General features: G+C 70.6%; 100 protein-coding genes, 3 rRNA genes, 1 pseudogene and 1 riboswitch (1 of these 105 cut by a window edge). Of the genes and pseudogenes, 11 read left to right on the top strand and 93 right to left on the bottom strand.

Annotated features, from left to right (window positions below; translation table 11 throughout):
• Window positions 1-60 carry the end of a glycoside hydrolase family 13 protein gene (locus ID810_RS05515; RefSeq protein WP_166858710.1) on the top strand. 1929 nt of this gene lie to the left of the window's left edge, so the window shows 60 of its 1989 coding nt (coding positions 1930-1989); its start codon lies beyond the left edge, outside the window; its stop codon occupies window positions 58-60.
• A 14-nt stretch (window positions 61-74) separates the two neighbouring features.
• Complete coding sequence (locus ID810_RS05510) at window positions 75-1091, top strand: LacI family DNA-binding transcriptional regulator (protein ID WP_166858712.1); 1017 nt, start codon at window positions 75-77, stop codon at window positions 1089-1091.
• Between the two features lie 859 nt (window positions 1092-1950).
• On the opposite strand, the gene ID810_RS05505 is transcribed toward ID810_RS05510, so the two are convergent.
• Both ID810_RS05505 and ID810_RS05500 read right to left on the bottom strand, forming a co-directional pair.
• The gene (locus tag ID810_RS05505; protein WP_166858721.1) at window positions 1951-3141 is read right to left on the bottom strand and encodes a glycerate kinase; all 1191 of its coding nucleotides are present in this window, start codon (window positions 3139-3141) and stop codon (window positions 1951-1953) included.
• A gap of 3 nt (window positions 3142-3144) precedes the next feature.
• The gene (locus ID810_RS05500; RefSeq protein ID WP_166858723.1) at window positions 3145-4560 is read right to left on the bottom strand and encodes a dipeptidase; all 1416 of its coding nucleotides are present in this window, start codon (window positions 4558-4560) and stop codon (window positions 3145-3147) included.
• 40 nt (window positions 4561-4600) lie between these two features.
• Here ID810_RS05500 and ID810_RS05495 point away from each other — a divergent pair, with 40 nt between their 5' ends.
• Window positions 4601-5215: a DUF3043 domain-containing protein gene (locus ID810_RS05495; protein WP_166858726.1), complete on the top strand. Its 615-nt coding sequence runs from the start codon at window positions 4601-4603 to the stop codon at window positions 5213-5215.
• A gap of 220 nt (window positions 5216-5435) precedes the next feature.
• Here the strand turns inward: ID810_RS05495 and ID810_RS05490 are convergent, their stop codons facing one another.
• A complete protein-coding gene (locus tag ID810_RS05490) occupies window positions 5436-6254 on the bottom strand; it encodes a zinc transporter (protein ID WP_166858728.1) in 819 nt (272 codons plus the stop codon).
• Complete coding sequence (locus ID810_RS05485; RefSeq protein WP_166858730.1) at window positions 6251-7111, bottom strand: DUF6318 family protein; 861 nt, start codon at window positions 7109-7111, stop codon at window positions 6251-6253. The genes ID810_RS05490 and ID810_RS05485 overlap by 4 nt, the downstream gene beginning before the upstream one ends.
• Before the next feature lie 389 nt (window positions 7112-7500).
• Here ID810_RS05485 and ID810_RS05480 point away from each other — a divergent pair, with 389 nt between their 5' ends.
• Window positions 7501-8529 carry an aldo/keto reductase family protein gene (locus ID810_RS05480; protein ID WP_166858732.1) on the top strand — a complete coding sequence of 343 codons (1029 nt, stop codon included), beginning with the start codon at window positions 7501-7503 and terminating at the stop codon, window positions 8527-8529.
• A gap of 33 nt (window positions 8530-8562) precedes the next feature.
• Here ID810_RS05480 and ID810_RS05475 read toward each other — a convergent pair whose 3' ends face one another.
• Complete coding sequence (locus ID810_RS05475) at window positions 8563-9609, bottom strand: quinone-dependent dihydroorotate dehydrogenase (protein WP_166858734.1); 1047 nt, start codon at window positions 9607-9609, stop codon at window positions 8563-8565.
• A 78-nt stretch (window positions 9610-9687) separates the two neighbouring features.
• Here ID810_RS05475 and ypfJ point away from each other — a divergent pair, with 78 nt between their 5' ends.
• The 3 genes and pseudogenes from ypfJ to ID810_RS05460 all read left to right on the top strand — a co-directional run bounded on the left by ypfJ (window position 9688) and on the right by ID810_RS05460 (window position 11458).
• A complete protein-coding gene (ypfJ, locus tag ID810_RS05470; RefSeq protein ID WP_166858735.1) occupies window positions 9688-10608 on the top strand; it encodes a KPN_02809 family neutral zinc metallopeptidase in 921 nt (306 codons plus the stop codon).
• A 30-nt stretch (window positions 10609-10638) separates the two neighbouring features.
• Window positions 10639-10839, top strand: a pseudogene (locus tag ID810_RS12815) (MerR family transcriptional regulator); the annotation flags it as partial.
• A gap of 190 nt (window positions 10840-11029) precedes the next feature.
• The gene (locus ID810_RS05460) at window positions 11030-11458 is read left to right on the top strand and encodes a flavodoxin (protein ID WP_166858740.1); all 429 of its coding nucleotides are present in this window, start codon (window positions 11030-11032) and stop codon (window positions 11456-11458) included.
• 15 nt (window positions 11459-11473) lie between these two features.
• Here ID810_RS05460 and ID810_RS05455 read toward each other — a convergent pair whose 3' ends face one another.
• The 60 genes from ID810_RS05455 to ID810_RS05160 all read right to left on the bottom strand — a co-directional run bounded on the left by ID810_RS05455 (window position 11474) and on the right by ID810_RS05160 (window position 76017).
• Window positions 11474-11860 (bottom strand): metal-sulfur cluster assembly factor, encoded by a 387-nt coding sequence (locus ID810_RS05455; protein ID WP_166858742.1) that lies wholly within the window; start codon window positions 11858-11860, stop codon window positions 11474-11476.
• A 66-nt stretch (window positions 11861-11926) separates the two neighbouring features.
• Complete coding sequence (gene sufU, locus ID810_RS05450; protein ID WP_166858744.1) at window positions 11927-12394, bottom strand: Fe-S cluster assembly sulfur transfer protein SufU; 468 nt, start codon at window positions 12392-12394, stop codon at window positions 11927-11929.
• 2 nt (window positions 12395-12396) lie between these two features.
• Window positions 12397-13737 (bottom strand): aminotransferase class V-fold PLP-dependent enzyme, encoded by a 1341-nt coding sequence (locus tag ID810_RS05445; RefSeq protein WP_166858746.1) that lies wholly within the window; start codon window positions 13735-13737, stop codon window positions 12397-12399.
• Between the two features lie 127 nt (window positions 13738-13864).
• Window positions 13865-14614: a Fe-S cluster assembly ATPase SufC gene (sufC, locus tag ID810_RS05440; RefSeq protein WP_166858784.1), complete on the bottom strand. Its 750-nt coding sequence runs from the start codon at window positions 14612-14614 to the stop codon at window positions 13865-13867.
• A gap of 42 nt (window positions 14615-14656) precedes the next feature.
• Window positions 14657-15895: a Fe-S cluster assembly protein SufD gene (sufD, locus tag ID810_RS05435; RefSeq protein ID WP_166858748.1), complete on the bottom strand. Its 1239-nt coding sequence runs from the start codon at window positions 15893-15895 to the stop codon at window positions 14657-14659.
• Between the two features lie 68 nt (window positions 15896-15963).
• Window positions 15964-17403, bottom strand: a complete 1440-nt coding sequence (sufB, locus tag ID810_RS05430; RefSeq protein WP_166858750.1) for a Fe-S cluster assembly protein SufB — start codon at window positions 17401-17403, stop codon at window positions 15964-15966.
• Window positions 17400-18137, bottom strand: coding sequence for a helix-turn-helix transcriptional regulator (locus ID810_RS05425; protein ID WP_166858752.1), 738 nt, complete (start codon window positions 18135-18137; stop codon window positions 17400-17402). The genes sufB and ID810_RS05425 overlap by 4 nt, the downstream gene beginning before the upstream one ends.
• Before the next feature lie 313 nt (window positions 18138-18450).
• Window positions 18451-19365, bottom strand: a complete 915-nt coding sequence (locus ID810_RS05420; RefSeq protein ID WP_166858754.1) for a glycoside hydrolase family protein — start codon at window positions 19363-19365, stop codon at window positions 18451-18453.
• 13 nt (window positions 19366-19378) lie between these two features.
• Window positions 19379-20338 carry a carbohydrate ABC transporter permease gene (locus tag ID810_RS05415; RefSeq protein WP_166858756.1) on the bottom strand — a complete coding sequence of 320 codons (960 nt, stop codon included), beginning with the start codon at window positions 20336-20338 and terminating at the stop codon, window positions 19379-19381.
• 1 nt (window position 20339) lies between these two features.
• Window positions 20340-21182, bottom strand: a complete 843-nt coding sequence (locus ID810_RS05410) for a carbohydrate ABC transporter permease (RefSeq protein WP_188232634.1) — start codon at window positions 21180-21182, stop codon at window positions 20340-20342.
• 155 nt (window positions 21183-21337) lie between these two features.
• A complete protein-coding gene (locus tag ID810_RS05405) occupies window positions 21338-22636 on the bottom strand; it encodes an extracellular solute-binding protein (RefSeq protein WP_166858760.1) in 1299 nt (432 codons plus the stop codon).
• 221 nt (window positions 22637-22857) lie between these two features.
• Window positions 22858-23862 (bottom strand): LacI family DNA-binding transcriptional regulator, encoded by a 1005-nt coding sequence (locus ID810_RS05400; protein ID WP_166858762.1) that lies wholly within the window; start codon window positions 23860-23862, stop codon window positions 22858-22860.
• Window positions 23863-24015: 153 nt separating this feature from the next.
• The gene (locus tag ID810_RS05395) at window positions 24016-24699 is read right to left on the bottom strand and encodes an NUDIX domain-containing protein (RefSeq protein ID WP_166858764.1); all 684 of its coding nucleotides are present in this window, start codon (window positions 24697-24699) and stop codon (window positions 24016-24018) included.
• A complete protein-coding gene (locus ID810_RS05390; protein WP_166858766.1) occupies window positions 24696-25907 on the bottom strand; it encodes a glycosyltransferase family 4 protein in 1212 nt (403 codons plus the stop codon). The genes ID810_RS05395 and ID810_RS05390 overlap by 4 nt, the downstream gene beginning before the upstream one ends.
• The gene (gene murJ / locus ID810_RS05385) at window positions 25904-27562 is read right to left on the bottom strand and encodes a murein biosynthesis integral membrane protein MurJ (protein WP_166858768.1); all 1659 of its coding nucleotides are present in this window, start codon (window positions 27560-27562) and stop codon (window positions 25904-25906) included. The genes ID810_RS05390 and murJ overlap by 4 nt, the downstream gene beginning before the upstream one ends.
• Window positions 27552-28490 (bottom strand): hypothetical protein, encoded by a 939-nt coding sequence (locus tag ID810_RS05380; RefSeq protein WP_166858770.1) that lies wholly within the window; start codon window positions 28488-28490, stop codon window positions 27552-27554. The genes murJ and ID810_RS05380 overlap by 11 nt, the downstream gene beginning before the upstream one ends.
• 35 nt (window positions 28491-28525) lie before the next feature.
• Entirely contained in the window at window positions 28526-29530 is a 1005-nt protein-coding gene (locus ID810_RS05375) for a copper transporter (protein ID WP_166858772.1), read from the bottom strand.
• Between the two features lie 44 nt (window positions 29531-29574).
• Window positions 29575-30798, bottom strand: a complete 1224-nt coding sequence (gene steA, locus ID810_RS05370; protein WP_166858774.1) for a putative cytokinetic ring protein SteA — start codon at window positions 30796-30798, stop codon at window positions 29575-29577.
• On the bottom strand, window positions 30795-32606 hold the full coding sequence (gene recN, locus ID810_RS05365; RefSeq protein WP_166858776.1) for a DNA repair protein RecN: 1812 nt from the start codon (window positions 32604-32606) through the stop codon (window positions 30795-30797). The genes steA and recN overlap by 4 nt, the downstream gene beginning before the upstream one ends.
• Window positions 32603-33508 (bottom strand): NAD kinase, encoded by a 906-nt coding sequence (locus ID810_RS05360; protein ID WP_188232635.1) that lies wholly within the window; start codon window positions 33506-33508, stop codon window positions 32603-32605. The genes recN and ID810_RS05360 overlap by 4 nt, the downstream gene beginning before the upstream one ends.
• Window positions 33505-34371, bottom strand: a complete 867-nt coding sequence (locus tag ID810_RS05355; protein WP_166858778.1) for a TlyA family RNA methyltransferase — start codon at window positions 34369-34371, stop codon at window positions 33505-33507. Before ID810_RS05355 ends, ID810_RS05360 begins: the two co-directional genes overlap by 4 nt.
• Window position 34372: 1 nt before the next feature.
• The gene (locus ID810_RS05350) at window positions 34373-34531 is read right to left on the bottom strand and encodes a hypothetical protein (RefSeq protein WP_235931746.1); all 159 of its coding nucleotides are present in this window, start codon (window positions 34529-34531) and stop codon (window positions 34373-34375) included.
• A gap of 74 nt (window positions 34532-34605) precedes the next feature.
• Window positions 34606-35703 (bottom strand): HAD-IIA family hydrolase, encoded by a 1098-nt coding sequence (locus ID810_RS05345; RefSeq protein ID WP_166858782.1) that lies wholly within the window; start codon window positions 35701-35703, stop codon window positions 34606-34608.
• 4 nt (window positions 35704-35707) lie between these two features.
• A complete protein-coding gene (locus ID810_RS12810; RefSeq protein ID WP_166858788.1) occupies window positions 35708-36508 on the bottom strand; it encodes a tetratricopeptide repeat protein in 801 nt (266 codons plus the stop codon).
• 795 nt (window positions 36509-37303) lie between these two features.
• Window positions 37304-37420: ribosomal RNA gene (gene rrf / locus ID810_RS05335) — 5S ribosomal RNA — on the bottom strand.
• 180 nt (window positions 37421-37600) lie between these two features.
• Window positions 37601-40811, bottom strand: a 23S ribosomal RNA gene (locus ID810_RS05330).
• A 418-nt stretch (window positions 40812-41229) separates the two neighbouring features.
• A 16S ribosomal RNA gene (locus tag ID810_RS05325) occupies window positions 41230-42787 on the bottom strand.
• The 16S, 23S and 5S rRNA genes sit together here, the layout of an rRNA operon.
• 524 nt (window positions 42788-43311) lie before the next feature.
• The gene (gene tyrS, locus ID810_RS05320) at window positions 43312-44577 is read right to left on the bottom strand and encodes a tyrosine--tRNA ligase (RefSeq protein WP_166857839.1); all 1266 of its coding nucleotides are present in this window, start codon (window positions 44575-44577) and stop codon (window positions 43312-43314) included.
• Between the two features lie 154 nt (window positions 44578-44731).
• Entirely contained in the window at window positions 44732-45142 is a 411-nt protein-coding gene (locus tag ID810_RS05315; RefSeq protein WP_166857837.1) for a type II toxin-antitoxin system VapC family toxin, read from the bottom strand.
• The gene (locus ID810_RS12650) at window positions 45139-45393 is read right to left on the bottom strand and encodes a type II toxin-antitoxin system Phd/YefM family antitoxin (protein ID WP_166857835.1); all 255 of its coding nucleotides are present in this window, start codon (window positions 45391-45393) and stop codon (window positions 45139-45141) included. Before ID810_RS12650 ends, ID810_RS05315 begins: the two co-directional genes overlap by 4 nt.
• 241 nt (window positions 45394-45634) lie before the next feature.
• Window positions 45635-46315: an endonuclease III domain-containing protein gene (locus ID810_RS05305; protein WP_166857833.1), complete on the bottom strand. Its 681-nt coding sequence runs from the start codon at window positions 46313-46315 to the stop codon at window positions 45635-45637.
• On the bottom strand, window positions 46312-46926 hold the full coding sequence (locus tag ID810_RS05300; RefSeq protein WP_166857831.1) for a class I SAM-dependent methyltransferase: 615 nt from the start codon (window positions 46924-46926) through the stop codon (window positions 46312-46314). Before ID810_RS05300 ends, ID810_RS05305 begins: the two co-directional genes overlap by 4 nt.
• Window positions 46926-47609, bottom strand: a complete 684-nt coding sequence (locus ID810_RS05295; RefSeq protein WP_166857873.1) for a DNA-3-methyladenine glycosylase — start codon at window positions 47607-47609, stop codon at window positions 46926-46928. Before ID810_RS05295 ends, ID810_RS05300 begins: the two co-directional genes overlap by 1 nt.
• Before the next feature lie 20 nt (window positions 47610-47629).
• Window positions 47630-49195: an argininosuccinate lyase gene (gene argH / locus ID810_RS05290; protein ID WP_166857828.1), complete on the bottom strand. Its 1566-nt coding sequence runs from the start codon at window positions 49193-49195 to the stop codon at window positions 47630-47632.
• Between the two features lie 108 nt (window positions 49196-49303).
• On the bottom strand, window positions 49304-50731 hold the full coding sequence (locus ID810_RS05285) for an O-antigen ligase family protein (RefSeq protein ID WP_235931614.1): 1428 nt from the start codon (window positions 50729-50731) through the stop codon (window positions 49304-49306).
• Window positions 50732-50944: 213 nt separating this feature from the next.
• A complete protein-coding gene (locus ID810_RS05280; RefSeq protein WP_166857827.1) occupies window positions 50945-52168 on the bottom strand; it encodes an argininosuccinate synthase in 1224 nt (407 codons plus the stop codon).
• A 93-nt stretch (window positions 52169-52261) separates the two neighbouring features.
• Entirely contained in the window at window positions 52262-52816 is a 555-nt protein-coding gene (locus tag ID810_RS05275) for an arginine repressor (protein ID WP_166857825.1), read from the bottom strand.
• On the bottom strand, window positions 52813-54078 hold the full coding sequence (locus ID810_RS05270) for an acetylornithine transaminase (protein ID WP_166857823.1): 1266 nt from the start codon (window positions 54076-54078) through the stop codon (window positions 52813-52815). The genes ID810_RS05275 and ID810_RS05270 overlap by 4 nt, the downstream gene beginning before the upstream one ends.
• On the bottom strand, window positions 54075-54998 hold the full coding sequence (argB, locus tag ID810_RS05265; protein ID WP_166857821.1) for an acetylglutamate kinase: 924 nt from the start codon (window positions 54996-54998) through the stop codon (window positions 54075-54077). Before argB ends, ID810_RS05270 begins: the two co-directional genes overlap by 4 nt.
• A 55-nt stretch (window positions 54999-55053) precedes the next feature.
• Window positions 55054-56238: a bifunctional glutamate N-acetyltransferase/amino-acid acetyltransferase ArgJ gene (gene argJ / locus ID810_RS05260; protein ID WP_166857819.1), complete on the bottom strand. Its 1185-nt coding sequence runs from the start codon at window positions 56236-56238 to the stop codon at window positions 55054-55056.
• Window positions 56235-57344: an N-acetyl-gamma-glutamyl-phosphate reductase gene (argC, locus tag ID810_RS05255; RefSeq protein ID WP_166857817.1), complete on the bottom strand. Its 1110-nt coding sequence runs from the start codon at window positions 57342-57344 to the stop codon at window positions 56235-56237. The genes argJ and argC overlap by 4 nt, the downstream gene beginning before the upstream one ends.
• 88 nt (window positions 57345-57432) lie before the next feature.
• Window positions 57433-57924 carry a flavodoxin domain-containing protein gene (locus tag ID810_RS05250; protein WP_166857815.1) on the bottom strand — a complete coding sequence of 164 codons (492 nt, stop codon included), beginning with the start codon at window positions 57922-57924 and terminating at the stop codon, window positions 57433-57435.
• A gap of 284 nt (window positions 57925-58208) precedes the next feature.
• On the bottom strand, window positions 58209-60860 hold the full coding sequence (gene pheT / locus ID810_RS05245; protein ID WP_166857813.1) for a phenylalanine--tRNA ligase subunit beta: 2652 nt from the start codon (window positions 60858-60860) through the stop codon (window positions 58209-58211).
• 1 nt (window position 60861) lies between these two features.
• On the bottom strand, window positions 60862-61947 hold the full coding sequence (gene pheS, locus ID810_RS05240) for a phenylalanine--tRNA ligase subunit alpha (protein ID WP_166857811.1): 1086 nt from the start codon (window positions 61945-61947) through the stop codon (window positions 60862-60864).
• Between the two features lie 140 nt (window positions 61948-62087).
• Window positions 62088-63167: an inositol-3-phosphate synthase gene (locus tag ID810_RS05235; RefSeq protein WP_166857809.1), complete on the bottom strand. Its 1080-nt coding sequence runs from the start codon at window positions 63165-63167 to the stop codon at window positions 62088-62090.
• A gap of 95 nt (window positions 63168-63262) precedes the next feature.
• The gene (locus ID810_RS05230; RefSeq protein ID WP_166857808.1) at window positions 63263-64120 is read right to left on the bottom strand and encodes an amino acid ABC transporter permease; all 858 of its coding nucleotides are present in this window, start codon (window positions 64118-64120) and stop codon (window positions 63263-63265) included.
• Complete coding sequence (locus ID810_RS05225) at window positions 64117-64773, bottom strand: amino acid ABC transporter permease (RefSeq protein ID WP_166857806.1); 657 nt, start codon at window positions 64771-64773, stop codon at window positions 64117-64119. Before ID810_RS05225 ends, ID810_RS05230 begins: the two co-directional genes overlap by 4 nt.
• Before the next feature lie 118 nt (window positions 64774-64891).
• Window positions 64892-65866 (bottom strand): glutamate ABC transporter substrate-binding protein, encoded by a 975-nt coding sequence (locus ID810_RS05220; RefSeq protein ID WP_166857804.1) that lies wholly within the window; start codon window positions 65864-65866, stop codon window positions 64892-64894.
• Window positions 65867-66013: 147 nt separating this feature from the next.
• Entirely contained in the window at window positions 66014-66778 is a 765-nt protein-coding gene (locus ID810_RS05215; RefSeq protein WP_166857802.1) for an amino acid ABC transporter ATP-binding protein, read from the bottom strand.
• 187 nt (window positions 66779-66965) lie between these two features.
• Window positions 66966-67808 (bottom strand): TrmH family RNA methyltransferase, encoded by an 843-nt coding sequence (locus tag ID810_RS05210; RefSeq protein WP_166857869.1) that lies wholly within the window; start codon window positions 67806-67808, stop codon window positions 66966-66968.
• Window positions 67809-68025: 217 nt separating this feature from the next.
• Window positions 68026-68406, bottom strand: coding sequence for a 50S ribosomal protein L20 (gene rplT / locus ID810_RS05205; RefSeq protein ID WP_166857800.1), 381 nt, complete (start codon window positions 68404-68406; stop codon window positions 68026-68028).
• Between the two features lie 30 nt (window positions 68407-68436).
• Window positions 68437-68631, bottom strand: a complete 195-nt coding sequence (gene rpmI / locus ID810_RS05200; protein WP_166857798.1) for a 50S ribosomal protein L35 — start codon at window positions 68629-68631, stop codon at window positions 68437-68439.
• Between the two features lie 89 nt (window positions 68632-68720).
• Complete coding sequence (gene infC / locus ID810_RS05195; protein ID WP_425321783.1) at window positions 68721-69341, bottom strand: translation initiation factor IF-3; 621 nt, start codon at window positions 69339-69341, stop codon at window positions 68721-68723.
• A gap of 334 nt (window positions 69342-69675) precedes the next feature.
• A complete protein-coding gene (locus ID810_RS05190) occupies window positions 69676-70518 on the bottom strand; it encodes an SseB family protein (protein WP_188232623.1) in 843 nt (280 codons plus the stop codon).
• Window positions 70515-71258: a bifunctional 1-(5-phosphoribosyl)-5-((5-phosphoribosylamino)methylideneamino)imidazole-4-carboxamide isomerase/phosphoribosylanthranilate isomerase PriA gene (priA, locus tag ID810_RS05185; protein ID WP_166857796.1), complete on the bottom strand. Its 744-nt coding sequence runs from the start codon at window positions 71256-71258 to the stop codon at window positions 70515-70517. The genes ID810_RS05190 and priA overlap by 4 nt, the downstream gene beginning before the upstream one ends.
• 32 nt (window positions 71259-71290) lie before the next feature.
• Entirely contained in the window at window positions 71291-71968 is a 678-nt protein-coding gene (gene hisH / locus ID810_RS05180; protein WP_166857794.1) for an imidazole glycerol phosphate synthase subunit HisH, read from the bottom strand.
• 138 nt (window positions 71969-72106) lie between these two features.
• Window positions 72107-72982 (bottom strand): hypothetical protein, encoded by an 876-nt coding sequence (locus tag ID810_RS05175; protein WP_243856687.1) that lies wholly within the window; start codon window positions 72980-72982, stop codon window positions 72107-72109.
• On the bottom strand, window positions 72979-73578 hold the full coding sequence (gene hisB / locus ID810_RS05170; RefSeq protein ID WP_166857792.1) for an imidazoleglycerol-phosphate dehydratase HisB: 600 nt from the start codon (window positions 73576-73578) through the stop codon (window positions 72979-72981). The genes ID810_RS05175 and hisB overlap by 4 nt, the downstream gene beginning before the upstream one ends.
• Window positions 73579-73629: 51 nt before the next feature.
• Window positions 73630-74751, bottom strand: coding sequence for a histidinol-phosphate transaminase (locus tag ID810_RS05165; RefSeq protein WP_166857790.1), 1122 nt, complete (start codon window positions 74749-74751; stop codon window positions 73630-73632).
• A 69-nt stretch (window positions 74752-74820) separates the two neighbouring features.
• Window positions 74821-76017, bottom strand: a complete 1197-nt coding sequence (locus ID810_RS05160) for a cobalamin-independent methionine synthase II family protein (RefSeq protein WP_166857788.1) — start codon at window positions 76015-76017, stop codon at window positions 74821-74823.
• A gap of 12 nt (window positions 76018-76029) precedes the next feature.
• Window positions 76030-76125, bottom strand: a riboswitch (SAM riboswitch).
• Window positions 76126-76268: 143 nt separating this feature from the next.
• On the opposite strand from ID810_RS05160, the gene ID810_RS05155 reads away from it, so the two are divergent.
• Complete coding sequence (locus ID810_RS05155) at window positions 76269-78563, top strand: RecQ family ATP-dependent DNA helicase (protein WP_166857786.1); 2295 nt, start codon at window positions 76269-76271, stop codon at window positions 78561-78563.
• 9 nt (window positions 78564-78572) lie between these two features.
• Here the strand turns inward: ID810_RS05155 and hisD are convergent, their stop codons facing one another.
• The 7 genes from hisD to ID810_RS05120 form a co-directional block, all read right to left on the bottom strand.
• Window positions 78573-79928: a histidinol dehydrogenase gene (hisD, locus tag ID810_RS05150; protein WP_166857784.1), complete on the bottom strand. Its 1356-nt coding sequence runs from the start codon at window positions 79926-79928 to the stop codon at window positions 78573-78575.
• Between the two features lie 146 nt (window positions 79929-80074).
• A complete protein-coding gene (locus tag ID810_RS05145) occupies window positions 80075-80227 on the bottom strand; it encodes a hypothetical protein (RefSeq protein ID WP_166857781.1) in 153 nt (50 codons plus the stop codon).
• Window positions 80224-80445: a hypothetical protein gene (locus tag ID810_RS05140; protein ID WP_166857779.1), complete on the bottom strand. Its 222-nt coding sequence runs from the start codon at window positions 80443-80445 to the stop codon at window positions 80224-80226. Before ID810_RS05140 ends, ID810_RS05145 begins: the two co-directional genes overlap by 4 nt.
• Window positions 80446-80753: 308 nt before the next feature.
• A complete protein-coding gene (locus ID810_RS05135; RefSeq protein WP_166857777.1) occupies window positions 80754-81704 on the bottom strand; it encodes an alpha/beta fold hydrolase in 951 nt (316 codons plus the stop codon).
• 191 nt (window positions 81705-81895) lie between these two features.
• On the bottom strand, window positions 81896-83374 hold the full coding sequence (locus tag ID810_RS05130) for an amino acid permease (protein WP_166857774.1): 1479 nt from the start codon (window positions 83372-83374) through the stop codon (window positions 81896-81898).
• 27 nt (window positions 83375-83401) lie between these two features.
• On the bottom strand, window positions 83402-83854 hold the full coding sequence (locus tag ID810_RS05125) for a NanQ anomerase/TabA/YiaL family protein (RefSeq protein WP_166857772.1): 453 nt from the start codon (window positions 83852-83854) through the stop codon (window positions 83402-83404).
• A gap of 1 nt (window position 83855) precedes the next feature.
• The gene (locus ID810_RS05120) at window positions 83856-86918 is read right to left on the bottom strand and encodes a glycoside hydrolase family 2 TIM barrel-domain containing protein (protein WP_166857770.1); all 3063 of its coding nucleotides are present in this window, start codon (window positions 86916-86918) and stop codon (window positions 83856-83858) included.
• 176 nt (window positions 86919-87094) lie between these two features.
• Here ID810_RS05120 and ID810_RS05115 point away from each other — a divergent pair, with 176 nt between their 5' ends.
• Complete coding sequence (locus tag ID810_RS05115; protein ID WP_166857768.1) at window positions 87095-88105, top strand: LacI family DNA-binding transcriptional regulator; 1011 nt, start codon at window positions 87095-87097, stop codon at window positions 88103-88105.
• Between the two features lie 160 nt (window positions 88106-88265).
• Window positions 88266-89852: a xylulokinase gene (locus ID810_RS05110; protein ID WP_166857766.1), complete on the top strand. Its 1587-nt coding sequence runs from the start codon at window positions 88266-88268 to the stop codon at window positions 89850-89852.
• Between the two features lie 29 nt (window positions 89853-89881).
• Here the strand turns inward: ID810_RS05110 and ID810_RS05105 are convergent, their stop codons facing one another.
• The gene (locus ID810_RS05105; RefSeq protein ID WP_166857764.1) at window positions 89882-90283 is read right to left on the bottom strand and encodes a hypothetical protein; all 402 of its coding nucleotides are present in this window, start codon (window positions 90281-90283) and stop codon (window positions 89882-89884) included.
• Between the two features lie 66 nt (window positions 90284-90349).
• On the opposite strand from ID810_RS05105, the gene ID810_RS05100 reads away from it, so the two are divergent.
• Complete coding sequence (locus ID810_RS05100; RefSeq protein WP_166857762.1) at window positions 90350-90604, top strand: RNA-binding S4 domain-containing protein; 255 nt, start codon at window positions 90350-90352, stop codon at window positions 90602-90604.
• Window positions 90605-90658: 54 nt separating this feature from the next.
• On the opposite strand, the gene dnaE is transcribed toward ID810_RS05100, so the two are convergent.
• The 20 genes from dnaE to mraZ form a co-directional block, all read right to left on the bottom strand.
• Window positions 90659-94246 (bottom strand): DNA polymerase III subunit alpha, encoded by a 3588-nt coding sequence (dnaE, locus tag ID810_RS05095; RefSeq protein WP_166857760.1) that lies wholly within the window; start codon window positions 94244-94246, stop codon window positions 90659-90661.
• A gap of 223 nt (window positions 94247-94469) precedes the next feature.
• The gene (locus tag ID810_RS05090) at window positions 94470-95402 is read right to left on the bottom strand and encodes an RluA family pseudouridine synthase (protein WP_166857758.1); all 933 of its coding nucleotides are present in this window, start codon (window positions 95400-95402) and stop codon (window positions 94470-94472) included.
• Window positions 95399-96070 (bottom strand): signal peptidase II, encoded by a 672-nt coding sequence (lspA, locus tag ID810_RS05085; protein ID WP_166857756.1) that lies wholly within the window; start codon window positions 96068-96070, stop codon window positions 95399-95401. Before lspA ends, ID810_RS05090 begins: the two co-directional genes overlap by 4 nt.
• Before the next feature lie 119 nt (window positions 96071-96189).
• Window positions 96190-96786, bottom strand: a complete 597-nt coding sequence (locus ID810_RS05080) for a DivIVA domain-containing protein (RefSeq protein WP_166857754.1) — start codon at window positions 96784-96786, stop codon at window positions 96190-96192.
• A 172-nt stretch (window positions 96787-96958) separates the two neighbouring features.
• A complete protein-coding gene (locus tag ID810_RS05075; protein ID WP_166857752.1) occupies window positions 96959-97264 on the bottom strand; it encodes a YggT family protein in 306 nt (101 codons plus the stop codon).
• Window positions 97265-97269: 5 nt separating this feature from the next.
• Window positions 97270-97704, bottom strand: a complete 435-nt coding sequence (locus tag ID810_RS05070; protein ID WP_166857750.1) for a cell division protein SepF — start codon at window positions 97702-97704, stop codon at window positions 97270-97272.
• Between the two features lie 53 nt (window positions 97705-97757).
• On the bottom strand, window positions 97758-98639 hold the full coding sequence (locus ID810_RS05065) for a purine nucleoside phosphorylase YfiH/LACC1 family protein (RefSeq protein ID WP_166857748.1): 882 nt from the start codon (window positions 98637-98639) through the stop codon (window positions 97758-97760).
• Between the two features lie 13 nt (window positions 98640-98652).
• Window positions 98653-99909 carry a cell division protein FtsZ gene (ftsZ, locus tag ID810_RS05060; protein ID WP_166857746.1) on the bottom strand — a complete coding sequence of 419 codons (1257 nt, stop codon included), beginning with the start codon at window positions 99907-99909 and terminating at the stop codon, window positions 98653-98655.
• Between the two features lie 226 nt (window positions 99910-100135).
• Complete coding sequence (locus tag ID810_RS05055; protein WP_243856685.1) at window positions 100136-101191, bottom strand: cell division protein FtsQ/DivIB; 1056 nt, start codon at window positions 101189-101191, stop codon at window positions 100136-100138.
• Between the two features lie 11 nt (window positions 101192-101202).
• On the bottom strand, window positions 101203-102681 hold the full coding sequence (gene murC / locus ID810_RS05050; RefSeq protein ID WP_166857742.1) for a UDP-N-acetylmuramate--L-alanine ligase: 1479 nt from the start codon (window positions 102679-102681) through the stop codon (window positions 101203-101205).
• A 12-nt stretch (window positions 102682-102693) separates the two neighbouring features.
• A complete protein-coding gene (locus ID810_RS05045; protein WP_243856683.1) occupies window positions 102694-103920 on the bottom strand; it encodes a UDP-N-acetylglucosamine--N-acetylmuramyl-(pentapeptide) pyrophosphoryl-undecaprenol N-acetylglucosamine transferase in 1227 nt (408 codons plus the stop codon).
• Window positions 103910-105226 carry an FtsW/RodA/SpoVE family cell cycle protein gene (locus tag ID810_RS05040; protein ID WP_166857740.1) on the bottom strand — a complete coding sequence of 439 codons (1317 nt, stop codon included), beginning with the start codon at window positions 105224-105226 and terminating at the stop codon, window positions 103910-103912. Before ID810_RS05040 ends, ID810_RS05045 begins: the two co-directional genes overlap by 11 nt.
• Window positions 105227-105267: 41 nt before the next feature.
• Entirely contained in the window at window positions 105268-106764 is a 1497-nt protein-coding gene (gene murD, locus ID810_RS05035; RefSeq protein WP_243856681.1) for a UDP-N-acetylmuramoyl-L-alanine--D-glutamate ligase, read from the bottom strand.
• 39 nt (window positions 106765-106803) lie between these two features.
• Window positions 106804-107892 carry a phospho-N-acetylmuramoyl-pentapeptide-transferase gene (gene mraY, locus ID810_RS05030; RefSeq protein WP_166857738.1) on the bottom strand — a complete coding sequence of 363 codons (1089 nt, stop codon included), beginning with the start codon at window positions 107890-107892 and terminating at the stop codon, window positions 106804-106806.
• Window positions 107889-109406, bottom strand: a complete 1518-nt coding sequence (locus tag ID810_RS05025; protein ID WP_166857736.1) for a UDP-N-acetylmuramoyl-tripeptide--D-alanyl-D-alanine ligase — start codon at window positions 109404-109406, stop codon at window positions 107889-107891. The genes mraY and ID810_RS05025 overlap by 4 nt, the downstream gene beginning before the upstream one ends.
• The gene (locus tag ID810_RS05020) at window positions 109403-111013 is read right to left on the bottom strand and encodes a UDP-N-acetylmuramoyl-L-alanyl-D-glutamate--2,6-diaminopimelate ligase (RefSeq protein WP_166857733.1); all 1611 of its coding nucleotides are present in this window, start codon (window positions 111011-111013) and stop codon (window positions 109403-109405) included. Before ID810_RS05020 ends, ID810_RS05025 begins: the two co-directional genes overlap by 4 nt.
• Before the next feature lie 76 nt (window positions 111014-111089).
• Window positions 111090-112880, bottom strand: coding sequence for a peptidoglycan D,D-transpeptidase FtsI family protein (locus ID810_RS05015; protein ID WP_166857731.1), 1791 nt, complete (start codon window positions 112878-112880; stop codon window positions 111090-111092).
• Between the two features lie 6 nt (window positions 112881-112886).
• On the bottom strand, window positions 112887-113294 hold the full coding sequence (ftsL, locus tag ID810_RS05010) for a cell division protein FtsL (protein WP_243856679.1): 408 nt from the start codon (window positions 113292-113294) through the stop codon (window positions 112887-112889).
• The gene (gene rsmH, locus ID810_RS05005) at window positions 113291-114385 is read right to left on the bottom strand and encodes a 16S rRNA (cytosine(1402)-N(4))-methyltransferase RsmH (RefSeq protein ID WP_166857729.1); all 1095 of its coding nucleotides are present in this window, start codon (window positions 114383-114385) and stop codon (window positions 113291-113293) included. The genes ftsL and rsmH overlap by 4 nt, the downstream gene beginning before the upstream one ends.
• Window positions 114386-114598: 213 nt before the next feature.
• Window positions 114599-115030 (bottom strand): division/cell wall cluster transcriptional repressor MraZ, encoded by a 432-nt coding sequence (gene mraZ, locus ID810_RS05000; RefSeq protein ID WP_166857727.1) that lies wholly within the window; start codon window positions 115028-115030, stop codon window positions 114599-114601.
• Window positions 115031-115343: the final 313 nt, after the last annotated feature.

The raw sequence follows: 115343 nt of genomic DNA, 5'->3' as shown, positions 1-115343 counted from the left end.
CCCGGCTCCGCAATCATTGCACTCACGCCGGCCGTGCCAGAACGCGGCCCTATTCACTGAGAAGGGAGACTGACGTGGCCCAGCGCATCACCCTGAGCGACATCGCCGACCAGGCCGGTGTCTCGACGGCGACCGTCTCCCGGGTCCTCAACGGCAAGGCGAACGTCGCCGACGTCACACGCAGACAGGTGCTCGTGGCGCTCGACCTGCTGGGCTACGAGCGTCCTGAGACCGTGCACCAGGCCTCTCGCGGCCTGGTCGGCCTCGTCGTGCCTGAGCTGAGCAACCCGATTTTCCCCATGTACGCCCAGGAGATCGAACAGCTGCTTGCCGCAAGCGGCCACATCCCCCTGCTGTGTACGCAGACGCCGGGCGGCACCAGCGAGGACGAGTACATCGAGATGCTCGTGGACCGGGGCGTGGCCGGGGTCATCTTCGTATCCGGACGACACTCCGACACCACCGGTGACGTCTCGCGCTACCAGCGGCTGCGTGAGCGCGGCATGCCTCTGGTGACCATCAACGGCAACGCCCCGACCATCAAGGCGCCGGGCTTCACCACCGATGACCGTGCTGCCTCACGTATAGCCGTGGAACACCTCGTGAGCCTGGGGCACCGGCGTATCGGCCTGGCGACGGGCCCCACCCGTATGGTGCCGGCCCAGCGCAAGCGCGCCGGCTACCAGGACGCCATGCGCGCCCACCTGCCCGAGGAGCCGCTGCGTGTGGTCGAGCGTCTCTACACCTATGAGGGCGGGGCAAGTGCGGTCAGGGCACTGCTGGATCGCGGGTGCACCGCCGTGGTCTGCGGCTCGGATCTCATCGCGCTGGGAGCCATCCAGGGGGCGCGCGCCGCGGGTCTTCAGGTGCCGCGAGACCTGTCGATCATCGGCTACGACGACTCCCCACTCATCCCCATGACGGACCCGCCGCTGACCACCGTGCGCCAGCCGGTGACGGCCATCAGCCGGGCAGCGGTCACCAGCCTGCTCAACGCCATCGCCGGCGAGGAGGTGCCCGACACGGAGATGCTCTTTCTTCCTGACCTCATCGTGCGCGGCTCCGCCGGCCCCGCCCCAGCCGACTGCTGAGACTCTTCAGCGCCACCTCAGCGCCCGGCCCCACACTCCCGCCCATCTCCTCGGTTTGCTCTCGAACGTACGGCGATTCACTGTTGTGATGTCTCAGGACATTGGTGGCGTTTGGGGGTTGTTGCTGTGTGTGTCCAGTTCCGCCCCCTGGCGGGGCCGGGTGCCAGGCAGGCACGTGCCCCACACGACGCACACGACCGGCCTCGACGCTCATCCCGCCAGGAGGAACACGGCATGATCGCGGGAGCCCGGACGTCGGCGACCGGCACCGGCCACGGCTGGCGCCCGCCGCACGCACACCAGCACGGCGCAGGCGGGCGACGCAGTCAGAGCGCCCTGGAGGAGAATCCCGGTGATCACACCAGCACGGTGCACGCGGGCGCCGCGGGGCCCGGGGGTGGGGCTTGCACGCTCACACTTTTCGACACTCGTCGACAACGGCGCCATTCCTAGGGTTTGTCGACCGGTGCCCTCCAGCACGCCGACTCCCATGTGCACGAAGGCCGCCCACGCACATGGGAGCCCGGGCCACCACCGCAAACCCCAGTGCAACCGTTAACAACCGTCACATGAGCGTGCGAGCCCCCCTGCCGCCACCCTGCGGGGCACGCCCCAAGCCCCGCCAGCAGCCGGCCGCCGACGGATGCCGGCGCCAGGCTCAAACCGTCACGGGCTCAGCACGGCGGGGCGTGCCGGAGCACACCGCCACCACGACCAGCCAGAAACCCCACTCCCACAAACCCCCAGAACTGTCACCGATGCCCTTGAGGCAGAACCGCCACCAATGCCCCAAGACACCACAACAGCACAACACCGCACTCACCAGAGCAAACCGAAAAGTTCGGGGGCCGCGGGGGATTTAGCGTGACCAGGTGCGGGCCAGGCGCTGGCCCATTGCCTCCAGCCGTCCGACGATCGCCGACGACCCGCCCTCGTCCCAGGCAGGCTCCGCCGCTGTCGGCTGCAGCGCAGCGAGGGAGACGAGGCCGGCCTCAGCCAGCTCACCGCGCGGGATGAGGGACCGGCCGGTGACGAGCACGGCGGGCAGGGCACTGTGCACGGCGGCCTGTCCAACGACGGCCGGCACGCTGTCCGCGAGCACGTCGTAGGCCTCCCCCTGGGCCGTCACCAGCAGCTCCTGTCCACCAGCCTCGGCCTCAAGCCCCAGGAGACGGGCCATCACCCGGGCACCGGGAAGGCCGCGGGCGCCCAGGGCCCGCAGCACCATTGCCGCTCCCCCGCCTGCGCCGGTCCCCCAGGAGGAGACCGTGAGCGTGCGCTCCTGCGGCTGCTCGTCGGCACGGGGCACCAGCGCCCCCGAGCCCTGCCCGGCAGTGAGCCCGGCAATCAGCCGCGAGGCGGTGGTGCAGGCGGCGCGGTCACGCTCCTGCGCCTGCTCAGGCGTCATATCCGCAAGGCCACTCAGACCCTGCCCCGCGCCGGACAAGCCGCCAAGGGCAGTGCCGTCCGCAAGCGCAAGGACGACGTCGCGCCTATCCATGAGACCGCGCGCGGCCGCGGCGCCACCCAGGGCGTCGAGAAGCCCGGCTCCGCCGTCGTGAACAGCACTGCGGGCCAACCCAATGACGAGAGAGTCCCCCGGACTCGTGCACCGCAGCGCCCGGGCGACGGCGAGGCCGAGCCCGCTGGTGCTGCCCTCCAACGCCTCACGGGCGGCCACGGCCCCATCCTCAGGCAGGGGGGCGATGCCGGCGGCGTCGAAGAACCAGGTGCGGGCGACGGGCTCGCTGTCGAGGGGGCGTGAGCCCGCCTCAGGCTCAAGGAGGATGAGGTCGGCCTCGCGCGGCTCTCCCAGGGGGCCGGGCGCGGCGAGGACCTGGCGTGATCGCACTCGTCCCGCTGCCACGGCCCGGGCGCTGCCGGGGCCGCCGTCGGGCAGCGGCAGGAGGGTCAGCAGGTCTGCCGGGCGCGCGCGGGACCAGCCGGCGGCCAGAGCCCGGGTGACGTCACCGGCCCCGAGCCCGAGGCCGGGCAGGGCAACGCCCCGCGGCTCGGGGTGCATGGGCCCGCAGGCGAGCAGGACCCGCATCGCTCAGGCCCCCAGGCCGTCCGGGGTGTCCGCGGCCTCCAGGGCGCCACCCAGACGCGCCAGCAGCAGGGTCTCGGCGGCCACGACGCGCTCGAGGTCGCCCAGGTGCATGGACTCGTCCTCGCTGTGGGCGCGCGTGTCGGGGTCCTCGATGCCGGTGACAAGGACCTGCGCCTGCGGGAAGGTCTCCTGGAGGGTGGCGATGAAGGGGATGGAACCGCCCTGGCCGATGTCGACGCAATCCTCGCCGAAGGCCTCAGTCAGCGCCCAACGGGCGGCCTGGCCTGCGGGGCTGTCGGAGGAGCCGTCGAAGGCCGGCCCGGCCTCACCGGAGGACAGGGTCAGGCGGGCGCCGAAGGGCACATGCGCCTCAAGGTGCGCGCTCAGGGCCTCCAGGGCGGCCTGCGGGTCCTGTCCGGGGGCGATGCGCATCGACAGCCGAGCGGTGCATGAGGGGGCCAGGACGTTGCCGGCCACGCTCAGGGGCGTGACATCCATGCCGATGACGCTCAGGGCCGGCTTGGTCCACAGGCGGGCGGTGAGGTCCCCGGTGCCGGACAGCTCCACGCCGTCGAGCACACCGGCGTCGGCACGGAAGTCCCCCTCCGGGTAGTCGGGGAAGCAGTCGGCCGCCTGGGGGCGCGAGACGAGGCCCGCGACGGCGACGTCTCCGGACTCGTCGTGCAGGCTCGCCACGAGACGGCACATGCTGGTGACGGCGTCGAGAACGGGGCCGCCGTACTGGCCCGAGTGCAAGGCGTGGTCGAGCACGTCCAGGCGCACGTCCACGCCCACGACGCCGCGCAGGGACGTGGTGAGGGCGGGCACGCCGACCTTCCAGTTGGAGGAGTCGGCGACGACGATGACATCGGCCTCGAGCCGCTCGCGGTAGGTGGCGAGGAAGTTCTCGAAGGAGGGCGAGCCGATCTCCTCCTCACCCTCGATGAAGACGGTGACGGTGCAGGGCAGGGTGCCGTTACCCAGCTCGTCCAGCAGGCGCAGGGCGTGAACGTGGGTGATGACGCCGGCGCCGTCGTCGGCGGTCCCACGCCCGAAGAGGCGCTGACCGCGGACCTCGGCGGCGAAGGGGTCCGCCTGCTGCCACTGGGTGGGGTCGCCGACGGGCTGGACGTCGTGGTGGGCGTAGAGCAGCACGCGGGGGGCGCCGTCGGGACCCTCGCGGTGGGCCAGGACGGCCGGGCGGCCGGGCACGCCGTCGGGACCGGGGACGCTCAGGACCTCGGCCTCCAGGCCGGCGCCGCGCAGCAGGTCGGCCACATGCTCGGCGCTGCGGCGCACCTGGGTCTGGTCGTGGGAGGAGGCGGAGACGGAGGGGATGGCGACGAGCTCGGTGAGGTCGCGGACGATGTCCTCAAAGGAGGAGTGGACGAGGGAGCGCACGGCGTCAACGGTCAGCATGGTGTGCAGGGTAGCGCCCCCGAGCCGGTAGCCTGTGCGGGTGAACCTGTTCAAGAAGGACAAGGGCCAGGAGCCCGCACCGTCGCCTGCAGCCGTCGAGAGCACGAAGAGTGTCGGCAAGGGGCGCCCGACGCCCAAGCGCAAGGAGGCGCAGGCCCGGGGCCTGCACCCGGTGGTGCCCGCGGACCGCAAGGCCGCCAAGCGTGAGCAGCGTGCCCGGGAGGACGCCGCCTGGGAGCGTCAGCGCATGGCCATGATCACCGGTGACGACCGCTACCTGCCGGTGCGTGACAAGGGGCCGGTGCGTCGCTACATCCGTGACTACATTGACGCGCGCTGGTCCGTGGGCGAGCTCTTCCTGCCGGCCTCGCTGCTCATGCTGCTCATCATCGTGGGCCTGTCGATCCGTTCGACGACGATGATGGCGGTGATCTCCTTCTGGGTGCTCACCGCGATCTACGGTCTGTTGGCCCTGGCGCTGGTGGACGCGGTGTGGTGCTGGTACCGCGTGCGCGGCCAGCTGTACAAGAAGTTCGGGCGTGAGGAGGTGCGGGCCAAGGGCATGATCGCCTGGTACGTCCTGGGCCGCTGCTTCACGACCCGGCGCTGGCGCCAGCCCAAGCCTCAGGTCGGGCGGGGTCAGTTCCCCTCCTGATCAGCCCGCCCGTCTGGCTTGTGGGCCCGTCCACCCCGGTGGGCGGGCCCACCGCTGTGACGGCGCTGTCCTGGCGCGGGCCCACCATCGCGCCGATCGACAACCTGCATACAGCAGGACAACGTGCGTGCCGATGGATCACCGAAATCGCTCAAGCACGTTGTCCTGGGAGTGGCACGTTGTCTTGGGGCCGGCGTTGGGTCGTGCGGGGTTGGTGGGGTTAGTGGCCCATGGCTTCTTCGGCGTCGTCGGTCAGGATGGAGGTCAGGCGGATGAGGGTGAAGGGGGTGGAGGTCTCGGTGGTGGTGATGGTGCCGGTCACGGGTCTGGTGGTGCTCTGGCCGTCGATGGTGTAGGTGGCGGCCCAGGTGGTGGTCAGGCTGACGACGACGTTGTTGTCGCGTTTGTGGTAGCGGTGGACGACGCTCTGGTGGGGGTAGGGTCGGCCCGGGTCGGTGGTGGTGGTGCTGGTGCCGTCGCCCCAGCTCCAGGTGTAGGAGATGGGCGTGGCCACCACCGTGACCGTCGTGCCGGCGATGGTGGTGGTCAGGGTCCGGGGTGAGGGGTCGGTGTAGACGATCAGGTCCATGGTCACGATCACCTGGTCCCCGGGTGGCTGGCGCACCAGGCCCGAGCCGCCGACCAGCAGGGTGGACACGTCCGAGGCGGTCAGGCTTACGGGCGCGCCCTCGTCGGCCAGCGGGACGGCGGGCGCGGGCTCGCAGACCCGGCCGTGGTTCTTGGTGAGACCGACGACCCTGACCTCGTGCGTGGTCGGCGTGCACGTGCTCCAGACTCTGACAGCCGCCACAGCAGAGGACGGGGAGTCGGACTCTGGCTCGTAGTGCGTCGCCGACGCGGGCGTGTTCGTCAGAGAATGCAGCTCGACCACGACCCTGTTGTTAGCGGCGTTGGCCGTGTATTCGAGACTGTCGCCGTTGCCGTCCTCCTCGGCAGCCGCCGGTGCGCTCAGCAGGAGAAGGAGGGCCGCCATACCAGTGATCAGGACACGTGTCATGAGGATTTCCGAGATGTTCATGCCGCCTGTCCTTCCTCGACGAGCCATGACTGCCCTGTCCAGTGCACCTGGATGTACAGAGACGCCGTGTCGGGCGATGTCGCTGTGCTCCCGCCTACGCCGTCATGTTTCATGCTCGCCGGGTAGGAGATGGTCACAGCCACGACCCAGATGGTGTCGTCATCTTGGGAGGTGCCGTACTCGGTGACGGTGAGCTCGTGCTGCCAGGGGTCCCACCATCCCCCGCCCTGGTGCAGGCGGGTGACCCTGTCGCTGATGTTGCTGCAGTACTGGCAGTCCTGGGTACTCATGGCCTGCCAGGCGCTCAAGTCGCCTGTGGCGTGGACGTAGGGGTAGAGCGCCATGAAGTACTCGGCGGCGGCGATGGCGCCCTCGGGGGTGAACTGGTCGATGGTGGCGGGCCGCTCGGGTGCGGGCGTGGCCAGGGCCGCCTCGCGCAGGGCCTGCTCCTCAGCCGACAGCAGGCTTGACGATGTCGACGTCGACGTCGGCGTCGGCTCAGGCGTGAGCTCAGGCGTGGGTGTGGTGGTGGGTGGCCGGTAGTTGGAGGCCACCGACGTCTCCCACGGGTAGGGATCGCGCGGCCGGTGGCTGCTCCACCAGCGCGCCGCCCCGGCCCCAGCAGCAGCACACACCACCACGAGCACGACCATGAGCACCAGGAACCGCCGCCACGCACGCCGCGCCTGAGCAACGGCCTCGACGTCGTCGGCCTGCCCACCACGCACGTCAACGACCAGACCGCACGAGCCGGCCAAGCCGGCCAGGCCAGGCGAGTCGGCCACGCCAGCCTGGCCGGCCTGGCCGGGCTCGTCGGTCCTACCGTGCGGGTCGGGCCGCAGGAAACGAAGGCTCATCAGGGATCACCACCAGGGGGGAGCGTCAAAGAGAAAGAGGGACACCCGGGGGACACAAGGAAGGCACCATCGCCCCTGCCCCCGGGCCAGGAACACCCCGAGCCTAACCACGCCACCACCACAACCACCACCACAAACCCACCACCTGTGGACAACCTGCTACGTCGCGGCGGGTCGGGACCGATTGTGTCCCTGGCCAGCCACCTGTGGACAACCCAACCCCAAGGACCCACGCAGCGACCCACCCGCCGTCGGCCCAACTCCTCGCTTCGCTCTCGAACACCCCGGGGCTTTGCCGGACCTTCGAGAGCAAAACGAAGAGGTCGAGGCCGACGGAATGTGGGGCCGGCGTGCCTCACGTCCGTCGTCAGTACACGTAAAGTGGGGACATGGTCGCTTACCGCAATCTCGGCAGCTCCGGACTGCGCGTCACGGAGATCACCTACGGCAATTGGCTCACTCACGGCTCCCAGGTGGAGGCGGACACCGCTGTTGAGTGTGTGCGCACAGCCCTGGACCTGGGCATCACGAGTTTCGACACGGCGGACACCTACGCCAACACCAAGGCGGAAGAGGTTCTGGGGCGGGCGCTCAAGGGAGAGCGGCGCGACGGCCTGGAGATCTTCACCAAGGTGTACTTCCCGATCGACGCCAAGGGCGCCAACGACTCGGGACTCTCACGCAAGCACATCCTGCGGGGCCTGGAGGGCTCCCTGCGCCGTCTGGGCACGGACTACGTGGACCTGCTCCAGGCCCACCGCTTCGACGACTCCACCCCGCTGGAGGAGACGATCGGTGCCTTCGCGGACGTGGTGCACCAGGGCAAGGCCCTGTACGTGGGGGTCTCGGAGTGGACGGCGGAGCAGATCCGTGCGGGCCAGGAGCTGGCGACGCAGATGGGCGTGCGCCTGGTGTCGAACCAGCCGCAGTACTCAATGCTGTGGCGCGTCATCGAGGCCGAGGTGGTGCCGACCTGTGCTGAGCTGGGCATGGGCCAGGTCGTGTGGTCGCCGATGGCCGAGGGCGTGCTCTCAGGCAAGTACCTGCCGGGCGCCCAGCCTCCGGCGGGCTCGCGCGCGACGGACGACAAGGGCGGCAGGCAGATGATCGCCCACTGGATGGCCGAGCCCGTACTCACGGCGGTGCAGGGGCTGCGTCCGGTCGCCCAGGAGGCGGGGCTCACCATGGCCCAGCTGGCGGTGGCGTGGGTGCTGCAGAACCCCAACGTGTCGGCGGCGCTCGTGGGTGCCTCGCGCCCGGAGCAGCTGGTGGAGAACGTCAAGGCCTCGGGCGTTGTGCTGGGTCAGGACGTCATGGACGCCATCGACTCGGTGCTCGGCGAGGTCGTTGAGCGCGACCCGGGGCTCACCCGCTCGCCGTCGCGCAGGGCGGAGCAGGAGGCCGCGAACCGCGCCTGAGCACCAGGGCGGCCCCGGGTCCTCACCGGCCCCTCACCGGGCGCGGCGGGTGGTGGACAGGACGCGGTTGATGCGGCCCGGCCAGGCAGGGCCGTTGTAGATGAAGGCCGTGTAGGCCTGGAGTAGGTCGGCTCCGGCGTCGAGCATGAGCTCGGCGTCCATGAGCGAGGAGATGCCGCCGACGCCGATGATGGTCGGCTCCTCGCCCAGCCGGGAGCGCAGGCGGCGCACAACCTCGAGGGAGCGCGGCAGCAGCGGGGCGCCGGAGAGCCCTCCCTCACCGAGGTCGTGGTCGATGGTCGTGTTCGTGGCGACCACACCGTCCAGGCCCATGTCGAGTACGAGGTCGGCGACGGCGTCGACGTCCTCGTCGGCGAGGTCCGGGGCGATCTTGACCAGCAGCGGCACGTGGCGGCCGGCCGCGGCGTCCGCGGCCTCGCGCACGGCGACGAGGATGGGGCGCAGCGTCTCGACATTCTGCAGGGTGCGCAGCCCCGGAGTGTTGGGGCTGGAGACGTTGACCACGAGGTAGTCCGCCCAGCGAGCCACGCGGGAGGCCGAGTAACGGTAGTCCTCGACCGCGTCGGCCAGGTCAACGGCCTTAGTCTTGCCGATGTTGGCTCCGACGACGATGCTGCGGCCACGCACACTCGAGCGCAGCTCGCGCAGGCGGCGGGCGGCGGCATCCGCACCGTGGTTGTTGAAGCCCATGCGGTTGCGGATGGCGAGCATCTGCGGGTAGCGCCACATGCGTGGCTTGTCGTTGCCGGGCTGCGGCTGGGCGGTGAAGGTGCCGACCTCGACGAAGCCGAAGCCGAGCATGTCCATGGCCTCGACGACCTCACCCTCCTTGTCCATGCCTGCGGCCAGACCCAGGACCCCGGGCACGGGCCGGGCGAACGGACCTCCCTGGTTGGCACTGGGGACCGGGAAGGCCGGGCGGCGTCCGAAGGCCTGACGGATGACGTCGCGGGCGAAGGGAACCCGCTGAGCAACACTCAGGCCACGCACGACGACGTCGTGAATGACCTCGGGGTCGATGCGAGTAAGCACGGTCGAGTACAGCAGGTGGTAGAGCACGGCACCAGGGTACCCACGGTTACGCTGAGAGGGACCGGCGCGTCAAACGCCATCCCTCCGCGACGACTCGAGGCTCTCATGTCCTTCAATCGCGATATCAAGACCGACCCGAACCGGGTGTCGACCTCCGCAGGCTCCGGCCGACGGGGCGCGCTCGTCGGCGGCGGCTCGGTCATCACCGTGGTCGCCGTCCTGCTGCTCTCCCAACTCACAGGTATCGACCTCACCGGACTGCTCGACACCTCCTCAGGTGCCGGGCAGTCAGCTCCGGGCAACTCGGCCGTCTCACCCATTGACGTCTCGATGTGCACCTCCGGCGAGGCCGCCAACTCCTACACCCAGTGCCGGATGGTCTCGACAGCGGAGTCACTGGACGCCGTGTGGGGCGAGCAGCTCGCCGCACAGACCGGCACCGCTTACGCCAAGCCGGACTTCCACCTGTGGGACGGCGCCCAGATCAGCACGGCCTGCGGGACAGCCTCCTCCGCCGCTGGGCCCTTCTACTGCCCGGGCGACTCCACCGTCTACCTCGACATGAGCTTCTTCAGCCAGATGACCTCGACGCTGGGTGCCGCCGACACACCGCTGGCGGAGGAGTACATCGTGGCCCACGAGTTCGGCCACCACATCCAGAACCTCCTGGGCACGATGCGCAGCGCCGACCGCTCCGGGACCGGTGCGACGAGCGATTCGGTGCGCCTGGAGCTGCAGGCCGACTGCTACGCCGGGCTGTGGGTGCACTATGCGTCCTCCACCGTGGACCCCGACACCGGGGTGCCCTTCCTCGTCGAGCCCACCCAGGCGCAGGTGCATAGCGCCATTGACGCCGCCGAGGCCGTGGGCGACGACCACATCCAGGAGCGTTCAGGCGTCGGGGTCAACGCGGACTCCTGGACCCACGGTGCCTCCGAGCAGCGCGTGCGCTGGTTCACCGTCGGCATGCAGCAGGGCTCGGTGCAGGCCTGTGACACCTTCGCGGTGGCCGACACCGACCTGTGAGCCCGCCCGACCACGCCCTGTCCTCAACCCATGCGCGTCGCCGAGCTTGCCGCCCTGACCGGCACCACCGTCCGCGCCGTCCGCTACTACCATCACCTGGGTCTGCTGCCGGTGCCGGCCCAGCGGGCTGGCTGGCGGGACTACGACCTCAGCCACGTGGCCCGGCTCTCGCGGATCCGCTGGCTGGCGCAGGCCGGCGTCCCGCTGGAGGCCGTCGGCCGCGTGCTTGACGGCACAGCCCCTCCCACCGGTGCTGAGGCGGGCACGGGCACTGACACAGGCACTGACACAGGCACTGACCCGGGCACCTCGTCGTCCCTCTCCCCTGAGGGCGCCTGCCAGGGCGCCGTCGTCGACGACCTGAGTACTGCCCTGGCCCGGGCCCGGGAACACCTGGCCGAGGTGACGCGACAGCGCGGGGGTGAGTACCCGGGTCCTTGAGGTCCCGGACGCGCCCCGCACGCTGCCCGAGGACCTCGATCTGCTGGTGCTGGCCGCCCCCACTCACAACCGGCGCCTGCCCTCGGCCGTCAGCCGGGCCCAGGCGGCCAAGCGTGGCGCCCCGACGCCCCCCTCGACCGGGATCCGCGAGTGGCTGGACGCGGCAACGATCCCACCTGCGGCGCGCCTCGCGGCCGCCGACACCGTCACCGGGCGCAGCTGGTTGAGCGGGTCAGCCGCCAAGGACGCCGCCAAGCGGCTCCACCGGGTGCACGGCCGGGTGGACGTGGCCTGCCACAGCTTCCTCGTCTCCTCGTTCCAGGGGCCCCTGGCCGACGGCGAGCAGGCGGCGGTGCGCGCCTGGGGGCGCACCCTGGTCCAGGGGCTGCCCGGCCAGGACGCGCGCTGAGGCACTGCACCCCGCCTAGACGTTGAAGCCCAGCGCCCGCAGCTGCTCGCGACCCTCGGGGGTGATCTTGTCCGGGCCCCACGGCGGCAGCCACACCCACTGGATGCGCACGTCGTCCGCAATGAGAGCCAGAGCCTGGGCGGCCTGCTCCTCGATGACGTCGGTCAGCGGGCAGGCCGCCGTCGTCAGCGTCATGTCGAGCACGACGGTGCCGTCCGGCTCGATGTTGACGCCGTAGAGCAGGCCGAGGTCGACGACGTTGATGCCGAGCTCGGGGTCGATGACGTCGCGCAGCGCCTCCTCGATAGCGGCGACGTCGACCTCAGCGGGGGCGGCGGGCACGTGCTGGGCGGCCATCGGGTTGTCGGTCCCGACGGGTCCCGGGGCGGTGGTCTCACTCATGGGTTCTCCTCACGGTGGTGGTCTATGGGCAGTATGGCGCAGGCCAACCCGAACGGTCAGGGGCGCTCACGCGCCGTCGGCCTCCGGCAGGGCGGCACCGGCCTGGGCGAGGGCGTCCTTGAGCGCCATCCACCCCAGCAGGGCGCACTTGACGCGGTTGGGGTACTTCGCGGTCCCCTCGAAGGCGGCGGCGTCCTCCAGGTCGTCGAGGATTGCCTCGTCCACGCCCCTGCCGCGCGAGTGCATGAGCGTGTTGAACTCCCGCTCCAGGCGGGCGACCGTCTCAAGGTCCGCACCGTCAACGAGGTCGTGCATGATCGAGATCGAGGCCTGGGAGATGGAGCAGCCGTCCCCCTCCCAGCCGACGGCCTCGACGCGCCCGTCCACGATCCTGATACCGAGGGTGACCTCGTCCCCGCAGGTGGGGTTGACCTGGTGGGACTGGGCGTGCGGGTCGGTGAGCGCGCCGGCGCCGTGGCGCTCGCGTGAGTGGTCGAGGATGACCTGCTGGTAGAGCTGATCGAGGTCGTTCATGCTCACCTTCCGAAGTAGGAGCGGACGGAGTCAACGGCCTGGAGGAAACGGTCGATCTCCCCGGGGGTCGTCGTCGGCCCGAAGGATACGCGCGAGGAGGCGTGCACCCCGAAGGCGGCGTGGATCGGCTGGGCGCAGTGGTGCCCGGTGCGCACCGCCACGCCCGCGGCGTCGAGCACCTGCCCGACGTCGTGCGGGTGGACGCCGTCGACGGCGAAGGCGACAACACCCAGCCGGTCAGTGGTGTCCGTGGGACCCAGGACCCGCACCCCCGTGACGGTGGCGAGCCCGTCCAGGACCCGCTGCGTCAGGAGCTGCTCCCCCGCGTGCAGGCGCTCCAGCCCCAGCGAGGCGAGGTAGCCGACGGCGGTGGACCAGCCGGCGGCCTGAGCCAGGGGCTGGGAGCCGGCCTCGAAGCGGGCGGGGCCCGACATGTAGGTCGAGGACTCCATGGTGACGGCCTCGATCATGGAGCCGCCGGTGAGGACCGGGGGCATGGCCTCGAGCAGCTCCTCGGTGGCCACGAGGGCACCGATGCCGGTGGGACCGAGCATCTTGTGGCTGGACAGGACCATGGCGTCGACTCCGGCGGCGCTGAGCGCGGCGAAGTCGAGGGGCACATGCGCGCCGGACTGGCAGGTGTCCAGCAGGACCAGGGCGCTGACGGCCCGCGCGGCCGCGAGGACGTCATCCAGGGGGGTGAGCGCGCCGGTGACGTTGGAGGCATGTGTGAGCGCGATGACGCGGGTGCGCTCGGTGACCACGCGGGACACCGCCTCGACGCTGGCATCGACGCGCCCGTCCGGGGTGAGGTCGAGCCAGCGCAGGCGCGCGCCGGTGCGAGCGCACAGCTCCTGCCAGGGCACGAGGTTGGCGTGGTGCTCAGCGCGCGAGACCACCACCTCGTCGCCCTCGCCCAGGATCAGGCTGCGCGCGGGGTCCCCGGCGTCGGCTCCGGCGCCGCCGCGGGCGGCGGGACGCCCCGCACTGGCGTGGGCGATGGCCAGGGACACGAGGTTGACGGCCTCGGTGGCGTTCTTGGTGAAGACGATCTGGCTCGCGCGCGCCCCCACGAGGGCGGCGACGTCCTCGTGGGCGTCATCCCAGGCGGCCGTCGCCTCGTCGGCGATCTGGTAGGTGGAGCGGCCCGCGGCACCGTTGCTCATCCGGTAGAACTCGGCCTCGCGCTCGATGACGCAGGCCGGTTTCTGGCTGGTGGCGCCCCAGTCGAGGTAGGCGAGCTCGAGCCCCCCGCGCGCGGGGCGGGTGAGATAGGGGAAGTCGGCGCGCACGGCGGCGACCTCGGCCTCGGTCAGGGGTTTAGCTGCGCTTGGCTGGCTCATGGACGTGGTGCCTCCACTGGTGGTCGGGCCGAAGGTGCGCGGGACCGGAGGTGCCGGACCCGGGCGTTAAGGGACGGGCCCCTCAGGTGGTCCGGGCCGGGAGGACGGCCTTCTCCCGGCCCGGACCTCATGCGAGGAAGCGGTCGTAGCCCTCCTCCTCCAGGCGGTCGGCGAGCTCGGGCCCGCCCTGCTCGGCCACGCGGCCGTCAACGAAGACGTGCACGTGGCTGGGCTTGATGTAGCGCAGGATGCGCGTGTAGTGGGTGATGAGGAGGAAGCCGGCGTCGGAGGTCTCGTGCAGGCGGTTGACGCCCTCGGCGACGATGCGCAGGGCGTCGACGTCGAGACCCGAGTCGGTCTCGTCGAGCACTGCGAAGCGGGGCGCCAGCAGCTCCATCTGGAGGATCTCGAAGCGCTTCTTCTCGCCGCCGGAGAAGCCGGTGTTGACGTCGCGCTGGGAGAAGGACTCGTCCATGCGCAGGCGCTCCATGGCGCCCTTGACCTCGCTGACCCAGGAGCGGACCTTGGGGGCCTGGCCGTCGATGGCCGTCTTGGCGGTGCGTAGGAAGTTCGCGACGGTGACGCCCGGGACCTCCACGGGGTACTGCATGGCGAGGAACAGGCCGGCGCGGGCGCGCTCGTCAACGCTCATCTCGAGCAGGTCGACGCCGTTGAGCAGGACCTGGCCGTCGGTGATCTCGTAGTCGGGGTGGCCGGCGATGGAGTAGGCCAGCGTGGACTTGCCCGAGCCGTTGGGGCCCATGATGGCGTGGACCTCGCGGGAGCCGATGGTGAGGTCCACGCCCTTGAGGATCGGCTTGGGGCCGTCGTTGGTGGCAACCTGGACGTGGAGGTTTGTGATCTCGAGAGTGCTCATCATTCGCTTTCGGTGTGAGGGGTGACGTCAGGTGGTGCGGGCTCAGGCCTGCTCGCGGGCCTCGATGAGGCCGGAGAGCTCGAGCTCCTTCTCGATGGCCGCCATGAGGGTCTCCTCAACCTCGGGCACGCCGATCTCGGTGACGATCTCGTTGAAGAAGCCCAGGACGACGAGGCGACGGGCCTCGACCTCGGGGATGCCGCGGGCTCGCAGGTAGAACAGCTGCTCGTCGTCGAAGCGGCCGGTGGCGCTGGCGTGGCCGGCGCCCTCGATCTGGCCGTTCTCGATCTCGAGGTTGGGGATCGAGTCCGCCTTGGCTCCCTCGGTGAGGATGAGGTTGCGGTTGAGCTCGTAGGTGTCCGTCCCGCGGGCGGCGGCGCCGATGAGGCAGTCACCGACCCACACGGCGTGGGCGCCCTCGCCCTGGAGCGCCCCCTTGTAGGTCACGCGCGAGTAGCAGTGGGGCTCGGTGTGGGCGACGTAGGGGCGGTGCTCCTGGTGCTGGCCGGCGTCGGTGAAGTAGACGCCGAAGGCCTCGATGTGCCCGCCCTCGCCGTCGAAGCCCAGGTCGGAGCTGATGCGCACGTCGCCGCCCAGGGAGACGACGACGTGCTTGAGCGTGCCGCCGCCGTGCACGCGCACACGGTGGTTGGAGGCGTGGACGGCCGCGTCCTGCCAGTCCTGCACGGTCACGAGCGTGAGCTCGGCCGTGGGCTCGACGACGACCTCGACGCTCTGGGTCAGGGCGGCGGTGCCGGTGTGGGACAGCACGACGGTGCCGCGTGAGCCCGTGCGGGCGGTGACAAGCAGGTGGGAGGCGGCGGGGCGGATGAAGCCCTCGCTGCCGGGCTCCTCATGGCCGACGGTCATCACGCGCACGGCGCGCTCGAGCTCGGCGCCCTCGTCGAGGCTGATTCGGGTGGCCGTCTGGAAGGCCGCCCAGGCGACGACGCCGGTGCGGTCGGAGGGTGCCCCGACGGTGCCCAGGCGGGCGTCGCCGCGGTCCACCTCATCGACGGTGACGCCGGCGGGGGCGTCGACGTCGACGCTCACGGAGCCGGTGGCGGTGCCGGACGTGACGGCCTCGAGGTCGAACAGGGGGCGGAAGCGCTTGATCGGCGTGAAACGCCACTCCTCCTCGCGCCCGCGCGGGACAGGGATCGCGGCCGGGTCGAAGGAGGTGGGGCGCTCGGCGCGGGAGGAGGCATAGCGGGCCTCGGGGGCGCCATGGGAGTGGGCGCCGTCAAGGGCCGCCCGGGAGTGGTCGGTGGACAGTGGCATGGACTGTGCTCCTTGGCCAGGATCGCTGGCGGGTCGGTCGGGTAAGTCGGTGGGAGGGTCCGGTGGCGTCAGCCGACCGAGTTCTCCATCTGGAGCTCGATGAGCCGGTTGAGCTCAAGGGCGTACTCCATGGGCAGCTCTCGGGCGATCGGCTCGACGAAGCCGCGCACGATGGTGGCCATGGCTTCGGTCTCGGTCAGGCCGCGCTGCATGAGGTAGAAGAGCTGGTCCGCACTCACCTTGGACACGGTGGCTTCGTGGCCCATCTCGACGTCGTCGGTACGCACGTCGACGTAGGGGTAGGTGTCGGAGCGGGAGATCTCGTCCACGAGCAGGGCGTCGCACAGGACGTTGGACTTGGAGTGGCGGGCGTTCTTCATCACCTGGACCAGGCCTCGGTAGCCAGAGCGTCCCCCGTGGCGGGCCACGGACTTCGAGACGATGTGGCTTGAGGTGTGGGGGGCCATGTGAACCATCTTGGCGCCGGTGTCCTGGTGCTGGCCGGCACCGGCGAAGGCGATGGACAGGGCCTCGCCACGCGAGTGGGGTCCCATGAGGAAGACGGCCGGGTACTTCATGTTGCGCTTGGAGCCCATGTTGCCGTCGATCCACTCCATGGTGGCGCCCTCGGCGCAGGTGGCGCGCTGGGTGACGAGGTTCCACACGTTGGTGGACCAGTTCTGGATCGTCGTGTAGCGCACGCGGGCGTTCTTCTTGACGATGATCTCGACGATGGCCGAGTGCAGGGAGTCCGAGGAGTAGATCGGCGCCGTGCACCCCTCGACGTAGTGCACGTAGGAGTCCTCGTCGGCGATGATGAGGGTGCGCTCGAACTGGCCCATGTTCTCCGTGTTGATGCGGAAGTAGGCCTGGAGCGGGATCTCGACGTGGACGCCCTTGGGGACGTAGATGAAGGAGCCTCCGGACCACACGGCCGTGTTGAGGGCGGCGAACTTGTTGTCGCCGGCGGGCACGATGGTGCCGAAGTACTCCTTGACGAGCTCGGGGTACTCCTTGACCGCGGTGTCGGTGTCAACGAAGATGACGCCCTGCTGCTCCAGGTCCTCGCGGATCTGGTGGTAGACGACCTCGGACTCGTACTGGGCGGCGACGCCGGCGACGAGCCGCTCGCGCTCGGCCTCGGGGATGCCGATGCGGTCGTAGGTGTTCTTGATGTCCTCGGGCAGGTCGTCCCAGGAGGTGGCGGGGCGGTCCGTGGCGCGCACGTAGTACTTGACCGAGTCCATGTCGAGGTCGGACAGGTCCACGCCCCAGGAGGGCATGGGCTTGCGCTCGAAGATCTCGTAGGCCTTGAGGCGCTTGGCGAGCATCCACTCGGGCTCACCCTTGATGGCGGAGATCTCCCTGACGACCTGCTCGTCCAGCCCGCGCTTGGCGTTGGCGCCGGCCTCGTCGGAGTCGTGCCAGCCGAAGTCGTACTGCGTCGAGATCGAGTCGATGATCTCGTCGTCGGTGGGACGCGGCTTCTCGGTCGTGGGTGCGGTCATCGGGTTCCTTCCGTTCGCTGGGGCCGGCGGCCCCGCGTGTCAGATGCGGCCGCCCTCACGGCGCGCTTGCGCAGTGCGGGCATGGCAATGGGGACGTGGGTGGTGCACACGTGCGCGCCGCCGGCCAGGGTGGCCAGGCGCTGGACGGGCACACCGAGCAGCCGGGCGAAGGCCTGGGTCTCGGCGTCGCACAGGGCGGTGAACTGGCCGGCGACCTCGCGCACGGGGCAGTGCCCCTGGCAGAGCTGGACGGCGAAGGAGCCGTCGCCGACATCGCGGATGGAGGCGGCGTAACCGTCGAGGGTGAGGGCGTCGGCCAGTGCCTTGGCGCGGTCGGAGGGGTCCTTGCCCGCGGCCTCGACGACGGGCATGTAGCGGCGCTCGAGGTCTCGTCCGCGCACGGCGGCGAAGGAGTCGACGGCCTTCTGGCCGGCGACCTGCTCGAGGTAGGACAGGGCGCGGTTGGCGATGTCGGAGTAGCCCTCGGCGAAGGAGGTGTGGGCGCCCGGGGTGGCGACGTAGTGGCGCGCGGGGCGTCCACGTCCGCGCTTGCCCAGGGCTGCGGGGGCGCGGACCTGGATGTCGCCGCTGTCCTCGAGGGCGGTGATGTGCCGACGCACGGCGGCGGGCGTGAGGGTGAGGACCTTGGCGAGCTGGGCGGCGGAGACCGGCCCCCTTTCGACGATGAGGTCGAGGACCTTGGCCCGGGTGGGCTCGTCATCGATCTGCCTCATGGCCGCTCCTCCCTGGTGTCACGTGCGGTGCCCGGGCGGCCGGTCGCGGACGCCCACTAGCGGAATCCACTTTAGCCAAGAAGTGTCTTCCGATATTCAGTGAGGGCACGTTCCGAGACAGAAAGTGACGTGGTGTCCAGCACGCTTACCAGCAACAGGTGAGACTTATGGCAAGTGAGTCTCATGCAGGAGCGTCCTACCAGTTGAGATGGTCCGGGCGCCCAGGCACCAGCGGACCGCCCAGACGCGTGGGTGGGCCCGACGTCGACGCGTCAGGCCCACCCGCGCCCTGGACAGGGCACTACGACGGCGATCAACCCTGCCCCGTCAGGACGACCTCCTCCCAGGGGATCGGGTCAGGAGCGATCCCCCTGAAGACGCCGTCGGCACCGTCGTCGAAGGCACTGAGGACCCACTGGCCGTCCCGCAGCTGCACGATCTGGCCGGCGTACAGGTGCGTGGGCTCGACGTAACGGGCGCCGTCGATGTCCCAGGGGCCCAACGGCCCCTCCCCCTCGGCCACCCACACCGTTCCCGGGCACGGATCGGCCTGCATGTCCTGCCCGCACGAGAAGACCAGGACGTGACGCCCACCCACGGTACGTGACTGGCTCACCTCCAGGTGCCCGAAGGGGCCGGGGGCAGTCAACGGCTCGCACACCTGCCAGTGGTCGAGATCGTCGGACACGGCGTGGCCGATAACCCCGGCGTGCAGCCTGTCCACGCCGCGAGCGCGCGCGGTGATGAGCATGTGCCAACGGCCCTCGTGCTCGAAGACGAAGGGATCACGCCAGTGCTCGTCGTCGGCGCCGTCGGAACCGAGCGTGGCGTACCAGCGGGGATCGGCCTGAAGCGGCCGCGGGCACATGCGCCTGAAGGTGATGCCGTCCTCGGAGTCGGCCCATCCGATGCGCTGGACCTGGCCCCGGTCGCCATGGCTGATGCCGGTGTAGAAGACCCGCATCGTGCCATCGGGCTTGATCACGGTTGAGCCGGTCCAGATCGCCTTGTCATCCCACGAGGGACCGTCCGAGTGCACGAGGGCGTCAGGAAGCAGGGTCCACGTGCGGGCGTCGTCGGAGATGGCGTGGCCCATCGAGGCGCGCCAGTGACGCAGGTCCGGGTCATGTAAGGCTCGCGAGGCCCGCAGGAAGAACAGGTGGTATCGCGAGCCGTCGTCGACGAGCCAGTGATCCCACAGCCAGTGATCGGGCATGGAGAACGCCATGGTTGATCCTTTCTCAGCCCTTGACCGCCGTGCCCGCCAGAGACTGCACGAAGGAGCGTTGGAAGATGATGAACAGGATGAGCATCGGCAGGGTGATGAGGGTCCCGTAGGCCATGATCTGGCCCCACACGGGGTTGAGCTGGAAGAAGTACTGCATGCCGACGGACACCGGGCGCAGGCTCTCCTCCTGCACGACCATGAGGGGCCACAGGTAGGAGTTCCAGGCGGGCAGCATCATGATGATCGCCACCGTCGCGAAGGTCGGCCCGGACAGCGGCACGATGATCCGGCGGTAGATCGTGAACCAGCCTGCGCCGTCGACGCGGGCGGCCTCGTCGATCTCCTTGGGGATGTCACCGAAGTGCTGGGCGAAGAGGAAGATCGCCAGGGCGTTGGCCACGTAGGGCAGGATCTGCACCTGGTAGGTGTTGAGCATGCCCTGCTTGACGAGGAAGCCGTCGACCACCCACTGGATGGAGGGCATCTTCGCGACCCAGAAGACCAGCGGCACGGCGATGGTCTCGAAGGGCACCATGAGCGTGGCGAGCACCAGTGACAGGACGACGTTCTTGCCCTTCCACCGCATCCGGGAGATCGCGAAGCCGATCATCGAGTTGACGATGAGCCCGAGAAGGACGATGCACACCGTGACGATGATGCTGTTGGTCAGGAACTGGGCGGCCGGGACCCGGTTGAAGACGCCCACGTAGTTGTCGATGGTCAGGTCGCCCACGGGCAGGAAGGCGCGCAGCGACCCCAGGTCGGCGAAGATCTGCCGGTCGGGCTTGAAGGACGAGAAGATCATGAACAGCAGGGGGAAGACCGCTGCCGCGGCGGCCACTGTCAGACCGATGTAGGTCAGCACCACGCGGCGGCGTCGCGTGGCGGCGCGGCCACGGCGGCGGCCCGCGCGGCGGTCGGTGGGGGCGGTCTCGGGCGGGGCGCCGAGGGTTGTGGAGGTGTCAGGAGTCATGTCAGTCCTTGTCCCGTGTGAGTCGGCGCTGGATGAGGCTGATGGTGAGGACGGCGAGGAAGAAGATGAGGGAGATCGCGCTTCCGTAGCCCATGTCCTGCTCCCGATAGCCTTTGCGCACCGCGTGGTAGACGAGGGTCGAGGTGGCGTCCTGGGGGCCGCCGGAGGTCATGACGTCGACCTGGACGAACAGTCCCAGTGCCGCGATCGTGATCGTCACGAGGATGAAGACCATCGTCGAGTGCAGTCCCGGCCAGGTGACGTACCGGAAGCGCTGCCAGCCGTTGACACCATCGAGGTCCGCGGCCTCGTACAGGGCGGGGTCGATACCCTGCAGGCCTGAGAGCCAGATGATCATGTGCAGGCCGACCCCCTGCCAGACCGACAGGATGATGATGGCGGGCATGGCGGTGCCGGGGTCGTTGAGCCAGGCCACGGCGGTCCATCCCCCGCCGGTCAGGGTGTTGAGCACGGAGTTGAACAGTCCGTCGTCCTCGTAGAAGAAGCTCCACAGGATCGACACGACGACCATCGACGTGACCACCGGCATGAAGATCATCGTGCGGAAGACCGTGACTCCCGTGACCTTCTGGTTGACCAGAACCGCCAGCGCCAGCGCCAGCAGGGACTGGCAGGGCACGACGACGACGGCGAAGAAGGCGGTGTTGAGCAGGGAGCGGATGAAGGTCGGGTCGTGTGCGAAGGCGCGCACGAAGTTGTCCAGGCCGATGAAGGCCGGAGGGTTGGGCGAGATGAGTCGAGTGTTGGTGAAGGACAGCCCGAAGGTCAGGAGAATCGGGATCCCCATGAAGAGGAGAAGAAGGATGAGCGCGGGCGAGCTCATGAGCCAGGCGGTGCGCGCTTCCTTCCTCGTCGCTGAGGAACGCCCCCTGGGGGGCCGGGGCATGTGGTGTGTCATGAGATCGGGTCCCTTCCCGTCGGCGGACGCCGTGGCGTCTGCCGACGGATTGAGCATGTGGACGGGCGGGGGCCTCAGGCTCAGGGCGCCTTGTAGCCGTTGTTGGAGACGATGTCGGCGTCGATGTCCTTGACCGCCTGGTCGAGGGTGGTCTTGACGTCCGCCCCCGAGACGATGTCGCGCGCCGCCTTGTCGAAGATCGAGGAGATCACCTTGTATCCGGGGGTTGCCGGGCGCAGCAGGGCGTACTGCTTACCGATCTCGTAGACCTTCTCGAGCGGCTTGCCCTCGCCGTAGTAATTGGTCTTGGGCGTGGCGGACTCGACCGAGGGGAAGTTGCCGATGGCGTTGGAGTACTTCACGAGGTACTCGTCCTGCATGAGGAGCTCGATGAACTTGTTGGCGGCCTCGGGGTTGGAGGAGGTTGAGGACACGCCCCACTGCCACGAGCCACCGCCGACGTGCGCTCCCTCGCCGAAGTCCACGGGCGGCAGAATGAGGACCTCGTCCTGGCCGAACGCCTCCTGGGACTGCAGGACCTTCCAGCCGCCGGCGTAGTAGAGCGGCACCCGTCCCTGCAGGAAGTCCTGGCCGTCGGTGCTGGGGGTCTGGGAGGCATAGCCCTTGGCGAAGCAGGACTGGAACCATGTGCCCCAGGCGATCGCCTTGTCGTTGTTGAGGAACCCGTCGGCCGTGGCGAAGGTCTCCCGGTCGATGAGGTCCCCGCCGAAGGACTGAAGCATCGGGGCGTAGCCGTAGGGCCACCACTCGGCGCCGTCGGCGTTGGAGAAGTCGATGGCGACGTCGTACTCCTCCAGGGCACTGAGCTTGGCCAGGGCGTCGTCGAACTCCTGACCCGTCCACGGCTTGTCAATCGTGGGGATCGGGATCCCAGCGGCGTCGAAGGCCGACTTGCGTCCGAGAAAGCACAGGGAGGTGTCGTAGGGGCCGACGGAGTAGAGCGTGTCGTTCCAGTAGCCCTTGGCGGAGTCGATGATCGCGTTCTCCAGCTCCGCAGAGATGTTCAGTGGCGCGAGGTAGCCGGCCCAGGCCCAGTTGGGCATGATCGGGCCGTCGAGGTCAAGGATGTCGGGCAGGTCTCCACTGACGGCCGCGGCGGCGATGGCGTCGTTGTACGACTCCTGGGGGAAGTCCTTGAGCGTGACGGGGGTGTCGGGGTTCGCCTGGTTGAAGGCGTCGACCGCCTCCTTGACGACCCCGAGCTCCTCGGTGTTGCCTCCGTTGTGGGTCCACAGCGTGATGCCGCCGCTGCTGGAGCCACCGGAGCCGGACCCGGCCTGTGAGGAGCAGGCGGCGAGCGTGGCGGCGACGGCGGCGCCGGCGCTGATGCCGATGAAGGTGCGTCGGTTGATGAGCATGGGGTACTCCTTGATGTGTCGTGCGCCGGACCATGGGGGCCCGGGCATGGCGGGTTCCGTCCCTGCTGGGACGGAGGTCTGGGGCGTCTGCAGGGCGTGAACTGGGCGTGAACTGGGCATCAAAAGGGCGTCACAAGGGCGTCAATGACCGCCGAGCCGTTGGGGGCAGCCGGTCGGGTCGCGTGTGGGTTGGTGGGAGGCGCTTGTGAGAAGCGGCGGGTCTAGCCCGGGGGCGGCGCGGTCGAGGCGCGTCTGACCAGGCGGCATGGGACCCGTGTGATGCCGGCGTGCAGGGAGCCGGGGCCCGAGGTGATGATGGCTTTGGTGAGCCAGTCCGCCATCTCGTAGTGGGGCAGCCTCATCGTGGTCAGGCCCGGGTCGAGGTTGGTCGAGATGAGGGTGAGGTCGTCGAAGCCGACGACGGACAGGTCCCGGGGGATCTGGATGCCGGCGCGGTGCGCCTGGCGGTAGACCCCCGCGGCCATGCCGTCGTTGTAGCAGAAGACCGCGGTGGGGCGAGGGTTCAGGGCCAGCAGCCTGCGTGCGGAGACATCGGTCTGCTCGGGACTGTTGCCGCCGTAGATGACGAGGGTCTCGTCGTAGCGGATCGCGTGGGCGGCCAGCGCCTGTCGATAGCCGCGAAGGCGCAGGCCGACGGCGACGGCCCCCGAGGTGTCGGTGATGTGGGCGATGCGGGTGTGTCCGAGGCCGATGAGGTGCTCGGTGGCCTCACGCGCGGCTCGGGACTCGTCGGGCACGACTGACGGCACTCCCGACCGGTTGGCGTAGCCGTTGAGGACGACGACGTCATCCAGGTCCGGGGGCACATCGACCCGGCGGTGGTACATCGCGGCCCGGATGATGCGATCCACCTTGCGCGAGAGCATCTCCTCGACGGCCTTCCTCGCCTGACGCGAGTCGTGGCCCGCGTCGGTGAGCAGGACGGACCATCCGTGCTCCGCTGAGGCGGTGAGGATCGCCTTGATCATCTCGACGGCGTAGGGGGTGGACAGGACGTCCTCGGCGACGACGCCGATGGAAGCGGTACGTCCGCTGCGCATCCCCGCTGCGAGGGCGTTGCGGACGTAGCCAAGTTCGGCGGCGGCCTCGGTCACGCGCTGGGCGGTGGGGCGCGAGACCCTGCCCGAGTCCTTTCCCGACAGGACCAGGGAGGCGGTGGCGATGGACACGCCTGCGTGCTGCGCTACCTGTGCCAGGTTGGTCACCGTCGTCTCCTCCCACATCGTTGTGACAGAGCTGCTGTGCGGCTGGACACCTTCAGTGTGGTTGGGGACAACACCGACGTCAATCGTTTAACGTCTGTTAACTACTTCGCTCTGTCAGCCATGGTGAAGCACACCGCCGACTGAGCGAGAGCCTCACAGGCTCCTGGGGCTGCGCAGCCAGGGCGCACCGCTCTCACGCAGTCCCCGCCACCCCCGGGCCCGCGCACGGTCCGCCGCGAGGACCCCGACCACGGTCGCCGGGTTGTGCAGGCTCCCGCTGAGCACGGCCTCGACCACGTCATTCAGACGGAACCATGTGGGCACGAACTCGGCCTCCTCCCCCTCACGCCGGGTGCGCCGCTCAGGCGGCAGGATGCTCAAGCCGCGGGCCAGGAAGCACCGGATGCCCTCGGTGGTGAAGCCCGGGGAGGCGTAGTAGTCGGCGAGCACCTGCCAGTGCTGCGCCTCGTGGTCGGTCTCCTCCGCCAGCTCGCGCCGGGCAGCCGCCACCGGCTCCTCCCCCTCGACGTCGAGCAGCCCGGCGGGGATCTCCCACAGCTGCGCGCGCACCGGGTGGCGGTACTGGCGCACCATGAGGATCTCGGCCGCGCCGTCCTCCTGGGAGGACTCCTCCTTCTCGCGCAGAGCGACGATCGTGACAGCGTCATGGTGCAGGACCGTCTGGCGCCGCACGGGCGCCTGATCGGGGGCCAGGTGCACGAGCTCATCGTCAACCGCGCAGATCGGCCCACTCCACTGCCTCACGGTCTCGGACACCGGACGCGCCTCGCGCCCATCGGCCAGCTGCCCGGCGACGCCGGTCGGGTACCCGCTCATACGTCCTCCTCGGCCCCGGGCGCCTCATGCTGGGGCGCTGCAGACTCGTCGGTCGCACGCCCGGCGCCGAGTCTACGATCCCGCGGACGCGCCCCAGCGCCCCGCAGGACCCCTTCGAGCTGGGCGGCAAGCGCCTGCTCACCGGGCAACGAGGCCGCGGCCCTGCGAGCGGCCTGGCGCGCCTGGGCCAGGGCCTCGGCGTCGGTCAGAAGGTGGCTGATGGCCTCGGCCACAGCCTCGGCGTCGGGCTCGACGAGCACCGCTCCCCCACCCGCAGTCAGTGCCGTGCCTCCGACGTCGGTGGCGACGACGGCGGCCCCCGCGCGCAACGCCTCCTGGATGGTGAGGGGCTGGCCCTCCCACTGGCTGGTCTGCACAACGACATCCGCCGCCGACATGAGCACGGCGACATCCTCGCGGCGCCCGAGCAGGAGCACGGGCAGTCCTTCTGCGGCGATCCGCCCGGCCAGGGCAGGCTCGAGGGGGCCCGCGCCCGCCACAGACCACACGAGCCGGCCCAGGGAGGCGGGAAGGCGCTGGGCGAGCAGGGCCGCGGCGTCCAGGAGCGTGTCGAGCCCCTTCTGGGGTGCGAGCCGAGCCACGGTGAGAACCTTGAGACGGGCGCCGTGCCAGGCGGACTCGATGGAGGAGGCAGCGGGCGCCCCAGCCTCACGACGTCGGTCAGGGGCGGGGATGATCGCGATCTCCACCTCCCGCGCGCCCCGCCCACGCACGCTCTCGGCAAGGTCGGGGCTGACGGCGAGCACGACGTCGGCCCGAGCGGCCACCAGCGCCTCCAAGCGCTCCCCGATAGCGGTGGTGAGCCGTCCCCCGACGGGCCGGTTGTGCAGGGTGACGACAAGGCGACGGCGACGGCGAGGTCCCAGGGCGAGGGCCGCCAGGGCACCGGCACGCAGGCCGTGGGCGTGGACGGCGTCGGCGTGCCGCGCGAGGTAGGCGATGCGGCTGATGAGGGCGGCATCCCCGGGCCCGGGCCGTGGTCCGAGCCTGAGCTCCCGTGAGCGCGCTCCGCCCAGGTCCACGCCGGTGGTCACCGCCGTCGGGGCGGCGACGAGGACGTCGTGCCCGCCCTCGCTCAGCAGACGGGCGCACTCCGCCAGGTGGGTGCGCACACCCCCGGCGGCGGAGCCGGCCAGCTCCAGCACCCGCAGCTGCTCGGCAGGCGTGTCATGGACGGTGTTGCTCATCCGTTCTCCTGGCTCAGTGTCGTCAGGGGATGGGAGCCGTGCGCCCGCAGCACCGGCAGCAGGTTCCGGTCCACGGCGACGACGGCACCGAGCGTCGTCGTGGCGACGAGGGTCGCTGCGAGCAGCGCGAGGACGAGTGCCCAGGCGGTGCTCTGCGTCCTGTCCACGAGTATGCGGCAGGCCAGGCCACCGGCAGCGGCAACGGGCAGCGAGAGGGCCAAGGCCCTGAGCACGGGCCGCAGGACGGCGGGGCTCAGGGCGTGGGCCAATGCGCCGAGCAGCGCGGCCCCCGCCATGCACATGCCGACGCTCAGAGCGATCGACAGGGCCAGGAGGGTGGCGGCGCCGTCACCGCCGTCGGGTGCCGCCAGGCGGACGGCGAGTACCGAGACTCCGGTGACGGCCAGCCACCCCGCGCTCGCTGCGAGGGCTGCGCCCCGGGCACGGTCCGCTGCGAACAGGACGCGGGTGACCTGGTGGATGAGCGCGTAGCCGACCAGGGCCGGGGCGAGGGCCGCCAGCGCTCCGGACATGCCGTTGACGTCGGTGAGCAGGCCGAAGAACCGCTCGGCGGCGGGGCTGACGGCCAGCAGCGCGCCCGCACCCGCGGTGGACACCGCGACCACCAGCGCGGTGGAGGCGCCGGCCAGTGACCGTGCCGTAGCGGAGGCCGCCCCGGTGCCGCCCAAGGCAGCGGACAGGCGTGGGTACAGGACGGTGGCGACGGGGACGACGAGCACGGCGTGGGGCAGGAGGTAGACGGCCTGGGTGTACTGGTAGACGGCGACCGTGCCCGCCTCGCCACCGGCACGCGCCAGAGCCAGGACGACGAGGACGCTCAGCTGCTGCGTCAGGAGCGTGACCAGGCCCGCGCCCCCCAGCTGCAGGATCCGCCGCAGGACCCCCGTCTCCAGACGCAGGCTGGGCCGCAGGGTCAGACCCAGCCTGCGAGCGGGCCACAGCAGCGGCAGGCTCAGGGCAGCGACCCCGGCGGTGGTGCCCCAGCCAAGCATGTGCAGGGCGGCAACCCCGGCGCTGTCCTGCCCTGTTGTCATCACCCCGTAGGCGCCGTAGGCGGCCATGACGACGAGGCTGGAGGCGATGGGGGTGAGCGCGGGCCAGGTGAAGCACCCGTGGGCCTGCAGCGCCCCGGTCAGGACGACGCCGACGCCGTAGAGGGGCACTTGGAGTGCAAACATGCGCAGGAAGGCGGCGACGAGCCTGCGCTGGACCTCGGGGTCGGTGCCGGCGGAGACGGGGAAGAGGCTCGCCACAGGGTCTGCGGCCACGGCGAGCAGGAGGCTCAGGGGGACGAGGACCACGAGCACGAGGCCGAGCAGGCTGTTGACGGTGCGGCTCGTCCGCTCGGTCTCGCCCCGGTGGATTCCCGCCGCCAGCAGGGGGACGATCGTGGCCGCCAGGGCGCCGCCGACGACGACCTCGTAGAGCACGTTGGGGACCTGGTTGGCGGTGGCGTAGGCGCCGGCGACGGTGCCGGCGCCGACCGTGGAGGCCTGCACGACCCAGCGCAGGAAACCCAGGGCCCGCGAGGCGAGGGTGAGGCCGGCGACGCCACCCGCGGCGCCGACGAGGCCTCTGCCCGCCCTGCGGTCTGGCCCGGAGGCGGCCGACGCCGGGCCGGTCTCAGCGTGCACGGCGTCCCAGGGTGTCGAGGGCGTTGAGGACGGGGGTGCGGGCGATCACCGTGCTGAAGGAGACCTTCTCGCTGGCGAGCACAAGGCCGGTGCCCAGGCCCGCGGCGAGCACCCGCAGTCCCGCGGCCGGGTGAGCGGCCAGGGCGGTGCCCACGAGGGCGCCCAGAGCGTTGGATCCCACGTCGCCCAGCATCGTGCTCTCCCGCAGGTCCTCGGGGAGGGCGGACACCGAGGTGGCCAGCGCCCCCGTGGCCAGTGCCCGGCAGGCGGCCGCCCCGGGTCCCGGGGCAACGGTCAGGGGCACCGACAGCAGGGCCGCTGCCTTGAGAGCGCGGCCCGGGCGCAGGTCGAGGAGGTTGTGGACGTTGGCCCAGGAGGCGATGACGACGGCACTGGTGACGGCGTCCGTCACCGCACCCGGCGCGCTGGGCGCCGCCGTCGGAACCCGCTCGAAGCGGCGCCATGCGGCCAGCAGGCTCCCGGCGGCGGCCGCCCCGCCTCCGATGACGGCGATCTTGAGCGCCCCTGTGGTCACCCGGCCCCGGCGCAGGGCACCCAGGTGGCCGCGCAGACCCTTGACGGGAGTGCCACCGTCGTGGGCTCCGGCGTCGAGGTCGTCCACCAGCCCGGCCAGAGCGCCGGCCGAGGCGGCAACAGCACCCGCAACCGCGGGCAGCGCCGTGCCGGGACGGGCGGCGTCGTCGAGCACGGCCCCGGCGGTGGGGGCGGACACCGAGCCGAGGGCGACGCCGAGCCCGCCGCGCAGGCTCACGGTGCGGCCGTGGTAGTTCGTGCGCTCCAGGCGCGCACGGGCCCAGTGCGTCCCGCGCAGGGCCCGGCTGCCCAGGAGGGTTGCGGTCGCGGCAGCGAGGGCGACCGGGACCAGCGGCCTGTGAGGGCCGGGGAGCGTTGTGGCTCGGGTGCTCATGGGCTCAGGCGAGGACCGTGCCTACGGGCGCGGCGTCAGCCCTCACCGCCCTCGGCGGGCCGCGTCCGGCCCAGGTCGGTGGAGGCCTGGGCCGCTGCCGGAGTGACGGATGTGGCAACGGCGGGCATCACCATGTCCGCGCCCTCGTCGAAGCCGTAGTGTCCGTGACCCCCGGTGAGAGCCTCGGCCATGGCCAGGGGCACCGACACGGTGGCAGTGGCCTGGCCAACGGAGTCGACGGTGGCAACGGGTGAGGCCGCGGTGCGCAGGGCCGCAACGAGGTCGGTGTCCGCCTCGGCGGAGCCCAGCACGAGCGTCGGCGCGGCGGCGAGACCCACCAGGGCCTGGGTCCACGCGGCGGAGTCCTCGGCGTCGGTCGGGGTGGCGCCGGCCTGCTCATCGGTGGCCTGACTCGCGCGAGGACCGATGACGACGGCGCCGTCCGCCGGAGCGGTGAGCTCGGCGTCAACGGTCATGAGCGGGTCCGCGCCCTGGGCGGAGGCGGTGAGCATGCCGGTAAGGGTCGAGGCGTTCTGGTCGGTCCTGGTCAAGGAGGCGGCCAGGGCCCGCCCGAGGATGGCGTTGGGCTCGGCGGTGGCGGGCACACCGTCCAGGTACCCGGCGACGGAGCCGGAGTAGGTGGAGCGGTAGGTGGCCCGCGAGACCTGCGCCCAGGCACTGGTGAGGCTCACACGGCCGACGACGGTGGCGCCGGCCTGCTCGAGGCTGGCCGAGACGGCGTCGATGTCCTCGCCCAGCGCCCCGGGCAGGATGACGAGGGCGATCTTGCGGCCCTCAAGGGTGCCGGGCAGCAGGGCGTCGGCGGCGGCCAGGATGTACTCGTCGCGCTCGTTGACGGCGCTCATGGTGGCCTCGAGCCGCGCCCGGGTCTCGTTGCGGTCCTCACGCAGGGAGGTGACCTGGTCGTTGAGCGCGGTGCCGAGCGAGTTCTGCAGCGGGCCCGCGCCGAGCACAACGCCGACGGCGAGGGCGAGGAAGACGGAGATGAGCGAGACAAGGTGGTAGCGGAAGTCGATCATGATCTGTGTGCCTGTCGTGGTCCTCGGGTACGTGCAGCGTCTGCTCAAACGGAGGGGCTGTCCGGCGCCAAGCCGATCAGCGAGCGGAGGAAGGTCAGGAGCTCGTCCCACACCGCACCGGACAGGCCGAGGAAGGTCTGGCCGGCCGGCGTGAAGGAGAGGGCGACGAAGAGGGCGATAAGCCCGGACAGTGCCAGCAGCAGCAGCTGCCAGCCGGAGATGCGGGTGCGGTACAGACGCGAAACGCCCTTGGCGTCGATGAGGCGCCCGCCGACCTTGAGCCGGGTGAGGAAGGTGGAGGACATGCCCGCGCGTCCCTTGTCCAGGAACTCCAGCAGGGTCGCATGCGTGCCCACGGCGACGATGAGCTCGGCCCCGGCGGCGTCGGCCAGGAGCATGGCGATGTCCTCGCTCGTGCCCGTGGCGGCGAAGACAAGGTGTTCCACCCCCAGCTCCTCGACGCGCGTGAGCCCGGGGGCGTGTCCGTCGCGGTAGGCGTGGACGATGACCTCGGCGCCGCAGCGCAGCGCCTTGTCCGAGACCGAGTCCATGTCGCCGACGATCATGTGGGGCGTGAAGCCGGCCTCGAGGACGGCGTCCGCACCGCCGTCGACGCCGATAATGACGGGCTTGTACTCGCGGATGTAAGGCCGTAGGGCCGCCAGGTCCTCCTTGTAGGAGTAGCCGCGCACGACGACCAGGACGTGGCGTCCGCTCATGGGGGTGCGCACGTCCGGCATGCCGACGCCGTTGAGCAGCAGGTCCCTCTCGCCGCGCATGTACTCCATGGTGTTGGCGGCGAAGGCCTCGAGCTGGACGGCCAGTCCCTCCTTGGCCGCCTCCATGGCGTCGGCGACGCTCTCGGCGGTCTGGACGGTGCCCTGGGCCAGGACCTCGTCAGAGCCGCGCAGGCGGACGGTGCCGCGGGACTCGCCGTCGTTGAGGTCGATGACGACGCGCTGACCCTCGCGCAGGCGCATGACGTCGGGGCCGAGGTCGTCAACGAGGGGGATGCCTGCGTCAACGACGATGCCGGGCCCGAGGTTGGGGTAGCGGCCGGAGACGGAGGGCGCAGCGTTGAGGACGGCGGCGGGCCCGGCCTCGACCAGGGCCTCGGCGGCGACACGGTCGAGGTCGGTGTGGTCGATAACGGCGACGTCACCGGCCTGGAGCCTCTTGGTCAGGTTCTTGGTGCGCGCGTCCACCCGGACCACGCCGCTGGGGCGCGCGGGATCTGACGCCGTCTGCCTGCGGAACGGGTTTCTCACGTCTGGGATTGTGCCACGCGTGCCTCGTCCAGCAGCTCAGCGGCGTGGCGCAGGGCAGCGTCGGAGTCCTCGTGCCCGGAGAGCATGCGGGCGAGCTCGCGCACCCTGTCCTCGCCGTGCACATCGAGGACACGAGTGCGGGTGGGGCCCGTAATGACGGGGTCATCTCCGGATGCGTCGTCGTCGCGCCCCTCGGCCGTCTGCTCCTTGTGGACGACGAGCTGGGTATCGGCCCATGCGGCGACCTGGGCCAGGTGGGTGACGACCACCACCTGGTAGCTGCGGGCGAGACGGGCCAGGCGGCGCCCGATCTCGCGCGCAGCACGTCCCCCGACCCCGGCATCGATCTCGTCGAAGACGAGGGTGCGCTGATGCCCGAACCGGCCGGAGAGACCGGGCGAGTCCTGGGTGGCGCGCGAGGTCTCGGCGAGCACCACCTCAAGGGCGAGCATGATGCGGCTGAGCTCACCGCCGGAGGCGCCCTTGCCCAGTGGAAGGGCCGGAGCACCGGGGTGCGCGGCCAGGAGCAGGGTGACGCTCTCGGCGCCGGTGGGGCCCGGCTCGTCCAGGGCCTCAAGCGCAACGATGAGGCGCGCCCCCTTCATCTGCAGGCCCTCGAGCTCGGCGGTGACCGCCTCCTCGAGGAGCCCGGCCAACGCGGTGCGGGCAGCCGTCAGCTCGCGGGCAAGACCACCCAGCTCGTCGCGGGCGGCGTCACGCCGGGCGGTGAGCACGGCGGAGGTGTCCGCGGGCCCGTCGATCCGTGCCAGGCGCTCGGCGGCACGCTCACAGAAGGTGAGGAGGGCGTCAACGTCGTCGATCTGCTCCTCGGGGCCACCAACCTCCTTGATCAGCCGGGCGAGCTCACCACGACGGTCCTGGACCCAGGCCAGGCGGGCCGGGTCGGCGTCGAGGGAGGCGAGGTACTCCCCCAGGTCGGAGGCGGTGTCGGCGGCCAGGACGGACAGCTGCCGGGTGCGCCCGGCCAGCTCGGCCAGCACAGGGTCGACGTCGGCGACGGGGGCCAGGGCCCGCTCGGCGTGGGCGATGAGGGCGAGGACGTCGGGGGCCTCCCCGGGAAGGTCCTCGTCGCCGGCCAGCGCGGTGCGGGCAGACCCGGCGGCCAGGCGCAGGTCCTCGGCGTGGTCCAGGCGATCGGCCTCGAGGGTGAGGGCGGCATCCTCCCCGGGCTGGGGGGCCACCGCCTCGACAGCCTCGAGCCACTGGCGCAGGCGCGCGGCCTCAGCGGCCCGGTCCTCGGCGTCGGCCTGCCAGTCGGCGAGCTCCCGCTCGCAGCGCTGGAGAGTGCGGTAGGCCTCGGCGTAGCGCCGGCACAGGGCGGTGTGCTCACTGCCGCCGAGGGAGTCGAGGGCGGCGCGCTGGGCGGAGGCGGAGCGCAGGCGCAGCTGGTCGGACTGGCCGTGGACGCTCACCAGGTGCGCCCCGACCTCGGTCAGGACGCCGGAGGGTACGGAGCGCCCGCCGAGGTGCGCGCGCGAGCGCCCGGCGGCGGGGACGGTGCGCGAGGCGATGAGGAGGTCGTCGTCGAGCTCAGCGCCGGCGTCGAGGGCACGCTGGGCGGCGCGCGAGTCCGGGTCGAGGACGAAGGTGCCCTCGACGAGGGCGCGCTCGGTGCCCGTGCGCACGATGGTGTTCTCGGCCCGCTGGCCCAGCAGCAGCCCCAGGGAGGTCAGCACCATGGTTTTGCCCGCGCCGGTCTCGCCGGTCAGGGCGGTCAGGCCCGGGCTCAGACGCAGCTCGGCCCGCTCGATGACGCCGAGGTCCTCGATGTGCAGGGACTCGATCACGAGGTGCCGTCCTGGCTGGTGGGGGCGGCGCCCGTCGTCTCGCGCCAGCCGGCAACGGGCAGGGAGAACTTGCGCACGAGGCGCTCGGAGAAGGGGGCGTCGTTGAGCCTGGCCAGGCGCACGTTGCGCTCGCCGCGGCGCACCCGGATGACGCTGTGGGGCGGCACCGGCAGCATCCGGCGCCCGTCGCACCAGATCTCCGCCTGCTGCAGCCCGGTCTCGCGCACCCGTACCTCGAGGCAGGAGCGGGGCCCGACGACGAGGGGGCGGGTGAACAGGGCGTGGGCGGCGATGGGCACGAGCAGCAGGGCCTCGACCTCGGGCCAGATGACGGGGCCGCCGGCGGAGAAGGCGTAGGCGGTGGAGCCGGTGGGGGTGGCGAAGAGCAGGCCGTCGCAGCCGAAGGAGGAGACGGCCTGGCCGTCGACACCGGCGGCGATCTCCAGCATGCGCGCGCGGTCGCGCTTCTCCAGGGCGGCCTCGTTGAGTGCCCAGCCCCGGGTGACCGTGCCGTTGGGGGTCTCAACCTCGACCTCAATGGTCATGCGCTCGTCGACGGTGTAGCGGCCGGCGACGAGGTCTGTGACGACCTGCTCGACGGCGTCGGGGTCCGCCTCCGCCAGGAAGCCGACGTGCCCGGTGTTGATGCCGACCAGGGGGACGTCGAGGTCGCGGGCGATCTCGCAGGCGCGCAGGATCGTGCCGTCACCGCCAAGGACGAGGACGAGGTCGGCACCGCCGTCCCCGGGGGCGACGGGCTGGACGCCATGGGAGCGCAGAGCCCGGCGCACCCGCTCTCCGACCAGGGCGGTGGAGCCGGTGCGGCGTGAGGCGGGCACCGGCTGGTCGTTGTGCTCGCGCTGAAGGACGAGCACGCGGCGCGGGGTCGGTGTGGCGCTCACGGGTTCCTCCTGTCGCGGTAACGGCGGACGGCGTCCCCGGCGGGTCCCCGCTCCATGGCGCTGCGGACCTCGGCTGTGAGGGCCTCGCCGGTGAGGTCGCCGTCGAGGCGCCCGGCGTGCATGGAGATGAAGTACTCGACGTTGCCCGCGGGGCCGGGCAGCGGGGAGGCGACGACGGCCTCGACACCCAGTGAGAGATCATGGGCGGCCTGCGCGACAGCGAGGACGGTCTCGACGTGCAGCTCCGGGTCGCGCACCACTCCCCCGTGGCCCAAGCGCTCCTTGCCGACCTCGAACTGAGGCTTGACCATGAGCAGCAGGTCGGCGTCGTCGGCCGCGGCGGCCACGAGGGCGGGCAGGACGAGGGTGAGGGAGATGAAGGACAGATCGCCGACGACGAGCCCCGGCGCGGGCGCGACGGCCGCCGGGTCGAGGGTGCGGACGTTGGTGCGGTCCAGGGCGGTGACGCGCGGGTCCGACTGCAGGGACCAGGCGAGCTGTCCGTAGCCGACGTCGACGGCGACGACGTGGGCGGCGCCGCGGCGCAGGAGCACGTCGGTGAAACCGCCGGTGGAGGCTCCGGCGTCAAGGCACCGGCGGCCTTCGACGCGCGGGGCGATGCCGCGCGCGTCCAGGGCGTCGAGGGCGCCGGCGAGCTTGTGGGCGCCGCGTGAGACGTAGTCGTCACCGGTGGGGGTGATGACCTCAATGGCCTGGGCGGGGTCGACCTGCCGGGCGGGCTTGGTGACGAGAACGCCGTCGAGGCTGACGTGGCCGTCGGTGACCATCTGCGCCGCCTGCGTGCGTGAGCGCGCCAGACCGCGGCGCACGAGCTCGGAGTCGATGCGGATGAGCCTGGCCATGTCAGTCCTCCGCTCCGCGCAGGACGGCGGTGAGGTCCTCGTGGACGGAGGCGAGGCCGACGGCCCGCTCCTCAAGGGGCAGGTCGCTGATCTCGGCGAGCCGCTGCTTCAGGCGCTCGCCCGCCTGCTCGAGCCGGGCGGCGGTGGCCCGCGCGTCCACTGAACGTGGCGGGGCAGGGACGGGACGAGGTGCTTCGGCAGGTGGAGCCGGTCGGGGGTCCGACGTCGGGGGTGTCATGGCCGATCGTCCTCGTGTGTCACGGTGATCTCGGGGACCGTGATCACGGCGGAGGAGCCTGTGGCGCGGGCGGTGTCCTGGTGCTCCCAGGCGGCGCTGATGAGGGCGCGGTAGGCGTCGAGACCGAGGGCGGCGCTGGCACCGGTCAGGGGGGTGCCGTCGACTTCGAGGCTGCCGTCCTCGGTCACGCGGGCGGTGGAGGAGGCGCAGTGCCAGGTGCCCTGGGCGTCCCGGGTGGGCTGCGGGTGAGGCTCGAGAAGGCCGCGCAGGTCGGTGTGGACGTAGGAGGGGCGCTCGGCGGGGTCGGCGAGGATGACGTCGCGGGCGGAGCTGACTCCGGTGAGCACGTGCATGCCGGGGATGGCGCTGGCGCGGGCTCCGGTGAGGTCCGTGTTGAGGCGGTCGCCGACGGCGAGGGGCCGGGTTCCGCCCGAGCGCCTGAGGGCACGCTGGTAGATGCCGGGGTGGGGCTTGCCCGCGGCCAGGTAGTCCTTGCCGGTGGCGTTGGCGACGGCCTTGACGAGGCTGCCGTTGCCCAGGGCGAAGCCGCGCTCGGTGGGCAGGGTCGCGTCGGTGTTGGTGGCGACGTGCAGCGCTCCGGCGATGATGGCGTAGCAGCCTTCGGAGAGCATGGCCCAGTCCACGGCCGGGTCCCAGCCCTGGACGACGGCGGCGGGCGCGTCAGTGGCGGAGTCGACGACGACGAAGCCCGTGTCGGTCAGTGCCTGGCGCACGCCCTCACCGCCGACGACGAGGACCTTGGCGCCGGGCTCCAGGTGCTCGTGCAGGAGTGCGGCGGCGTCCATGGCGGCGGAGAAGACCTCGGTGGCCTTGGCCTGGATGCGGTTGCGTGCGAGCTTGTCGACGACCGTCTGCGGGGCGCGGGAGGCGTTGTTGGTGACGAAGGTGAGCCGCATGCCTGCGGCGCGTGCCCCGTTGACCGAGTCGGCGGCGTGGGGGACCTCGGCCTCGCCCGCGAAGCAGACGCCGTCGAGGTCGAGCAGGGCGCAGTCGTAGGCCTGCGCGAGGGGCTGTGCGGAGCCCAGCAGGACGGCCGGTCCGTTGGGGGTGCTGGGGGACTTCACGCCGGTCATCGGGTCAGTCCTCGTCGTGCGGGAGGTCGGCGCGCGCCTGGGAGCCTGAAGCCTCGGCGTCGGGGCCGTCCTCGCCGAGCAGCTCGGCCATTTCGGCCTCGACGCGCTCGGCGAAGGAGCCTGTCCAGCTCTCGTCCTCATCGTCGGAGACCTCGTCGTCGGAGACCTGCTCGCTCAGGACGGGGGCGTCCTCGTCTGAGGGTGCGTCGGCCTGCCCGGTGTCCTCAGACTCCGGGATTTGGGCAGGGACCTCGTCCTCGGCCTCGTCCTCGATGTCGTAGACGGCCACGTCCTCCGGCTCGGCCTCGGGGCCCTTGCCGATGCGCTCGCGCACCGCTCGTGCCTCCTCGACGCGCCCGAGCTCCTCGAGCCGGTCGGCGCGCACGGAGTGGAGGCGGCGGAGAGTCTCGCGGTCTCCGCGGAACATCATGATGGCTTCCTCGATGACGACGAGGCCGAGCTCAGTCTCACCCATCTCGTGCCTGACGCCCGAGACGACCATGGCGATCTCGGCTTCCTCGGTGTCGTCGAGCTGACGGGGGTCTGCCTCTGTTGCGGCCTTGAGGGCCCGGCCGAGGTGGCCGAGGGCGCGCTCGCAGTCGGCCTCGATGGCCCGGTGAAGGTCGAGACCGGAGAGGCGACGCGCAGCGCGGATGTCGCGCAGTGCCTCAACGTAGTGGCCGGAGAGGTAGGCCGCGATCCCGGCGGACTCGCGGACGACGGCGATGCGTCCCGCATGGGAGGCGGCGTAACGGGCGTGCTGGTAGGCGAGCTCAGGGTCAGTGTCGAGCAGTCGCTGCACCATGACAAGGTGACGGGCGACGTTCTCAGCGTTGGCGCGTCCGAGCGCGCGCAGCTCGCGCCGTGCCGAGGGGTCGAGGTCCTGGGGAACAACGTCGTCGGGGATCCGGGGCTCGGGAACGCGATGGCGCTGGGGAGGACGGGAGTCACGGCGGTCGTCGCGGCTGAAGCGACCTGCGCGCGGCCCACCCTTGCGGTCGTCGCGTCGGCCGTAGGAGCGGCGCTCGCCATCACCGAAGGAGCGACGCTGCCCACCATCGCGGTCACCGTAGGAGCGGCGCTCGCCATCACCGAAGGAGCGACGCTGCCCACCATCGCGGCCGCCGTAGGAGCGACGCTCACCATTGCCGTAGGAACGTCCCCGTCCAGAGTCGCTGGAACGACGGGGGGTAAAACCGTGGCGGTCTCCGTTCCCGTTCTGCCTCGGTCGACGGGAGCCCTGTCCCCTGTCGTCAGCCATACTCATCTCTCATTCACGTGTGTGGTGCCCTCAACAGGCGTCTAGCAACAGAGTAGCGACCTCGTGAGGCCGTCTGTTGGTGGGGCCGGTCACGTGGTGTGTGTGCATGTGGCCTGGAGTTTCTTGGTGTGGTCTCGAAGGTGCGGCAGCTCGAAGGTGGGGCAGATGGTCGTGTTTTTGGGAGCCGGGGGTTGGTGGGGCCGGGGGCTGGGGTGGGGGTTGGTGGGTGTTGGGTGGTGTGTGTCCGGGGGCTTGTGTGGGTGTGTGTCGCGCGGGCCGCCCTGCCACCGTTCCCCTGGGTGTGTGGGGGGTGGTGGCAGGGCGGCGTGTGTGGTGTGTGTCCGGCGGTGTCCTGCTCTCCCGCACCCTGGCGGGTGCAGTACCATCGGCGCTGGGGGTCTTAGCTTCCGGGTTCGGTATGGGGCCGGGCGTGGCTCCCCCGCTGTGACCACCGGGACGTGTGTGGGGTTGTGTGCCGCACCCTGGCGCGCCGGCCTGGCGCCGGGCTGCCCCTCCTGGTGCGCGCAGGGTGTGTGTGGGTGTGTGTGGGGTGGGTTGGTCCTGAGACCGTACAGTGGACGCGGGCTCTGGTGCCCTGGTTGCGGTCCCCCCTCTCGAAGTGTGTTGGGGGGTGTGTGTTGTTTGTGTCGGCCTGTTAGTACCGGTCGGCTTGCAGGTCCTTGCGGGCCTTCCACGTCCGGCCTATCGACCCAGTGGTCTGCTGGGGGCCTTCCAACCACCCCCGGGGGGGGTGGTTGTGGATACCTTGTCTTGAGGGTGGTTTCCCGCTTAGATGCTTTCAGCGGTTACCCGTGCCGAACGTGGCCAACCAGCCGTGCCCCGGGCGGGACAACTGGCACACCAGAGGTTCGTCCGTCCCGGTCCTCTCGTACTGGGGACAGGTCCTCTCAAGTATCCTGCGCGCGCAGAGGATAGGGACCGAACTGTCTCACGACGTTCTGAACCCAGCTCGCGTACCGCTTTAATGGGCGAACAGCCCAACCCTTGGGACCTGCTCCAGCCCCAGGATGCGACGAGCCGACATCGAGGTGCCAAACCATGCCGTCGATATGGACTCTTGGGCAGGATCAGCCTGTTATCCCCGGGGTACCTTTTATCCGTTGAGCGACGACCCACCCACTCGGGATCGCCGGATCACTAGTTCCTGCTTTCGCACCTGCCCGACCTGTCGGTCTCGCAGTCAAGCCCCCTTGTGCACTTGCACTCGACACCTGGTTGCCGACCAGGCTGAGGGGACCTTTGAGCGCCTCCGTTACTCTTTAGGAGGCAACCGCCCCAGTTAAACTACCCACCAGGCACTGTCCCTGGCCCGGCTCACGGGCCGAGGTTCAGGCGCACGCCACGGCCAGAGTGGTATCTCAACGACGACTCCACGACCGCTGGCGCGGCCGTCTCGCGGTCTCCCACCTATCCTGCACAAGCCGTGGCGGGCGCCAATACCAAGCTGTAGTAAAGGTCCCGGGGTCTTTCCGTCCTTCTGCGCGTAACGAGCATCTTTACTCGTAGTGCAATTTCGCCGAGCTCATGGTGGAGACAGCGGGGAAGTCGTTACGCCATTCGTGCAGGTCGGAACTTACCCGACAAGGAATTTCGCTACCTTAGGATGGTTATAGTTACCACCGCCGTTTACTGGGGCTTGAACTCGCCGCTTCACCCCTGGGGGTTGACGGCTCCTCTTGACCTTCCAGCACCGGGCAGGCGTCAGTCCGTATACATCGCCTTGCGGCTTCGCACGGACCTGTGTTTTTGATAAACAGTCGCTCCCCCCTGGTCTCTGCGGCCCTCACCCCCAGCCCGCTGCGGGGCCTCAGGGCTCGGGCCCCCCTTCTCCCGAAGTTACGGGGGCATTTTGCCGAGTTCCTTCACCATGATTCTCTCGTGCGCCTAGGCATGCTCTGCCCGACCACCTGTGTCGGTTTAGGGTACGGGCGGCTGGCACCATCGCGTCGAGGCTTTTCTCGGCACCCCAGGATCACCCTGCTTCCCAGCACAACCGTGCCGGTCACCATCACGCCTCACCCTCGTCATCAAAGACAGCCGCCCGGATTTGCCTGGGCGGCGGGCCGCGCGCTTGGACGGGCCAAGCCATCAGGCCCGCGGAGGCTACCACTGTGCGTCACCCCTGTTAACACGCTTGCCTACCTGCACGGAGGGTCCCCAGACCCCGGCCCACCACCACCACCAGCCGGCCGAGGCCGGACCCGGTGGCAGCAATAACGTGGGACCCGGGGCGTGGGTCAGCACCCGCGCGTCAGCATGGGCGGTGCTTCGCCGGTACGGGAATATCAACCCGTCGTCCATCGACTACGCCTGTCGGCCTCGCCTTAGGTCCCGACTCACCCAGGGCGGACTAGCCTGGCCCTGGAACCCTTGGTCATTCGGCGCTAGGGCTTCCCACCCTAGTATCGCTACTCATGCCTGCATTCTCACTCCCGCACCGTCCACCCCTGGGTCACCCCGGGGCTTCACCCGGTGCAGGACGCTCCCCTACCACCCACCACCCCTGACAACCACCCCCAAGGAGGGGGGCCGGTCGTGGGGACCGTGTGGCAGGCCCGCGGCTTCGGCGGTGCGCTTGAGCCCCGCTACATTGTCGGCGCACGACCACTTGACCAGTGAGCTATTACGCACTCTTTCAAGGATGGCTGCTTCTAAGCCAACCTCCTGGTTGTCCACGCGGCCGCACATCCTTTCCCACTTAGCACACGCTTAGGGGCCTTAGCCGACGGTCTGGGCTGTTTCCCTCTCGACCACGGAGCTTATCCCCCGCGGTCTCACTGCCCCGCTCCCACCCGACCGGCATTCGGAGTTTGGCTGACGTCAGTAACCCTGTGGGGCCCATCAGCCACCCAGTAGCTCTACCTCCGGCGGGAAGCACGGGACGCTGCACCTAAATGCATTTCGGGGAGAACCAGCTATCACGGAGTTTGATTGGCCTTTCACCCCTACCCACAGCTCATCCCCCCAGTTTTCAACCTAGGTGGGTCCGGTCCTCCACACGCTCTTACACGCGCCTCAACCTGGCCATGGGTAGATCACCCCGCTTCGGGTCTAGACCGCGCCACTACAAACGCCCTGTTCGGACTCGCTCTCGCTACGGCTCCCCCAGGCGGGTTAACCTCGCGACACGGCACTAACTCGCAGGCTCATTCTTCAATAGGCACGCCATCACCCCCCCCCACCCCCCGGCAAAGGGAGGCCAGCAAGGGCTCTGACGGCTTGCAAGCGCCCGGTTTCAGGTACTGTTTCACTCCCCTCCCGGGGTACTTTTCACCATTCCCTCACGGTACTCATCCGCTATCGGTCACCAGGAGGTATTCAGGCAGCCAAGTGGTCTTGGCAGATTCACACAGGATTCCACGGGCCCCGTGCTACTCGGGAGCACGCGCACACAGCCGGCACGGTTTCACCTACGGGGCTCTCACCCACTACGGCCCCCCATCCCAGAGGGTTCGGCTACCACACCAGTTTCTCACTGCGCCCAGCACCGGCAGGCACTGGAGACACGCGTCCCACAACCCCGCGGCGGCAACCCCTGCCGGGTGATCACACCACCACGGTTTAACCATCCTCCGCTTTCGCTCGCCACTACTCACGGAATATCTTCTCCTACGGGTACTAAGATGTTTCACTTCCCCGCGTCACCCCCCACACCCTATGAAATTCAGGCGCAGGTGACACGACATAACTCGTGCCGGGTCCCCCCATTCGGACACCCTCGGATCACAGCCCGTCAGCCGGCTCCCCGAGGCTTATCGCAGGCCACCACGTCCTTCATCGGCCCCTGATGCCAAGGCATCCACCGAACGCTCAAAAAAACAAACAAAACACACGCACCCACCACACAAGGCAGCGGGCACGCGTCCACAAAGAACAAAGATGCTCGCGTCCACTATACAGTTCACAACCAACCCACCCACAACCCCCCAAACCACCAACCAGCCCCCCAAGCAACAACAAGGGAGGACCCGGCCAGCAGCCACAGGAGGGCCCGGGCCACCAGGGCGCACTGCCCCAGACCCCGACAGCGTGCCACCCCCACCACAACCCCCCACACCGGGGGGCCGCACGCGGGGCGGCCACCACACCCACCCCGGCCCCCCCCAAGCAAAAAGGGAGGGCGACAGGGCCCGGGCACAGCAGCCGGTCCTCCATGCACACAGCGCTTCCAGCACCCACCAGACCAGCACCCCGCACCACCGGTCGGCAGCACGAGCACCAGCCAGCAGGCCACAGCTCCTTAGAAAGGAGGTGATCCAGCCGCACCTTCCGGTACGGCTACCTTGTTACGACTTCGTCCCAATCACCAGCCCCACCTTCGACCGCTCCCCGTAGGGCCACGGGCTTCGGGTGTCGCCGACTTTCATGACGTGACGGGCGGTGTGTACAAGGCCCGAGAACGTATTCACCGCAGCGTTGCTGATCTGCGATTACTAGCGACTCCAGCTTCACGGTGTCGAGTTGCAGACACCGATCCGAACTGAGACCGGCTTTAAGGGATTCGCCCCGCCTCACGGCATCGCAACCCTCTGTACCGGCCATTGTAGCATGCGTGAAGCCCAAGACATCAGGGGCATGATGATTTGACGTCATCCCCACCTTCCTCCGAGTTCACCCCGGCAGTCTCCCGCGAGTCCCCACCACGACGTGCTGGCAACACGGGACAAGGGTTGCGCTCGTTGCGGGACTTAACCCAACATCTCACGACACGAGCTGACGACAACCATGCACCACCTGTGAGGACGCCCAAAAAAAGGGAGGGCACGTCTCCGCGCCGGCCGCCCACATGTCAAGCCTTGGTAAGGTTCTTCGCGTCGCATCGAATTAATCCGCATGCTCCGCCGCTTGTGCGGGCCCCCGTCAATTCCTTTGAGTTTTAGCCTTGCGGCCGTACTCCCCAGGCGGGGCACTTAATGCGTTAGCTACGGCGCGGAGACCCCGGAAAGAGCCCCCACACCTAGTGCCCAACGTTTACGGCGTGGACTACCAGGGTATCTAATCCTGTTCGCTCCCCACGCTCTCGCTCCTCAGCGTCAGTAACGGCCCAGAGACCCGCCTTCGCCACCGGTGTTCCTCCTGATATCTGCGCATTCCACCGCTACACCAGGAATTCCAGCCTCCCCTGCCGCACTCAAGCCGGCCCGTACCCACCGCAAGCCCCCAGTTAAGCCAGAGGATTTCACGACAGACGCGACCAGCCGCCTACAAGCCCTTTACGCCCAATAATTCCGGACAACGCTCGCGCCCTACGTATTACCGCGGCTGCTGGCACGTAGTTAGCCGGCGCTTCTTAACCCAGCTACCGTCACCACCCCCAAGAAGAAGGCGGCTGCTTCACTGGCGAAAGAGGTTCACAACCCGAAGGCCTCCATCCCTCACGCGGCGTCGCTGCATCAGGCTTGCGCCCATTGTGCAATATTCCCCACTGCTGCCTCCCGCAGGAGTCTGGGCCGTGTCTCAGTCCCAGTGTGGCCGTCCACCCTCTCAGGCCGGCTACCCGTCAAAGCCTTGGTAGGCCATCACCCCACCAACAAGCTGATAGGCCGCGAGCCCATCCCCCACCAAAACCAGCCAAAAGACCAGAATCTTTCCCAACCCACCCATGCGAGCAGGCCAGAATACCCCGTATTAGCCCCACTTTCATGAGGTTATCCAGAAGAAGAGGGCAGGTTACTCACGTGTTACTCACCCGTTCGCCACTCACCACCCACAAACACAAAGCCCGCAGGCAGCCCGTTCGACTTGCATGTGTTAAGCACGCCGCCAGCGTTCGTCCTGAGCCAGGATCAAACTCTCCAAACAAAACAAACACCCAAACACGCACACACGCAACAAGCACGCGCACACGCACCCAGGCAAAAACAAGAGAAAAAACTCTCACCAGGCCCACACCCACACCCACCCCCACAAACACAGAGGCAGGCACAGGCAAAACCAAAAACAAAACAAAGCACACCCACCAAACCCACAACAAAGCAGGCCCAGCAGACACACCCACTATGGCATAAAAAACATGACACACTATCGAGTTCTCAAACAACACACCCACAAGAGCCACGAAGAACCATCCGGCACCCCGCCAGCCCCTCAAGGCGACCCGACCAACATTAGCCGAAGCATTTCCCAAGATCAAGTTAGAAGCCCGTGAGCCCCATCTCAGAACCATCTCCGACTATTGAGTTGACCCGACTCAAGCATCCCCGGACGAACCCGGACCGCTTGGGCCGGAGAGTATGTTATGCGCCCGCACCTGCACGGTCAAGCCGAGGTGCGGTGCGTCCGGTCACAGCGGCCGATCGGGCTCTCGCGCCCGGACTACGACGCCGTCAGCCCGCCACCCTGGCGGCGGCCAGCTGCCTGCGTCCCTTGCGCACGAGCACCACTCCCCCGGCCAGCAGCTGGTCCGCGCGCACCGGGGCGTCCTCGTCCTCTACCTTGACGTTGTTGAGGTAGGCCCCTCCCCCGGCGACGGTTTTTCGGGCGGCACTACGGCCCTTCTCCAGGCCGGTGGCCACGAGTAGGTCGACGATCGTCGACTGGCCCACGCGCAGCTCCGCCGTCGCCAGGTCCGCGGTGGCCGCCAGGACGGTTGCCTCGTCCAGCGCGGCCAGCTCGCCGCGCCCCCACAGCGCCTGCGTCGCCGCCTCGGCGGCCTCGACGGCCTTCTCCCCGTGGACCCAGGCCGTGACCGCGCGGGCCAGGACCTTCTGCGCCTCACGGGCCTTGGGGACCTCCGCCGTCGTACGCTCCAGGCGCTCGATCTCCTCGCGCCCCAGGAAGGTGAAGACCTTGAGGAAGCGCACGACGTCCACGTCGTCGACCTGGAGCCAGAACTGGTAGAAGGCGTAGGGGGAGAGCATGTCCGGGCTCAGCCAGATGGCTCCGCCCTCGGACTTGCCGAACTTCGTGCCGTCGGCCTTGGTGATGAGCGGGTTCGTCATGACGTGGACGGACACGCCCTCGACCTTGCGGATGAGGTCCATGCCGCCGACGATGTTGCCCCACTGGTCATTGCCTCCCAGCTCCAGGGTGCAGCCGTAGCGGCGGTAGAGCTCGAGGTAGTCGTTGGCCTGGAGCACCTGGTAGCTGAACTCGGTGTAGGAGATGCCCTCGTCGGAGGCAAGGCGGCGCGCGACGATGTCCTTGGAGAGCATCGTGCCCAGGCGGAAGTGCTTGCCCAGGTCGCGCAGCAGGTCGATGGCGCTGATCTCGGCGGTCCAGTCGAGGTTGTTGACGATGCGTGCGGGGTTGTCGCCCTCGAAGTCGAGCAGGTGCTCGAGCTGGGCCTGCAGGGACGCCGCCCACCCGGCCACGACGTCCTTGGTGTGGAGCGAGCGCTCGCCCTTGGCCCGGGGGTCGCCGATGAGCCCCGTGGCCCCGCCCACGAGGGCGAGGGGGTGGTGTCCAGCCATCTGCAGGTGGCGCATGACCTTGACCGCCACGAGGTGGCCGTGGTGCAGGGAGGCGGCGGTCGGGTCGAAGCCGGTGTAGAAGGTGATCGGCCCGTCGTCGAGAGCCTTGCGGAGCTCGTCGATGTCGGAGTGCTGGGCGACCAGGCCCCGCCACTGCAGCTCGTCGAGGACGTCGGTCACGATCGTGTCGCCTTCCCGTGGTTGACACCCGAGGGCCCGTGTGGCCCGGGTCCGGGGAGAACGGCCCCGGCGCCGCAAGTCTGCCACGTCCGGCGCCCGTGTCCCTGCGCAGCCTCCGTGTGGTCGGGCCGTGCGCTCGACGCCGTGAGCCGGATCAACCGCCGTCCAGCGCAGGGCCCGCGCCCGGCGCCAGCACGTGAACCCCCATGTCGCGAGCCGAGTCGATGAGACGCTTGTCGTAAGTGAGCAGGGACGTGGCCCCGCACCGGATCGCCGCGGTGAGATGGAGAGCGTCCAAGGAGCGCAAACTGCCTCCACCGACAAGACCCGCCTCCGTGTAGAGGGAACGCGGCATGTCATAGAGCGAGACCCCGTCGAGGAACTCCGTGACGGCCCCCTGAGTGAGACGGCGGTTGCGTGAGGCTGCCCTGCGCAGCTCGGTCTCGAGCAGGAGGGCACTGACAAGATCAGCGTTCTCCTCGTCAATCCTCTGAGCGAGGACCGCCGACTCTGTCTCCTCCACCAGGAGCTTGAGAGCCGCTGAGGTGTCGAGGTACCACGTCATCGCTCGTCACGGATCTCAGCGAGGAGGTCCTCGGTACTCTCCTGGAGTCGCACCCGCCGCAGCTCGGAGAACCTGTGGCGGCTTCCGGCGGGCTTGACGCATCTCAGGTCGCCGTCGGCGGCGATCGGGGAAAGGCGCGCTACTGGGACGCCTCTGCGAGTCACCGTCATCTCCTCGCCGGCCTCCACACGACGAAGCACAACGGCGCTGTCGTTTCGCAGATCTCGCTGACTGATCCGCACTGCTCCCACGAACGGATTGTAGCATCACGTAGCACATCGCTGGAAGGCCGTGTGACGGTGGGTCCCGCCGCCGGGGTGAGGGACGCGACGCCACCCCCGCCGAGTAGCACGAGCGAGGTGGCGGGTGAGGGTTGCGGGGACGCCGAGCTGCTCGCCGGCCTGTGGAGGCACAGCAACGCACCCGGCGACCTGACGGCGTCGACCATGTCCGTTACGCCACCGCGCCCGGGCCTACGCTCAGCGACGGTGCTCAGGGCCTGCCCTGCTCCGTCTGGCCGGGCGCGACGCCGATGCTGGGCCCGTAGACCTCCCAGCCTCCGGCCGCCCGGGCCCGCTTTCCCGCCTCGAGGATGAGGCCGTGGATCTCGACGAGCTCGGCCAGACTCAGCGCCTCGGCGTCGATCCGCTCCTCAAGGGCGCGCCGCGTCGGCTCGTAGCCGCGTCCAACGTTGTAGCCGGCCTGCGCGAGCAGGCGGCGTCCGTAGGCGTCGAAGATAAAGCGGCGCCGGTGAAAGACCATGAGGGCAATGACGTCGGCGGTCTCCGGGCCGATGCCACGCAGGGCGAGCAGCGCGTCGCGCAGGGCGTCGTCGTCCAGGTGCTCGGCGCCGCGCCCCGCGGGCGACAGCGACCACGAGGCCCAGGACCGCAGCGTCGCCGACTTGGCCCTCATGAAGCCGGCGGGACGGATGAGGGTTCTCAGCTCGTCGTCGTCCAGGGCGAGCAGGCGCCGCTCGTCGAAGGCGGTGGCCTCCCGCAGGGCGTCCAGAGCGCGCTGGACGTTCGTCCAGGCGGTGTTCTGCACAAGAACGGCGCCGCACACGTACTCCAGGTCGCACTGGCCCGGCCACGGCTCAACCTCGCCCAGCGCCCGGCGCAGGCGCTCGAGCACGCGTCGGACCGGCAGGGGCCGGGTCCCGGAGACGGTCACGAGCCCGCTCCGGGCCGGTCCCAGGTGAGGGTGTAGCGGTAGTAGAAGCGGCGCCGCACCCGTGCCCCCGGGACGATCCGCGCCGCCGCCCGGCGGATCTCCGCCAGGGACTCGCGGGGCCTCGCGACGGGCACGCCGATGTCCCGCGTCTCGCCGTGGAGCCGGCCCGCCACCCGGATCGGCAGGATGCTCAGCCCCGAGACGATCCAGTCCCAGGCGCTCGCGTTCGCGGCGAGCCCGACAACCGTGAGCCGTCCGTCGGGCGCCACAAGCCCCGCCGGGCGCTCCAGCCCGGCCTCCAGCGGCAGGTGGTGCAGGACAGCGACGCAGGTCACCGTCTCGAAGCACCCGAGCGCTCCGACGACGTCACCGCCGAGCACGTCCAGGCGGTGCACGTCCGCGTTGCGGACCCCGGCCAGACGCTCACGGGCGCGCTGCGCGGTGGCGGCATCGGCCTCGACTCCGACGACCTCCTCGCACACGCCCGCGAGCCGCTGGAGCAGCAGACCGTCCCCGCAGCCGACGTCCAGCGCCCGCCCGCCCCGGGCAGCGGCGTCGGCGACGAGCTCGTCGTGAAAGGCCGTGTTGTGGTTCCAGTAGTCCCCGGGCATCACGACCCTCCCCGCGCGCAGCGCCCGCGCCCGGCTCGCCTGGGGGCGGCGGCCTTGTAGGGCGAGACGGTGGGCTCCCCGTCGATCCAGAAGCGCCAGGGGAAGGCCTGGCCGTCTCCCCCGGGACCGGCCACGCCCGTGCGCGCTCCCGTGCGGATCGCGTCCGGCGCCGGGGCGCTGCCGGGCTCGGCCAGAGCCAGGCTTACGCGAGAACCGCGCGCGCCCAGCGCGGCGCCGTCATCCTCACGCGTGAGTCCCAGCGCCTGGCACAGGCGCGCGGGCCCACGGGCCAGGTCCCGGTCGGTGCGTGCCGCCGACCGGCGCGATCGCGCCAGATCGAGTCCCTCAACCACCTCACCGCCGCGCAGCAGCACGGCGCGGGACACGCCCTCAGGCCCGGTGACGACGTTGACGCAGTGGTGCATCCCGTAAGTGAAGTAGACGTAGACCGTCCCGGCCTCGGCGAACATCGACGCGTTGCGGGCCGTGCGCCCACGAAAGGCGTGGGACCCCGGGTCCTCCTCGCCGCGGTAGGCCTCCACCTCGGTCAGGCGCACCGAGACAGTTCCCTCGGGGGCGGTGGCGGAGAAGACCGCCCCGAGGAGCCGCGGGGCCGCCTCCAGGGAGTCGAGGGCCAGGACCCGCCGTGTCTCCTCATCCAGGCCGGCCCCCTGCGGCCGGATCCCGGGCTCCGCACTCACCGTCAGTCCTCCGGCTCCGCACCCGCTCCCGGGGCGTCCGCGGGGTCGTCGGTGCCCTGCATCGTGCCGCCATCGGCACCCGGCCCGGCCGGTCCGTCGAGGAGCGAGCCCTCCCAGGAGAAGACCCTCAGCTCGGCGCTGTGCTCAATCGCCCGGGCGAGCTGCTCGACGACGCGCACCGGGGCGGTGCCGCCGTGGCCGCGTCGTGCCGCTACCGAGCCGGCGGCGGACAGGACCTGGCGCACCCCGGGTGTCAGGCGCGCGTCGATGTGCGTGAAGTCCTCATCGCTGAGCTCCCACAGCTCGATGCCTCGCTCCTCGCACTCGCGTACGCAGGCCCCCGAGATCTCGTGCGCCTCGCGGAAGGGCACGCCCTGCGTCACGAGCCACTCGGCGACGTCCGTGGCCAGGGAGAAGCCCTGCGGGGCGAGCTCGGCCATCCGCTTAAGGTGCAGCGTCATCGTCTCGACCATGCCAGCCACCGCGGGCAGGAGGACCGAGAGGGTGTCGAGGGCGTCGAAGACCGGCTCCTTGTCCTCCTGCAGGTCGCGGTCGTAGGCCAGCGGCAGGGCCTTGAGGGTGGCGAGCAGGCCCGTGAGGTCACCGATGAGGCGCCCGGCCTTGCCGCGGGCGAGCTCGGCGACGTCCGGGTTCTTCTTCTGGGGCATGATCGACGAGCCCGTGGAGTAGGAGTCGTCCAGGGTGACGAAGCCGAACTCCTTCGTGTTCCAGATGATGATCTCCTCGCTCAGGCGCGAGACGTTCACGGCGGTCATCGCCAGGATGAAGGTCATCTCGGCCACCACGTCGCGGGCGGAGGTGCCGTCGATGGAGTTCTCCACGGAGGCGTTGAAGCCGAGGTCGGCGGCGACGGCGTCGGGGTCCATCCCGAGCGTGTTGCCCGCCAGGGCGCCGGAGCCGTAGGGCGAGACCGCGGCGCGCGCGTCCCAGTCCTCCAGACGTTCGACGTCGCGCATGAGCGGCCAGGCGTGGGCGAGCAGGTGGTGGGCGACGAGCACGGGCTGGGCGTGCTGCATATGGGTGCGCCCCGGCATGATCGCCTCCCCCGCGCGCGCCGCCTGGTTGACCAGGGCGTCGACGACGTCGAGCACGAGCCCGGCGATGTGGCGTGCCTGGTCGCGCAGGTACATGCGGATGAGCGTGGCGATCTGGTCGTTGCGCGAGCGTCCGGCGCGTAGGCGCCCGCCCAGGTCCGCCCCGGCACGCTCGATGAGGCCTCGCTCAAGCGCCGTGTGGACGTCCTCGTCCGCCGGGGTGGGGGCGAAGGCACCGGAGACGACGTCGTCCTCGAGGCGGTCCAGGGCCTCAAGCATGGCGGCAAGCTGAGCCTCGTCGAGCAGAGCGGCGGCGGACAGGGCGCGGGCGTGGGCGCGCGAGCCGGCGATGTCGTAGCGGGCCAGGCGCCAGTCGAAGTGGGTGGACACGCTCAGTGCCGCCAGGGCATCGGCCGGGCCGCCGGAGAAGCGACCGCCCCACAGGCTGATGTCTGCGGGGGCCTTGGCGGCTGGTGAGGTGGAGGCTACGTCGTGCTGGGGCTCGCTGCTCATGGGCCCATCATGGCTTATCGGTAGGACTGTGGTCGCCGTCGTTGAGCAACGTGGTCCAGTTGGCCGGCTGGCACAAGCGCAGTCCGGCCGCCTGCGGTCTACGTGGGCTTAACGGCGCAGTTGGCTGGAGTGCCCGCCCGCTCCGGTGAAGCGTCGGCCTGGGTGACGCGAGCTGTGGCGCTCAGTGCGAAGTTGCGGCAGCGTGGTGGCGGATGCCTGCGGACGCTTGCGCTCCTCCACGGTGCGGTTCAGCCCCAACCAGGTGCCCAAGGCACACAGCACCACCCAGTTGCCTTCACTCAGGAGCCTGGACTCGGTGAATGACTGCATGACCAAGGCGGTCATCACCAGGGCGGGCAGCACTACGGAGGCTTCAGAGTTCAGGTGGCGCTCGGCCAAGCGGAAAGAGCGGTAGACCATCACGCAGACGATCACCACGATCAGGGCGCCGCCTACCACACCGGTCTGGAATAGGGCTTCGATGTACGCGTTGTGAGCGTTCATGGTCGGCGTGCCGTCGGGTCGCACCAGGATCGTAGAGAACACGGGCAGCCAGGGGATCCAATACATGATCCAGCCCCAGCCCAGGATGGTGTGCTCCTGCCACAGGGAGAGCACGGCCTTCCAGATCTCCCAGCGCACGCTCATTGACTCGGTGCGGCCCAGCAGGCCGATCAGCTGGGAGTACCAGCCCAGCGCCGCAGCGGCCAGGGCCACGATCATGGTCACGGCAGCGGTGACCACCCAGGCGCGCAAGCGCACGGGTACGTGGCGCATGAGCCACAGATAGCCCATGACGGCCACACACACCACGGCGGCCACCCAGACGGTGGCGGAGTTGGTCAGGACGAGGATCAGCAGAGACAGTGAGCTCCACACGACTAGGCCAACAGGCTTGACCCGCCGGTCAGCCCAGCGCACGGCGATGCACAGGAGAGTCAGTAGAGCGATAAACGCCAGGGGGTTGCGGTTTCCGACGATGCCTTGGATGGGGCCGCCGCGGAGGATGTCTCCGTAGACCCAGTAGTAGGTCACTGGCACTTCCTCCCAGCCGCGCATGTACAGCGGGGCCAGCGGATGGCGCAGTACCAAGGCGACGTAGAGCTCCAGCAGGACACTGAGCACCAGGGTGGCTTCCAAAGCACGGCTAAGCGCGTCAGTCATCTGCCGTAGCGAAAGGCCACAGGCCAGCAAAACGCCTACGGCGGTGGTGGCAATCATCAGTATGGAGGCCAGCGCCGTCTCGGCCGGATAGGCGGACCAGATGATGCTCAGTGAGCACAGCACCACGTACAGGCCGATAGTGGTGGGCAGGGCGCGCCACTGCACGTGGTGCCCCTCACGCAGGAAGACCAAAAGCAGCAGAAGGCCGCTGGCCGCAGAGATCAGGCCGAAGGAGGTCCAGCCCACCAGGTTGCGAACCGACTGGCCTGCGAAAGTCAGAAAGAAGGCCCAGGTCCCCATGGCAGGCATGAGCGTGAGGCGTGGTGGTGACTCAGGCAGCAGGAGCTGCCGGATACTCATCGACTGACTCATAACCGCAACGTAGCACCGGAATCTGGACACTCTTGGGCGCGTTTCAGTGGCCTTGCGTACCCGCACACACAGGCGACGGTTACGCAACCGGCACGCAAGAGCATGGGTGTTGCGGCGCCGTCGGCAGCGCTCCGGGCGCACCCAGGGCGCTGCCGACGACGTCGGTAGCTGCTGGCCAATGGGAGCTCAACCGCTGGCCTCGACTCACACAACTCAGTAGCCGGTGTCCAGCCCCAGACGCACGTCGCGAGCGGCCGCAAGCGTGGACTGCATGCCGTAGATCTCGATGAAGCCGCGCGAGGAGGACTGGTCGAAGGTGTCGCCCGAGTCGTAGGTCGCGAGGTTGAAGTCGTACAGGCCGGTATCCGTCCGGCGTCCGTTGACGACGGCGCGCCCACCGTGCAGGACCATGCGGATGTCGCCGGTCACGTGACGCTGCGTGTCCTCGATGAAGGCGTCCATCGACCGCTTGAGCGGCGAGTACCACTGGGCCTCGTAGACCAGCTCCGCCCAGGTCTGCTCCATCTGCCGCTTGTAACGGTGCTGCATGCGCTCAAGCGTGACGGACTCCAGGGCCTGGTGCGCCTCGATGAGGGCCACGGCGCCGGGGGCCTCGTAGATCTCACGGGACTTGATGCCGACCAGGCGGTCCTCAACCATGTCGATGCGCCCCACGCCCTGGGTGCCGGCGCGGCGGTTGAGCTCCTGGATGGCCTGGAGCGGGGTGACCGGTGTGCCGTCGATGGCGGTGGGCACGCCCTGCTCGAAGTGGATGACGACCTCGTCCGGCAGCGGCGGGTAGGTCGGGTCATCCGTGTAGGTGTAGACGTCCTTCGTGGGGGCGTTCCACAGGTCCTCGAGGAAGCCCGTCTCGATGGCGCGGCCCCAGACGTTCTGGTCGATGGAGAAGGGGTTGTGCTTCGTCGTCTCGATGGGCAGCCCGTGCTTCTCCGCGTAGTCGATGGCGACGTCGCGGGTCAGGGCGAGGTCGCGCACCGGCGAGATGCAGTCCATGTCGGGCGCCATGGAGGTGATGGCGACCTCAAAGCGGACCTGGTCGTTGCCCTTGCCGGTGCAGCCATGGGCGACGGTCGAGGCGCCGAACTCGCGGGCCGCCCGCACCAGGTGCTTAGCGATGACGGGGCGCGAGAGGGCGGACACAAGCGGGTAGCGGCCCTCGTACAGGGCGTTGGCCTTGAGCGCGGGCATGCAGTACTCGTTGGCGAACTCGTCGCGGGCGTCGGCCACGTAGGCCTCGACGGCGCCGCAGTCCAGGGCCCGCTGACGGATGACCTCGAGGTCCTCGCCGCCCTGGCCGACGTCGACGGCGACCGTGATGACCTCTCGGCCCGTCTGCTCGCCGATCCATCCGATCGCGACGGAGGTGTCCAGTCCTCCGGAGTACGCGAGGACGACGCGGTCCTTGTGAGCGCTCATGTTTCTCTTCCTTCGTGGTGGGTCAGGACGGGCGGGGGCCCGGCTGGGGTCGGTTCGGGTAAGGGGAGCGATGGGGGATGAGGGAGTACCGGGTCAGGGCCGGTCAGGGCAGCGCTGGGCGGGCTCCGCCAGGCTCAGCAGGTGCGCGGCCAGGTCGGCGGCGGTCTGCTGGGAGCGGGTGATGACCAGGACGGTGTCGTCGCCGGCGATGCAGCCGAGCACGCCCGGGATCATCGCGTCGTCAACCGCGCTGGCGAGCAGCTGGGCGCCGCCGGCGGGGGTGCGCAGGACGAGCTGAGGACCGGCCCACTCGGCGGTCACGAGCAGGTCCGCGCACCAGCGGGCGAGCCGGGCGGAGGTGTGGGCGGTCGCATCGTCGCCGCTGCTCAGCACGGCGCCGTGCACCTGGCCGGGCGCGCCGGCCTCCGGGATCGCGTAGACCTGGGTGCCGCCCGAGGCCCGGACCTTGGTGGCGCGCAGCTCGACGAGATCGCGCGAGAGCGTCGCCTGGGTGGTGCTCACCCCACGTGCGACGAGCGCGTCACGCAGCTCGGCCTGGGAGTGGATGCGCTCCTTGCCGAGGATCTGGACGATGAGCGCGTGACGCGCGGCCTTGGTCTGGGGGGCGAAGGAGGTGCTGTCGCTCATGCGCGGGCCTCTCGGGTCGTTCGGGACGTGAGGACTTCGCCCAGCACCTGGGAGAAGGCGTCGGCGTCGGCGTCGCTCAGGATGAGCGGTGGGGCCAGTCGCAGGGTGTCGGGGCGTGGCGCATTGACGATGAACCCGCGGTCCATGAGCTCGTCGCGGACCTCGGCGGCGTGGCCCACGGCCTCCTCGAGGGCGACACCGAGCAGCAGGCCGGATCCGCGCACCTCGCTGACCCCGGGCAGGGCCGCGAGCTGCTCGGACCAGCGCCGCCCCAGGGCGGCGGCACGCTCGGGCAGGTGCTCGTCGCGCAGGGTGCGGATGACGGCGAGCGCCGCGGCGGCGCACACGGGGTTGCCGCCGAAAGTCGTGCCGTGCTGGCCGGGTCCCAGCAGGTGCGCCGCCTGCCCGGTGGCGACGACGGCACCGATGGGCACTCCGCCGCCCAAGCCCTTGGCGAGGGTGACGACGTCGGGGATGATGCCGGGGGCGAGCAGGTGGTGAGCCATCCAGGCGCCGCAGCGCCCCATGCCGGTCTGTACCTCGTCGACGATGAGCAGGGCTCCGGCCTCACGGGTGATCTCGCGGGCGGTGGCGAGCAGACCCTCGGGCAGCGGGCGGACTCCCGCCTCACCCTGGATGGGCTCGACGATGAGCGCCGCGACGTCCTCGCCCATGGCGGCGCGCAGGGTGTCGGCGTCGGCGGGCACGAACTCGCCCCCGCCGGGCAGCGGCTCGAAGGGCTCGCGGTAGGCGGCCTTGTGGGTGAGAGCCAGCGCCCCCATGGTGCGTCCGTGGAAGGAGTTCTCCAGGGCCAGGACACGGGGCCTGTCGGCGCCACCGTGGCGGCGGGCGATCTTGAAGGCCGTCTCGTTGGCCTCGGTGCCGGAGTTGGCCAGGAAGACCCGGCTCTCGGCAGCACTCAGGCCGGGGTAGACGAGGGCGATGAGGGTTTCGGCGAGCTCGACCTGGGCCGGGGTGGTGAAGAGGTTGGAGACGTGGCCGAGGGTGGACAGCTGCCCGGTGACGGCGTCGACGACGGCAGGGTGGGCGTGGCCGAGACAGTTGACGGCGATGCCGGCCAACAGGTCCGTGTACTGACGGCCCTCGTCGTCCCAGACGCGGGCGCCCTCGCCGCGCACGAGGACTCGCTGGGGCGCGCCGAAGGTGTTCATCACGGCGTCGGCATAGCGCTGGCTCCAGGCGCTCGAGTCGCCGGGCGTGTACATCCCGGTAGGGGCCGGGCTCTGGGGTGTGGTGCTCATAGGACGTCTGCCTCTGCGTCATGCGCGCTCGTGGAGTGCTCGGGGTAGATGACGGTGCCGACGCCGTCGTCCGTCACGATCTCCAGCAGCATGGAGTGCGGCCGGCGGCCGTCGACGACGTGGGCCTGTCCCACTCCCCCGCGCACGGCCCGCAGGCAGGCCTCCATCTTGGGGATCATGCCGGACTCGAGCTCGGGCAGGAGGGCCTCAAGGGCGTCGGTGCCGATGCGCGAGACGAGGGAGGACCTGTCCGGCCAGTTGGAGTACAGGCCCTCGACGTCGGTGAGCATGATGAGTTTCTGCGCCCTCAGGGCGATGGCGACGGCGGCGGCCGCCGTGTCCGCGTTGACATTGAGGACGGTCGTGGTGTCGGAGAAGACGGGGGCGACGGAGGAGATGACGGGGATCCGCCCCTGGTCGAGCAGGTCGTTGAGGGCCCGGGGGTCGACCTCGACGACGTCGCCGACAAGCCCGACGTCGACGCTCTCGCCGTCGATGGTGGCCAGACGCTGACGGGCGCGCAGCAGGCCGCCGTCCTCCCCGGAGATGCCGACGGCGGCGGAACCGGAGACGTTGAGCAGGGAGACGAGCTCGCGCTGGACGGAGCCGGTGAGCACCATGCGCACAACGTCCATGACCTCGGGGGTGGTCACGCGCAGGCCGCCGCGGAACTGGGACTCGATGCCCAGGCGGCGGAGCATGTCGTTGATCTGGGGTCCGCCGCCGTGGACGACGACGGGGCGCAGGCCCACCTGGTGCAGGAAGAGGACGTCGTCGGCGAAGGCGCGCTTGAGCGTGTCGTCGACCATGGCGTTGCCGCCGTACTTGATGACGATGGTGGCGCCCGTGTAGGCGCGCAGCCAGGGCATGGCCTCCAGCAGGACAGCCGCCTTCTGGGTGGGGGTGATCGTGGTGCTCATGGGTGCTCTCGTGCGCGGTGGTGGGCGGTGCGGTGAGGGTCGGACGGCCCGCCGCTCAGGTGTGGTAGTCGGCGTTGATGGTGACGTAGCCGTGGGTGAGGTCGTTGGTCCACACCGTCGCCTCGGCGCCGCCCTCGGCGAGGGTGATGTCGATGCGGGTCTCGCGCGGGGTCATGTCCACGGTTGCCGGGTCCTGGCCGAGACCGCCGTGGCTGAAGACCGTCACGCCGTTGATGGCGACGTCCACCTCGTCGGGGTCGAAGGGGCAGACCTCGGCGGGCACGGTGCCGAGCTGGGACAGCACGCGGCCCCAGTTGGGGTCCTCGCCCGCGACGGCGCACTTGAGAAGGTTGGAGGAGGCCACGGAACGGGCGGCGGCCTCCGCGGCGGCCTCGCTCACGGCCCCGCTGACGGTGATGGCGATGTCGTGGGTGGCGCCCTCGGCGTCGGCGACCAGGCGGCGCCCGAGCAGGCCGAGGATCTCGGTGAGGGCGGCATCGAGCTCGCTGCGGCTGGGTGTGGCGCCGCAGGCGCCGGAGGCGAGCAGCAGGACGGTGTCATTGGTGGACATGCAACCGTCGGAGTTGACGCGGTTGACGGTGCGGGCGGTGGCGTGCGCGAGGGCGTCGCGCGCGGTGTCCGGGTCGATGACGGCGTCCGTAGTGAGGACGCACAGCATGGTGGCCAGCCCGGGAGCGAGCATCCCGACGCCCTTGATCATCCCGCCCAGGCTCCAGGTGACGCCGTCGGAGGTGACCAGGGTGAGGGCGTCCTCCTTGGAGACCGTGTCCGTAGTCATGATGGCCGTGGCGGCGTCGCGGCCGGCCTGGGGCGTGGAGGCCAGGGCGTCCACGGCGGCGGCGGTGCCCGCCAGGAGGGCCTGCATGTCGAGGGTGTGGCCGATGACGCCGGTGGAGCACACGAGGACGTCCGTGGGGACGGGAAGGCCAAGAAGCTCGGCGGCGCGCGCGGCGGTGGCGGCGGTGTCGGCGCTGCCCTGGGCGCCGGTGCAGGCGTTGGCGCAGCCGGAGTTGAGGATGATGGCGCGGGCGTGCCCGTCGGCGACGGCGGCACGCGAGAAGGTCACGGGTGCGGCGACGACGCGGTTGGTGGTGAAGACCCCGGTGGCGACGTCCAGGGGGCCGTCGTTGACGACGAGGGCGAGGTCGGGACGGCCTGAGGCCTTGAGGCCCGCGCACACGCCGGCGGCGCGAAAGCCCTGTGCTGCGGTCACGCTCACGGCGTGACCCCTTCCGTGATGACACCCGTGGTCTCGGGCAGGCCGAGGGCGAGGTTGAGTGACTGGACGGCGGCGCTGGCGGTGCCCTTGCCGAGGTTGTCGATGGCGCACATCACGACGGCAACACCGGCGCCTCGGTCGTAGGCGACCTGGACAGTGGCCAGGCCGGATCCGGTGACCGTGCCGGTTGTGGGCCAGACCCCCTCGGGTAGGAGGTGGATGAGGGGCTCGGCCTCACCGGGTGCGCCGTAGGCCTCCTGCCAGGCCGAGCGCAGGATCTCGTCGGGGTGCTCGCTGTGGAGCACGGGCTCGGCGACGGGGGCGGTGACGGTGGCGAGGATGCCGCGGCTCATGGGCACGAGGACCGGGGTGAGGGACAGCCTGGTGGTGCCCGCCTCGACGCCTGCGACCTCGAGGTTCTGGATGATCTCGGGGATGTGGCGGTGGGTGCCGCCGACGGCGTAGGGCTGGGCGGAGCCGAGGGCCGCCGCTGCGGCCAGGTGCGGGTTGAGCGTCTTGCCGGCCCCGGAGTAGCCGACGGCGAGGACGGCGGTGAGCTGGCTGGTGTCGATGAGACCGGCCGCGGCGCCGGGCTGGGCTGCCAGGGTCACGGCAGTGACATTGCAGCCGGGGACGGCAATGCGCCGGGTCGAGGCGAGGGCGGCGCGCTGGGCGCGGGCGGTGGTCTCGCCTGAGTGGAGGAGCTCGGGCATGCCGTAGGTCCAGGGCTCGGCGTAGTCCCCGCCGTAGAAGGCCTGCCAGGCCTCGGCGCTGGTGAGGCGGTGGTCGGCGCCGCAGTCGATGAGCAGGGGGGTGCGGGCCGTGGAGGCGGTATACGCCTCGAGGGCGGCGGCGAGCTCACCGGAGGCACCGTGGGGCAGGGCGAGGACGACGACGTCGTGCTCCGCCAGGCGCTCGACGTCGGTGGGCTCGACGCGACGCTGGGCGAGGGAGAGCAGGTGGGGGTGGTGCTCACCGAGAAGGGCTCCGGCCGAGGAGCCGGCGGTCAGGGCGCCGATCTCGATCTCGGGGTGGCCGCTGAGAAGGCGGAGGATCTCTCCTCCTGCGTAACCGGTCGCACCTGCGACCGCCACCGTCCACGTCACACATTAATCATACGTGCTATTGCATAGACATACGAACGGCGATGGGCTCCGCCAGGCGTCGGCTTCGTCACAGCGCTGTGATGCAGGCTCAGGCGCCCGTCAGCTCCGCGCGGATCGTGTCCGCCCAGGCGCGCACGGCCTCCGCGTCCACGTTGTCGCCCTCGGTGGCGCCCCCCAGTCGGGCGATCGTGCGCTCACGCAGGTTCAGGCGCGTCGGGTCGAAGCGGCCCGCGAAGGTCACGTGGTTCTTGACGTCGAGCGACAGCAGGACCGGGCCAATGCGCTGAGGGTCCGAGATCTTGCCCTGCGGCAGGCCCGACAGCCCCACGGAGAAGGCCCACACGGGCTTGGTCGACAACTGCATGAGGAAGCGCTTGGTGAAATCCGTCGCCTCCTGGGTCCAGTGCGTCATGTAGATGGCGCTGCCCAGGATGAAGGCGTCATAGCCCTCGACGTCGTCAACGGCCTCCGGACGCTTGACGTCAACCTCCAGGCCGCCCGCGCGCAGGTGCTCCGCGATGACGGAGGCGATCTCGTCGGTCGAGCCGTGGCGGGACGAGGAGGTCAGGAGAATTCTCATGGGCACAGTATGACCACGACAGGCCGGTGCGTGGAACGGTATGCGCGCTCGGCTACGACACGTCGCGCCAGTGGCGGGGAGCGGGGATGGCGCGCACGTCGCCCACCAGCAGCGCCACCATGGCGCCGGCGGCGATGACGAGGGCCGCCGTAGCGCTGCCCCGTCGAAGAGGCGAGCCACCAGGCGTACGTCCGAGACCCCCCGTGCGGTCCCTTCACGCGCCCCCACCATCCTTTCTGGCGAGTAACACCACCGCGTCAGACTCAGGCGTCACGGCCGGTCCGTCAGGCGCGCAACTCGGCACCCAGGCGCTTAGCAGCCCGCTTGACGATCCGCTTGCGTACCGCAGAAATCTCCTCGGCGGTCAGCGTGTGGTCCCCACGCAGGCGCAGGGAGAAGGCCAGGGACTTGCGGCCCTCACCGACCTGCTCACCCCTGAAGACGTCAAACAGACGCACCTCCTCCACGAGGTCGCCCGCCGCCTGGCGCACCACCGCCTCCACCTCGGAGGCCGGGACCCCCTCGTCGACGACGAGGGCGACGTCCTCCTTGGCGGGCGGGAAGGTGAGCACCGGGCTGACCTGGAGCACCCCCGCCCCCTCAACAGCGGCCAGCAGGGGCTCAAGGTCGATCTCGGCGACGCAGGCGCGCGCCGGCAGGCCCAGCTCGCGCACCACACGCGGGTGCAGCTCTCCCACATGGGCGACGACGGCCCCGGCAACGAGATCCCTGCCCCGGCGCACGGAGGCAAGACGCACCTCAGCGGTGCGCCCCGGGTGGAGGGGCGCGTACGGCTGCTCGGGGGCATGCACCTCGACCGCGACGCCGAGGGCCGCGGCCACCGTCCGCACGATCTGAAGGGCGTCAGCCCAGTCCCACACGCGAGACGCACCCAGCACACCCGCGCGCTCGCGCTCACCCGCGAGAACGACACCGACGTGCGTCGGCTGGTAAGGAGTCCCCGCCTCAAGGGCCCGCACCTCCTCGACGGTGGGGCGCTGCCTGGTGCCCGGGATCGGCGCCGGAACCGTGCCCTCGGGCAGCGTCACCGTGCCGACCTCGTACAGGGCCACGTCCTCCAGACCACGCGAGACGTTGCGGCGGGCGGTCTCCACCAGCGAGTCGATGACCGAGGTGCGCATGAGCGGCGCGTCCTCCGCCAGCGGGTTGGCCAGGCGCAGCGCACGACGACGCGGATCCTCAGCCGGGATCTCCAGACGCTCGTGCACGTCACCAACGAAGGGGTAGGAGAGCACCTGGGTCAGGCCCGCAGCGGTCAGAGCGCGCACGACGTCGCGGCGCGCACGCTGGCGCAGCGTCAGGCCCGTGCCGGCGCTCGCCGTCGGAATGATGACCGGGATGCGGTCGTAGCCGTCGAGGCGGGCAACCTCCTCGGCCAGGTGGGCGGCCCCCACGAGGTCCGGGCGCCACGTGGGCGGCGTGACGGACAGCAGGTCGTGGCCCTGCTCGTCCTGGCCCGCCCCGACGACGGTGCAGCCGATGGCGCGCAGGAGCTCGCTCACGCGCTGGGTGCCGTAGGCCACGCCCGTCAGACGCTCGGCGGCGTCGGCACGCACCATCATGGGCTGCGGCGCCACCGTGCGGTTGATGTCCGTGGCGGCGTCGTCGGCAGTGCCCCCGCCGTACTCGACCAGCAGGTCCACCGCGCGCTGGGCGGCCACAGCGGCCAGGGCCGTGTCCACCCCGCGCTCGTTGCGCTTGGAGGACTCGGTGGGCAGGCGGTAGCGGCGGGCGGAGCGGGCGACGGAGACGGCGTCGAAGTGGGCGGCCTCGATGAGCACGTCCGTGGTGATCGCGCTGACCTCGGTCTCGGCGCCGCCGAAGACGCCGGCGAGCACGAGGGCGCGCGAGCCCTCGCCGTCGGGAGAGTCGCAGATGACGAGGTCCTCGACGTCGAGCGTGCGGGTGACCTCGTCGAGGAAGGTGAGGCTCTCCCCCGGCCGGGCACGGCGCACGACCACCGGCGCGTTCAAGCGGCCAAGGTCGAAGGCGTGCAGGGGCTGGCCCAGGTCGAGCATGACGTAGTTCGTCACGTCAACGGCCAGGCTGATGGGGCGCATGCCGGCCGCGGTCAGGCGATCGCGCATCCACGTCGGGGACTGGGCGGCGGGGTCGATGCCGCGCACGACGCGGGCCACGTAGCGGTCGCAGCCGGCACGGCCGTGAATCGGGTGGGTGTCCTCGGCGACGACGACGGGGAAGCCATCCTCGCTGCCCTCGCTCACGCCGTGCGGGAACAGGGCCGTGTCGGAGGCGTCGGCCGGGTCGCGGAAACGGGCACCGGTGGCGTGGGAGTACTCGCGCGCGACGCCTCGCATGGAGAAGCAGTAGCCGCGGTCCGGGGTGATGTTGATCTCCAGGATCTCCTCGCCCAGGCCCAGCAACCCCAGGGCGTTGGTGCCCGGCGCGGGCAGCTCCTCGCCGTCGTGCCCGTGCTCGGCCAGCCACTCATCCAGGACGATGATGCCGTCGTGGTCCTCGCCGATGCCCAGCTCACGGGCCGAGCAGATCATGCCGTCGGAGATGTGACCGTAGGTCTTGCGGGCCGCGATGGCGAAGCCCCCGGGAAGGACCGCCCCGGGCAGGGACACGACCACCGTGTCGCCGACGTCGAAGTTGTGGGCGCCGCACACGATGCCGCGGCTGGGCAGGTCGCTGGGCTCCTTACCGGTGCCGGGGGCGTCATTGTGCTCGCCGACGTCGACCCGGCAGTAGTTGATGACCTTGCCGTTGGACTGCTCCTTGGCCTGACGGCTCAGGACCTTGCCCACGACGAGGGGGCCGGTGATGGCGGGAGGAACGATCCGCTCCTCCTCCAGGCCCACGCGCACCAGGTCCGCGGCCAGCTGCTCGGCGGTGGTGGAGGCGGGGACGTCGACGTGCTCGCGCAGCCACTCGATCGGGACGTAGGGCATGTCAGTTCCCCTTTCCGGTGGTGCCGAACTGCTGGGAGAAGCGGATGTCACCCTCGACGATGTCGTGCATGTCGGCGATGCCGTGGCGCAGCATGAGGGTGCGCTCCAGGCCCATGCCGAAGGCGAAGCCGGTGTAGACCTCCGGGTCGATGCCACAGGCGATGAGCACGTTGGGGTTGACCATGCCGCAGCCACCCCACTCGATCCAGCCGGGGCCTCCCTTCTTCTGCGGGAACCACAGGTCCATCTCGGCACTGGGCTCGGTGAAGGGGAAGAAGGAGGGGCGCAGGCGTGTGCGGGCCTCGGGGCCGAACATCGCGCGGGCGAAGTGGTCGAGGGTGCCCTTGAGGTGGGCCATCGTCAGGCCCTTGTCCACGGCCAGGCCCTCGACCTGGTGGAAGACGGGCGTGTGGGTGGCGTCGAGCTCGTCGGAGCGGAAGACCCTGCCGGGGCAGGCCACGTACAGGGGCGGGTCCTGGTCGAGCATGACGCGCGCCTGGACTGGGGAGGTGTGGGTGCGCAGCACGAGGTTGGCGCTCGTGCCCTCGGCCGCGCCGACGCTGGCGCCGTCGACGTAGAAGGTGTCTTGCATCTGGCGGGCCGGGTGGTCGGCGTCGAAGTTGAGGGCGTCGAAGTCGAACCACTCGTGCTCGACCTCGGGGCCCTCGGCAATGGACCAGCCCATGGAGACGAAGAAGTCGGAGACCTCGTCGATGAGGACGTCGAGCGGGTGGCGCGAGCCCACGGGGTCGCGGTCCGTGGGGATGGTGACGTCGACGGCCTCGGTGGCGAGCATCGTCGCCTCGGCCTCGGCCTCCAGCACCTCCTGACGTGCCGCCAGTGCCGCGTTGAGACGGGCTCGGGCTCCGCCCAGCAGACGTCCCGCCGTCGGCTTGTCCGCCGGGTCGAGGGCTCCGATGCCCCTGTTGGTCAGGGCCAGGACGGAGGCGTCACCGGTGTAGGCGATCCGCACCTCCTTGAGGGCGCCGAGGTTCGCGGCGTCGGCGACGGCGGCCAGGGCCTGGTCGACGAGAGCATGGATCCCCGCCTCGTCCAATGGCGACAGCGCGCCCGGTGCGTCAGTCATCTCTCACCTTCCCTGGGTGTGTGACGATGGTCGTCTGCCCGCCAGGGTAGTCCCGGCCACGTGGGGGCCTGAAATCGTCTCAGGGCCTTCCGGGCTTCCCGGGCCGCGGCAGGGATGGTGCCGCGGCCCGGGGGCACACCTCAGCGCTCAACCTCGCCGAGGATGAAGGCCTCGGTGGAGTCCATGGCCCGCTCGTCGGGGCGCTGCTCGGGCGGGGACTTCATGAAGAAGGAGGACGGGGACAGCAGCGGGCCGCCGATGCCTCGGTCCAGACCGATCTTGGCCGCCCGGATGGCGTCGATGACGACGCCGGCGGAGTTCGGGGAGTCCCAGACCTCGAGCTTGTACTCCAGGCTGACGGGGGCGCCGCCGAAGTTGCGTCCCTCCAGGCGCACGAAGGCGAACTTGCGGTCGTCGAGCCAGCCGACGTAGTCCGACGGGCCGACGTGGATGTCCTTCTCGGCGAACTGCGTCGAGACGTTGGAGGTGACCGCCTGGGTCTTGGAGATCTTCTTGGACATCAGACGCTCGCGCTCGAGCATGTTCTTGAAGTCCATGTTGCCGCCGACGTTGAGCTGGTAGGTGCGGTCGATGGTGATGCCGCGCTCCTCGAAGAGGCGGGCAAGCACCCGGTGGGTGATGGTGGCGCCGATCTGGGACTTGATGTCGTCGCCGATGATCGGCAGGCCGGCGTCGGTGAACTTCTGGGCCCACACCGGGTCGGAGGCGATGAAGACCGGCAGGCAGTTGACGAAGGCGCAGCCGGCGTCGATGGCGCACTGGGCGTAGTAGCGGTCGGCCTCCTCCGAGCCCACGGGCAGGTAGGAGACGACGACGTCGACCTGGGCGTCCTTGAGGGCCTGGACGACGTCGACCGGCTCACGCTCGGACTCCTTGACGGTCTCGCGGTAGTACTTGCCGAAGCCGTCGAGGGTGACGCCGCGCTGGACCTTCACGCCGGTGTGAGCGACGTCGGCGATCTCGATGGTGTTGTTCTCCGAGGCGTTGATGGCCTCGGCGAGGTCGAGCCCGACCTTGGCGGCATCGACGTCGAAGGCGGCCACGAACTCGATGTCCGAGACGTGGTAGTCGCCGAACTGGACGTGCATGAGGCCGCCGACGGTGTCCTCCGGCTTGGCATCGGCGTAGTGGGTGACACCCTGAACGAGTGACGAGGCGCAGTTGCCCACTCCGACGATGGCGACACGAACCTGGCTCATATATTCTCCTTATCGACCTGTGCAGGTCGGGCGCGGACATGACAAACGCGACTTTAGTCACCTGCCTGCCTCGCGCGTGCGATATACGGCCCGAGTCAGCGCGTGTGATTCTCAACCCGGCGCGCCATCGCACCCAGGAGCCAGTTGATGGCGACAAAGAGCAGGGCGACGATGAGGTAGGCCGGCAGGTAGACGTCCAGGCGGTGCAGGGCCTGAGCGGAGTTCGACAGCAGGCGCGCGCTGTACATGAGCTCGCCGTAGGCCACCACGTAGCCCAGCGACGTGTCCTTGAGGATCGTCACGAGCTGGGTGATGAGCGTGGGCAGCATGAGGCGCAGCGCCTGCGGGGCCAGCACGAGACGCATCGTCAGCCCCTCCCCCATGCCCAGCGCCTGGGCCGCCTCACGCTGGCCGCGGTCCAGGGCGAGCACGCCGGAGCGGAAGACCTCCGCCGTCGTCGCGGAGACGCACATGACGATGGGGACGGTGAGCATCCAGAAGGACGGCAGCGTCAGGCCCCAGCGGGGCACGGCCAGCAGGAAGAAGTAGATGAGCAGCAGCATCGGCACCGCGCGCATGGCGTCGATCCACGTGCCGACCACCACCCGCACCAGCCGGTGACGCGACAGGCGCAGCCACCCGAGCCCAACGCCGAGCGGGAAGGACAGCAGGGCGCCGACAGCCGTGACGAGCAGGGTGTCGCCCAGGGCGCGGGCCAGGTAGGTGACGATGGACCGGCCCAGGAAGTAGCGCCAGTTCGGGTACTCCAGCTGACCGGCGCGCCACAGCTGCCAGGCACCGGCGGCCAACAGCCCCAGCAGGACGGCCGTGACGACGACGGAGGCCAGGGCGATCCGGCGACGCCCCCGGGGGCCGGGCGCGTCGAACAGGAGCGCGGCATCCGTGGCCGCCGCACGCGGTGCGGGCCCTGAGAGCCGGGACGCGATGCTCATGCGCGCACCCCCTTGACGCTCGCCAGGCGTTGTTCGAGCAGTCCGCCGAGCTTGGTGGCGCCGAAGGCGATGACAAGGTACGTCAGGCCGGAGGTGAGGAAGGTGACGACCGCCTCGGCGTAACGCAGGTTGAGCTGCTGGGTGATGTTGGTCAGCTCGGGCACCCCGATGGCCGCGGCCAGGGAGGAGCCGATGAGGCAGGAGATGAGGATGTTGACCAGTGGCTGGACCGTGCGGGCCAGGGCCTGGGGCAGCACGATCTGGGTGATGATGAGGCCGAAGGGCAGCCCGAGGGCGCGAGCGGCCTCGATCTGGCCCCGGGGTACGGAGTTGATGCCCGAGCGCACCGTCTCGCATACGAAGCCGGAGGCCGACAGGACCAGTGCCCCCACGGCCGCCCCGAAGAGCGAGAAGTGCACACCCGCGCGGGGCAGCCCGAAGGCGAAGAGGATCATGAGGCACAGCACCGGGATGTTGCAGGCCACGTTGACCCACACAGCCCCCAGCGCCCTAAGGGGCGGCACCGGGCTCACTCGGCACACGGCGATGAGGGTGCCCAGCAGCAGGGCCCCGGCGTAAGCGCACAGGGCCAGGACGAGCGTGAGTCCCAGTCCCCCGGCGAGCGCGGCGAGGTTGTCGGTGATGACGTTCACGGGGTGGCTCCTGCTCATCGGTGGGTGGGGTCATCGGCGGGTGGTGGGTGCAGGCACCGGTGGCGCCGGGGCGTCGTCGTCGGCCCCACCACCGGGGCGGGGCCGACGACGGGGCGGATCAGGCCGGCTCGGAGCCGGGCACGGAGCCGATCGCCGGGGGCTCGGGCGCCTCGGACTCATCCAGCACGGTGCCGATGGTGGCCCGCCAGATCGCCTCCCATGTGCCGTCGGACTCGATGGTCGTGAGGAAGGTGTTGACGAAGGCCTGGGCGTCGGAGCCCTTGGGCAGGCCAATGCCATAGGGGTCCTGCGTGAAGGGCTCGCCCACGATCTTCAGGCCGTCGTTGCCCAGCAGCGTGCTCAGCAGCAGCGAGTGATCGACGACGTAGGCCTCGACCTGCCCGGCCTCCAGGGCGGCCACGCAGTCCGTGTGCGCCTCGAACTGGACCTGCTGGGCCTCGGGGGCGGCCTCGTCCAGAGCCGGGCCGGAGGAGGAGTTGGACTGCACGGCGACCGTACGGCCCGCCAGGGTGTCGACCCCCGTGATCCCCGTGTTCTCGGCGCGCACGAGCACCGCCTGGCCGGAGGAGTAGTAGGGGCCGGCGAAGGAGATCTTCTCGGCGCGTGCCGGAGTGATGGTGTAGGTCGCGAAGACGGCGTCCACGGAACCGTTCTCCAGGAGCGTCTCACGGGTGTCGGAGGTCACGACGGTGAGCTCGGTGAGCGCGTAGGGGTCGTCGCCGCCGAGGATGTAGCGGGCCAGGGCCTGGGACAGGGCGGCGTCGAAGCCGGCGACCTTGCCGGTGGCCGGGTCCTCGAGGGAGAAGACCTGGGAGGTCTTGACCCCTCCGACGCGCAGGACACCGGCCTGCTTCACGGCGCTGGCCCAGGCGGAGGCGGCGACGACATCATCCGCAGCGACCGGCCCCGAGCTGATGGCCGTGTCGTAGCCGGCCGACGCCGCGAAGCCCCCGTCGGTGGACGCGGAGACGGCCTGGCCGTCCGCACCCGTGTCAGCGCAGGCAGCCAGGACGGCGGCCAGCGACAGGGCGCCGGAGGCGGTGAGCAGGGTGCGGCGGTTGAGGTTCGCCATGAGGACTCCTTTCGTGGCGACGGGCCGAGGCCCGTCAGGGCGCGGGGCGTCTGGTGGCGTCCCGGTTCCGGAAGGTCCGGCGGCGTGGGGCCGACGGCCGAGGTGGTCGGGCGGGCGCCGTCGGCGGGCCGTGGGCACCCGGCGGGGTCAGTGACTGAGGATCTTCGACAGGAAGTCGCGTGCGCGCTGCGTGGCGGGGGCGGTGAAGAACTGCTCGGGGGCGGCGTCCTCGACGATCTGCCCCTCGTCCATGAAGACGACGCGGTCCGCGACCGAGCGGGCGAAGCCCATCTCGTGGGTGACGACGAGCATCGTCATGCCGCTGGAGGCGAGGTCCTTGATGACGTCGAGGACCTCGTTGATCATCTCCGGGTCCAGGGCGCTCGTAGGTTCGTCGAAAAGCATGACCTTGGGGTCCATGGCCAGGGCGCGGGCGATGGCGACGCGCTGCTGCTGCCCGCCGGAGAGCTGGGTGGGACGCTTGGAGGCCTGGTCGGCCAGACCGACGCGCTCGAGGAGCTCGCGGGCGCGCGCCTCGGCCTGTGCCCGGGGCACGCGGCGCACCCGCATGGGGGCGAGCGTGATGTTGTCCAGGACCGTGCGGTGTGGGAAGAGGTTGAAGGACTGGAAGACCATCCCGACCTCGGCGCGCAGGCGGGCCAGGTCCTTGCCCTCCTCGGGCAGGCGCTCGCCGTCGATCTCGATGGTGCCCGAGTCGATGGTCTCGAGCCGGTTGATCGTGCGGCACAGGGTGGACTTGCCCGAGCCGGAGGCCCCAATGACGACGACGACCTCACCGGCGTTGACATCCAGGCTGACGTCATCCAGGGCCGTGAAACTGCCGAAGCGCTTGGTCACGTGGCTGAGGCGGACGAGCGGGTGTCCGGCCGGGGTGGGCTGGGGTGCGGTCACGGTCGCCTCTTTCTGAGGTCGTGGGCGAATGGGGCTGGAACTGTCAGTGACAGTGACAGCAACACATTCGCGAGCGCACGAGTTCCCTCCCTCAGAGGTGCGGTGCGGAGATGCTCCGCACACACGGCTGTTCTGGACGCCCTGACGCTAGCAGTCGTGCGGGCGGGCGCGTCAACCCCGTGGTTGCTCAGCCCGCATACTGGGCACGCGCGGAGGCGTAGAGGCACACGGCTGCAGCGGTCGAGACGTTGAGGGACTCGGCGGACCCGAAGACAGGGATGGCGACGACGGCGTCCGCCTGGGACAGGGCCTCGGGCCCCAGGCCCCGAGCCTCGTTGCCCAGCAGCCAGGCGCTCGGCTGCGCCAGCAGGGCGTCGACCTCGAACAGGTCGTGCTCCCCGTGCGCGTCGGCCGCCAGGACCGTCAACCCGGCCGTGTGCAGGGCCTCGACGACCTCGGTGAGCTCCAGGCCGCTGATGACGGGCAGGTGGAAGAGGCTGCCGGCGGTGGCACGCACAACCTTGGGGTTGGTGACCTCGACGCTGCCGCGGGCCAGGAGGACGGCGTCGGCCCCGGCGGCGTCAGCGGCCCGGATGATGGTGCCGGCGTTGCCGGGGTCCTGGGCCTCGGTGAGGACGGCGACGAGCCGGGCGCCGGCCAGCACCTCGTCAAGGCCGGCGGTTCGGGCCAGCGCCTCGGTGGAGACGACGGCGAGCAGTCCCTGGGCGTCGGTGCTCATGGCGGCCATCACCTGGTCGGTGACGCGGTGGACGTACAGGCGCGCGGCGTGGGCCTGGTCGAGGAGGCCGACGTGACGCTGGGCAGCCGCCTCGGTGACGTAGAGGTCGAGGACATGCGCGGGCACATGGGCGACAGCCTCGCGCACGCCCTGCGGGCCCTCAACGAGGAAGCGGCCGTGGCGGGTGCGCTGGCCCCGGCGGGCGAGGGCGGCAACGCGGGTGACGCGCTGGGAGCCGGGGTTGTCGATGACGTCGCGACGCGGGGCGCGCGCCCCCTCGGGGCGGGGCATCGCGATGCCGGGAATCCAGGTGCTGCCATCGGTGCGCTTAGTCATGGCAGCGAGGGTACGGGACCGCCGGCCCAGCAGCGGCACAGGCACGAGCAGTTGGCCTCAGGCACGAGCAGTTGGCCTCAGGCACGAGCAGCACCGCCGGCCCGTCCCGGGGACGACGACGGCGCCGCCACCCGAGAGGGGTGGCGGCGCCGTGGCGATGCGTGTGCCGGCGTCAGGCCTTGGGGGCGTTGACGTCGGTCGGCAGGGCCTTCTTGGCGACCTCGACGAGGGCGGTGAAGGCGGCGGGCTCGTTGACGGCGAGCTCGGCGAGCATGCGGCGGTCCACCTCGACACCGGCGAGGCCGAGTCCCTGGATGAACCGGTTGTAGGTCAGGCCCTCGGCGCGAGCCGCGGCGTTGATGCGCTGGATCCACAGGCGGCGGAAGTCGCCCTTGCGCGCGCGACGGTCACGGAAGGCGTAGACGCCGGAGTGGGTGACCTGCTCCTTGGCCTTGCGATAGAGGCGCGAGCGCTGGCCGCGGTAGCCGGAGGCCTGCTCGAGGACGGAACGACGCTTCTTGTGGGCGTTGACTGCCCGCTTCACACGTGCCATGTGATGACTCCTTAGACGTGACGGGGCCGGTCAGAGACCGAGCAACCTCTTGACCTGACGCTGATCGGCCTTGTCAACCGGCTGGTCCATCGACAGCTTGCGCTTGCGGCGCGAGGACTTGACCTCGAGCAGGTGGCGCTTGTTGGCCTGCTCACGCATGAGCTTGCCGCTGCCGGTGACCCGGAAGCGCTTCTTGGCACCGGAGTGCGTCTTGTTCTTCGGCATTCTTGGATTCCTCTTGTCGGCCGTCAGGCTTGCGCCTGGGCTGTGGACCCCACGCGGGATGCCGGTGGGGTGGGGGTGGGCTGTGGGCGTCAGGCCTGCTCAGCGGGGGCCGTTGCCGACGGGGCCGCTGCCTCGCCCTTGCCCGCGTGCTTCTCGGCTCGGCGGGTGGCCCTGGCCTCCTCGCGGCGGCGACGCTGATCCGACTTGAGCTCGGCCTTCTTGCGGGTCGGGGCGAGGACCATGACCATCTGGCGGCCGTCCTGACGGGGGTGGGACTCGATGGTGGCGAGCTCACCGACCTGCTCGGCGACCTTCTGGAGCAGGCGGATGCCCAGCTCGGGGCGGGACTGCTCGCGGCCGCGGAAGCGGACGATGCACTTGACCTTGTCCCCGCCCTTAAGGAAACGCTCGACGTGCCCCATCTTGGTGGCGTAGTCGTGGTCGTCGATCTTGGGGCGGAACTGAATCTCCTTGAGCTGCGTGTTCGCCTGGTTACGGCGGGCGTCACGCGCCTTCATGGCCGACTCGTACTTGAACTTGCCGTAGTCCATGAGCTTGCACACCGGGGGGCGCGCGTCGGGGGCCACCTCGACGAGGTCGAGGTCGGCCTCCTCGGCAAGACGCAGGGCGTCCTCGACACGGACGACACCGACCTGCTCACCGCTAGGACCGACGAGGCGCACCTCGGGGACGCGGATCCGTTCGTTGATACGGGGCTCGCTGATGGGAGTTCCTCACTTCTGGGAGACGAGTGACCACGGCGACGAAGAAGGCCTCCGCCGCTTGACGCGCACGGAGGCCCTTCATGTACTCCTGGGGAGTACGGTCGCGCCCACGCCGATGGCGTGGCGACCGCGAGGATCGCTCCTCGCATGACCCGGCCCCCATGAGAGGACCCAGGTGGGATTGCTCCGCTTGCGGTCCGGGGACGAGCCCCGGTCGGTCGATAAGCCACGTTACCAGGCTGTCCAGGCAGTTCCCAGGCCACCGCCGTCGGCGCTCACGTGAGTCTGCCCACGTCCGCACCGGTGAAACATGCAAGGCTCAGGCGGGAACGGGACACAGCTCGAGGGTATCGATCAGCTCGCCCCAGGCGGGGTTGACCATCACCATCTGGCACTCCTCCAGGGCGGCCGCGACGGCCGACATGCCGCCGGAGGAGTCCAGGCGCAGGAAGACACGCAACTCAGCGCCCTCCCCCGGCGCGAAGGCCACGCCCGTGATCCCCTCGATGGCCCCGAGCTGGGCGGCCACCTCGGCCTGAACGGGCTCGTTGCGCCACGAGGGCACCCAGTCCTCGCCGCCGGCCAGCGCCACGACGGCCGGGCGCGGCAGGCGCAGGTCACGGGTGCCGGGGTCCAGAACCCACAACTGGTCCGTCTCGAGGACGGCCACCTGGGCGGCGCGCCCGGGCTGGACGGGGACGGGGCGCACGTCGTCCCTCCAGGCCCGCATGGCCTCGACGCTGGTGAAGACAGGTAGGGCGATGTGCCCGTCGGGCAGGTCGACGGCGAGGGTCGCGGCGTCCTGGGCGGCATCGGCGGTGTGGACCTCGTGTCCGGGCGCCCCGGTAGCGTCCGGACCAGGACCGCTGAGGCCCCCGGTGATGGCGTGGGCGGCAACCGGCACGATGACCCGGCTGGCGGCCAGTGCCGCCCACAGGGCGTCGAGGTACTCGTGGCGGGGCAGCCCGGTGGCCTCCAGGGCCGCGATGACGGCCGGGTCGGCGGAGCCGTCGTCGTCGCTGAAGGGGGTCGGGGCCGCCAGCAGGCGCGCCATCTTGGCCCGTGCGGCCAGCGCTGCCGCCACCTGGGGGTCGGCACCACGCCCGGCCTGGGCGCCGTCGTCACCCGGCTGCGCCGACGGGGCAGCCCCAAGCCCGCTCATGCGCGCACCTGCTCCACACTCGCGCCGCGCGCCACCTTCAGCGCCTGCGGGAGCGAGAAACTGCCGTTGTACAGGGCCTTGCCGACGATGGCGGAGTCGATGCCCTCATCGACGAGGGCGGCCAGGGCCGCGATGTCCTCAAGACGGGCGATGCCGCCGGAGGCGACGACGGGGGCGCTCGTGCGGGCAGCGACCTCGCGCAGCAGGGTGATGTTGGGGCCCTGGAGGGTGCCGTCCTTGGTGACGTCGGTGACGACGTAGCGCGAGCAGCCGGCGGCGTCGAGCCGCGCCAGGGTCTCCCACAGGTCCCCGCCATCGCGGGTCCACCCGCGGGCGGCCAGGGTTGTACCCCGCACATCCAGGCCGACGGCGATCGTGTCCCCGTGCTCGGCGATAACCCTCTCGGTCCACTCGGGGTCCTCCAGGGCCGCCGTGCCGAGGTTGACGCGGGCGGCACCCGCTCGCAGAGCGCGAGCGAGGGAGGCGTCGTCGCGGATACCGCCGGAGAGCTCGACCTTGATGCCGACCTCGCCGACGATGCGCTCGAGCAGCTCGGCGTTGGAACCGCGTCCGAAAGCGGCGTCGAGGTCAACGAGGTGGATCCACTCGGCCCCGGCCTCGACCCAGTCGCGGGCGGCGTCAATGGGGCTGCCGTAGTCGGTCTCTGAGCCGGCCTCGCCCCTCAGGAGGCGGACGGCCGTGCCATCGGCGACGTCGACGGCGGGGAGCAGGGTGAGCATGGGGTCCTCTCGGAAGCGGGCGGGTGAGGGGGTCAGAGGATGGTGAGCCAGTTGCGCAGGAGCTCGGCGCCGACGTCACCGGACTTCTCCGGGTGGAACTGGGTGGCGCTCAGCGCCCCGTTCTCGACGGCGGCGAGGAAGTCCTCGCCGTGTGTGGCCCAGGCGGCCAGGGGCAGGCGGGTGGGGCCCTCGTCGAGCAGGTCCGCGGGGTTGGTCTTGGCGGCGTAGGAGTGGACGAAGTAGAAGCGCTCGCCGTCGATGCCGTCGAACAGGACCGTGCCCTCGGGGGCGCGGACCTCCGTCCAGCCCATGTGGGGCACGACGTCGGCCTTAAGCCGGGAGACGGTTCCGGGCCACTGGCCGAGGCCGGGCGCGAGGGCACGGGCCGGGGCGTCGGCGGCCCCTGCAGCAGCCTCTGTGGCGAACTCAGTGGAGGCCTCGAACATCACCTGCATGCCGACGCAGATACCCAGGACGGGGCGGCCTCCAGCGAGACGGCGGTCGATGAGCCGGGGGGCGTCGACGGCGCGCAGCTGATCCATGACGGAGGCGAAGGCGCCCACGCCCGGCACGAGCAGCCCGTCTGCGGTCTCGACGGCGGCGGCGTCGTGGGTGAGCTCGACCTGGGCTCCGACGTGCTCAAGAGCGCGCACGGCAGAGCGCACGTTCCCGCTGCCATAGGACAGGACGACGACGGTGGGCTGGCTCATGGGCCCACCCTAGCGGCGACGGGGCACGCCACCGCAGGCGTCTCAGGCACCACACGCCGCCGGGAGCCTGATCGACATCGCTCACAACGGCCCGCTGCCCGCCGTCGTCGGCCGGTGCTGACGGCCATGGCGGGCAGCTCAGTGCGCGCCGGGCCCCTTGTTCCCGCGCAGACCACGGCCGAGCCAGCGTGCCGTGCGCCCGGGCCTGACCTCGCTGGTACGCAGCGCGCCACGCACGTCCTCGGCCCGGGTCATGCCCACAAGGATGTCCTCAACAACCGGGTCCGCAGCGGCGAGCACAAGACCTGCGCTTGTCTCCTCCCCCGCCGTGCCGCCCGCGTAGTGGCGGGCCGTGATGGTGCCGGACAGGCCTGCCTCGATGCCGACGTCCGTGGCCAGGTCCGCGGTCAGCAGCACGACGCCCGCCTTCGACAGGCGCGAGAGCGCCCCGGCCAGCTCGGCAGCCTCGACCGGCTCGGTCTGAGCGCCGGCCAGGAGCTCGCTGACGTCCCACTCAACGTGGGAGGAGACAAGCTCCTTCACGGCCAGAGCGCCCGAGCTCGAGGGCACAACCGTGCAGTCCAGCTCGCTGGCGGCGCACAGCACCGCCAACGCCTGCGCGTTGGCCACCGGGGTCAGGACGACGGCGACCTTGATCGCGTGCGGTAGGCCCTCAGGCTGGGTGACGGGAGCGGGCACGGCCTCACCGGCGGGTCCGAGCCGGGCCATGCCCTCAAGGGACGAGATGTCGTCGGGGACCCCGACGTCAGGCACGGGCAAGGCCTCGGGGTCGCGGTAGGTGTTGTGGGGCACGTCCTCGATGGAGACCTTCGCGGGAGCCTGGTCCCCCGGCTCGGTCTCCTGCACGTCGGCCTCCGCGTCGTCGACCTCGGAGCTGGAAGCGGCACCGTCGTCGGCCTCCTCAGGCAGGTCCACGTCAGCCATGAGAGCAGCGAACTCGGCGTCGATGTCCTCTCCCGGGACCTCCCCGGGCATGTCCTCGCGCCCGCTCACAGCGACCCCTTAGTGGAAGGGACGCCCTCGACGCGGGGATCCGGCGACACGGCCGTGCGCAGTGCCCGGGCCAGAGCCTTGAACTCCGCCTCGGCGATGTGGTGGGGATCGCGCCCGGCCAGGACACTCACGTGCAGGCAGATGCCGGCGTGGTAGGCGATCGCCTCGAGCACGTGGCGGACCATGGAGCCCGTGAAGTGGCCGCCGATGAGGTGGTGGGCGAAGGCCTCGGACTCGCCGGTGTGGACGAGGTAGGGGCGCCCGGAGATGTCGACGACGGCCTGGGCGAGGGCCTCGTCGAGCGGGACCAGGGCGTCACCGAAGCGGCTGATGCCGCGCTTGTCCCCCAGCGCCACCTTCAGGGCATCGCCGATGCAGATGGCCGTGTCCTCCACCGTGTGGTGGACGTCGATGTCGGTGTCGCCCTTGGCGCGCACCGTCAGGTCGATGAGGGAGTGCTTGCCCAGCGCGGTGAGCATGTGGTCGTAGAACGGGACCGTGGTGTTGATATCCGTCCGGCCGATGCCGTCGAGGTCGATCTCGACGACGACACTGGACTCACTGGTCGTGCGTTCGATTCGTGCGGTGCGGGACATGCAGTGTCTCCTGGTCTCCTGGTCTCGTGGGCTCGTGGTGTCGCGGGTGGCTCAGGGGCGGGTGACGGCGGTCAGGGCGGTGCGGAAGGCCTCCATCTGCGACGGCGTGCCCATGCATACCCGAAGGTACCCGTCAGGACCGACAACGCGGATGAGGACGCCGCGCTCGAGCAGGCCTTCGAAGACGGCCTGACGGTCCTCGAAGGGGCCGAAGAGGACGAAGTTGGCGTCGGACTCAAAGGCCATGTGCCCCTGCGCGCGCAGCCAGGCGACGGTGGCGTCGCGCTCGTCGCGCAGGGAAGCGACCTGGCTCATGAGCTCCTCGCGGTGCGCGAGGGCGGCCAGGGCCGCCGCCTGACTGATGGCGGACAGGTGGTAGGGCAGGCGCACGACCCGCAGGGCGTCGACGAGCGCCCTGGTGGCGGCGAGGTAGCCCAGGCGCAGGCCGGCCATACCGAAGGCCTTGCTCATGGTGCGGCTGACCGCCAGGTGCTCATAGTCCGCCAGCAGCTCAAGCGCGCTGGGCACGCCCGGACGGCGGAACTCGCCGTAGGCCTCATCCACGACCACGACGGCGTCCGTGGGGGCGCCGTCCTCGTCGAAGGGGCCGGCACCGCGGGCGGCGTCGAGGATGGCGCGCACGTCCTCCAGGGGCAGGGCGGTGCCCGTGGGGTTGTTGGGACTGGCGAGGATGACGACCGCCGGGTGGTGGGCGACGATGGCGGCGCGCACGGCCTCGACGTCGAGAGTGAAGTCCTGCCTGCGGGCGAGGGTGACGTACTCGGTGAGGGTGTCGCGCGCGTACTCGGGATACATCGAGTAGGTGGGGGTGAAGGACAGGCACACACGGCCGGGGCCGCCGAAGGCCTGCAGGACGTGGAGCATCACCTCGTTGGACCCGTTGGCGGCCCAGATCTGCTGCCAGGGCACCCGCACCCCGGACTCGACGGCGAGGTAGTCGGCCAGCGCCTGGCGCAGGGCCGGGAACTCGCGGTCCGGGTAGCGGTTGAGACGGGTGGCGGCGGCGCGCACGGCGTCAGCGATGTCGTCAATGACCGCCGGCGAGGGCGGGTAGGGGTTCTCGTTGACGTTGAGCCGGGCCGGCACGTCCATCTCGGGGGCGCCGTAGGGGGTGTCGCCCGCCAGACCGGGGCGCAGGGGGAGGTTGCTCACGTCCGCAGTGTAGGAGGAGGGGCGTGCCGCGAGCGGGGGCGTCCGCGCCGGGGTGGACGCCCCCGTGGCTCACAGTCGCTGCGAGGCCAGGCGGGCGCCGTCGGCAAGAGCCTCGAGCTTGGCCCAGGCGATCTGGGAGTGCACGCGACCGCCCAGACCGCAGTCGGTGGAGGCAACCACCCGCTCGGGGCCGACGAGCGAGGCGAAGCGCTCGATGCGGCCGGCGACGAGCTCGGGGTGCTCCAAGACATTCGTGGCGTGCCCGACGACGCCCGGGATGAGGTACTTGCCCTCGGGCAGCTCGGTGTCCTTCCAGATCTTCCACTCGTGCTCGTGGCGCGCGTTGGCCGCCTCGAAGCTCAGGCCGTTGGCGTTGACCGTCAGGGCCAGGTCGACGATCTTGTCGAAGCCGATGTCGGTCGAGTGCGGGCCGTGCCAGGAGCCCCAGCACACGTGGTAGCGCACGAGCGCCGGGTCGATGCCCTCCAGGGCGTGATTGAGGGCCTCGATGCGCACCTGGGAGAAGCGACGGTAGTCCTCCAGGGAGGGCTCGACGACGAACTGGTCCCAGGACTCCGCCAGGTCGGGGGCGTCGATCTGGAGGGTCAGGCCGGCGTCGGTGATCGCCCGGTACTCCTCACGCAGGGCCTCAGCCCAGGCCCACACGGCGGCCTCGTCGTCCTCGTAGTAGTAGTTGCCGACGCGTGCGGCCGAGGCCGGGGAGACGGAGGCGACGAAGCCGTCGGACAGTGGCTTGTCGGCGCGCTTCAGGGCCGCCCTGAGAGCGGCGATGTCACGGGCGACGACCTCATGACCGGTGTAACGGATCTCGCCGGTGACGACGGGGAAGACCCACGGCCGACGCGTCGCCAGGTGGATGCCCGACGTCGGGTCTGAGTAGGCCTCGGCGAAGGCGACCCAGTCGCGCCGCTCCACCATGGCGTCGAGCTCGAGCTTGCCGGGCGGGGTGGGCTTGCGCTCGGGCAGGGTCTGAAGGAGCTCAAGACCGCTGAAGCGAGTGAAGCTGTAGCTCCACCAGGCGCCGTAGTCGACCTTCTCGGTCATGGCGTGGCCGTACTCGCCGTCGTTGACGACGTCGATGCCGGTGGCGACCTGGCGGGCGACGACCGCCTCGGTCTCAGCGGTGACGACGGCGGCCAGACCAGCGGCATCGAGGGTGCCGGCCGCGTGCTCGGCGTTGGCCGTCAGCAGGGCGTCGGTGCGGGGCAGCGAGCCGACGTGGGTGGTGCGGATGTGTGTGCTCACGGTGGTGCCGTCCTTCCATCGTTCCTGGCGGGAGCACCGTCCGCCGTCGGGGCGGGGCGGTTGCTGCGGCGTCGGGGAGCCAGGTCTCTCAGCCGCTCGGGATGGTTGTGCCGTGAGAGTACTGGTCGTCCTGACCGCCGCGCACCCCGGTCCGTGATGTGGACCGTCTGGGACGATCGGTCCCGCTCGCTGCCCGGCCCCCGTCACTCAACGCCGCCCTGTGCCGCTCAGCGGGCGCTAGCGTGCTCGGTATGGACACCGCCACCGCTGCCACCGGCTCGCCGTCCTCACCCGTCCGCGAGCGCGCCGAGGCCGTTCTGCGCGCGCTCGTCGGGCGCGAGAACGCCCGTCTGCGCGAGGACCAGTGGAGCGCGATCGAGGCGCTCGTCATCGGGCGCCGTCGTGCGCTCGTGGTCCAGCGCACCGGCTGGGGCAAGTCGGCCGTCTACTTCGTCGCCACGGTGCTGCTGCGCGAGGGCTGGGCGGGATGGCAGGAGGGCTCGCCGACCCCCTCCCCCGGCTCGCGCACCGGCGCGGGCGCGACCGTCATTGTCTCCCCGCTGCTGGCCCTCATGCGTGACCAGGTCACGGCCGCGCGCCGGGCGGACATCCATGCGGTGACGATGAACTCGGCTAATGCCACCGAGTGGGACGCCATTGAGCAGCAGGTGCGCGCCGGGCAGGTGGACGTGCTGCTCGTGTCCCCGGAGAGACTCAACAACCCGGTCTTCCGTGACGAGGTGCTGCCCCACCTGGCCGCCGACGCCGGTCTGGTCGTCATCGACGAGGCGCACTGCATCTCGGACTGGGGGCACGACTTCCGCCCCGACTACCGGCGTATCCGCACCCTGTTGTCCGGCCTTCCGGCGCGCACCCCCGTGCTGGCGACGACGGCGACCGCCAACGCGAGGGTGACGGCCGACGTCGCCGAGCAGCTGGGGGCGCACGGGGCGGCCCCAGCAGAGCCGGTGACAACCGGTGAGCCGGGTGTGCTCGTGCTGCGCGGCTCGCTTGAGCGCGACTCCCTGCACCTGGCGGTGCGCAGGCTGCCGGACGCGGCCGCCCAGGTCAGCGAGCGCCTGCGCGAGGCGGGGCTTGAGGTGGCTGCCTATACGGGTCAGACGGACCCGGCCGAGCGCGAGCGCCTGGAGGAGGAGCTCAAGTCCAACCGGGTCAAGGCCCTGGTGGCGACCTCCGCCCTGGGGATGGGCTTTGACAAGCCGGACCTCACCTTCGTGGTGCATGTGGGATCGCCCGCCTCCCCGGTCGCCTACTACCAGCAGGTCGGGCGTGCGGGCCGTGGCGTGGACCGGGCAGAGGTCGTGCTCCTGCCGGGTGCGGAGGACCACTCGATCTGGGAGTGGTTCGGGGCCCAGGGATTCCCGCCGGAGCAGGAGGTCCGTGAGGTCCTGGCCGCACTGGAGGCCGCGCGCGAGAACGGCGAGGGCCCTATGAGCACCGCGGTGCTTGAGACCATCACGAGCCTGCGGCGGACGCGGTTGGAGTCGATGCTCAAGGTGTTGGATGTGGACGGTGCGGTGCTGCGGGTGCGCGGTGGCTGGGTCTCCACGGGCGCGACATGGGCCTATGACGCCGAGCGCTACCAGCGCGTCGAGGCCGCACGGCTGGCGGAGCAGGACCTCATGCTCGCCTATGAGGCGCTTGAGGCTCCCGGCTGCCGGATGGCCTTCCTGCGCTCGACGCTGGACGATCCGTCCATGCCCGAGGGGTGGCGCTGCGGGGCCTGCGACCTGTGCGGGGGTCTGGCGCTCGAGGTCGAGGCCGGTGAGCAGGAGGTCGAGGCGGCACGGGCGTCGCTGGCGCGCGTGGGGGTGGTCATCGAGCCCCGCAGGCAGTGGCCCACGGGCATGGAGCGCCTGGGCCTACCGGGGCTGCGCGGGCGCATCCCTGAGGACCGCCGGGCCTCCGCGGGCCTGGCGGTCGGGCGCCTGGACGGGCTCGGCGTGTCTCAAGCCCTGAGGGAGCTCGTCGAGCCGGCTGCGGCCGAGCCCACGGGCCCCGCCGTCGGCACCAGCGCCCCCGGTGCCACTGTCGGCAGCACGGCGGGAGGGTCACTGCCTGTGGCGTACGGCGGCCAGGACGGCGGTGTCCCGGCAGCGCTGCGTGAGGCGGCCATCGAGGTGGCCGTCAGGCTCGGCGCGCTGGCCCAGCCGGAGGAGGCGGGTGCGCCGGGAGAGCAGGGCGAGCTCGTCGCTGTGCTCATCGACTCGCGCACCCGTCCGCAGCTGCTGCGCCAGCTCGGCAACGCGGTGGCCCGGACGCTTGCCGCGCCGCCGCTGGGGATCGTGTCCGTGCGCGGCGAGCCGGGGCGCCACGACGTCGGCTCCGCCTTCCGCCTGGCGGACGTCGCCCGCTCGCTCACGATGGAGAACTGGTCCCGCAGCGCGCTCGCGAGCCTGCAGGGCGCCCACGTCGTACTTGTGGACGACTGGACAGACTCGGGCTGGACGCTCACTGTTGCGGCCTCGCTGCTGCGCGAGGCGGGTGCGGCCAGCGTACATCCCTTCGTCCTGGCCCAGCGCTGAGGCCGGCTCTTAGCGCTGCCGGGCCCGGGCCGCCTCACCGTGGGCGGGCAGGTCCTCGGACTCGGCCAGGGCCGTCAGCGGGCCTGTGAGCGAGGCCAGGGCCTCGGCGTCGTAGTCGATGACCTGGACGGGCTTGAGGTAGGCCATGACGCTCAGGCCGGCGGCGAAGCGGGCGGTGCCACCGGTGGGCAGCACGTGGTTGGAGCCGGCGAGGTAGTCGCCCAGCGGCACCGGCGAGTAGGGGCCGACGAAGATCGCGCCGGCGTTGTGGACACGGCGGGCCACCTGCGCGGCGTCGGCCGTGTGGATCTCCAGGTGCTCGGCCGCGTAGGCGTCGGTGACGGCGAGGCCCTGCTCGAGGTCGCGCACGAGCACGACGGCGGACTGCGGGCCGGTCAGGGCCGTCCTGGCCCGCTCGGCGTGCTTGGTCGCGGCGGTGCGCCGCTCCAGGGCGGCGTCGGTGGCCTCCGCCAGGGCGGGAGAGTCGGTGATGAGGACACTGCCGGCGTTCGGGTCGTGCTCGGCCTGGGAGAGCAGGTCGGCGGCCACCAGTTCGGGGTCGGCGGTGGCGTCGGCGAGGATCGCGATCTCGGTGGGCCCGGCCTCGGCGTCGATGCCGACGACGCCGCGCACCGCGCGCTTGGCAGCGGCGACGAAGATGTTGCCCGGGCCGGTAACGACATCGACGCTCTCGCACAGCTGGTCGGAGCTGCCGCCCGCCGCGGAGATGTCGGCCCGGTCGGTCTCGGTCTCGGCGCGGGCGCCGTAGGCGAGCATGGCGACTGCCTGAGCGCCGCCCACGGCGTAGACCTCGTCGACGCCCAGCAGGGCACAGGCCGCGAGGATCGTCGGGTGGGGCAGGCCGCCGTGCTCCTTCTGCGGCGGGGAGGCCAGAGCCACCTGCGCCACGCCGGCAACCTGGGCGGCGACGACGTTCATGACGACCGAGCTGGGGTAGACGGCGAGCCCGCCGGGCACGTACAGCCCCACGCGGCGCACGGGGACCCACCGCTGGGTGACGGTGCCACCGGGAACGATCTCGGTGACGCGCTCGGTGGGCAGCTGGGCGCGGTGGCCGGCACGGTTGTGGGCGATAGACAGCTCCAGGGCCTCGCGCACCGGCGCATCGAGGGACCCCAGCGCCTCGGCGATGGCGACGGCGGGCACCCGCAGGTGCTCGGGGCGCACGTGGTCGAAGCGCTCAGCCGCGTCGCGCAGGGCCGCAGCGCCACGCTCGCGCACGTCCTCGATGGTGGGGGTCACGGCCTCGAGGGCGGCCGCGACGTCGAGGGTGGCGCGGGGCAGGGCCTCGGCGAGCTCGCGGGCGGTGAGATCGGTGTCGCGCAGGTCGATGCGAGTGAGCATGGCGTCAGGGTAGCGGGGCGTACCGGCCGATGACCCGGGCGTCCCGCCGACAACCCGGGCGTCCGGCCGACGGCCACGTCCTCCCCGACTGGCTGATCCGCCCTCAGGACGGGGCCCCTGCCGGCTCACCCGAGCCCGGCCCACGCTCAGCTGCCGGCGCGGTAGCGGTGCGTGCGCTCGTCGTCGATAACGCCGTCCCAGCCCAGACCGAAGCCGAAGGCGTAGCGGTTGCCGACGACGTCGGTGTAGGCCTCGTCATCGAAGGGCAGGTCCCCGCAATGGCGCTCGACCGCCGTCATGGAGGCCGGTAGCAGCCCGCTGGGCTTGAAGCGGCCGCGCAGCAGCTCCCACACGTGCTCCTGCTGGGCCCCAGGTCGACGATGGCGGCGAGGTCGGCGTCGTCGGGGTCCGCGGCCCATTCTAGGGCGGCCTCGCCGGGCCGGTAGGAGTCGATGTCGCGGGAGGGCTCGGGCAGGCGCATGAAGCCGAGGGAGGCGTCGATGTGGCAGGTGGGCACCCAGGCCCGCAGTCCCTCACCGGTCAGCGGCAGGAGGGACTCGCCGTCGGGCGCGATGATGAGGCGGTAGGCCTCGACGCCGGGGCCGGCGGTCCGGCCGGGTCGTGTGGCCCATCACGGAGGGCTCCTTCGTTCACGCGTCGCCTGTCGGCAGTGACCGGGTCAGGCTACCGATCCATCAGGGGCCTGTGGGGGGTGAGTTCGGACCACGTCCTGCGATCTGGACCAGCAGCCGTCATTGCGGACCACCTACGGACGCGTCTGGGGTGGTCCAAACGGGGGAACACGGTCCAAACGGGGGAACGCTGTCAGCCCTCGCGCGCGAAGCGGCCGACGAAGGCGAGTACCTCGGTCTCGACCTCGGCGCGCGTCGTCGGCTCGTTGTGCACCTCGTGGCGCACCCCGGTCCACACGCGCGTGCGCACGTCGCGCAGGCCTGCCGCCCACAGATCGTTGGCCAGTGCGTAGGCACCTTCGCCGTAGTTGCCGACGGGGTCCTGGTCCCCGGCGAGGATGAGCACCGGCAGGTCGGTGGGCATCGACTCGGCCCACGCGGTGCCGTTGCAGCGGCGGTACAGGGTGCAGAAGGACTTGGCGAAGCGCAGCGTCATGGGCGCCCCGAAGTTGTTGTACGGGTCGATCGCGTGGTCGGCGACTACGCCCTCGTCCAGGGCGACCCAGGCGGTCGGGGGCACGCCGTCGCCGTAGCGCTCGTTGACGCCGACGAACATGAGGGCGGACAGGCCGTCGGTGTCGAGGGCCTCCCCGCCGCGCTCGGCGATGGCGGTGTCGAGGGCCTGCTCCACGGCAGGGTCCTCGAGGCCACGCATGTGGGCGACGGGGCCACAGTAGATGGCGCCCGCGAGGCCCTCGGGATGGGTGGCGCTCAGGGCCCGGGCGATCATGGATCCCCAGGAGTGGCCGAAGAGGATGTAGGGCAGGTCGGGGAAGCGCTCGGTGACGATCTCGCGCAGGCGCCGCTCGTCCTCGACGACCACCTTGTCACCGTGCTCGCCGGCGTCCTGCCAGATGCCCGACGCCATGGCGGTCGCGCCGTGGCCTGCGTGGTCGTCGGCGGCGACGACGTAGCCGTGCTCGAGGAGCGTGGCGATGAGGTGGAGGTAGCGGCGCGAGTGCTCGCCGAGCCCATGGACGAGCTGGACGATGCCGCGCGGGCGGATGGTGGCGGGGGTGTAGATCCAGGCCTTGATCTCGTCGCGGCCGTTGGCGGAGGCGAAGGGGACCTCGTACAGAGCCATGTGCTGACCTCTCTGTCAGGTGGGGGCGGGGGCGCCAGGCTATCGGGAACCGGGCGGCACGGGCGGCCGTTCGGGACGGGACGCACTCACGTCGAGCCGCTTACCGTCGCAAAGACCGTCGGGCGGCGTCGTCGGGGCCCGCCGACCGTGAGGGACGGGCCCCGACGAGGGGGCTTACAGGCGCGACGGGCTCAGTCCTGGTCGTCAGCCTCGACGAGTGCGGCCGCCGTCGCCGTCAGCTCGGCGGCTGCGCCCTGCGGGTCCCGGGCCCGCAAGCGACGGATGTAGCGGGCGTAGACGATGTACGCGCCGCCGATGAAGATGACGACGCCACCGATGTTGTAGACGAGCGTGAGCCAGGCCTCCTGGCCGTAGGGCAGTGTGCCGGTGACGAACACGAAGGAGAAGACCACCATCATGAAGGCCGCCATGCCCATGCCGAAGGAGCGCGAACCGACACGGAAGTCGCGGGGCACCGCGTCGTAGTTCTTGCGGAAGAAGAAGTAGGCCAGGTAGATGAACAGGGGCGGGATGAGCGCCGTCGCCGCGGTCATGTTGATGACGATCTGGAGCAGGCCGTCGATGGAGTCGGAGCCGAGGGCCGGGATGATGAGGATCGGCACGACGATGAGGAACTGCAGCCACGCGGCACGCCACGGCACGCCGTTCTCATTGAGTTCGACGAGCCTCTTGCCGAAGATGCCTCCGGGGATCTCGGAGAAGAAGATCTTGACGGGGGTGGCCGTCCACATGAGCAGGGAGCCGAGCGTGGCGGCCAGCATGACGAGGCCGACGACGCGGTTGACGAGCCCGCTGCCCAGGCCTAGGTGGGCGCCCAGTCCGCCCATGGTCTGGAAGATGCCGTCGGAGTAGGTGAGCTCGCCTGCGGGGACGAACACGGTCATGAGCAGGGAGGCGACGGCGTAGAGGAGGCCGATCATGAGGCCGGCGAAGATGATGGTGCGGATGAAGGCCTTGACGCCGCCGCGCAGGTCGTTGATGTAGACGCCGACGGACTCGGCGCCGCCCACGCCCTGGATGATCCAGGCGAGGGTCCCCAGGAAGGCCCACGTCGTGGCGAAGGTGCTTGTGTCGGGCGCCATGGCTCCGACGGTAATGGGGGTCGCCGGCTCGAGGCCGCCGAGCAGCGCGCCGCCGGTGAGGATGACGAAGGCGAAAGACATGGCCATCATGAGGGTCGCACCGACGTTCGTGACCTTGCCGATCCAGGTGGCACCCTTGGTGGAGACCCAGGTGGCGACGGCGAAGACGGCGATGGAGATGATCGTGATGGCCGTCTGGGAGAAGACCCTCTCCTGGCCCCAGAAGGCGTAGGAGGCGTACACGAGGATGATGGGCAGGAGCGAGGCGAAGTAGAAGAGGTTGACGAACCAGTAGGAGAAGGCCCCGAGGAAGGCCCAGCGGCCTCCGAGGGAGGTCTTGATCCAGCGGTAGTCGCCGGACTCGGAGTCCTTGTTGAGGACGACGAACTCCGCGATGATGAGCGTGTAGGGCAGGAAGTACAGCAGCGTCGCGAAGAAGAACGACGGCGCCGACGCCAGGCCGATCGACACGGAGTTGTTGATGACGTTGCGGAAGTTGAAGACGGCCGCGACCGTCATCGTCAGGAGCGCGTAGGTTCCGACCCTCGCGCGAGTTGAGGTTGCCATGGTGACGTCCTAGGTGTCGGGTTGGGGTTACTTGTTGGGCAGGCTGCGGCCCTCGACCGTGAGGTGGAGCAGCACTCCGTCGAAGTCGTCGGAGGGAACGAGGCGGGTGGCCTCGTCGATGTCGACGCGCACCGTCTGCCCGGCCGTGATGACGCACGTTGTCCGCGTGCCCTCGACGGCGCTGACCGCCTGCCGGTCGTTGAGGTCGCTGTACGGGCCGACGGGCCTCGTGCAGCGGCTGACGTCGATGGAGACGCTGCCGGCGAGGCAGTGGACGACCCGCTGGTAGCGGCGGCGCAGGACGAGGTCCGTCTCGCGCTCGCCGGCGTCGATGCGGCGCCAGGTGAGGGAGTCGCCGACGGAGAACGCGATCCCCGTCGGGGCGCGGGTGGCGGCCTCAATGGCCTGGAGGGCCCGGTCCCACTTCTTGGTGCCGGCCAGGAGGGTGCGCACCTGCCCGAGGTCGGTGAAGACCCTCATGTCAGTGCCCCCTCGTGACGGCGCAGAAGGTGAGGTGGTGCTCGAAGGCCCGCCAGCGCACGCGGTAGCTGTCGAGTACCTCGGAGCCCCAGGAGTTGGAGCCGAGTCCGAGGAGCTCGAAGTCGAGGTTGACCTCGGTGGTGGGCTCGGGGGTGAGCTCGTCGAGATGGCGGGCGCGGTCGAGCTGGGCGTCGGAGTAGGGCAGGACCCTTGCGCACAGGTCGGTGTCGCCGGCGATGACGCCGAGGCCCATCCCCTGCTCATCCGTCAGCTCGAGGGTGCGCACGCCGGTGCGGCAGCCCATGTCCTGCGGGACGACGTAGGGCGTGACCATGTCGGCGGGCGTCGTCGTCCACACCCCGTAGAGGGCGGCCCTGCGGGAGTCGGGGTAGTTCTCACCGGGCCCGAGGCCGCGGTAGGTGACCCGGTGGATCCGGTCGGGGACGGCCATGCGCAGACCGATCCTGGGGATGATGTCGTCGTAGTCGCCGTAGGGCTCACCGGAGACGGTCAGCGCGATGCGCCCGTTGGGACGCACCTGCCACAGGTAGCGGCAGCGCATGCCGAACCCGAGGGCGGGCGGAGCGATGGTGGAGCGGACGTCGACGCACACGTGGTCGGCCTCCTGCCTCCACTCGACACTGCGGGTGGACTCCTGGAGGAGGTGGAGGAAGCGGGGCTCCCACAGGTCCGTGGACTCCTGTGCGTGGTTGTCGATGAGGGCGTGCCAGAAGGCCAGCCTGGGCGGGCTCTCGACGAGGTTGTCACCGTCGACGACGAGCCCGGTGAGCGAGCCGTCGACGAGGTCGAAGATGACCTCTGCGGCCGTGGTGGTGATGCGCAACTCGCTCCCCACGTCCTCGGCGCGCAGCGGGGCGTGCTCGCCGGGCGCGCCGAGTACGGCGGCGGGAGAGGCAACTTCCTCGACAAGGAACTGCGACTGGGCGAGGACGTGACCCACCTCAGTGCCGACGCCGGCGCGCGTGCGCAGAGCGCGGGCGGTGAGGTGGACCGGGACGCTGCGCCCGCCAACCTGCTCGCAGGCCGCGGTGCGGGCGCGGGAGATGAGGTCGTTGACGGCCAGAGTCGTGCTCTGCCCCGGCTCGAGGGCGGGGCAGGTGATCGTGTGCTCGGCGACGACGACGCCGTCGGCACTTGCCTGGACGAGGATGTCGGTGTCGTGCACCGGCTCGAACCAGTACCGTGAGGTGACCGTCAGGGCGTCGCCGTCGAGGGCGAAGCGCAGGGGTGCGATGACGAAGCCGTACTCGGTGAGTCCGGGGCTGGGCTCGCGCCATGGGAAGACGAGGCCGTCGATGCAGAAGTTGGCGTTGTTGGGCACGTCGCCGAAGTCGCCGCCGTAACGGTAGGACTGCCTGCCATCGACGTCGACGCGCACCCCGTGGTCGATCCACTCCCAGATGAAGTGGCCCTGGATGTGGTCCCAGCGGTCGACAACCTCCTGGTACTCACTCAGGCCACCGGGGCCGTTGCCCATGGCGTGGCCGTACTCGCACAGGATGCGGGGCTTGGGGTGGGGGTACTCGCCGAAGTCGTTCATCTGGGAGACGCGGGAGTACATGGTCGAGATGACGTCGACGACGTCGGCGTTGCGGTCCTCCTCGTAGTGCACGGGGCGGGTCGGGTCGAGCTGCTTGCAGCGCTCGTACATCGCGGCGATGTTGCAGCCGTAGCCGGACTCGTTGCCGAGGGACCACATGACGATGCTCGCGTGGTTGCGCTGGGCCAGGACGTGGCGCTCGATGCGCTCGACGTAGGCGTCCTGCCAGACGGGGTCGTCGGTCAGGCGCGAGAGGTCGCCGACGTTCTCGAACCCGTGGCTCTCGAGGTCGGTCTCAGCCATGACCATGAGGCCGATCTCGTCGCACATGGCGTAGAAGCGGGGGTCGTTGGGGTAGTGCGAGGTGCGCACGGCGTTGATGTTGTGCGCCTTCATGAGCTCCAGATCGCGGCGCACGAGGTCGATCGAGATGGCGCGTCCGCGGTCGGGGTCGTGGTCGTGGCGGTTGACGCCGTGCATCTTGAGGTAGCGGCGGTTGAGGAGGAGTCGGCCGTTCTCAATGCGCACGTCTCGGAAGCCCAGCGGGTGGGCGATCGCCTCGGTGACGGAGTCGTCGGCGTCGATGACGGACAGGACGAGCGCGTAGAGGCGGGGGGCTTCGGGGTTCCACCAGGTAATGCCGGTCAGGGCCTCGTCGAGGCGCGCTCGGCCGTCCTGTGTGCCGAGGGTGCGCGCCAGGAGGACGGTGCCGTCGACGGGGTCGAGGACCTCGCAGCGAACGGCGGTGCCGGGGACCGGCGTACTGAGTTCGACGTCGACGGCGAGGTCGGCGGTGCTCCGGTCGGGGCGCATGTGCGTGGTGAGATGGAAGTCGCGTAGGTGCGTGGCGGGACGATCGAGCAGGGCGACGTCGCGGAAGATGCCGCAGGCCCACCACATGTCCTGGTCCTCGATGTAGGTGGCGTCGCTGTACTGGCAGACGATGACGACGAGGAGGTTGTCCCCGGGGACGAGGGCGTCGGTGACATCGAACTCGGCGGTCAGTCGCGATCCCTTGGAGAAGCCCTGGTACACGCCGTTGACGTAGACCTCGAAGTAGGACTCGACGCCCTCGAAGCGCAGGACGCGCACTCGTGCATCGTCCACGGAGTCGAGGTGGATGGTGCGCTGGTAGAGGCCCGTGGGGTTCCCGGTGGGGACATAGGGCGGGTCGACGGGGAAGGGGTATCCCTCGTCGGTGTACTGGAGCCTGCCGTAGCCGTCGAACTGCCACATGTGGGGGACGGTGACGGTGTCGAGGCCGGCGCCCAGACGGCGGGTGAGGTCCTGGGGCACTCGCTGGCGGGCGCTGTAGAGGCGGAAGTGCCACGCTCCGGTGAGGTCGAGGTAGCCGCTGGTGCGGTGACGGCCGATGCCGAGGCCGGGGACTGCGGCCGCCTCAAGGGCCTCGGCGTGGCTTGGGTAGGGGATGACGTGGGCGTGGGCGGGCAGGCGGCCCCATGAGAGGTCGGCCTGGTTCTCCCAGGGGTGCTGGCTGGTCATGGATGGTCCTGTTCGGCGGCGACTCGACGCATAGAAACCGCTCTCTATGCTGCACGACACATGATGAACCCGACAGAAACCGGTTGTCAATGCGTCCTTCGCCTCACGTGGCCCGAACGTCGCAGACCGGCGACAATGGGCCCCATCCTCGTGACCAACCCCAGCATCCACAGGAGATGACGACCGTGCCCAAGCGCGCCACGATCCTCGACGTCGCCAAGGCGGCAGGGGTGTCGAAGGCGACCGTCTCGCGTGTCCTCGCGGGCGACTATCCCGTTGCCAAGCCGACGGCCCAGCGCGTACGGGAGGCGGTTGAGGAGCTCGGCTACACAGCCTCCAGCCGGGCGAGGTCCCTGGCCACCGGCCGATCGGACGCCTTCGCCGTCATCATCTCCGAGCCGCTCGACGTCTTCTTCGCGGACCCGACCTTTGCGCGCATCGTCCAGGGCATCACCGACGCCCTGAGCGACACGAGAGTCGTTCCCATCCTCCTGCCGACGGCGACGCCGCAGGAGCAGGGCAAGGCCTATCGCCTCATCACGAACCAAACGGTAGACGCGGTCATCCACCTGTCACCCTGGTCGGACCAGGGCCTGCTCGACTCGCTGGCCTCCGAGCACGTACCGACGGTCGTGTGCGGCCAGGACGAAGGCCTTGAGAAGGATTCCCCCTTCTCCTTCGTGTACTCCGACGACCGCCTCGGCGCCGTCCAGGCGGCCGAGCGCGTCCAGGCGGCCGGCCGCACAAACCCCGTCGCAATCCTCGGCAAGCAGGACCAACCCGCAGCCACTGACCGCCTCAAGGGATACCAGGAGGTCTTCGACTGCCTGAGCGACGAGCGCATCCGGTGGGGCGACTGGTCGGAACGGGCGGGTGCGGACGCGATGCGCAGCATCCTCGATGCCGGCCTGGACCTGGACGCAGTCCTCGCCGGGTCGGACCGTATCGCCAGGGGCGCCATTGAGGTGCTGCGCCGAGCCGGGCGGAACGTGCCCGCTCACGTGTCGGTCATCGGCTACGACGACCACCCGACGGCGATGGACCGCTCCCCCGCGCTCACCACAATCGCCCAACCCATGCACGCGCAGGGCGAGGCCGCGTGCCGGCTCGCGCAGGACATGGTCGAGGGCGCTCCCGCCCGCACGATCATCCTGCCCACCGAGCTCAAGGACCGCGAGACGGTCTGAGCGCAGCGTGGACCACCCCGGGGTGAACGTTCACATTTCATGCTCTGTCTCACTACACTCGGCCCCGAGACCAGGCCCGGACGATGCCGCCCGGCGCCGATCGCCGTCGGCCCCGACCACCCGCGGCCGAGCAGCACGACCACCCACGGAGCACCCACGGATGAGCACCCCCACCCTCGACCTGACCCGCACCGCCCTCGGCATCGAGCTCGGCTCGACCCGCATCAAGGCCGTCCTGACCAACCCCTCCGGCACCGTCCTGGCCACCGGCGGCCACGACTGGGAGAACTCCCTCGTCGAGGGCATCTGGACTTACTCCCTTGAGGAGATCGTCGCCGGCCTCCAGGGCGCCTACGCCGCCCTCGCCACCGACCTGCGCGCCCGCCACGGCGTCGAGCTCACGAGTACCGGAGCCATCGGCGTCTCCGCGATGATGCACGGCTACATCCCCCTCGACGCCGATGGCAACCTCCTCACCCGCTTCCGCACGTGGCGCAACACCATGACCGCCAGCTCCTCGCGCACGCTCTCCCAGCGCTTCGGGCTCAACATCCCCCAGCGCTGGACCGTCTCCCACCTCCACCACGCCGTCACCGGCCACGAGGCCCACGTGCCCTCCATCGACCGCGTCACCACGCTCGCCGGCTACGTCCACTGGCGGTTGACCGGCCGCCACGTCCTGGGCGTCGGCGAGGCCTCCGGCGTCTTCCCCATCGGCCCCGACAACCGCTCCTTCGACACCACCATGCTTGAGGCCTTCGACGACCTCATCGCCGCCGAGCCCGCCGTCACGTGGTCCCTGAGAGACGTTCTGCCCGACGTCGCCCTCGCCGGGCAGGAGGCCGGCACCCTCACCGCTGAGGGCGCCGCCCTGCTCGACCCCACCGGCGTCCTGCACCCCGGCGTCCCGCTGTGCCCGCCGGAGGGCGACGCCGGCACCGGCATGGTCGCCACCAACGCCGTACGACCGCGCACCGGCAACGTCTCAGCCGGCACCAGCGCCTTCGCGATGATCGTCCTCGAGGAGCCCCTGCGCACCCTCATCGAGGAGATCGACCTCGTCGCCACGCCCTCGGGCGCCCCCGTCGCCATGGCCCACGCCAACACCTGCACCTCGGACCTCAACGCCTGGGTGGAGGTCTTCTCCCAGTTCGCCCAGGTCATCGGGGCCCCGGTTGAGCGCGGGGCGCTCTTCGACATCCTGCTCGGCGCCGCAGCCGAGGGCTCGATGGATGAGGCCGGTGTCATGAGCTACAACTTCCTCTCCGGTGACGCGCTCGTCGGGCTCAGCGAGGGACGTCCGCTCACCGTGCGCCGCCCGGAGGCCCGCTTCAGCCTCGCCGGCCTCATGCGCTCGCACCTGTTCGCCCTCTTCGCGGCGATGGCGCACGGCGTGCGCATCCTGCGCGGCGCCACCAACGTGCGCATCGACTCCATGCACGCGCACGGCGGCATCTTCACCACCCCCGGGATCCCCCAGCGCACCCTCGCCGCGGCCTTCGATACCCCCGTGTCCGTGGCCGCCACGGCTTCCGAGGGCGGCGCCTGGGGCATGGCGCTGCTCGCCGGCTACCGCCTGTGGTCCCAGGGGCGCAGTCTGGAGGACTACCTGGACGAGGCTGTCTTCGCGGGCGCCCAGGAGGTCACCATCGAGGCCACGCCCGAGGAGGTCGCCGAGTACGCCCGCTACCTCGACCGTTTCGTTGGCGGCCTGCCGCTGCAGAGGACGGCCGTCGAGGTGTGCTGAGGCCGCGCCCTCCTCGCTGAGCCCCGCCCTCAGCCGGCCCAGTGCGCCCAGACGGTCTGTCGTTGCGGCGGCGCCCACCCGGCATCGGGGGTGCCGACCTCCCCCGTGGCGGCGCTGACGACGAGCGCCGCCAGCCCCGGCTCGCCGCGCGCGGCGCAGTCATGAGCGAGCATGTGCAGCAGCGGCCCCATGTGCCGGGGCAGGACCAGCCCTCCGATGGCCTCCGACAGCTCGCCGTAGGTGAGCACGTCCCTCTCCCGTGCCGCCTCGATCAGCGCTGAGCGCGCACGCGCAGTGGCGAGTGCGAGCCTGGGCGTGAGCGTGTGCTGCCGCCGGCCCACCTGGTACCTCTCGCCGACGACGATCGCGAGCTCGAGACCCTCCAGGTACTCCTCGCCCGCCCCTGCCGGGTGCGCGTCCTGCCCTGTCATGGTCGCAGCCTACGCAGGGGCGGACCTGCGTCCTGGGAGCCGCCCGACCCCTGGCACACTAGCCCCATGAGCAGTGCCTCCCCCAGCGCGCAGTCCTTGCCCACCGTGCCCGTGCGCGGCGAGATCACGCTCGGCCAGTTCCTCAAGCTCGCGGGCCTGGCGGAGGACGGCGCCGAGGCGCGCATCGCCGTCCAGTCGGGCGATGTCCTCGTCAACGGCGAGACCGAGACCCGCCGTGGTCACCGTCTGGCCGACGGCGACGTCGTCGTCGTGGACCTGCCAACCGGCGAAGCCGGCGCCGTCGTCGCCGTCGAGACCTGAGACGTCACAAGCCTGAGACCTCACAGACCCGCGGCCGCTGCCCCCTCCCGGGCCTCAGCGCGACAGGCAGGCCGGGCCGAGCAGCGCCTTGATGTCTGAGTAGAAGGCCTGGCTGGCCTCCACCCGCAGGGACGAGTCCAGCTGCGTGCGCACCTCGCGCCCCGGGCTCGTGAGCGTCAGCCGCACCGGGCTCTCCCCCGGGTGCTTCTCCAGCACCGTGCGGAACTTCTCCACCAGCGGCCCCGTGCAGCGGTTGGTCGGCAGCGTGATCGTCACGGCCGCGCGCGAGGCGCTGGAGACGTCCGGGATCGTCAGCTCCTGCGCGTACAGGGCCACCTGGCCGTCGCGCCGGTTGAGCTTGCCGCGGATCGTCACGACGGTATCCGGCGCGAGCATGGTCGAGACCGTTTGGTAGGTGGCCGGGAAGAAGAGGCACTCCACGCTTCCGCCCAGATCCTCCACCTGGACGATCGCCCAGAGGTTGCCCTGCTTGGTCGTCTTGCGCTGCAGGGAGGTGATGAGCCCGGCGACCGTGACCATCGCGCCGTCGGGCCTCTCATCGTTGGACAGCAGGTCGGCGATCTCGGTGTCTGCGAGCTTGCCCAGCAGCCCCTCCAGACCCAGCAACGGGTGGTCGGAGACGTACAGGCCCAGCATGTCGCGCTCGTAGGCGAGCTTGTCCTTCTTGTCCCACTCGGGCAGGTCCGGAACCTCCGAGGAGAAGACCGGCCCCGAGGAGAAGGGGTCCTGCCCACCGCCGTCCCCCTCCCCCATGAGGGAGGCGAAGAGGTCGAACTGCCCGGCCGCCTCGTTGCGCTTGACGCCGATGATCTCGTCGACGAAGTCCTCGTGGCAGGCCTGCAGGGCCCGGCGCGACTTGCCGAGCGAGTCGAAGGCGCCGGCCTTGATGAGCGAGTCAATGGTGCGTTTGTTGCACACCACGGCAGGGACCTTGTCGAGGAAGTCCTCAAACGAGGTGTACAGTCCCTTGTCCGTGCGCGCCTCGACGATCCCGGCGACGACGTTCGCGCCGACGTTGCGCACCGCCCCCATGCCGAAGCGGATGTCCTCCCCGACGGCGGAGAACTGGGCACGTGAGGCGTTGACGTCCGGGGGAAGCACGCGGATATTCATGTGCCGGCACTCGCCCAGGTAGACAGCGAGCTTGTCCTTGTTGTCCTTCGCGCTGGTGAGCAGGGCCGCCATGTACTCGGTCGGGTAGTGGGCCTTGAGGTAGGCGGTCCAGTAGGTGACGACGCCGTAGGCGGCCGAGTGCGCCTTGTTGAAGGCGTACTTGGCGAAGGGCACCACGACGTCCCACAAGGCCTTGACCGACTCCTTGGAGAAGCCGTTGGCGACCATGCCTGCCTCAAACTCGACGTACATCTTCTCCAGGATGTCCATCTTCTTCTTGCCCATGGCCTTGCGCAGGGCGTCGGCCTTGCCCATCGTGAAGCCCGCCAGGTCGGTGGCGATCTTCATCACCTGCTCCTGGTAGACGATGAGGCCGTAGGTGTTACCCAGGATTGGGTCGAGGGCGTCCTTGAGCTCGGGGTGGATGGGAACGATCTCCTGCTGGCCGTTCTTGCGCAGCGCGTAGTTCGTGTGGGACTCCGCGCCCATGGGGCCGGGCCGGTAGAGGGCGCCGACGGCGGAGATGTCCTCGAAGTTGTCGGGGCGCATGAGGCGCAGGAGCGTGCGCATGCCGCCGCCATCGAGCTGGAAAACGCCCAGGGTCTCACCGCGCGCGAGCAGCTGGTAGGTCTCGGGGTCGTCGAGGCCGACGTGGTCGATGTCCAGCGGCTCCTTGCCGTTGGCGACGATGTTGTCCAAAGCGTCGGAGATGACCGTGAGGTTGCGCAGGCCCAGGAAGTCCATCTTGAGCAGGCCCAGGTGCTCACAGGTCGGGTAGTCGAACTGGGTGATGTAGGCACCGTCCTGGAGGCGCTGCATCATGGGGATGACGTCGGTCAGCGTCTGGGAGGACATGATGACGGCGCAGGCGTGCACGCCCCACTGGCGGGTGACACCCTCCAGGCCCATGGCGAGCTCGACGATCTTCTGGGCGTCCGGGTCCCCGGCGTGCAGCTCGCGGAACTCCTGGGCCTCGCCGTAGCGCTCGTCCTTGGTGTCGAAGATGCCCTTGAGGGTGATGTCCTTGCCCATGATGGTGGGCGGCATCGCCTTGGTGAGCTTGTCGCCGACGGCGTAGGGGTAGCCCATGACGCGGCTGGCGTCCTTGAGGGACTGCTTGGCCTTGATGACGCCGTAGGTGACGACCTGGCTGACCTTGTCCGAGCCGTACGTGTTCTTGACGTACTCGATGACTTCCTCACGCCTGCGCTCGTCGAAGTCGACGTCGATATCAGGCATGGAGATGCGCTCAGGGTTGAGGAAGCGCTCAAAGATCAGGCCGTGCTCGATGGGGTCGAGCTCGGTGATGCCCATGGCGTAGGCAACGATGGAGCCCGCGCCGGAGCCGCGGCCGGGCCCGACGCGGATGCCGTGGTCCTTGGCCCAGTTGATGTAGTCGGCGACGACGAGGAAGTAGCCGGGGAAGCCCATCTGGACGATGACACTGATCTCGTACTCGGCCTGGCGGCGCCGGTCCTCGGGGATGGCGCCGTGGTAGCGGCGCTCCATGCCGCGCCAGCACTCCTTGACGAACCACGAGTCCATGGTCTCACCCTCGGGGACGGGGAAGACGGGCATGAAGGAGGCGCCCTCGTCGACGGTGCGGAAGGAGACGTCGCACTGCTCTGCGACCAGGAGCGTGTTGTCGCAGGCCTCAGGCATCTCCTTGAAGAGCTCTCTCATCTCCCGGCCGGGGCGCAGGTAGTAGGTGGGACCGCCGTCGAACTTGAAGCGGTCCGGGTCGCTCAGGACGGAGCCGGAGTTGATGCACAGCATCGCGTCCTGGATCGTGGCGTCCTCGGGACGCACGTAGTGGGAGTCGTTGGTGGCGATGAGCGGGGCGCCGAGCTCCTTCGACAGACGCAGCAGGTCTGTGGTGACCCGGGTCTCGATCTCGAGCCCGTGGTCCATGAGCTCGACGTAGAAGTAGTCCTTGCCGAAGATGTCCTGCAGCTCGCCGGCGCAGCGGCGGGCCTCGTCCCACTGCCCCAGGCGCAGGCGGGTCTGGATCTCGCTCGAGGGGCAGCCGGTGGAACCGATGAGACCGGCGGCGTGGCGCGACAGGAGCTCGCGGTCCATGCGCGGGGCCTTGCCCCACTGGCCCTCGAGGGAGGCGTAGGAGTCCATGCGCATGAGGTTGTGCAGGCCCTCATCATTGCGGGCCAGCAGCGTCAGGTGCGTGTAGGAGCCGCGGGCGGAGACGTCGTCTGAACGTTGGGACTCATCGCCCCAGAAGACGCGGGTCTTGTCGAAGCGGCTCGTGCCCGGGGTCATGTAGGCCTCGACGCCGATGATCGGCTTGATACCGGCCTTCTTTGCCGCCGCGTAGAACTCGTAGGCGCCGAACATGTAGCCGTGGTCGGTGATGGCCAGAGCGCGCTGCCCCAGACGCTTGGCCTCGGCGATGTAGTCCTTGATCTTCCCCGCGCCGTCGAGCATCGAGTAGTCCGTGTGCACGTGCAGGTGGACGAAGTCGTCCATGGGGGCCTCGGTGCTCATGTCCGTCATGGAACTCATCCTAGGTGCGGTCACCGAGACGCTCGATGCCCAGTCGGTCACGTCCGACGGCGAGGGCCGGATTGGGCGGAGACCGTCTCGTCATCGATGACGGTGCGTGCCATGTCGCGGTGCCGGATCCCGGCGTCGAGATGGCGCCCGCAGTGGGATGCTGAGGTGGTCGAGGTCCCGAGGGATCATCGGTGCTGCTTTCCGGCTGCGCCCCGCAGGCGGGTCAGCGCAGGACGGAGATGTCGCGCAGGACGTCGAGGGCGTGGACCAGGTCCTCGGGATACTCGGAGCGGAAGGTCATCCACTGCCCCGTGACCGGGTGGGCGAGACCAAGCGCGCAGGCGTGAAGCCACTGGCGCACGATCCCGGTGCGCTCGCTGAGCTTGGGGTCGGCGCCGTAGGTCGCGTCGCCCACGCAGGGGTGGCCGACGGCGGCCATGTGGACGCGGATCTGGTGCGTGCGGCCGGTCTCGAGGTGCACCTCAACCAGGTCCGCCGTCGGCATGGACTCGATGACGTCGTAGTGGGTAACGGACTCGCGCCCGCCGTCGATGATCGCCATCCTCCACTCACGGCCGGGGTGACGTCCGATCGGCGCCTCGATCGTGCCGGAGGAGGGGTCGAGGTGGCCCTGAACGAGGGCGTGGTAGATCTTGTCGACCGTGTGCTCGCGGAAGGCCCGCTTGAGCACGGAGTAGGCGCGCTCTCCCTTGGCTACGACCATGACGCCCGAGGTGCCCACGTCCAGACGTGAGACGATGCCCTGACGCTCGGCAGCGCCCGAGGTCGCCACACGCACGTGCATGGCCTTGAGGGCGCCGAGCACGTCGGGGCCGTCCCAGCCCATCGAGGGGTGCGCGGCCACGCCCGCCGGCTTGTCGACGACGATGATGTCCTCGTCCTCATAGAGGATCCCCATGCCCTCGACGGGGGTGGCGACGGGCTCAACGGGGCGCGGGTCCGGCATGTCGACCTCGAGGAGGGCGCCGGCGCGCAGGCGGTCGGATTTGCTGAGTGCGGCACCGTCCAGGCGCACGCCGCCCTCGGCGCAGATCTCCCCGGCCCTGGTGCGAGACAGTCCGGTCATACGGGCCAGGGCGGCGTCGACGCGCTCGCCGGTGAGCCCGTCGGGCACGGGCATCAGGCGCAGGCTCATGCCTGCTGCGTCCCGTCCGCGACCTCCTGAGAGGATACCGCGAGCTCCTCAGCCGTATCCTCCGGCTCCTCGGACTCCTCGGCCCCCTCGAGCTCCACAGACTCTTCGGGCTTCTCAGACTCCTTGCTGCGCCCGGCGCGGCTGCCGTCGATCTCAAGACCGTACAGGCTCAGCACCATGATGACGCCGGCCGCGGCCACGATGGCGATGTCGGCGACGTTGCCGACGAACAGGCCCCCGTAGTCGATGAAGTCGACGACGTGGCCGCGCAACGCCCCGGGGGACCTGAGGAGGCGGTCGATGAGGTTTCCGACGGCGCCGCCGAGCACGAGACCGAGCGCGATGGCCCACCACCGAGAGCCCAGGCGCCTGGAGACCCGCAGGACGACGACGGTGACGGCGGTCGCGATGAGGGTAAAGAACCAGGTCTGCCCGGTGGCGAAGGAGAAGGCGGCACCGGGGTTGCGCAGCAGGACGAGTCCGAGTAGGTCTCCAAGCACCGCGACGCGCCGCCCGTCGGCCAGAGCGCTGACGGCCCAGGCCTTGGTGCCCTGGTCAATGAGGACGACGACGACGGCGAGCACCCACAGGAGGCGGACGTGGTCGGTGCGACGGGTCCGGTCGGTAGGTGCGGCGGAACGGGGCGTGTCCTGGGCTGACGGTGTCATGGGTCCTCTCGGGTGTCTCACACCGCGAGGGCGGCGGCCCCATGCTGGGGTCACCGCCCTCGCGGGTTGGTCATGGCCGCCGTCGTGGCGGTGACAGGTGATAGTAGAGCAACGCGGGGTCACAGAGGCCCGGTGCCGCCGTCCGGGCCGTCCTCGACGGTGGTGAGGAGGTTCTGCAGGTAGCTCTTGAGGCGAGTGCGGTAGTCGGACTCGAAGCGGCGCAGCTCGTCGATCTTGTGCTCGAGGCCGGAGCGCTCCTTCTCGAGCTGGGCGAGGGTGCGGTTGCGCTGGTCCTCGGCCTCGCGAATAATCGACTCTCCGGTGGTGCGGGCCTCGGAGATGATGCGCTCACCCTCGGCCCGGCCGTTGGAGACGTGCTCGTCGTGCAGGCGCTGGGCCAGCTCGAGCATGCCGGAGACCGCGTTGGGGTCCTCGGCGCCATCGGCGGAGCCGAGCGCGGCCACGGGGGCCTGCGGGGCGGCGGGAACCTGCACGGGGACAGGGGCGGAGATGGGCTCGCCCTGGCCGAGCTCGGTGATGCGAGCGTTGGCGGCCTCGAGGCGGGCCTTGAGGTCGGCATTCTCCGCCTCAAGCTGACGCATCGCCTCCACGACCTCATCGAGGAATTCATCGACCTCGTCCTGCTCGTAACCCTCGCGGAATTTGGTCGCCTGGAACTTCTTGTTGAGGACGTCGTCTGCGGACAGCAGCGTCATTGTCGTCACCTCGGTGTCGTTGCGGACATGTCGCGAGCACCAGCAATCCAGGTACTCATGCTGACAGGTTACCTGAACTCAAGGTTCAGGCGTACCGACAACGTCAACCTAGTGCGCCTTCTCACCAGGAAGCCGCTGATGAACGGCGTCCGCGGATGAGAGTCACGGAGCTCTAACCAAGCCGGGCGACAAGGCCCAGCAAGCCCTGGAACAGGATGATACCGACATAGAGAGCGAGGAAACTCATGTCGATACCCACCCCGCCCAGGTGCACGGCGGGCACCACCCGACGCAACGCTCTCAGGGGAGGATCCGTCAGCGCGTAGACGAGATTCGCCAAGATGAGAACGACGCCGGTAGGACGCCACTGGCGGGCGAGCATCTGCACCCAGTCGAGGACGACCCGTCCGAGCAGCACCAGGAGGTAGAGGCTCAGGAGACTGCGCAGGATGAGGATGATGGCAGCGAGAGCGCTCACGGGGCTCAGCTCTGGTTGAAGAATCTGCTGCTCTCCTCGGCCTGCTCCCCGCCGTCGATCTCAACGGTGGCGGGAGTCAGGAGAAAGACCCGGGGGGTGACGCGCTCGATGGCGCCGTTGAGCCCGAAGACGAGACCGGCGGAGAAGTCAACCATGCGGCGCGCATCCGCCTCACCCATGTGGGTGAGGTTGATGATGACGGGCACGCCGTCGCGGAAGGCCTCGCCGATGACGCGCGCCTCGTTGTAGGTGGTGGGGTGCACGGTGACGATACGACGCAGGTCGGGCACCGCAACGGGCGCCTCGTCCTCGAAGGCGGCGTAGGCAGGTCCGGCCTCGTAGCCGTTGTCGGCGTAGGGCGCCTCATAGGCCTCGTCGTAGTCCTCCTCGACGGGCTGGGAGTAGCCGAGGAAATTGGTCATCTTGTGCAGCGCGCTCATGTCGTGGGCTCCTGTGTGCTTGCCGGTCCCCTCGCGGCCCGGACGTGCTGACGTTATCGGGCACCAGTGGGCGCGGCGGCGATTGCCGTCGGCGTGTCACTGTGCTGGCGCTGGTGTGGCGGGGGTTGTCGCCCGACGACGACGCCGGCGAGGCGTCCCGTCCTGCCGTCGCGGCGGTAGGAGTAGAAGCGCTCCTCCTCCAACGTGCACCAGCCGGGGTGCTCGATGCGGCGCACGCCGAGCCGGGTGAGCTGGGCGATGACTCCGGCGGCGACGTCGAGGCCGGGGGTGCCCCAGCGGGTCGTGGTCGCACAGGCCGGTTCGATCGCGGCACCGTCGTCGCGCAGCTGCTCGGGGACCTCGTAGCACGAGCCACAGACACACGGTCCGACGGCGGCCCACAGGTCCGCCGGGTCGGCGCCGCGGCGGGTGAGGGTGTCGATGGCAGCGGGCACGACGCCGTCGAGCATGCCGCGGCGTCCGGCGTGGACGGCGGCGGTGAGCGTCCCATCACCGGTGGCGAGCAGGAGGGGCACGCAGTCGGCGACCATGACGGCGGCGGCGTGGGCGGCGGGCGCGCGGCCGTGCTTGAGGTCGAGCACGAGGGCATCAGCGGTGGGCACCTCGTTAGCTGTGGCGAGGGAGGTGACAGAGGCGTCTGCAGCGACGGTTGCGACAACGGTGGAATGGACCTGGTTCATCCAGGCGATGGTGGGAGCCCCGGCCCCGGTGGCCCCTGCGATGGCGTGGGCGAGAGCGCGCCGGTGGGCCAGGACCCGGTTCTCGTCGTCGCCGACGTGCAGGGCGAGGTTGGTGCCGGCGTAGGGGTCGGTCCCACTGACGGGCGGGGCCCCCGCGCCACGGGTGGTGAAGAACCCGCGGGCGCCGGGGCCCAGCCCGACCTTGAGCAGCTCGATGGCGGCGGTGGCCGTCAATGGCTGGGCCTGCTCAGCGCAGGAAGTCCGGCAGGTCGATCTCGTCGACCTCGGCGTCAGCCCCCAGGACGCGGGGGACCTCAAGCTCGGGCGACGCCTCGGGCAGGGACTCGTCAACGTAGGCGGGGACCTCGCTGGTGACCGGGACGGCGGGCTCGGCAGCCACGGGCACCGCCGGAGCGGGCACCTGCGCCACCGGCCGGGTCACGGTGTGCTCAGCGGCGTGGACACCGGAGCGGGACGTCGAGCGCCCGGGGGCGGGCACCGGGGAGCGCGGCGCCGAGGCCGTGGTCTCGACGTGACCTGTGGAGGCGGAGGGCACGGGCTCGGAGTCGAAGCCGGCGGCGATGACGGTGACGCGGACCTCATCGCCGAGGGCACCGTCCACAACGTTGCCGAAGATGATGTTGGCCTCGGGATGGACGGACTCGCGCACGAGATTGGCGGCCTCGGAGATCTCGAAGAGGCCGAGGTCGCTGCCGCCCTGGAAGAAGAGCAGCACGCCGTGGGCGCCGTCGATGGAGGACTCGAGCAGCGGGGAGGAGATGGCCTGCTCGGTGGCGGCCAGCGCGCGGCCCTCGCCGGTGGCGGAGCCGATGCCCATGAGGGCGCTGCCGGCATCCTGCATGACGGACTTGACGTCGTTGAAGTCGACGTTGATGAGTCCGGGGGTGGTGATGAGCTCGGTGATGCCCTGCACGCCCTGGAGCAGGACCTTGTCGGCCTGCTTGAAGGCCTCGACGACGCTGATGTTGCGGTCGGCGATCTGCAGGAGGCGGTCGTTGGGGATGACGATGAGGGTGTCGACCTCGGCGCGCAGGTTGGCGACGCCGTCCTCGGCCTGGGTGGCGCGGCGACGTCCCTCGAAGGCGAAGGGGCGGGTGACGACGCCGATGGTCAGGGCTCCGATGGTGCGGGCGACCTGGGCGACGACGGGGGCGGCGCCGGTGCCGGTGCCACCGCCCTCACCGGCGGTGACGAAGACCATGTCGGCGCCCTCGAGGGCCTCGCGGATGTCGTCCTCGTGGTCCTCGGCCGCCTTCTTGCCGATGGAGGGGTCGGCTCCGGCGCCGAGACCGCGGGTGAGGTCGCGGCCGACGTCGAGCTTGGTGTCGGCGTCGGACATGAGCAGCGCCTGGGCGTCGGTGTTGACGGCGATGAACTCCACGCCACGCAGGCCCGCCTCGATCATGCGGTTGACGGCGTTGACACCGCCGCCACCGACACCGACGACCTTGATGACTGCCTGGTAGTGCTGGGTCTCCGCCACTGCTGCCTCCGCGTCCGCGAGCCCGGTGGGCTCCCCTCAACCCTCAACCTCAGGTGAAGGTTTATACTTATGTCATTCTTCCGATGACGGGACCAACGCTAGGGGGCACCGGCGCCCTGCCCGCGGATTTGCCTCGGCGTGTTCGCGAGTCCCGCCTGACCTTTGCGTCGCCCTCCTGTCGCCGTCCCCTCGCAACCCGATCCCTCAGGCGTCCCGCGGGTGGCCCTCAGGCCGTCGTCGGGCTGTGCGGGCTCGAGACGTCATAGGTGCGTGCCTCACGCGTGAGCAGTGAGAGCAGCACCTCCGCCTTGAGCGTCGACTGGGAGGTGTCGCCCCAGAACACCGTCGCCCCGTTGGCGAGCACGAGCGTCACCTGCCCCGTGGCGGAGGCCGAGGCGCCGGTCACCTGCGCCCGTGTCGTGGCGTCCAGGCTGCCGACGACGAGCGCCACCGCCGTCACCTGGTCCTCACCCAGGGGCTCATCCCCCTCCTGAGTGATGAGGGCGGTGCCCGAGGGAACGGCGTCGACGACCTCGAGGACAACGGCCTCGCCGTCGAGCACCTCGTAACCGGCCTCCGTCTGACGTGCCGCCACCGGCACACGCATCGTCAGCGCGACCTCCACACCGTGCGGCCATGAGCGCGTCACCCGGGCCGAGCGCACCCGCACGAGCTCCTGCGCCACCTGCTGGCCCATGCCGGACAGGTCCAGGCGCACAAGTGAGGTGCCGTCGTACCCGGCGAGCGCCTCACGCACCTGGGAGACCTCCACCGTCCCATCCGAGCCGGTGATCCGCACCTCCTCGCTGCGCAGTGCCAGCAGCGGGGAGAAGCCGATCCCCCACACGAGGGCCGCGGCCGTCACCAGCACGGCCAGCACCCTGCCCAGCCGGTGCAGCCTCAGCCGACGCTTGGCATGCTCACGCTCACGACGCCGCTCCTCCAGGCCCGTGGACACCACACGGTCCCGGCCCCTGCGCGCATCGCCCGCCGAGTCCTGCACCAGCTCACGGCGTCGACGTCCAAAGAGGCTCAGGGCCCTGCCCGGCGCACCGCTCCGGTGACCCTCCGGCGCATCGGCCCCCCGACGGGTCCCGGCACCCGGGCGGCTGCGGATGGAGTCCCGCAGGCGCGTCCCCGTGCACACGCGGTGGCTGCCGGATCCCACGTGGGTCTCCTCAGGCACGGCGACGGCGTCGGACCCGGAGGGCTCAGCGTGCCCGAATGGCTCGTCAAAGCCTCCTGCCTTGTCGGTACTGACCGGCAGCTCCGGTCGCGGCACCCCCGGCCTCCTCATGACCTGCTCCTGTCCGCCAGGTGCGCCAGGACGACATCCGCCATCTGCGTGATGTCGCCCGCGCCGACAGTGAGCACGAGGTCACCGCTGCGGGCCCCGTCGGCCAGCGTCCGGGCGGCCTCGACGCGGTCCGCCACGTAGCGGGCCCCGCCGGGCACACGCGAGGAGACGGTCTGCCCGGACACGTGCGGGTACTGCTCCTGGGTCTCGCGCGCCGGGTACACCGCCGTGACGACCACGTCGTCCGCCAGGCCCAGAGCTTCGCCAAAGCGGTCGGCGAAGGTGAGGGTGCGGGAGAACAGGTGGGGCTGGAAGAGCACGAGCACCCGCCCGCCACGCTCCTGGGCCACGGCGCGCGCCGCGGTGAGCAGCGCGGTGATCTCTGTCGGGTGGTGGGCGTAGTCGTCCACCACCCGGACCCCGGCGACCTCGCCACGGTCCTCGAAGCGCCGTCCTGTGCCCCTGAAGATGCCCAGCCCGGCGGCCATGGCCTCGGCGTCGACGCCGAGCTCGAGGCCTGCCGCCCAGGCACCCGCCGCATCGAGGGCCACGTGGTCGCCCGGAACGGCGAGGCGCACCTCGGCGCTCACGTCGGCCACGGCCGAGCCATCAGCCCCGGCGACCCAACGGGTCAGGCGCGAGCGGGTCGAGCCTCCGGTGCGCCCGAGGATGGAGAGCTGGATGTGTCCCTCGCCCACAAGCTCCCCGCCGGGCAGGCTGGAGGGCGCGCCGGCACCGAAGGTGACCACGCGCAGACCTTGGAGCGCGGTGCTCATGGCCAGGCGCAGGGCTCCGAGGTCATCCGAGCAGGCGATGAGCAGCCCGCCGGGCACGAGACGGTGGGCGAAGTCCACGAAGGCCTGCTCGAAGGCCTCGGTGGTGCCGTACCGGTCGAGGTGGTCCGGCTCGACGTTGGTGACAACCTCGATTGCGGGCGTGTAGCTGAGGAAGGAGGCGTCGGACTCGTCGGCCTCTGCGACGAAGGCCTCGCCGGTGCCCACGTGCGCGCCGCTGCCGAGCGCACTCACCACTCCCCCGACCGCGAAGGACGGGTCCTCGCCCGTCTGGGTCAGGGCCTCGGCGAGCATCCCGGAGGTCGTCGTCTTGCCGTGAGCACCGGCGACCGCGACGAATCGGCGGCCGATGGCAGCCAGGGCGAGGGCCTGGGAGCGGTGCAGCACCTCCTGGCCCCGCTCACGAGCGGTGGCCAGCTCCGGGTTCGAGTCCTTGATGGCGGTCGAGACGACAACGACGGCGTCCTCGGGCACGTTCGCGGCTGCGTGGCCAAGGACGACTCCCAGGCCCATGTCCGCCAGCCGCTCGAAGGCCGTCCCGCCGTTGGCGTCCGAGCCCGTCACGCGGGCGCCCTGCTCGGCCAGGAGCTCGGCGACCACGCTCATGCCGGCGCCGCCCACCCCGATGAGGTGGAAGGCGCGGCCGGCCAGAGGCCGGTCCTCCACGTGGGCTGCGGTCATGCTCGGTCTCCTTCAGCCGCGGCGGGCGGCGATGGTACGGATGAGGTCGGCCAGGCGCGCGGCGCCGTCGCGCACTCCGGTGGAGGCGGCGGCCGCGGACATATCGGCGCGTCGGGCCGGGTCGGTCAGCAGCGTCGTGAAGCCGGTGACGTCGTTGTCCGTCAGGTCGGCGTCGGCAACGAGGAGCCCTCCCCCGGCGGCCACGCAGTCGGCGGCGTTGAGGCGCTGCTCGCCGTTGCCCACGGGCAGGGGCACGTACAGGGCGGGCAGGCCCAGGGCCGTGAGCTCGGCGACCGTGCCGGCGCCGGAGCGGCAGATGACGCCGTCGGCGCAGGCGTAGGCCTGCTCCATGGCGTTGAGGTAGTCCATCACGTGGTAGCGCTCGGCGAGGTCTGCGGCCGCCCGCCCTGAGGCAACAGCCTTCTCAAGGGCGGCGCGCACGGGCGCGTCCTTGTCCCGGCCGGTCAGGTGCAGGACCTGGACATCGCCGGGCAGCCCGCCCATCGCCTGGGCCATGACCTCATTGAGGTGCAGGGCGCCGAGCGAGCCGCCGGTGACGAGCAGCGTGGGCCTGCCGGGGTCCAGCCCGAGGACGGCGGCGCCCTCGGCCCGGGCGGCGCGCGCGCCCTCCTCGGTGGTGCGGCGCTCAACGAGCCCGGCGATGGCCGGGCGCAGGGGCAGTCCCGTGGTCACCGTGCGTCCGCCGCGGCGCGGTGAGGCGGCCAGCGGGGTGGAGGCGAAGGTGCGGGCGACGGCCTGCGCCCAGCGGGCCCCGAGCCGGTTGGCCAGGCCGGGGCGGGCGTTCTGCTCGTGGATGACGACGGGGATCCCGGCGCGTCGGGCCGCCAGGTAGGCGGGGGTGGACACGTAGCCGCCAAAGCCGACGACGACGTCCGCCCCCACCTGCTCGATGGCGGCCAAGGCGGCGCGCACGGCGGTCGTCATCCGCCCGGGCAGGCGCAGCATGTCGGCACCGGGGCGGCGCGGCATGGGGACACGGGGCACGCGGGCGAGCTCGTAGCCGGCCTCGGGCACGAGGCGCGCCTCCAGGCCCTGGTCGGTGCCCAGCACGAGGATCTCGGTGCGCGCATCGCCTCCGGTGGCGGGGTCACGCAGGGCTGCGGCGGTGGCGAGCAGCGGGTTGACGTGGCCGGCCGTGCCACCTCCGGCGAGCAGGACCCGCAGCGGGGCGGGTGCGTCGGCCGCAGACGCCGGGCCGGCGGTGGTGTCATGAGGCACGGTTCCTCCTACGCGGTGCGATGACCGCAAGAGTACGGCGCACCGCGCCCGCCCTGGCGGCGAAGGCCTCCTCGGCCCCCGGCTCGTGGCGGGCGAAGGCGAGCAGCACGCCGACGGCGACCATGACGAGGACGAGGGAGGAGCCGCCGGCGCTGATGAGGGGCAGCGGCACGCCAAGGACGGGCAGCAGGCCGACGACGACGCTCATATTGACCAGGGCCTGGCCGACGATCCACATCATGATGCCGCCGGTGACGACCTTGACGTAGAGGTCATTCGAGCGGCGCATGAGCCGCAGGCAGCACCAGCCGACGATGAGGTACAGGGTGATCGTCAGCAGGGTGCCGGCGAACCCGAACTCCTCGCCGAGCACCGCGAAGATGTAGTCGGAGTCCGCCTGAGTGAGGTACCCCCACTTCTGGCGCGAGGAGCCCGGCCCCACGCCGGTCAGGCCCCCGGTGCCCAGGGCGTAGCGGCCATGGGTCGGCTGGTAGCCGATGTCGAGGGGGTCCGCGCCGTCGGGGTTGAGCCAGGCGTGGATACGGGCGCGCCGGTTGGCAGAGAGCATCGTGCCCACGCTGAAGCCGAGGGCACCCACAGTGCCGAGGCTGACGAACCATCCCCACCCAAGCCCGGCGAGCCACAGGCAGGCGGCGGTGACGAACACGAGAATGACGACGGTGCCGAGGTCTCCGCCTCCCAGGACGAGCCCAACGGCGATGCCCACGGGCAGCAGCACGCGCAGCGCGACAGAGCGCACCCCCTTAAGCCAGTGGGGTTTGGCGGCGGCGACCCACCCGATGTAGAGGGAGACCCCGAGCTTGACGAGCTCGGAGGGCTGGAAGGTGCCGATGATGGGGATCCTCACCCAGTTGCAGTTGCCTCCGGCGCAGTAGCGGGTGGCGGGCACGAAGACGAAGATCTGGGCGATCGCGGCAAGCCCCAGCATTGCGATGGACAGGCGCTTGATCCAGCGGATCGGGGTCTTCGAGACCAGGGTCATGGCCACCAGTGCGGCCACCGCGATGGCGAGGTAGCGCCAGAAGAAGATGAAGGGGCTCCCCTCCTGCACGGCGGCGTCGGCCCCGGAGGCCGCGGCCTGCGCGGCGGCATCGGCCGCCACGGTCACCGACTGCACGGAGAAGACCATGATGAGTCCGAGGGTGAGCAGGGAGAGCGTGGTGATAAGCAGCGCGTAGTAGGACAGCGTCGTCCTCTCGCCCTCGAGGGGCCCATCGGAGGCGTTCAGGCGCCGACGCAGCCAGGTGAGTGGCCCCTCGGAGACGCGAGGCCTGCCAGCGGCCATCCGGGCTGAGTTCCGGGCCGTGTTCCGGGCGGGAGACGCACTCACTGCCGTGTCCCCTCGTCAGCCAGGCGCTGAGCGGCCGCGGCGAAGAGGTCACCGCGCTCGGCGTAGGAGCGGAACTGGTCCCAGGAGGCGGCGGCGGGGGCGAGGATGACCGTGTCGCCGGGGTGGGCCAGACTCGCGGCGGCGCGCACGGCGGCGTCCATGACGGCCGCACCCTCGCCGTCGGGCACCTGGACCAGGGGCAGGTCGGGGGCCCCGTCCCGCAGGGCGGCGACGACGGCCTCCTGCTCGCGCCCCAGCACGACCGCGGCACGCAGGCGAGAACGGACCCGCGTGACCAGCTCGTGCAGGTCGGCGCCCTTGGTGTCCCCGCCGACGAGCCACACGGCACTGCCCTCGGGCAGCCCGGTGAGCGCAGCCCGGGCGGAGTGGGTGTTCGTGGCCTTGGAGTCATCCACCCAGGTCACGCCGTCGGCCTGGGCGACGGTGACGAGACGGTGGGCCCCCGGGGTGTAGGCGCGCAGCCCTCGGGCGACCGCCTCCGGGTCGGCCTGGACGGCGTCGTGGCTCATGGCCAGGGCCGCGGCCGCCAGGGCGTCGGCCACGACGTGGGCGGGCAGTCGGCCGACGTCACCGCCCGGGGCCAGGTGGGCGAGGTCGGTCAGGGTGGCGAGCTCGAGCCCGTGGCTGCGGCGGTCGTCGTGCCAGCCGCGGTCGATGAGGACGTCCTCGACAAGACCGAGCTGGCCCAGGCCCGGGACCGCCAGGCCGAAGCCGATGGCCCGGCAGCCCTCGACGACGTCGGCCTGCTCGACCATCGCCAGGGTGGCGGCGTCGGCGAGGTTGTAGACGGCGGCGCGGCGGGCGCGGGCGTAGACGCGGGCCTTGTCCGCGGTGTAGGCGTCCTGGCCGCCGTGCCAGTCGAGGTGGTCGGCGGCAACGTTGAGGCAGGAGGCGGCCAGAGGGCTGAGTGTGCGGGTCGTGTGCAGCTGGAAGCTGGACAGCTCGACGGCCAGGACGTCGCTGCGGCCCTCGGCCACCACGCTGATGGCCGGGAGGCCGATGTTGCCCACCGCCGGGGCCTCAAGGCCTGCGGCGCCCAGCATCGAGGAGAGCATGCCGACGGTGGTGGTCTTGCCGTCGGTGCCGGTGACGGTGATCCAGGGCGCCTGCGGCCGGGTGGCCTGCTGCAGGCGCCAGGCGAGTTCGATCTCGCTCCAGGTCTCGATGCCGACGGCGGCCGCGGCCGCCATGACGGGGCCGGTGGCGGCCACGCCCGGGGAGACGATGAGCAGGCGGAGGTCCGCCTCGGTGACGGCCCGGGCGACCTGCTCGTCGTTGCCGGCCCTGGCCTCAACGACCGGTCCGCTGCGGCGCACGTCGAGCGCCTCCAGGGCCTCCTCGCGCGCGTCGAAGGCGCTCACGCGGGCGCCGTAGGTGGCCAGGACGTCGATGACGGCCAGGCCCGTGCGCCCGAGCCCGACGATGCCGACCCGCGCGTCCCTGAGGTCGCGGATGAGGTTGGTGCTGCTCACGTGTCCTCGCTCACGATCGGTGGTAGGTCGCACTCGTGCTCAGGACACGAGGTACTCGGCGTAGAACAGGCCCAGGCCTGCCACGACGCACACCCCGCAGATGATCCAGAAGCGGATGACGACGTTGACCTCACTCCAGCCGCCGAGCTCGAAGTGGTGGTGGAAGGGCGCCATGCGGAAGACCCGTTTGCCGGTGGTCTTGAAGGAGAGCACCTGGATGACATCGGACAGGACCTCGGCGAGGAAGAGACCGCCGATGACGACGGCCAGGAACTCGGTGCGGGTGAGGATCGACAGTCCGGCGAAGGCCCCGCCCAGCGCGAGGGAGCCGGTGTCGCCCATGAAGATCTTCGCCGGGGAGGCGTTCCACCACAGGAAGCCGAAGCAGGCGCCCATGAGGCCGGCGGCGATCATCGCCAGATCGCGCGGGTCGCGGGTCTCATAGCACATGGTGGCCACGACGTCGGGGTGGGCGTGCAGGCAGGACTGGTTGGACTGCCACACGCCGATGAGCGTGTAAGCGGCGAAGACCATGGCGGAGCTGCCGGCCGCGAGGCCGTCGAGGCCGTCGGCGAGGTTGACCGCGTTGGACCAGGCGGTGATGAGGAAGTTCGCCCAGATGACGAAGAGGATGACCCCGAGGACCATCCCGCCGGCGGCCAGGTCGAGGTTGGAGTCGCGGGCGAAGGAGATGGCGGTCGAGGCGGGGGTGAGTCCGTTGCGGTCGGCGAAGCTCAGCCCGGCCACGGCAAAAACGATGCCGATGACGGCCTGCCCGACAACCTTCTGCCAGGCCTTGAGACCGAGGGAGCGCTGTCGGGCGATCTTGGCGAAGTCGTCCATGAAGCCGATGAGACCCAGTCCGACGATGAGGAAGAGCAGGAGCACGCCCGAGGCCCGGGGTACGCGTGTCTCGATGAGGTTGGCGACCGCGTAGCCGAGCACGGTGGAGATGATGATGATGAGGCCGCCCATGGTGGGCGTGCCGCGCTTGGTGATGTGCCCCTCGGGTCCGTCCTGGCGGATGAACTGGCCGTACTGACGCTGCTGAAGGAAGCGGATGAGCAGGGGTGTGCCCAGCAAAGTGCCGACAAGGCCGACAAGGGCCGACACGAGGATCGCGGTCATCGGGAGGACGCCTCCTTCGCACTGGCGCTCAGGTAGTCGGCCAGACGCCAGGCGCCTGAGCCGTTCGACCCCTTGACCAGGACGGCGTCGCCGTCGCGCAGGGGCGTGTCCGCTGAGCCGATGAGCGCGATGGCGGCGTCGGCGTCGGGCATCTCGACCGTCTGGATCCCACGGGAGCGGGCGGCGTCCGCGGCGGGGGCGGCGCCCGGGCCGATGGTCAGGAGCAGGGCCGCACCGGCCTCGGCTGCGAGCTCGCCGGTGCGGGCGTGATCGGCCTCGCAGGAGGCGCCCAGCTCGAGCATCTCGGAGACGACGACGACGCGCCGCCGCTCACCGGCCAGCGCCGGCAGGGCGGCCAGGGAGGCGGTCATGGAGTCGATGTTGGCGTTGTAGGCATCGTCGATGACGAGCAGGTCCATGGCGGGGGCGCCGCCGATGGCCTCGAGGTGGGCCTCGTGGACGTCCATGCGGTGGGGGCTCTCCAGGCGGGCACTGCCCAGGGACTCGGCGACGGCGTCGGCCTCCACCCCGGCCGCCAGGGCCAGGCCGGCGGCGGCGAGGGCGTTGACGACGTTGTGGGCGCCGGGCAGGGCCAGGCGCACTCGGCGGGGCGCCGTGAGCCCCGGCAGGTGCAGGTCGAGCACGGCGTGGGCCTGGGCGTCGAGCTCGACGTCGGTGGCGCGCAGGTCGGCCGCCTCGTCGCCGGTGGCGGAGAAGGTGAGGACCTCGGCGGGGGCGAGCTCGGCCATGGCGGCGGCGCGCGGGTCGTCGAGGTTGAGCACGGCGGTGCCGGTGGGCAGCAGCCCGCGGATGATCTCGGCCTTGGCTGTGGCGACGCCGTCGACGGTGCCGAAGCCACCCATGTGGGCGTGGCCAACCGTGAGGACGGCGGCGGCGTCCAGCGGGGCCAGGGCAGTGAGGTAGTCGATGTGCCCGGGGCCCGAGGAGCCCATCTCGAGGACGAGGTAGCGGGTGGACTCATCGGCGGCCAGCACCGTCAGCGGCAGGCCGATCTCGTTGTTGAAGGAGGCCACCGGTGCCACGGTGGGCGCCTGGGCGGCGAGGAGCTGGCGGGTGAGGTCCTTCGTCGTGGTCTTGCCGACGCTGCCGGTGATACCGACGACGGTGAGGGCCTCGCCGCGTGCCGCGGCGCGCTCGCGCAGGTCTGCCAGATGGGCGCGGGCAATGGCGCCCAGGGCCTCAACCGTGTCCGCCACGAGGATGAGGGGCAGGGCCTCGGGGGCGATGCCGGCCTCAGCCAGTGCCTGGCGGGCGGCGGCGAGGTCGGACACGAGCGCGGCCACACCGTCCTGGGTGACGACGCCGGCCACGTGGGCGTGGCCGTCGGTGCGCTCACCGGCAATGGCGACGAACAGGGCGCCGGGGCCGGCCTGACGGGAGTCGGTGACGAGGGCGGTCACTACACGCCCCTCGACCTCTTCCAGGACCTCGGGGGGTGCGATGAGGGTGCCGCCGGCCATGGCGGCGAGCTCGCACAGGGTGCGTGTCATCATGCCAACGGCCCCCACTTGGCCTCGACGGCCTCGCGCATGACGGGGGCGTCGTTGTAGCGGATGAACTCGTCGGCCATCTCAAGGAAGGGCTCGTGGCCCTTGCCGGTGACGATGACGGTGTCCTCGGGGCCGCACAGCTCGACGCCCCGGCGCACGGCGTCACCGCGCCAGGTGGTGATCTCCTCGACGCCGTCAAGGTCGGGGCGCACGCGGCGCACGCCCTCCAGGACGGCGTTGCGGATGAGCTGGGGATCCTCGCTGCGCGGGTTCTCGTCGGTGACGACGAGCAGGTCGGCCAGGCGGGCCGTGACCTCACCGAGCATGGGCCGCTTGCCCTGGTCGCGGTCGCCGTCGGAACCGAAGACGACGATGAGGCGACCCGGGGTGATCTGGCGCACGGCCCGCAGGGTCAGATCCATGGCGTCGGGCGTGTGGGCGAAGTCGACGATGCAGGTGCCGCGCACGCCATCGCGCTGGCTGATGCGCTGCATGCGGCCGGGGACGTTGTGGGCGTGGGCCAGGGCCTCGACGGCGGTGTCGGCGCCGACCCCGGCGCGGCGGGCCATGACGAGGGCGAGGGCGGCGTTCTGGACGTTGACGAGGCCGGGCAGCGGGCAGGAGGCCTCGATGTGCTCGCCGCCGGGACCGTGCAGGACGAAGGTGGTGGCGGCGTCGGTCATGGAGACGGTGGCGTCGGTGACCCACCAGTCGGTGCCCTCGGCCAGGTCGCCCTCGACCGGGTAGGCGCGCACGCGGTCAACGGGCACGAGCCCCGCCTCGCGGGTGCGGTGGGCGAGCTGGGCGCCCCACTCGTCGTCGACACAGATGACGGCGTGGCGCGTGTGCTCGGGGGTGAAGAGCTGGGCCTTGGCGTCGAGGTAGCCCTGCATCGTCTCGTGGAAGTCGAGGTGGTCGCGCTGGAGGTTGGTGAAGCCGACGACGTCGAAGACGGTGCCGTCCAGGCGGTGCAGGACGATGGCGTGGCTGGAGGCCTCGAGGCTGGCCGCGCCGACGCCCTCCTCGACGGCCAGGGCCATCATGCGCTGCAGGACGGGCGCTTCGACGGTGGTACGCGGGGACTCGACGGACAGCGCGCCCACGCGCAGCTCGACGGTGCCTGCCACGATGCAGCCGCCCAGGTGGGCGGTGAGGATCGCGTCGAGGAAGTAGGAGGTGGTGGTCTTGCCGTTGGTGCCGGTGACGGCGGTGGTGACCAACTGGCGGGAGGGGTGGTGGTAGACCTCGGCGGCCAGGGGGCCGACGACGGCGCGCGGGTCGGGGTGGGTGAGCACCGGGGTGCCGGGGGCCTGACGGCCAACGGTGGCCACGCCGTCGGCGTCGGTGAGCACGGCCACGGCTCCGGCGGCGACGGCCTCGGCGGTGAACTCGGCACCGTGGCGGCGGAATCCCGGCAGGGCAACGAAAAGCTCGCCGGGGGCGGTGTCCGAGGAGTCCACGCTCACACCGTGCACGCTCAGGGATGAGGCGGCCTGCTCGTCCCCGGGGGCGGGGGTGAGCGAGAAGCGCTCGGCGAGGACGGCGAGCTCCGTGGGGGCGCAGCCGTGCGGGCGCAGAGCCGCGGCTGACTCGTAGGCGTGGTTGCTCATGGCTCCTCAATCTAGCGTGACTGGAGGTGGGGCGATGGCGAGGCGCCGGTGCGCGCGCCGTCTGCGGACGGCCGGGTCAGCCTGCGCCCGCCTGCGCGTCGGCCTCGGCCGCGGCCTGGGCGGCGATGACGAGCGGGTCCGGAGCGATGCCCAGGGAGTGCATGGCGGCCAGCGCGATCTTGCGGAAAACCGGTGCCGCGACGGTGCCACCATAGGTGCCGCTGGGGCGGTAGACGATGACGGCGACGGCGATGGCGGGGTCGCGGGCGGGGGTGAAGCCGACGAAGGAGGCGACCGTGCCGGACTCGGTGAGGATCTCGGTGGTGCCGGTCTTGCCGGCGACGAGGTAGCCGTCGATGGAGGCGGACTCGGCGGTGCCCCCCTCCTGGGTGACGCCGATGAGCATCTCGGTCAGAGTGGCGGCGGTCTGCTCGGAGATGACGCGCACACCCTCGACGCTGGGCTGGGCAGTCTCGGTGCCGTCGGGGGCGATCCAGGCGTCGATGACGCGCGGGGCCACGCGCACACCCTTGTTGGCGACGGTGGCGAGCACCTGGGCCGCCTGCAGGGCGGTGCCGGCCACACCCTGGCCGAACATCGTCGTGTAGCGGGTGCGGTCATCCCACTGGGCCCAGTCGGACAGCAGCCCGGGCGACTCCCCGGGCAGCTCGATGCCGGTGAGGTGGTTGTAGCCGAAGGCCTCGATATAGCCGTGGCGGACCTCGTCGGAGACGCGGTCACCGATCTGGACGGTGCCGACGTTGGAGGACTCGGCCAGGACCTGGGCCGCCGTGAGGTTCTGCACCTCGTGCCAGTGGGAGTCCTCGAAGACCTGGCCGTTGGGGGCGGTCCACGTGTAGGGCACGGTGAAGGCGTCCTCAGGGGTGACGCCCCCCTCCTCGAGGGCGGTCGCGAAGGTGATGACCTTGCCGACACTTCCGGGCTCGAAGATCGCTTGAACGCAGCGGGGCTCGCGGTCGCCCGCCTCCGAGGCGAGGGGGTCGGCGGGGTCCATGGCGCCGGAGTCCGCCAGGACGAGGACCTTGCCGGTGGCCGGCTCCATGACGACGGCGCAGCCCCAGTCCGCCCCCTGGGCCTTGACGACCTCGTCGATCGCCTGCTGCGCGATGACCTGGAGGTCGGGGTCGAGGGTGGTGCGCACGCTGGTGCCGGCCACGGCCTCGACCTCCTCGTACTTGCCCGTGGGGATGATGGCGCCCGACTTACCGATCTCGACGCTGCCCTGGCCGTTGGTGCCGGTGAGCAGCGCGTTCTGGGTGGACTCGAGCCCGTTACCCCCGATGAGCTCGCGCCCCTGCCCCTCGTAGACGAAACCGATGACGGTGCCGGCAAGATGGCCCGCCGGGTAGAACCGGCGGGCGCGCTGGTCGGGCTCGATGCCGGGGATGCCCAGGGCGTTGACCTGCCGCCAGGTGTCGGGGCTGACGGCCTCGGCGATGACGACGTAGGGCTCGGAGCCGACCATCCGGGCGCCGAGCTCCTGGGGGTCCACGCCGAGCAGCGGGGCGATTCGAGCCGCCGCCTCGACGGCGCCGTGGCCGACGAGCTCGTAGGTCTTCTTGCCCGTCTCGGGGTCCTCATGCTCGACATAGTGCTCGTACTGGGACACACGCTGCTGGTTGACGCCAATGTCGTAGGAGACGGAGGAGGAGGCCAGGACGCTGTCGTCGGCCGCGAGGATCTGCCCACGGGGGGCGCGGTTGGCCCAGGTGACGGTGCGCTCGGCCTGGGCGCGCTCAGCCAGGTCGGGGCCCTCGACGAGCTGCAGCCAGGCGGTGCGCCCGGTCAGCGCGACGAAGCCTGCCAGACCCATGGCCTGCAGGACCCGACGTCGGCTGGGGTTCATGCTCCCCTACCCCTGTGTGGCCGCCGTACCGCCGGAGACGGTGCCGGTGGTGAGGTCGACGACGCCGGGGGCGCCGGCGGGGACCATGCCGAGCGCGGTGGCGCGCTGGGCGAGGGAGTCGGCGGCGGAGACGTCCTGCACCTGGCTGCGGACGGTGTCGATGTGGTCGTTGAGGATGTTGAGCCGGATCTGGGCCTCGTGCATCCTGAAGGCGGTGTCGGCCATGGTGGCGTTGAGGATCATGGAGGACGCCAGTGCGCCGAGGAGGATGAGGACGACGACGAGGAGGAAGGGCAGGCTCGCGCGTGCGGGGGCGATGCCGCGCACGACGTAGAGCGTGGGGCGCGGGGCCCGCTCGGTGCGGGTGTCTGCATAGCCGGCTGTCTCGGTGGCGTATGCGTGGGCGGCGCTCATCGCTTCCTCCTTCCTCGGGTGGTCTTGCTGGTGCGGTCAGTGCCGGTGGGGCGTGAGCGGCGCGGGCCGGGGTCGGCGGCGCGTTCCGGCTCCGGGGCCGGCGCGTCGGCGGCTGGTCGCAGGCGGATGGCGGCGCGCAGCCGTACGGGGGCGGACCGGGGGTTGCTGGCGAGCTCGTCGTCGTCGGCCTTCTCGGCGCCGTGGGTGACGGCGGCGAGGTAGGGGGCGGCGTCGTCGGGCACGAAGGGCAGGCCCTCGGGGGCGCGGGTGGTGGTGCCGACGGCGATCGCCTGCTTGACGATGCGGTCCTCGAGGCTCTGGTAGGACTCGACGACGAGGCGACCGCCGACGCGGATGGAGTTGAGGGCGCGCGGCACGGCCCGCCCCAGGACCTCGAGCTCGGCGTTGACGGCGATGCGCAGGGCCTGGAAGGTCCGCTTGGCGGGGTGTCCACCGGTGCGCCGGGCCGCGGCGGGGACGCTCTCGCGCACGAGCTCGGCGAGGTCGGCGGTCTCGCGCACGGGTCTGCCGGCCTCGCGGCGGCGTACGAGGGCGGCGGCGATGCGCGGGGCGAAGCGCTCCTCGCCGTAGGTGCGCAGGATCCGGGTGATCTCGCGCTCGTCGGCGGTGTCGAGCAGCTGCTGGGCGGTGGTGCCGACGGACTGGTCCATGCGCATGTCCAGCGGGGCGGGCCGGGAGTATGAGAAGCCGCGCCCGGCGTCGTCGAGCTGGAGGGAGGAGACACCCAGGTCCATGAGGATGGCGTCAACGGTGCCATCGCCGTAGGGGGAGGCATCGCGGGCGACCTCGTCGACGTGGTCGTAGGTGGTGTGCACGGCGCGGAAGCGGTCCCCGAAGGGGGCCAGGCGGGCACTGGCCAGGGCGATGGCCTCGGGGTCGCGGTCGATGCCGATGACGGTGAGGGTCTCGAAGCGGGTGAGGGCACCCTCGCTGTGCCCACCCATGCCGAGCGTGCAGTCAATGAGGACGGGGTGGTCGCTCTCGAGTGCGGGGGCGAGCAGGTCGAGGCAGCGCTGGAGGAGGACGGGGGTGTGCCGCTGGGCGGCGTCGCTCTCGTGGCGGCGGGGCATGTCTTCCTCCTTTCCTGTGCTGGTCCTGTGTCGTGGGGTGCGGTGGGGACCGCCGCGGGCTCGTCGGGCCAGGACTCCTCCCGCGGGTTCCGGCGCCGGGGAAGAGGCGTCGGACGCTTGGCGGGAGGGGACCTCACTCGGCGAGCGCCGTCTGGGCGGTCCCGGTATGGAGTTGTGGGTCCGGCGGGTGCGGTGGCGCCCCTCCGGGTGGGGTCAGAAGAAGCCGGGGATGATTTCTTCCGCGGTGTCGGCGAAGACCTGCTCCTGGGCAGCGAGGTAGGTCTCCCACGCACTCGCGTCCCAGATCTCGACGCGGGCACCCGCGCCGATGACGGCGAGGTCGCGGCCGAGGCCGGCGTAGGAGCGCAGCGGGGCGGGCAGGGTGATGCGGCCCTGCTTGTCCGGGATCTGGGAGTCGGCGCCGGAGAGCATGACGCGCACGTAGTCGCGCGCCTGCTTCTGCGCGAGGGGGGCCTCGCGCAGCTGGGCGTACATGCGCTCGAACTCCGCGGTGGAGAAGGCGTAGACGCAGTGCTCCTGGCCGCGGGTCAGCACGACCCCTCCGGCCAGCTCCTCGCGGAACTTGGCCGGCAGGATGAGGCGCCCCTTGTCGTCCAGGCGGGGGGCGTGCGTACCCAGAAACAACGGGCCGCTCCTTCCCTTCGACGACCCAGTGCGCCCCACAGTACCCCACTTCCCTCCACTTTCACCCACTGAGCGAGTAGCAGGTGGTCACGTCTGGATCACGAACCGCACCATTGCAACGTTTGTGCGAGTGGAGGACAGTGGAGGGCTCGGCGCGTGGAAGGCCGTCGACACGGCGGGCCGGGCGTGTCGAACGACGACGTCCCCGCCATCCAGAGGATGACGGGGACGGTCAGGACGAGGTGGTGCCGCTCAGAGTGGAGGGAACGAGGTCGTGTCACTCAGCCCTAGTCAGAGCCTGTTCCGGCCGGCC

This window comes from Actinomyces respiraculi (assembly GCF_014595995.2).
Classification (GTDB): Bacteria; Actinomycetota; Actinomycetes; order Actinomycetales; family Actinomycetaceae; genus Actinomyces; species Actinomyces respiraculi.
This window is presented reverse-complemented; position numbering and strand designations above follow the sequence as displayed.

Bases quoted from the DNA above. Each gene is read 5' to 3' on its own strand.
- ID810_RS05505 (WP_166858721.1), bottom strand. From the start codon at position 3,141: ATGCGGGTCCTGCTCGCCTGCGGGCCCATGCACCCCGAGCCGCGGGGC.
- ID810_RS05500 (WP_166858723.1), bottom strand. From the start codon at position 4,560: ATGCTGACCGTTGACGCCGTGCGCTCCCTCGTCCACTCCTCCTTTGAG.
- ID810_RS05490 (WP_166858728.1), bottom strand. From the start codon at position 6,254: ATGAACATCTCGGAAATCCTCATGACACGTGTCCTGATCACTGGTATG.
- ID810_RS05485 (WP_166858730.1), bottom strand. From the start codon at position 7,111: ATGAGCCTTCGTTTCCTGCGGCCCGACCCGCACGGTAGGACCGACGAG.
- ID810_RS05480 (WP_166858732.1), top strand. From the start codon at position 7,501: ATGGTCGCTTACCGCAATCTCGGCAGCTCCGGACTGCGCGTCACGGAG.
- ypfJ (WP_166858735.1), top strand. From the start codon at position 9,688: ATGTCCTTCAATCGCGATATCAAGACCGACCCGAACCGGGTGTCGACC.
- ID810_RS05455 (WP_166858742.1), bottom strand. From the start codon at position 11,860: ATGAGTGAGACCACCGCCCCGGGACCCGTCGGGACCGACAACCCGATG.
- sufU (WP_166858744.1), bottom strand. From the start codon at position 12,394: ATGAACGACCTCGATCAGCTCTACCAGCAGGTCATCCTCGACCACTCA.
- ID810_RS05445 (WP_166858746.1), bottom strand. From the start codon at position 13,737: ATGAGCCAGCCAAGCGCAGCTAAACCCCTGACCGAGGCCGAGGTCGCC.
- sufC (WP_166858784.1), bottom strand. From the start codon at position 14,614: ATGAGCACTCTCGAGATCACAAACCTCCACGTCCAGGTTGCCACCAAC.
- sufD (WP_166858748.1), bottom strand. From the start codon at position 15,895: ATGCCACTGTCCACCGACCACTCCCGGGCGGCCCTTGACGGCGCCCAC.
- sufB (WP_166858750.1), bottom strand. From the start codon at position 17,403: ATGACCGCACCCACGACCGAGAAGCCGCGTCCCACCGACGACGAGATC.
- ID810_RS05425 (WP_166858752.1), bottom strand. From the start codon at position 18,137: ATGAGGCAGATCGATGACGAGCCCACCCGGGCCAAGGTCCTCGACCTC.
- ID810_RS05420 (WP_166858754.1), bottom strand. From the start codon at position 19,365: ATGGCGTTCTCCATGCCCGATCACTGGCTGTGGGATCACTGGCTCGTC.
- ID810_RS05415 (WP_166858756.1), bottom strand. From the start codon at position 20,338: ATGACTCCTGACACCTCCACAACCCTCGGCGCCCCGCCCGAGACCGCC.
- ID810_RS05410 (WP_188232634.1), bottom strand. From the start codon at position 21,182: ATGAGCTCGCCCGCGCTCATCCTTCTTCTCCTCTTCATGGGGATCCCG.
- ID810_RS05405 (WP_166858760.1), bottom strand. From the start codon at position 22,636: ATGCTCATCAACCGACGCACCTTCATCGGCATCAGCGCCGGCGCCGCC.
- ID810_RS05395 (WP_166858764.1), bottom strand. From the start codon at position 24,699: ATGAGCGGGTACCCGACCGGCGTCGCCGGGCAGCTGGCCGATGGGCGC.
- ID810_RS05390 (WP_166858766.1), bottom strand. From the start codon at position 25,907: ATGAGCAACACCGTCCATGACACGCCTGCCGAGCAGCTGCGGGTGCTG.
- ID810_RS05380 (WP_166858770.1), bottom strand. From the start codon at position 28,490: ATGAGCACCCGAGCCACAACGCTCCCCGGCCCTCACAGGCCGCTGGTC.
- ID810_RS05375 (WP_166858772.1), bottom strand. From the start codon at position 29,530: ATGATCGACTTCCGCTACCACCTTGTCTCGCTCATCTCCGTCTTCCTC.
- ID810_RS05355 (WP_166858778.1), bottom strand. From the start codon at position 34,371: ATGGCCAGGCTCATCCGCATCGACTCCGAGCTCGTGCGCCGCGGTCTG.
- ID810_RS05345 (WP_166858782.1), bottom strand. From the start codon at position 35,703: ATGACCGGCGTGAAGTCCCCCAGCACCCCCAACGGACCGGCCGTCCTG.
- ID810_RS12810 (WP_166858788.1), bottom strand. From the start codon at position 36,508: ATGGTGCAGCGACTGCTCGACACTGACCCTGAGCTCGCCTACCAGCAC.
- ID810_RS05315 (WP_166857837.1), bottom strand. From the start codon at position 45,142: ATGACGTGGTACCTCGACACCTCAGCGGCTCTCAAGCTCCTGGTGGAG.
- ID810_RS05300 (WP_166857831.1), bottom strand. From the start codon at position 46,926: ATGCCCGGGGACTACTGGAACCACAACACGGCCTTTCACGACGAGCTC.
- argH (WP_166857828.1), bottom strand. From the start codon at position 49,195: ATGAGCAGCGAGCCCCAGCACGACGTAGCCTCCACCTCACCAGCCGCC.
- ID810_RS05285 (WP_235931614.1), bottom strand. From the start codon at position 50,731: ATGAGTCAGTCGATGAGTATCCGGCAGCTCCTGCTGCCTGAGTCACCA.
- ID810_RS05280 (WP_166857827.1), bottom strand. From the start codon at position 52,168: ATGAGCGCTCACAAGGACCGCGTCGTCCTCGCGTACTCCGGAGGACTG.
- ID810_RS05275 (WP_166857825.1), bottom strand. From the start codon at position 52,816: ATGAGCGACAGCACCTCCTTCGCCCCCCAGACCAAGGCCGCGCGTCAC.
- ID810_RS05270 (WP_166857823.1), bottom strand. From the start codon at position 54,078: ATGAGCACCACACCCCAGAGCCCGGCCCCTACCGGGATGTACACGCCC.
- argB (WP_166857821.1), bottom strand. From the start codon at position 54,998: ATGAGCACCACGATCACCCCCACCCAGAAGGCGGCTGTCCTGCTGGAG.
- ID810_RS05250 (WP_166857815.1), bottom strand. From the start codon at position 57,924: ATGAGAATTCTCCTGACCTCCTCGTCCCGCCACGGCTCGACCGACGAG.
- pheT (WP_166857813.1), bottom strand. From the start codon at position 60,860: ATGCCCTACGTCCCGATCGAGTGGCTGCGCGAGCACGTCGACGTCCCC.
- pheS (WP_166857811.1), bottom strand. From the start codon at position 61,947: ATGACTGACGCACCGGGCGCGCTGTCGCCATTGGACGAGGCGGGGATC.
- ID810_RS05235 (WP_166857809.1), bottom strand. From the start codon at position 63,167: ATGAGCCAGGTTCGTGTCGCCATCGTCGGAGTGGGCAACTGCGCCTCG.
- ID810_RS05230 (WP_166857808.1), bottom strand. From the start codon at position 64,120: ATGAGCATCGCGTCCCGGCTCTCAGGGCCCGCACCGCGTGCGGCGGCC.
- ID810_RS05220 (WP_166857804.1), bottom strand. From the start codon at position 65,866: ATGGCGAACCTCAACCGCCGCACCCTGCTCACCGCCTCCGGCGCCCTG.
- ID810_RS05210 (WP_166857869.1), bottom strand. From the start codon at position 67,808: ATGCCCCGCCCCGAGGGGGCGCGCGCCCCGCGTCGCGACGTCATCGAC.
- rplT (WP_166857800.1), bottom strand. From the start codon at position 68,406: ATGGCACGTGTGAAGCGGGCAGTCAACGCCCACAAGAAGCGTCGTTCC.
- rpmI (WP_166857798.1), bottom strand. From the start codon at position 68,631: ATGCCGAAGAACAAGACGCACTCCGGTGCCAAGAAGCGCTTCCGGGTC.
- ID810_RS05190 (WP_188232623.1), bottom strand. From the start codon at position 70,518: ATGAGCGGGCTTGGGGCTGCCCCGTCGGCGCAGCCGGGTGACGACGGC.
- priA (WP_166857796.1), bottom strand. From the start codon at position 71,258: ATGCTCACCCTGCTCCCCGCCGTCGACGTCGCCGATGGCACGGCCGTC.
- hisH (WP_166857794.1), bottom strand. From the start codon at position 71,968: ATGAGCCAGCCCACCGTCGTCGTCCTGTCCTATGGCAGCGGGAACGTG.
- hisB (WP_166857792.1), bottom strand. From the start codon at position 73,578: ATGTCCCGCACCGCACGAATCGAACGCACGACCAGTGAGTCCAGTGTC.
- ID810_RS05155 (WP_166857786.1), top strand. From the start codon at position 76,269: ATGGACACCGCCACCGCTGCCACCGGCTCGCCGTCCTCACCCGTCCGC.
- hisD (WP_166857784.1), bottom strand. From the start codon at position 79,928: ATGCTCACTCGCATCGACCTGCGCGACACCGATCTCACCGCCCGCGAG.
- ID810_RS05145 (WP_166857781.1), bottom strand. From the start codon at position 80,227: ATGACGGCGGTCGAGCGCCATTGCGGGGACCTGCCCTTCGATGACGAG.
- ID810_RS05135 (WP_166857777.1), bottom strand. From the start codon at position 81,704: ATGGCTCTGTACGAGGTCCCCTTCGCCTCCGCCAACGGCCGCGACGAG.
- ID810_RS05130 (WP_166857774.1), bottom strand. From the start codon at position 83,374: ATGGCAACCTCAACTCGCGCGAGGGTCGGAACCTACGCGCTCCTGACG.
- ID810_RS05125 (WP_166857772.1), bottom strand. From the start codon at position 83,854: ATGAGGGTCTTCACCGACCTCGGGCAGGTGCGCACCCTCCTGGCCGGC.
- ID810_RS05120 (WP_166857770.1), bottom strand. From the start codon at position 86,918: ATGACCAGCCAGCACCCCTGGGAGAACCAGGCCGACCTCTCATGGGGC.
- ID810_RS05115 (WP_166857768.1), top strand. From the start codon at position 87,095: ATGACGACCGTGCCCAAGCGCGCCACGATCCTCGACGTCGCCAAGGCG.
- ID810_RS05110 (WP_166857766.1), top strand. From the start codon at position 88,266: ATGAGCACCCCCACCCTCGACCTGACCCGCACCGCCCTCGGCATCGAG.
- ID810_RS05105 (WP_166857764.1), bottom strand. From the start codon at position 90,283: ATGACAGGGCAGGACGCGCACCCGGCAGGGGCGGGCGAGGAGTACCTG.
- ID810_RS05100 (WP_166857762.1), top strand. From the start codon at position 90,350: ATGAGCAGTGCCTCCCCCAGCGCGCAGTCCTTGCCCACCGTGCCCGTG.
- dnaE (WP_166857760.1), bottom strand. From the start codon at position 94,246: ATGACGGACATGAGCACCGAGGCCCCCATGGACGACTTCGTCCACCTG.
- ID810_RS05090 (WP_166857758.1), bottom strand. From the start codon at position 95,402: ATGAGCCTGCGCCTGATGCCCGTGCCCGACGGGCTCACCGGCGAGCGC.
- lspA (WP_166857756.1), bottom strand. From the start codon at position 96,070: ATGACACCGTCAGCCCAGGACACGCCCCGTTCCGCCGCACCTACCGAC.
- ID810_RS05080 (WP_166857754.1), bottom strand. From the start codon at position 96,786: ATGACGCTGCTGTCCGCAGACGACGTCCTCAACAAGAAGTTCCAGGCG.
- ID810_RS05070 (WP_166857750.1), bottom strand. From the start codon at position 97,704: ATGAGCGCGCTGCACAAGATGACCAATTTCCTCGGCTACTCCCAGCCC.
- murC (WP_166857742.1), bottom strand. From the start codon at position 102,681: ATGACCGCAGCCCACGTGGAGGACCGGCCTCTGGCCGGCCGCGCCTTC.
- ID810_RS05040 (WP_166857740.1), bottom strand. From the start codon at position 105,226: ATGGCCGCTGGCAGGCCTCGCGTCTCCGAGGGGCCACTCACCTGGCTG.
- mraY (WP_166857738.1), bottom strand. From the start codon at position 107,892: ATGACCGCGATCCTCGTGTCGGCCCTTGTCGGCCTTGTCGGCACTTTG.
- ID810_RS05025 (WP_166857736.1), bottom strand. From the start codon at position 109,406: ATGATGACACGCACCCTGTGCGAGCTCGCCGCCATGGCCGGCGGCACC.
- ID810_RS05020 (WP_166857733.1), bottom strand. From the start codon at position 111,013: ATGAGCAACCACGCCTACGAGTCAGCCGCGGCTCTGCGCCCGCACGGC.
- ID810_RS05015 (WP_166857731.1), bottom strand. From the start codon at position 112,880: ATGAACCCCAGCCGACGTCGGGTCCTGCAGGCCATGGGTCTGGCAGGC.
- ftsL (WP_243856679.1), bottom strand. From the start codon at position 113,294: ATGAGCGCCGCCCACGCATACGCCACCGAGACAGCCGGCTATGCAGAC.
- rsmH (WP_166857729.1), bottom strand. From the start codon at position 114,385: ATGCCCCGCCGCCACGAGAGCGACGCCGCCCAGCGGCACACCCCCGTC.